General features: G+C 35.0%; 108 protein-coding genes, 14 pseudogenes and 1 riboswitch (1 of these 123 running past the window's edge). Of the genes and pseudogenes, 87 read left to right on the forward strand and 35 right to left on the reverse strand.

The features are described from left to right. Positions 1-935, forward strand: a 935-nt coding sequence (locus tag ABH959_RS16675; RefSeq protein ID WP_483862347.1) for a sialidase family protein, incomplete at its 5' end; no start/stop codon positions are given. Between the two features lie 625 nt (positions 936-1,560). Here ABH959_RS16675 and ABH959_RS16680 read toward each other — a convergent pair. The 4 genes from ABH959_RS16680 to ABH959_RS16695 all read right to left on the reverse strand — a co-directional run bounded on the left by ABH959_RS16680 (position 1,561) and on the right by ABH959_RS16695 (position 5,085). Next, a complete protein-coding gene (locus tag ABH959_RS16680) occupies positions 1,561-1,932 on the reverse strand; it encodes a cupredoxin domain-containing protein (RefSeq protein ID WP_215552011.1) in 372 nt (123 codons plus the stop codon). A 159-nt stretch (positions 1,933-2,091) separates the two neighbouring features. After that, positions 2,092-3,351 carry a serine hydrolase domain-containing protein gene (locus tag ABH959_RS16685; protein ID WP_404492933.1) on the reverse strand — a complete coding sequence of 420 codons (1,260 nt, stop codon included), beginning with the start codon at positions 3,349-3,351 and terminating at the stop codon, positions 2,092-2,094. 99 nt (positions 3,352-3,450) lie between these two features. After that, a complete protein-coding gene (locus ABH959_RS16690; protein ID WP_113935902.1) occupies positions 3,451-4,650 on the reverse strand; it encodes an MFS transporter in 1,200 nt (399 codons plus the stop codon). 15 nt (positions 4,651-4,665) lie between these two features. Further along, complete coding sequence (locus tag ABH959_RS16695) at positions 4,666-5,085, reverse strand: MarR family winged helix-turn-helix transcriptional regulator (RefSeq protein ID WP_002013810.1); 420 nt, start codon at positions 5,083-5,085, stop codon at positions 4,666-4,668. A gap of 173 nt (positions 5,086-5,258) precedes the next feature. Between ABH959_RS16695 and phaZ the strand changes: the two genes are divergently transcribed. The 9 genes and pseudogenes from phaZ to ABH959_RS16740 all read left to right on the forward strand — a co-directional run bounded on the left by phaZ (position 5,259) and on the right by ABH959_RS16740 (position 13,854). Continuing rightward, a complete protein-coding gene (gene phaZ / locus ABH959_RS16700) occupies positions 5,259-6,176 on the forward strand; it encodes an intracellular short-chain-length polyhydroxyalkanoate depolymerase (protein ID WP_113935901.1) in 918 nt (305 codons plus the stop codon). Positions 6,177-6,316: 140 nt separating this feature from the next. Then, positions 6,317-7,513, forward strand: a complete 1,197-nt coding sequence (locus ABH959_RS16705) for an MFS transporter (protein ID WP_113935900.1) — start codon at positions 6,317-6,319, stop codon at positions 7,511-7,513. Then, the gene (locus ABH959_RS16710; protein WP_000166302.1) at positions 7,497-7,697 is read left to right on the forward strand and encodes an NETI motif-containing protein; all 201 of its coding nucleotides are present in this window, start codon (positions 7,497-7,499) and stop codon (positions 7,695-7,697) included. Before ABH959_RS16705 ends, ABH959_RS16710 begins: the two co-directional genes overlap by 17 nt. A gap of 448 nt (positions 7,698-8,145) precedes the next feature. After that, the gene (locus ABH959_RS16715; protein ID WP_113935899.1) at positions 8,146-9,135 is read left to right on the forward strand and encodes a hypothetical protein; all 990 of its coding nucleotides are present in this window, start codon (positions 8,146-8,148) and stop codon (positions 9,133-9,135) included. Between the two features lie 698 nt (positions 9,136-9,833). Further along, the gene (locus ABH959_RS16720; RefSeq protein WP_113935898.1) at positions 9,834-11,069 is read left to right on the forward strand and encodes a CapA family protein; all 1,236 of its coding nucleotides are present in this window, start codon (positions 9,834-9,836) and stop codon (positions 11,067-11,069) included. Positions 11,070-11,117: 48 nt separating this feature from the next. Further along, a complete protein-coding gene (locus tag ABH959_RS16725; protein WP_113935897.1) occupies positions 11,118-11,849 on the forward strand; it encodes a M15 family metallopeptidase in 732 nt (243 codons plus the stop codon). A gap of 442 nt (positions 11,850-12,291) precedes the next feature. Beyond that, a pseudogene (locus ABH959_RS16730) lies at positions 12,292-12,453 on the forward strand (alpha/beta fold hydrolase); the annotation flags it as partial. 249 nt (positions 12,454-12,702) lie between these two features. After that, positions 12,703-13,014 (forward strand): DUF3895 domain-containing protein, encoded by a 312-nt coding sequence (locus ABH959_RS16735; protein WP_002190151.1) that lies wholly within the window; start codon positions 12,703-12,705, stop codon positions 13,012-13,014. 381 nt (positions 13,015-13,395) lie between these two features. Then, positions 13,396-13,854, forward strand: coding sequence for a hypothetical protein (locus ABH959_RS16740; RefSeq protein WP_113935895.1), 459 nt, complete (start codon positions 13,396-13,398; stop codon positions 13,852-13,854). Between the two features lie 171 nt (positions 13,855-14,025). Here ABH959_RS16740 and ABH959_RS16745 read toward each other — a convergent pair whose 3' ends face one another. Then, the gene (locus ABH959_RS16745; RefSeq protein ID WP_113935894.1) at positions 14,026-15,273 is read right to left on the reverse strand and encodes an MFS transporter; all 1,248 of its coding nucleotides are present in this window, start codon (positions 15,271-15,273) and stop codon (positions 14,026-14,028) included. A 221-nt stretch (positions 15,274-15,494) separates the two neighbouring features. Between ABH959_RS16745 and ABH959_RS16750 the strand changes: the two genes are divergently transcribed. The 4 genes from ABH959_RS16750 (at position 15,495) to ABH959_RS16765 (ending at position 23,318) form a co-directional block, all read left to right on the forward strand. Further along, positions 15,495-16,076: a TetR/AcrR family transcriptional regulator gene (locus ABH959_RS16750; RefSeq protein WP_002137227.1), complete on the forward strand. Its 582-nt coding sequence runs from the start codon at positions 15,495-15,497 to the stop codon at positions 16,074-16,076. Between the two features lie 442 nt (positions 16,077-16,518). After that, entirely contained in the window at positions 16,519-17,286 is a 768-nt protein-coding gene (locus tag ABH959_RS16755) for a DnaD domain-containing protein (protein ID WP_113935893.1), read from the forward strand. Between the two features lie 111 nt (positions 17,287-17,397). Beyond that, positions 17,398-20,826, forward strand: coding sequence for a DUF4132 domain-containing protein (locus ABH959_RS16760; RefSeq protein ID WP_113935892.1), 3,429 nt, complete (start codon positions 17,398-17,400; stop codon positions 20,824-20,826). 101 nt (positions 20,827-20,927) lie between these two features. Next, entirely contained in the window at positions 20,928-23,318 is a 2,391-nt protein-coding gene (locus tag ABH959_RS16765) for a penicillin acylase family protein (protein WP_404492934.1), read from the forward strand. Between the two features lie 259 nt (positions 23,319-23,577). Here the strand turns inward: ABH959_RS16765 and ABH959_RS16770 are convergent, their stop codons facing one another. The 3 genes from ABH959_RS16770 to ABH959_RS16780 all read right to left on the reverse strand — a co-directional run bounded on the left by ABH959_RS16770 (position 23,578) and on the right by ABH959_RS16780 (position 27,597). Further along, positions 23,578-25,365 carry a helix-turn-helix transcriptional regulator gene (locus ABH959_RS16770; RefSeq protein ID WP_113935890.1) on the reverse strand — a complete coding sequence of 596 codons (1,788 nt, stop codon included), beginning with the start codon at positions 25,363-25,365 and terminating at the stop codon, positions 23,578-23,580. A gap of 114 nt (positions 25,366-25,479) precedes the next feature. Beyond that, positions 25,480-26,058 (reverse strand): sensor domain-containing protein, encoded by a 579-nt coding sequence (locus tag ABH959_RS16775; protein ID WP_098780070.1) that lies wholly within the window; start codon positions 26,056-26,058, stop codon positions 25,480-25,482. A 201-nt stretch (positions 26,059-26,259) separates the two neighbouring features. Then, positions 26,260-27,597 carry an erythromycin esterase family protein gene (locus ABH959_RS16780; RefSeq protein ID WP_113935889.1) on the reverse strand — a complete coding sequence of 446 codons (1,338 nt, stop codon included), beginning with the start codon at positions 27,595-27,597 and terminating at the stop codon, positions 26,260-26,262. A gap of 360 nt (positions 27,598-27,957) precedes the next feature. Here ABH959_RS16780 and ABH959_RS16785 point away from each other — a divergent pair, with 360 nt between their 5' ends. From ABH959_RS16785 to ABH959_RS16815, 7 genes are all read left to right on the forward strand, one after another. Next, complete coding sequence (locus ABH959_RS16785; RefSeq protein ID WP_113935888.1) at positions 27,958-28,845, forward strand: type II CAAX endopeptidase family protein; 888 nt, start codon at positions 27,958-27,960, stop codon at positions 28,843-28,845. Between the two features lie 403 nt (positions 28,846-29,248). Continuing rightward, the gene (locus ABH959_RS16790; RefSeq protein ID WP_113935887.1) at positions 29,249-30,316 is read left to right on the forward strand and encodes a glycoside hydrolase family 113; all 1,068 of its coding nucleotides are present in this window, start codon (positions 29,249-29,251) and stop codon (positions 30,314-30,316) included. An 88-nt stretch (positions 30,317-30,404) separates the two neighbouring features. Then, complete coding sequence (locus ABH959_RS16795; RefSeq protein WP_002084566.1) at positions 30,405-30,596, forward strand: DUF378 domain-containing protein; 192 nt, start codon at positions 30,405-30,407, stop codon at positions 30,594-30,596. Between the two features lie 209 nt (positions 30,597-30,805). After that, positions 30,806-31,888 (forward strand): 3-phosphoserine/phosphohydroxythreonine transaminase, encoded by a 1,083-nt coding sequence (gene serC, locus ABH959_RS16800; RefSeq protein ID WP_002137211.1) that lies wholly within the window; start codon positions 30,806-30,808, stop codon positions 31,886-31,888. A 12-nt stretch (positions 31,889-31,900) separates the two neighbouring features. Then, positions 31,901-33,073 carry a phosphoglycerate dehydrogenase gene (locus ABH959_RS16805; RefSeq protein WP_404492935.1) on the forward strand — a complete coding sequence of 391 codons (1,173 nt, stop codon included), beginning with the start codon at positions 31,901-31,903 and terminating at the stop codon, positions 33,071-33,073. Positions 33,074-33,086: 13 nt separating this feature from the next. Further along, positions 33,087-34,334 carry a DUF1015 domain-containing protein gene (locus ABH959_RS16810; protein ID WP_404492936.1) on the forward strand — a complete coding sequence of 416 codons (1,248 nt, stop codon included), beginning with the start codon at positions 33,087-33,089 and terminating at the stop codon, positions 34,332-34,334. 115 nt (positions 34,335-34,449) lie between these two features. Further along, a complete protein-coding gene (locus ABH959_RS16815; RefSeq protein WP_404492937.1) occupies positions 34,450-34,827 on the forward strand; it encodes a hotdog family protein in 378 nt (125 codons plus the stop codon). Positions 34,828-35,061: 234 nt separating this feature from the next. Here ABH959_RS16815 and ABH959_RS16820 read toward each other — a convergent pair whose 3' ends face one another. Together ABH959_RS16820 and ABH959_RS16825 are read right to left on the reverse strand one after the other, a co-directional pair. Next, positions 35,062-35,457, reverse strand: a complete 396-nt coding sequence (locus ABH959_RS16820; protein ID WP_113935885.1) for a DUF3224 domain-containing protein — start codon at positions 35,455-35,457, stop codon at positions 35,062-35,064. 225 nt (positions 35,458-35,682) lie between these two features. After that, positions 35,683-36,714 carry a S66 family peptidase gene (locus ABH959_RS16825; RefSeq protein ID WP_113935884.1) on the reverse strand — a complete coding sequence of 344 codons (1,032 nt, stop codon included), beginning with the start codon at positions 36,712-36,714 and terminating at the stop codon, positions 35,683-35,685. A 311-nt stretch (positions 36,715-37,025) separates the two neighbouring features. Between ABH959_RS16825 and ABH959_RS16830 the strand changes: the two genes are divergently transcribed. The 7 genes and pseudogenes from ABH959_RS16830 to ABH959_RS16860 all read left to right on the forward strand — a co-directional run. Then, entirely contained in the window at positions 37,026-37,667 is a 642-nt protein-coding gene (locus tag ABH959_RS16830) for an ATP F0F1 synthase subunit alpha (RefSeq protein ID WP_113935883.1), read from the forward strand. Positions 37,668-37,882: 215 nt separating this feature from the next. Next, positions 37,883-38,152 (forward strand): 2TM domain-containing protein, encoded by a 270-nt coding sequence (locus ABH959_RS16835; protein ID WP_404492938.1) that lies wholly within the window; start codon positions 37,883-37,885, stop codon positions 38,150-38,152. 350 nt (positions 38,153-38,502) lie between these two features. After that, positions 38,503-39,342, forward strand: coding sequence for a YitT family protein (locus tag ABH959_RS16840; RefSeq protein WP_000747487.1), 840 nt, complete (start codon positions 38,503-38,505; stop codon positions 39,340-39,342). A gap of 227 nt (positions 39,343-39,569) precedes the next feature. Next, positions 39,570-40,247, forward strand: coding sequence for a response regulator transcription factor (locus tag ABH959_RS16845; RefSeq protein ID WP_000781971.1), 678 nt, complete (start codon positions 39,570-39,572; stop codon positions 40,245-40,247). A gap of 1 nt (position 40,248) precedes the next feature. After that, positions 40,249-41,625 carry a sensor histidine kinase gene (locus tag ABH959_RS16850; RefSeq protein ID WP_113935881.1) on the forward strand — a complete coding sequence of 459 codons (1,377 nt, stop codon included), beginning with the start codon at positions 40,249-40,251 and terminating at the stop codon, positions 41,623-41,625. Between the two features lie 531 nt (positions 41,626-42,156). Beyond that, positions 42,157-42,657, forward strand: a complete 501-nt coding sequence (locus ABH959_RS16855) for a GNAT family N-acetyltransferase (protein ID WP_113935880.1) — start codon at positions 42,157-42,159, stop codon at positions 42,655-42,657. A gap of 149 nt (positions 42,658-42,806) precedes the next feature. Continuing rightward, positions 42,807-42,935 (forward strand): annotated as a pseudogene (locus ABH959_RS16860) (DinB family protein); the annotation flags it as partial. A gap of 227 nt (positions 42,936-43,162) precedes the next feature. Here the strand turns inward: ABH959_RS16860 and ABH959_RS16865 are convergent. Together ABH959_RS16865 and ABH959_RS16870 are read right to left on the reverse strand one after the other, a co-directional pair. Next, positions 43,163-44,422 carry an MFS transporter gene (locus tag ABH959_RS16865; RefSeq protein ID WP_404492939.1) on the reverse strand — a complete coding sequence of 420 codons (1,260 nt, stop codon included), beginning with the start codon at positions 44,420-44,422 and terminating at the stop codon, positions 43,163-43,165. Positions 44,423-44,491: 69 nt separating this feature from the next. Further along, positions 44,492-45,115 carry an ArsR/SmtB family transcription factor gene (locus ABH959_RS16870; protein ID WP_201034607.1) on the reverse strand — a complete coding sequence of 208 codons (624 nt, stop codon included), beginning with the start codon at positions 45,113-45,115 and terminating at the stop codon, positions 44,492-44,494. A gap of 185 nt (positions 45,116-45,300) precedes the next feature. On the opposite strand from ABH959_RS16870, the gene ABH959_RS16875 reads away from it, so the two are divergent. Then, positions 45,301-46,365 carry an ABC transporter permease gene (locus tag ABH959_RS16875; protein WP_113935879.1) on the forward strand — a complete coding sequence of 355 codons (1,065 nt, stop codon included), beginning with the start codon at positions 45,301-45,303 and terminating at the stop codon, positions 46,363-46,365. Beyond that, the gene (locus tag ABH959_RS16880; RefSeq protein WP_113935878.1) at positions 46,365-47,036 is read left to right on the forward strand and encodes an ABC transporter ATP-binding protein; all 672 of its coding nucleotides are present in this window, start codon (positions 46,365-46,367) and stop codon (positions 47,034-47,036) included. Before ABH959_RS16875 ends, ABH959_RS16880 begins: the two co-directional genes overlap by 1 nt. A 72-nt stretch (positions 47,037-47,108) precedes the next feature. On the opposite strand, the gene ABH959_RS16885 is transcribed toward ABH959_RS16880, so the two are convergent. Further along, positions 47,109-48,269, reverse strand: a complete 1,161-nt coding sequence (locus tag ABH959_RS16885; protein ID WP_113935877.1) for an LPXTG cell wall anchor domain-containing protein — start codon at positions 48,267-48,269, stop codon at positions 47,109-47,111. Positions 48,270-48,389: 120 nt separating this feature from the next. Next, the gene (locus ABH959_RS16890; RefSeq protein WP_404492940.1) at positions 48,390-48,983 is read right to left on the reverse strand and encodes an AAA family ATPase; all 594 of its coding nucleotides are present in this window, start codon (positions 48,981-48,983) and stop codon (positions 48,390-48,392) included. Between the two features lie 430 nt (positions 48,984-49,413). Between ABH959_RS16890 and ABH959_RS16895 the strand changes: the two genes are divergently transcribed. From ABH959_RS16895 to ABH959_RS16905, 3 genes are all read left to right on the forward strand, one after another. Beyond that, the gene (locus tag ABH959_RS16895) at positions 49,414-49,887 is read left to right on the forward strand and encodes a DUF4188 domain-containing protein (protein ID WP_404492941.1); all 474 of its coding nucleotides are present in this window, start codon (positions 49,414-49,416) and stop codon (positions 49,885-49,887) included. 188 nt (positions 49,888-50,075) lie between these two features. Continuing rightward, a complete protein-coding gene (locus ABH959_RS16900; RefSeq protein WP_404493009.1) occupies positions 50,076-50,996 on the forward strand; it encodes a class I SAM-dependent methyltransferase in 921 nt (306 codons plus the stop codon). Between the two features lie 67 nt (positions 50,997-51,063). Continuing rightward, entirely contained in the window at positions 51,064-51,198 is a 135-nt protein-coding gene (locus ABH959_RS16905; RefSeq protein ID WP_016127259.1) for a hypothetical protein, read from the forward strand. Positions 51,199-51,286: 88 nt separating this feature from the next. Here the strand turns inward: ABH959_RS16905 and ABH959_RS16910 are convergent, their stop codons facing one another. After that, positions 51,287-51,724 (reverse strand): Lrp/AsnC family transcriptional regulator, encoded by a 438-nt coding sequence (locus ABH959_RS16910; protein ID WP_404492942.1) that lies wholly within the window; start codon positions 51,722-51,724, stop codon positions 51,287-51,289. Between the two features lie 142 nt (positions 51,725-51,866). Between ABH959_RS16910 and ABH959_RS16915 the strand changes: the two genes are divergently transcribed. From ABH959_RS16915 to ABH959_RS16975, 13 genes and pseudogenes are all read left to right on the forward strand, one after another. After that, positions 51,867-52,448 (forward strand): DJ-1/PfpI family protein, encoded by a 582-nt coding sequence (locus ABH959_RS16915; RefSeq protein ID WP_404453133.1) that lies wholly within the window; start codon positions 51,867-51,869, stop codon positions 52,446-52,448. Between the two features lie 216 nt (positions 52,449-52,664). Further along, positions 52,665-53,300 carry a LysE family translocator gene (locus ABH959_RS16920; protein ID WP_404453136.1) on the forward strand — a complete coding sequence of 212 codons (636 nt, stop codon included), beginning with the start codon at positions 52,665-52,667 and terminating at the stop codon, positions 53,298-53,300. Positions 53,301-53,836: 536 nt separating this feature from the next. Beyond that, on the forward strand, positions 53,837-54,340 hold the full coding sequence (locus ABH959_RS16925) for a VOC family protein (protein WP_404453139.1): 504 nt from the start codon (positions 53,837-53,839) through the stop codon (positions 54,338-54,340). A gap of 156 nt (positions 54,341-54,496) precedes the next feature. Next, positions 54,497-54,736, forward strand: coding sequence for a hypothetical protein (locus tag ABH959_RS16930; protein ID WP_404453142.1), 240 nt, complete (start codon positions 54,497-54,499; stop codon positions 54,734-54,736). 65 nt (positions 54,737-54,801) lie between these two features. Further along, on the forward strand, positions 54,802-55,914 hold the full coding sequence (locus ABH959_RS16935; protein WP_404492943.1) for an aminopeptidase: 1,113 nt from the start codon (positions 54,802-54,804) through the stop codon (positions 55,912-55,914). A gap of 271 nt (positions 55,915-56,185) precedes the next feature. Then, complete coding sequence (locus ABH959_RS16940; protein WP_404453147.1) at positions 56,186-57,424, forward strand: DUF4073 domain-containing protein; 1,239 nt, start codon at positions 56,186-56,188, stop codon at positions 57,422-57,424. A 21-nt stretch (positions 57,425-57,445) separates the two neighbouring features. Beyond that, positions 57,446-57,709, forward strand: coding sequence for a hypothetical protein (locus ABH959_RS16945; RefSeq protein WP_113709891.1), 264 nt, complete (start codon positions 57,446-57,448; stop codon positions 57,707-57,709). After that, positions 57,696-58,691, forward strand: a complete 996-nt coding sequence (cuyA, locus tag ABH959_RS16950; protein WP_001046600.1) for a D-cysteate sulfo-lyase — start codon at positions 57,696-57,698, stop codon at positions 58,689-58,691. The genes ABH959_RS16945 and cuyA overlap by 14 nt, the downstream gene beginning before the upstream one ends. 134 nt (positions 58,692-58,825) lie before the next feature. Further along, positions 58,826-59,455: a class I SAM-dependent methyltransferase gene (locus tag ABH959_RS16955; protein WP_113935870.1), complete on the forward strand. Its 630-nt coding sequence runs from the start codon at positions 58,826-58,828 to the stop codon at positions 59,453-59,455. 318 nt (positions 59,456-59,773) lie between these two features. After that, positions 59,774-60,115 (forward strand): annotated as a pseudogene (locus ABH959_RS16960) (YhfM domain-containing protein); the annotation flags it as partial. A gap of 215 nt (positions 60,116-60,330) precedes the next feature. Beyond that, the gene (locus tag ABH959_RS16965) at positions 60,331-61,776 is read left to right on the forward strand and encodes a L,D-transpeptidase family protein (RefSeq protein ID WP_113935869.1); all 1,446 of its coding nucleotides are present in this window, start codon (positions 60,331-60,333) and stop codon (positions 61,774-61,776) included. Between the two features lie 349 nt (positions 61,777-62,125). Continuing rightward, positions 62,126-62,341 (forward strand): hypothetical protein, encoded by a 216-nt coding sequence (locus ABH959_RS16970; protein WP_113935868.1) that lies wholly within the window; start codon positions 62,126-62,128, stop codon positions 62,339-62,341. A gap of 146 nt (positions 62,342-62,487) precedes the next feature. Then, a pseudogene (locus tag ABH959_RS16975) lies at positions 62,488-62,655 on the forward strand (DUF1259 domain-containing protein); the annotation flags it as partial. A gap of 236 nt (positions 62,656-62,891) precedes the next feature. Here the strand turns inward: ABH959_RS16975 and ABH959_RS16980 are convergent. Beyond that, the gene (locus ABH959_RS16980) at positions 62,892-64,265 is read right to left on the reverse strand and encodes a sensor histidine kinase (RefSeq protein WP_113935867.1); all 1,374 of its coding nucleotides are present in this window, start codon (positions 64,263-64,265) and stop codon (positions 62,892-62,894) included. After that, the gene (locus tag ABH959_RS16985) at positions 64,262-64,936 is read right to left on the reverse strand and encodes a response regulator transcription factor (protein ID WP_002128055.1); all 675 of its coding nucleotides are present in this window, start codon (positions 64,934-64,936) and stop codon (positions 64,262-64,264) included. Before ABH959_RS16985 ends, ABH959_RS16980 begins: the two co-directional genes overlap by 4 nt. Positions 64,937-65,112: 176 nt before the next feature. Here ABH959_RS16985 and ABH959_RS16990 point away from each other — a divergent pair, with 176 nt between their 5' ends. Together ABH959_RS16990 and ABH959_RS16995 are read left to right on the forward strand one after the other, a co-directional pair. Next, positions 65,113-65,583, forward strand: a complete 471-nt coding sequence (locus tag ABH959_RS16990; protein ID WP_113935866.1) for a hypothetical protein — start codon at positions 65,113-65,115, stop codon at positions 65,581-65,583. 20 nt (positions 65,584-65,603) lie between these two features. Continuing rightward, positions 65,604-65,927, forward strand: a complete 324-nt coding sequence (locus ABH959_RS16995; RefSeq protein WP_002161193.1) for a PepSY domain-containing protein — start codon at positions 65,604-65,606, stop codon at positions 65,925-65,927. A gap of 97 nt (positions 65,928-66,024) precedes the next feature. Here ABH959_RS16995 and ABH959_RS17000 read toward each other — a convergent pair whose 3' ends face one another. Further along, positions 66,025-66,402 carry a hypothetical protein gene (locus ABH959_RS17000; protein WP_404493010.1) on the reverse strand — a complete coding sequence of 126 codons (378 nt, stop codon included), beginning with the start codon at positions 66,400-66,402 and terminating at the stop codon, positions 66,025-66,027. 112 nt (positions 66,403-66,514) lie between these two features. Next, positions 66,515-66,868, reverse strand: coding sequence for a hypothetical protein (locus tag ABH959_RS17005; protein ID WP_002137171.1), 354 nt, complete (start codon positions 66,866-66,868; stop codon positions 66,515-66,517). A 416-nt stretch (positions 66,869-67,284) separates the two neighbouring features. Here ABH959_RS17005 and ABH959_RS17010 point away from each other — a divergent pair, with 416 nt between their 5' ends. Further along, complete coding sequence (locus ABH959_RS17010; protein WP_000441003.1) at positions 67,285-67,446, forward strand: hypothetical protein; 162 nt, start codon at positions 67,285-67,287, stop codon at positions 67,444-67,446. A 319-nt stretch (positions 67,447-67,765) separates the two neighbouring features. Beyond that, positions 67,766-68,164, forward strand: a complete 399-nt coding sequence (locus tag ABH959_RS17015) for a DUF1259 domain-containing protein (RefSeq protein WP_113935864.1) — start codon at positions 67,766-67,768, stop codon at positions 68,162-68,164. A 546-nt stretch (positions 68,165-68,710) separates the two neighbouring features. Here ABH959_RS17015 and ABH959_RS17020 read toward each other — a convergent pair. Continuing rightward, the gene (locus ABH959_RS17020; protein WP_404492944.1) at positions 68,711-69,307 is read right to left on the reverse strand and encodes a hypothetical protein; all 597 of its coding nucleotides are present in this window, start codon (positions 69,305-69,307) and stop codon (positions 68,711-68,713) included. A 526-nt stretch (positions 69,308-69,833) separates the two neighbouring features. On the opposite strand from ABH959_RS17020, the gene ABH959_RS17025 reads away from it, so the two are divergent. From ABH959_RS17025 to ABH959_RS17050, 6 genes are all read left to right on the forward strand, one after another. Next, positions 69,834-71,312 (forward strand): DHA2 family efflux MFS transporter permease subunit, encoded by a 1,479-nt coding sequence (locus ABH959_RS17025; RefSeq protein ID WP_404492945.1) that lies wholly within the window; start codon positions 69,834-69,836, stop codon positions 71,310-71,312. 509 nt (positions 71,313-71,821) lie between these two features. Continuing rightward, positions 71,822-75,019: a bifunctional P-450/NADPH--P450 reductase gene (gene cypD, locus ABH959_RS17030; protein WP_113935860.1), complete on the forward strand. Its 3,198-nt coding sequence runs from the start codon at positions 71,822-71,824 to the stop codon at positions 75,017-75,019. Positions 75,020-75,488: 469 nt separating this feature from the next. Further along, positions 75,489-75,908 carry a MarR family winged helix-turn-helix transcriptional regulator gene (locus tag ABH959_RS17035; protein WP_113935859.1) on the forward strand — a complete coding sequence of 140 codons (420 nt, stop codon included), beginning with the start codon at positions 75,489-75,491 and terminating at the stop codon, positions 75,906-75,908. A gap of 208 nt (positions 75,909-76,116) precedes the next feature. After that, on the forward strand, positions 76,117-76,467 hold the full coding sequence (locus ABH959_RS17040) for a DoxX family protein (RefSeq protein WP_113936093.1): 351 nt from the start codon (positions 76,117-76,119) through the stop codon (positions 76,465-76,467). Positions 76,468-76,752: 285 nt separating this feature from the next. Continuing rightward, positions 76,753-77,058: a monooxygenase gene (locus ABH959_RS17045; protein ID WP_219303049.1), complete on the forward strand. Its 306-nt coding sequence runs from the start codon at positions 76,753-76,755 to the stop codon at positions 77,056-77,058. Between the two features lie 290 nt (positions 77,059-77,348). After that, positions 77,349-77,681 carry a DUF1904 family protein gene (locus ABH959_RS17050; RefSeq protein ID WP_002142404.1) on the forward strand — a complete coding sequence of 111 codons (333 nt, stop codon included), beginning with the start codon at positions 77,349-77,351 and terminating at the stop codon, positions 77,679-77,681. A gap of 52 nt (positions 77,682-77,733) precedes the next feature. Here ABH959_RS17050 and ABH959_RS17055 read toward each other — a convergent pair. After that, a pseudogene (locus ABH959_RS17055) lies at positions 77,734-77,919 on the reverse strand (hypothetical protein); the annotation flags it as partial. 220 nt (positions 77,920-78,139) lie between these two features. On the opposite strand from ABH959_RS17055, the gene tnpB reads away from it, so the two are divergent. Continuing rightward, positions 78,140-79,258, forward strand: coding sequence for an IS200/IS605 family element RNA-guided endonuclease TnpB (gene tnpB, locus ABH959_RS17060; RefSeq protein ID WP_016101077.1), 1,119 nt, complete (start codon positions 78,140-78,142; stop codon positions 79,256-79,258). An 18-nt stretch (positions 79,259-79,276) separates the two neighbouring features. On the opposite strand, the pseudogene ABH959_RS17065 reads toward tnpB, so the two are convergent. Both ABH959_RS17065 and ABH959_RS17070 read right to left on the reverse strand, forming a co-directional pair. Further along, positions 79,277-79,480: pseudogene (locus tag ABH959_RS17065) on the reverse strand (hypothetical protein); the annotation flags it as partial. 143 nt (positions 79,481-79,623) lie between these two features. Continuing rightward, a complete protein-coding gene (locus ABH959_RS17070; RefSeq protein ID WP_219303045.1) occupies positions 79,624-80,016 on the reverse strand; it encodes a VOC family protein in 393 nt (130 codons plus the stop codon). Positions 80,017-80,127: 111 nt separating this feature from the next. Here ABH959_RS17070 and ABH959_RS17075 point away from each other — a divergent pair, with 111 nt between their 5' ends. The 3 genes and pseudogenes from ABH959_RS17075 to ABH959_RS17085 all read left to right on the forward strand — a co-directional run bounded on the left by ABH959_RS17075 (position 80,128) and on the right by ABH959_RS17085 (position 84,429). After that, complete coding sequence (locus ABH959_RS17075) at positions 80,128-82,437, forward strand: AAA domain-containing protein (RefSeq protein WP_404492946.1); 2,310 nt, start codon at positions 80,128-80,130, stop codon at positions 82,435-82,437. A 75-nt stretch (positions 82,438-82,512) separates the two neighbouring features. Continuing rightward, positions 82,513-82,614: riboswitch (SAM riboswitch) on the forward strand. Between the two features lie 87 nt (positions 82,615-82,701). Beyond that, positions 82,702-83,907, forward strand: a complete 1,206-nt coding sequence (locus ABH959_RS17080) for a M20 family metallopeptidase (RefSeq protein WP_404492947.1) — start codon at positions 82,702-82,704, stop codon at positions 83,905-83,907. Between the two features lie 246 nt (positions 83,908-84,153). Further along, positions 84,154-84,429: pseudogene (locus ABH959_RS17085) on the forward strand (hypothetical protein). Positions 84,430-84,784: 355 nt separating this feature from the next. Here ABH959_RS17085 and ABH959_RS17090 read toward each other — a convergent pair. The 5 genes and pseudogenes from ABH959_RS17090 to ABH959_RS17110 form a co-directional block, all read right to left on the reverse strand. Then, positions 84,785-85,018 (reverse strand): hypothetical protein, encoded by a 234-nt coding sequence (locus ABH959_RS17090; RefSeq protein ID WP_404492948.1) that lies wholly within the window; start codon positions 85,016-85,018, stop codon positions 84,785-84,787. Positions 85,019-85,283: 265 nt separating this feature from the next. Beyond that, positions 85,284-85,430: a BC1881 family protein gene (locus ABH959_RS17095; RefSeq protein ID WP_000738549.1), complete on the reverse strand. Its 147-nt coding sequence runs from the start codon at positions 85,428-85,430 to the stop codon at positions 85,284-85,286. 550 nt (positions 85,431-85,980) lie between these two features. Beyond that, positions 85,981-86,442 carry a CarD family transcriptional regulator gene (locus tag ABH959_RS17100; RefSeq protein ID WP_404492949.1) on the reverse strand — a complete coding sequence of 154 codons (462 nt, stop codon included), beginning with the start codon at positions 86,440-86,442 and terminating at the stop codon, positions 85,981-85,983. 217 nt (positions 86,443-86,659) lie between these two features. After that, the gene (locus ABH959_RS17105) at positions 86,660-87,568 is read right to left on the reverse strand and encodes an acyl-ACP desaturase (protein WP_404492950.1); all 909 of its coding nucleotides are present in this window, start codon (positions 87,566-87,568) and stop codon (positions 86,660-86,662) included. 300 nt (positions 87,569-87,868) lie between these two features. Further along, positions 87,869-88,224: pseudogene (locus tag ABH959_RS17110) on the reverse strand (carboxymuconolactone decarboxylase family protein). Between the two features lie 216 nt (positions 88,225-88,440). Between ABH959_RS17110 and ABH959_RS17115 the strand changes: the two are divergent. From ABH959_RS17115 to ABH959_RS17125, 3 genes are all read left to right on the forward strand, one after another. Further along, positions 88,441-88,869 (forward strand): ferritin-like domain-containing protein, encoded by a 429-nt coding sequence (locus ABH959_RS17115; protein ID WP_404492951.1) that lies wholly within the window; start codon positions 88,441-88,443, stop codon positions 88,867-88,869. A 154-nt stretch (positions 88,870-89,023) separates the two neighbouring features. After that, a complete protein-coding gene (locus ABH959_RS17120; RefSeq protein WP_001025956.1) occupies positions 89,024-89,197 on the forward strand; it encodes a hypothetical protein in 174 nt (57 codons plus the stop codon). A gap of 851 nt (positions 89,198-90,048) precedes the next feature. Then, positions 90,049-90,387 carry a DUF378 domain-containing protein gene (locus ABH959_RS17125; protein ID WP_404492952.1) on the forward strand — a complete coding sequence of 113 codons (339 nt, stop codon included), beginning with the start codon at positions 90,049-90,051 and terminating at the stop codon, positions 90,385-90,387. Between the two features lie 122 nt (positions 90,388-90,509). Here the strand turns inward: ABH959_RS17125 and ABH959_RS17130 are convergent. From ABH959_RS17130 to ABH959_RS17145, 4 genes and pseudogenes are all read right to left on the reverse strand, one after another. Next, positions 90,510-90,641: pseudogene (locus ABH959_RS17130) on the reverse strand (recombinase family protein); the annotation flags it as partial. Positions 90,642-90,711: 70 nt separating this feature from the next. Further along, positions 90,712-90,852, reverse strand: coding sequence for an acyl-CoA thioester hydrolase/BAAT C-terminal domain-containing protein (locus ABH959_RS17135; RefSeq protein ID WP_404492953.1), 141 nt, complete (start codon positions 90,850-90,852; stop codon positions 90,712-90,714). A gap of 34 nt (positions 90,853-90,886) precedes the next feature. Next, complete coding sequence (locus ABH959_RS17140) at positions 90,887-91,741, reverse strand: acyl-CoA thioester hydrolase/BAAT C-terminal domain-containing protein (protein ID WP_404492954.1); 855 nt, start codon at positions 91,739-91,741, stop codon at positions 90,887-90,889. Then, positions 91,663-91,986 (reverse strand): acyl-CoA thioesterase/BAAT N-terminal domain-containing protein, encoded by a 324-nt coding sequence (locus ABH959_RS17145; protein ID WP_404492955.1) that lies wholly within the window; start codon positions 91,984-91,986, stop codon positions 91,663-91,665. The genes ABH959_RS17140 and ABH959_RS17145 overlap by 79 nt, the downstream gene beginning before the upstream one ends. A gap of 250 nt (positions 91,987-92,236) precedes the next feature. Here ABH959_RS17145 and ABH959_RS17150 point away from each other — a divergent pair, with 250 nt between their 5' ends. From ABH959_RS17150 to ABH959_RS17235, 18 genes and pseudogenes are all read left to right on the forward strand, one after another. Then, entirely contained in the window at positions 92,237-92,395 is a 159-nt protein-coding gene (locus ABH959_RS17150; protein ID WP_404492956.1) for a hypothetical protein, read from the forward strand. A gap of 293 nt (positions 92,396-92,688) precedes the next feature. Further along, positions 92,689-92,994 carry an arsenical resistance operon transcriptional regulator ArsR gene (gene arsR / locus ABH959_RS17155; protein WP_000046014.1) on the forward strand — a complete coding sequence of 102 codons (306 nt, stop codon included), beginning with the start codon at positions 92,689-92,691 and terminating at the stop codon, positions 92,992-92,994. A gap of 59 nt (positions 92,995-93,053) precedes the next feature. Beyond that, complete coding sequence (locus tag ABH959_RS17160; RefSeq protein ID WP_404492957.1) at positions 93,054-93,491, forward strand: ArsI/CadI family heavy metal resistance metalloenzyme; 438 nt, start codon at positions 93,054-93,056, stop codon at positions 93,489-93,491. A gap of 18 nt (positions 93,492-93,509) precedes the next feature. Continuing rightward, positions 93,510-94,550 carry an ACR3 family arsenite efflux transporter gene (arsB, locus tag ABH959_RS17165; RefSeq protein ID WP_404492958.1) on the forward strand — a complete coding sequence of 347 codons (1,041 nt, stop codon included), beginning with the start codon at positions 93,510-93,512 and terminating at the stop codon, positions 94,548-94,550. A gap of 25 nt (positions 94,551-94,575) precedes the next feature. Beyond that, entirely contained in the window at positions 94,576-94,980 is a 405-nt protein-coding gene (gene arsC / locus ABH959_RS17170) for an arsenate reductase (thioredoxin) (RefSeq protein ID WP_404492959.1), read from the forward strand. Positions 94,981-95,253: 273 nt separating this feature from the next. Continuing rightward, positions 95,254-96,228: a phosphotransferase enzyme family protein gene (locus tag ABH959_RS17175; protein WP_404492960.1), complete on the forward strand. Its 975-nt coding sequence runs from the start codon at positions 95,254-95,256 to the stop codon at positions 96,226-96,228. A 63-nt stretch (positions 96,229-96,291) separates the two neighbouring features. Continuing rightward, complete coding sequence (locus ABH959_RS17180) at positions 96,292-96,891, forward strand: DJ-1/PfpI family protein (RefSeq protein WP_404492961.1); 600 nt, start codon at positions 96,292-96,294, stop codon at positions 96,889-96,891. 368 nt (positions 96,892-97,259) lie between these two features. Next, positions 97,260-98,009 (forward strand): metal ABC transporter ATP-binding protein, encoded by a 750-nt coding sequence (locus ABH959_RS17185; RefSeq protein ID WP_016091722.1) that lies wholly within the window; start codon positions 97,260-97,262, stop codon positions 98,007-98,009. After that, positions 98,006-98,872, forward strand: a complete 867-nt coding sequence (locus ABH959_RS17190) for a metal ABC transporter permease (protein WP_002165479.1) — start codon at positions 98,006-98,008, stop codon at positions 98,870-98,872. The genes ABH959_RS17185 and ABH959_RS17190 overlap by 4 nt, the downstream gene beginning before the upstream one ends. A 17-nt stretch (positions 98,873-98,889) precedes the next feature. Then, complete coding sequence (mntA, locus tag ABH959_RS17195) at positions 98,890-99,825, forward strand: manganese ABC transporter substrate-binding protein/adhesin MntA (RefSeq protein ID WP_404492962.1); 936 nt, start codon at positions 98,890-98,892, stop codon at positions 99,823-99,825. Between the two features lie 140 nt (positions 99,826-99,965). Further along, positions 99,966-100,254 (forward strand): annotated as a pseudogene (locus ABH959_RS17200) (glycosyltransferase family protein); the annotation flags it as partial. A gap of 175 nt (positions 100,255-100,429) precedes the next feature. Then, on the forward strand, positions 100,430-101,314 hold the full coding sequence (locus ABH959_RS17205; protein WP_404492963.1) for an alpha/beta fold hydrolase: 885 nt from the start codon (positions 100,430-100,432) through the stop codon (positions 101,312-101,314). A gap of 854 nt (positions 101,315-102,168) precedes the next feature. Then, positions 102,169-103,299 carry an RNA-guided endonuclease InsQ/TnpB family protein gene (locus ABH959_RS17210; RefSeq protein ID WP_404492964.1) on the forward strand — a complete coding sequence of 377 codons (1,131 nt, stop codon included), beginning with the start codon at positions 102,169-102,171 and terminating at the stop codon, positions 103,297-103,299. Between the two features lie 158 nt (positions 103,300-103,457). Then, a complete protein-coding gene (gene menA, locus ABH959_RS17215) occupies positions 103,458-104,369 on the forward strand; it encodes a 1,4-dihydroxy-2-naphthoate polyprenyltransferase (RefSeq protein ID WP_404492965.1) in 912 nt (303 codons plus the stop codon). Between the two features lie 287 nt (positions 104,370-104,656). After that, entirely contained in the window at positions 104,657-105,007 is a 351-nt protein-coding gene (locus tag ABH959_RS17220) for a hypothetical protein (RefSeq protein ID WP_404492966.1), read from the forward strand. Then, a pseudogene (locus ABH959_RS17225) lies at positions 104,952-105,416 on the forward strand (N-acetylmuramoyl-L-alanine amidase family protein); the annotation flags it as partial. The gene ABH959_RS17220 and the pseudogene ABH959_RS17225, both read left to right, overlap by 56 nt. A gap of 291 nt (positions 105,417-105,707) precedes the next feature. Continuing rightward, on the forward strand, positions 105,708-106,550 hold the full coding sequence (locus tag ABH959_RS17230) for a polysaccharide deacetylase family protein (RefSeq protein ID WP_404492967.1): 843 nt from the start codon (positions 105,708-105,710) through the stop codon (positions 106,548-106,550). A 275-nt stretch (positions 106,551-106,825) separates the two neighbouring features. Further along, a complete protein-coding gene (locus ABH959_RS17235; protein ID WP_404492968.1) occupies positions 106,826-107,536 on the forward strand; it encodes an alpha/beta hydrolase in 711 nt (236 codons plus the stop codon). 126 nt (positions 107,537-107,662) lie between these two features. Here the strand turns inward: ABH959_RS17235 and ABH959_RS17240 are convergent, their stop codons facing one another. Then, on the reverse strand, positions 107,663-108,037 hold the full coding sequence (locus ABH959_RS17240; RefSeq protein WP_404449179.1) for a YxeA family protein: 375 nt from the start codon (positions 108,035-108,037) through the stop codon (positions 107,663-107,665). A 178-nt stretch (positions 108,038-108,215) separates the two neighbouring features. Here ABH959_RS17240 and ABH959_RS17245 point away from each other — a divergent pair. Continuing rightward, positions 108,216-108,694: pseudogene (locus ABH959_RS17245) on the forward strand (Y-family DNA polymerase); the annotation flags it as partial. A 160-nt stretch (positions 108,695-108,854) separates the two neighbouring features. On the opposite strand, the gene ABH959_RS17250 reads toward ABH959_RS17245, so the two are convergent. Both ABH959_RS17250 and ABH959_RS17255 read right to left on the reverse strand, forming a co-directional pair. Next, positions 108,855-109,652 (reverse strand): sulfotransferase family 2 domain-containing protein, encoded by a 798-nt coding sequence (locus ABH959_RS17250; RefSeq protein ID WP_404492969.1) that lies wholly within the window; start codon positions 109,650-109,652, stop codon positions 108,855-108,857. Between the two features lie 41 nt (positions 109,653-109,693). Continuing rightward, positions 109,694-110,467 (reverse strand): sulfite exporter TauE/SafE family protein, encoded by a 774-nt coding sequence (locus ABH959_RS17255; protein WP_113935830.1) that lies wholly within the window; start codon positions 110,465-110,467, stop codon positions 109,694-109,696. Between the two features lie 709 nt (positions 110,468-111,176). On the opposite strand from ABH959_RS17255, the gene ABH959_RS17260 reads away from it, so the two are divergent. From ABH959_RS17260 to ppsA, 5 genes and pseudogenes are all read left to right on the forward strand, one after another. Then, on the forward strand, positions 111,177-112,607 hold the full coding sequence (locus ABH959_RS17260; RefSeq protein ID WP_404493011.1) for an exosporium glycoprotein BclB-related protein: 1,431 nt from the start codon (positions 111,177-111,179) through the stop codon (positions 112,605-112,607). A gap of 537 nt (positions 112,608-113,144) precedes the next feature. Next, positions 113,145-113,429 (forward strand): annotated as a pseudogene (locus ABH959_RS17265) (DUF6262 family protein); the annotation flags it as partial. 191 nt (positions 113,430-113,620) lie between these two features. Further along, positions 113,621-114,181, forward strand: a complete 561-nt coding sequence (locus tag ABH959_RS17270; RefSeq protein ID WP_404492970.1) for a GNAT family N-acetyltransferase — start codon at positions 113,621-113,623, stop codon at positions 114,179-114,181. 108 nt (positions 114,182-114,289) lie between these two features. Beyond that, positions 114,290-114,578: pseudogene (locus ABH959_RS17275) on the forward strand (YolD-like family protein). 120 nt (positions 114,579-114,698) lie between these two features. After that, positions 114,699-115,343: the beginning of a phosphoenolpyruvate synthase gene (gene ppsA / locus ABH959_RS17280; RefSeq protein WP_404492971.1), read on the forward strand. It continues 1,962 nt past the right edge of the window; 645 of the gene's 2,607 nt are visible here — the first part of the coding sequence; it begins with the start codon at positions 114,699-114,701; its stop codon lies beyond the right edge, outside the window.

The raw sequence follows: 115,343 nt of genomic DNA on the forward strand, positions 1-115,343 counted from the left end.
TTGATGGGAAAGAAGAAACTTATTTAATCTCTTATAATGAGAAGAAATCAAAAGATATTACTATAATACGAGACGGATATGCAAAGCCTGATTATGATGATGATAAATTAGTAGAACCTTTAATTAAAACGGTTAAGGCGATTCCAGTTAAGCAAACGGTTAGAAAGTGGAATGAAAGTAAGTATGGGTTGATTTATTATGGAAAAAGAAATTGGGGATCCAATACAGAGGGAATTATTAATATTACTGAGGATGGTAAGGGGCAGAGTCTTAAAGAAGCAGCTTCTGAAATCATTGGATATACTGTATCTATATTTGTCCCTGGAAAAGAGAAAGAGCTAGTACCTGCTAGATATAACTTAATATGTGACGCAAGTTGGAGTAAATCAAAGACGCCTCCAAATGAAGATAGGCTTAAAGAGAAGAAACAACAAGATTTAAAGAATGAAAAAGAACAGTTTTTCCTATCAAAAGAAGTTGGTTATAAACTAAATATGACAGATAAAGCATTAGGGAGCGCCTTTTATTCATTAAGCAAGACTAGTGATGAAGGGGAAACATGGGAGGTTATCAATCCAGACCCATTTAATAGGGGGATTGGTAGTGTATCAGGAATCACTTTTATAAATGATAAACTTGGGTTTTTAGGAGCAGTTAGACCTTCTGGTAATGAGGGAGAGTTATATCGCACAGATGATGGGGGGGTATCTTTCAAAAAGGTAGAATATCCGCCGCATGAAGTCAAATTAGATCATACACAGTCCACAATAAGTCCTTTTGATTCTCCTAGTATGCCATATGAGAAAGATGGGGTTTTTAATATGTTAGTTGGACAAGGGGCAGATGGAGACTACAATGGCGATAGTAGTGTACTTTATCAATCAAAAGATAACGGAGAGACATGGGAAATTGTAGAAGAAGTGAAAAAGAAATAGTCAGAATGTTTTTTTGAAAAATAAGGTAACTACTCAGCTATACATTTCATTTAGAAGTTTGGTAAGGAGTATAATTCCAGCCATGAAGATAAAAATGGACCTACACCTCGCTGCCTTTCTTTGTTTTAAAGCTTTACGCGTGGCAGGAAAAGGCCCTGACCGCTTCTATGCATGGCCAGTCCCTCTCGCCCATTTAAAAAGATGCTTTTCTGGCTTTTTTTTCATAGAGGGGCTGAGTAGTTACTAAAAGTAAATAATTTAAATCGAACCATAAGCTTGCCGGCAAATTTATGGTTCGATTTTTTTTAGGGCAAAGATATCGTTCTAAACTGGTATTACCACATCGCTATCAAGTTTAAATTTTATAATGTCCCCAAAATGAAAAATTTGTGTCATTTATAGAAAGAAGTTTATTTTTATCATTTTGGGGATACTTCAAAATATTAAGTTGATGGTGGTGGGGTAGCACCATCCAAACACAAATTTCGTACGCTACGACAGCGTAACGATTTTATGCTGCCCGTAAAAAACTGATTAGTGAGAGCTCATAATCTGCGGGGGAGGGAAACCCCCGCGAATTTAAGTTTCACTTTATAAAAAAGTAAGGATCGACCGGTACCGCTCGTTATTTGACTATTACTTTCCCATCCATTCCTTTCAAGTAGTGGAACCGACATATAAGTTCATATGTACCGGGAGTTTCAGGTTTTACGGTAATTGTTATTTCTTTTCCTGACGGGACTTCGGCGTCAATTCCGAGTTTTTTCACCGTAAAGGTATGTTCTCTATTTCCTTTGTTTTTCAATAGCAACGTCGTCGTTTTCCCAACCGGAACAGTGATGATACTCGGATTAAAGTAATCATCATTCAATTCAACCTCAATAGGCTGTCTCACAACGTCGGATTCGGCCAATACGCGGAGTGATCCTAAAGTAGTCATAACTACAATCATCGCAAGTGAAATGATTAATCCAGTTAATAGCTTTTTCACAGACATTCGTAATCCCTCCTTTCCTAAGCACTAGTGTTTTCAAATTACTAAAATATTATCAATATAAATGGGGTTTAGGCGTGGCTTAAATAGTAATTCTTTCGGCAACTCCTGCTAACCAAGTACTAACTGGAATAGGATTTGGGTAAATAAAAAAAGCCTCCACTACTGTGGAAGCTTCTCCAAATGATGTGCAATATCAATATACATATCGGAATAAACCGAATGGATTTCATTACTAGGCGCAGCGTTAGAAGAGAAGTGGACGATTACCATACTTGCTTTCGGATCGATGTAAAGAGTTTGTCCGTAACTGCCTAACACTTCGAAAGCACCTTGTTCATTGTGCGGAATCCACCATTGATTATGATAAGAAATGGAAGCACCACGACCAATTGCGAGCTCACCTTCTTGTATATTTTTCACACCTTCTGTAATAGAAGAAGGGACGATTTGTTTTCCATTATATTGACCATTATTTAAAAGTAATTGCCCGAACCTCGCCATATCTCTAGCAGTTGCATTTAAACCAGCGCTTGCTTGTTCTACTTTTGTTTCATCTGTAACGTAATAAGCGTCTTCTTCCATACCAATTTGAGACCAAATTCGCTCGCTTACATTTTCAGCTAATGATTTTCCTGTGATTGTTCGGATAATCCAAGCGAGTGTTTCTGTTGATCCGTTATTGTAAGAAAAAGAGGAACCGGGTGGTGCAGTTTCTTCTGCTTCTAGTAACATATCATAAATTTTCATAGGCCCCTCGTAATTTTTACCTCGGGGTAAAATATTACTAGCTAAATATAGTTGTGCATCTTGATTTTCTAGTCCTAGCTGCATATATCCGTGAGTAGGGTATTCAGCGGAAACTTGCATGTCCATTAATTGTTGAAGTGTTGCTTTACCAAACGGTGTATTTTTTAATTCTTTTATGTAAGTGTCAGCTGTTTTTTCTACATCAATTCGATTTTCTTCAGCGAGAGATTGTATAATTGCACCAGTAAACACCTTTGCTAACGATGCCATTCCATGAGGTTCACTCTCGTTATATCCATTGAGATATCGTTCATAAACAAGTTGACCATTCTGTACAACGACAAAAGCATCTGTTTTGTTTTCGTCTAAAAGTTTTTTTAGAGGAGTCGTATTTCCAAATCTGCGCTCCACAGCAAAATCGTCTAAGTTTTGTAACGCGGTAGGGAAGGGAGCAACTTGGTCAGGGATGTTTTTTACTTCATTTATTAAAGTGAATTCTTTCATATGTGTATACGACCAGCGTAAGTAAGGATCGTCTAACCAGTTTTCTTTTGTGACATTTGCTTTAGTGGGGGTCGTTTTATTATTTTTAAAAAAAGTAAACCCAAGCCCTGTAACTACGAATAGTAATACTAGTAACAGTAATAGCAGGGGAGATTTCTTTACATTCATGCATGTACCTCCTTTAGTTTCTATTATAAGTATACGCTCGTCTTAAAATAAATACAAAATAAGGAAAGTAAACGGGTAAGTTTACTTTCCTTATGAACGTTAAGCAGATATTTGTCCGTCTGTACTTTGTTTCTTGAATTTTTGTTTTCGTCCGTGTAATCCATAATATAGAAGTAAAGTGAACGCAACGATAATAGCTGCGATAAAATACATATTATGATAACTTGATTTGGCAGCGACTATACCTAAAATGAAAGAACCAAAGCCAATGCCGCTATCAAAGAACGAGAAGTAAGTAGCTGTCGCAGAACCACGTCGATGGTTTGGAGCGGCAGAAATCGCAATCGTTTGGAAACTTGGAATTAATGTTCCGTATCCTAAACCGATTAACATACCTGCGCCAAGGAACCAAAATGAAGTTTGCGCTTGGCTTAAAATGAACATCCCAATTGTGAAAATAATGATAGCTGGATAAATAAGTACATTTTCACCGAAACGATCAAATATTTTTCCTGTAAATGGACGAGAGATTACAACAACAAGTGCGTATAGAATAAAGAAGTAACTTGCAACTTCGCTTAAACCGAGTTCTTTCGCATAAATAGGAATAAAGGATAAAATGCCACTATAAGAAAAGGCTAAAACAAATCCTGTCAGAGCGATCGGAATAGAAGATGGTTCAATTAAGTCTTTCCATTTCATTTTTTCACGTGTTTGTTTACTTACTGGTTTTTCATGCGGAATATTGACTAGTAATCCTAATAAAAATGCGAGTAATGAAAATACTGAACACACGATAAATAGTACAGTAAATGAAAAATGAGAAATAATTGTTAAACCTAAAAAAGGACCAATTACCATCGGTAGACTCATAAATACGCCGTAATAAGCAAGTGCTTCACCGCGTCTATGAGCTGGTGCTACATCAGTTACAATTGTTCCAGTTGCTGTTGTTGCCATTCCGAATCCAATGCCATGTAAGAAGCGAAGGGCAAGTAATAAAAATAAACTTTGCGTACCGAAATACATAACAGTAGCGGCTAAAAATAGTGAAAGTGAAATAAATAATATTTTCTTTCTTCCTAAATCATCGAGCCATTTTCCTGTGAATGGTCTACATAAAACAGATGAAATAAGAAAAACAGTTGCAACTAAACCAATTTCCTCAGGTTTTCCTTTTAGGCTGTCTATAACATAGACAGGCAGAGTAGTCATAAGCATGTAAAATGTTAAAAAGAGAAACAGACTACTAAAACAAGTTCCGAGGAAATCCTTCGTCCAAAGTTTTTCACTTTGCATCGTCATCCCTCCAAATTAATGATCTAAATTTTTGATAATTTGTTGTAACAATTGAAAAGCTTCATGTAAGTCTTCTTCTTTAATACCTTCTAGCGTCTTTTCTTCAAAAGAATCAACTTCTTCTTGCCATACTGGAATCATTTCTATTGCTGTTTCCGATAAGGAAATGAGCTTCTCACGGCGATCTTTTCCTTCCGTACGAATAATCCAGCCCATCGTTTCCATACGTGTTAACGTGCGAGTCATCGTTGGTGATTCAACATTTAAATATTGACATAATTCTGTTTGAGTACAAGATCCAGTTTGATTAATGCGGAAAATAACAGCCCATTGCGCACTAAATAATCCTGTTGGAGATACACGTTCATTAAATTTCTTCGTAAACTTACGAGAAGTTTGACTGACAATGTGAAAAAAATGTTGTTTTTCGTCCATGTATTTTGATCCTTTCAAATTAGTTACCTAGCTAACTATATACCTTTTTATTTTACTTGTCTAGTAATAGACATGTTGTTTTATGTGGAAATTTCGTATAGATTTTGTATTGAGAACGTACATTCTACATGGTATTCTTTAATTAAGTAAAGAATTTTCTTTCTATTAAAAGAATGGGGGAACTTGTGATGATTAAGCCTGCAACAATGGAGTTTGTTTCACTATCGAACGGAGAAACGATCGCGTATCAGGAAGTTGGAAGGCAAAATACAGAAATTCTTGTACTCATTCACGGGAACATGACATCGTCACAACACTGGGATTTAGTTATTGAAAAGTTGCAAGATCAATACCATATTTACGCTCTTGATTTAAGAGGATTTGGCCAATCAACATATAATCAATCGATAGATTCATTACAAGATTTTGCAAGAGATGTAAAACTATTTATCGATCAATTAAAACTAGAAAAATTTTCATTAATGGGATGGTCAATGGGCGGTGGTGTTGCGATGCAATTTACAGCGAATCATCCAACATTTGTCGAAAAGTTGATTTTAGTAGAATCAGTGGGAATGAAGGGATATCCAATTTTTAAAAAAGATATTAACGGGCAACCGATCGTATCAAGTTTAGTAAAGACGAAAGAAGAAATCGCGCAAGATCCCGTACAAATTGCTCCAGTGCTAGATGCGATAAAAAATATGAATAAATTATATTACCGTACAGTATGGAATCTATTAATATATACACATAATCAACCTGAACCGGATCGTTATGAAAAGTATTTAGATGATATGTTAACGCAACGTAATTTCGTAGATGTGAATTATGCGCTCATTACATTTAATATTTCGGATGAACATAACGGGGTTGTAGAGGGAAATAAGCAAATTCATCGTATTAAAGCTCCGACACTCGTCATACAAGGTGACAGAGATTATGTGGTACCACAAGTAGTTGGCGAGGAATTAGCGAAACATTTGCCAAATGCGGAGTTGACGATATTAGAAGATTGCGGGCATTCACCGTTTATAGATTGTTTAGATGTATTTATAAAATATGTTGAGGATTGGTTAGAAGATAAGTAGGTTGAGGAAGAAGTTAGATGAAATGTATCTAGCTTCTTTTTTGTGGGAAAACCAAAATTATTTCAGCCACTAGTTCTTTCTTATTCCACAGTAAACAATATATAATGAGTGTGGTGAATTACAAAAGGGAGAGATTAGGGATGTCAATGCGTTTTACTTTTTGGATTATGGTTGGGATTGTGGCAATCTCAGGTTTATCACAAGGGATGCTCTTACCTGCCATCGCAATGATTTTTGAACAAGAAGGGGTTAGTTCAAGTATTAACGGTATTCATGCGACGGCATTATACATCGGGATATTATTTATTTCACCGTTTCTTGAAAAACCGATGCAAAAGTTTGGAATGAAACCAATTATCGTAATTGGTGGGTTTCTCGTTATTATTTCATTATTCTTTTTTACACAAACATTTTCATTTTGGGTATGGTTTATTCTTAGGTTCCTAGTTGGTGTTGGAGATCATATGCTCCATGTCGGAACGCAAACGTGGATTACGACAACGTCAGATCCTAGTAAAATAGGTAGACAAGTATCGATATACGGTGTATTCTTCGGAATTGGTTTCGCAGTTGGCCCGTATTTAGCAAGCACTGTTCAGTACGGTCTTGCAACACCATTTATCGTATCTACTATACTTTGCTTAATAGGATGGCTTTTACTGCTACCAACGAAAAATGCATTTCCAGCACAAGATGAGGCAAAAACTGAAAGTAAATCATCCTTTTCTCGTTATAAACAAGTCGTTGGATTAGCTTGGATTGCGCTAATTGGTCCGCTCGCATATGGCGTACTTGAAGCGATGTTAAATAGTAACTTACCAGTATACGCACTTCGCAAAGGATGGTCTGTATCGGAAGTTTCCTTCTTATTACCAGCATTCGCAGTTGGGGGCATTATTACACAAATTCCACTCGGTATATTAAGTGATAAATACGGAAGAGATCGTATTTTAACGTGGACGTTCAGCATAAGTACGGGCATTTTCCTACTCGCAGCAGTATTTGATCAATATTACTGGATTGTCTTTGCATGTATGCTTATAGCAGGTATGGTCATTGGCTCATGCTTCTCACTAGGGCTTGGATTTATGACAGATTTATTACCGAGACACTTACTACCAGCAGGTAATATATTATCCGGAATCGCCTTTAGTATAGGAAGTATTATGGGACCTGTATTAGGAGGCGTATTTATAGAAAAAATACAGTATACAAGCTTTTTTATTGCGGTTATGATTATAATGGGAATTCTCGCAATGGTATATATGGTCTACATGAAGAATCAATTCGCATCAAGAAAAATAGAAAGTAGGTTAGGGCATGACAAAACAACCTAATAAGAAAAAATTTGAAGTACTAGAAAACGAAACGATTACAGACTGCTTAGCGCGTATGGAACAAGAAGGATATGCACCGTCTCGTCGCATGGAAGAGCCAATCTTTCATGAAGTAAAGAAAGACGGAAAAACAGAAGTTGAACCGTGTGGTAGAAAAATTGTTTTTGAGGGTAAATTGAAGTAATACAAATAATAAATTCTCTTTATCGTATAGAGCCATCCAATTCAGTCTTTGTGAGTTGGATGGCTTGTTTTTTTATTGACCAATGAAGGAATAGGAAGATGAGGAATTGAATAGAATGAATGGATATTTTCTAGGAAGAACGAAAAGAAACTAGTTGGCCGGACATGGATTGGAGAGCGAATATAATAAATTAAAACTAAAAATTCACAGGAGAAAATAGGTGAATTAGCCGAGTGCTCGTTAATCTGTATTCCATCAATTTTGTCGTCTAGAAGAAAAGTGTAATATCAAAAAGCATACTATAAATACGTATCATTTTTTGTGTTCGGTGCGGAATGGCAAGTAAATACAACCGCAACTTTAAATCTTTCTGGAAGAGCAGAATTATACTAGCTTTGTATTTTAGTTAGTTCGAAATTGATCGCTTAAGCGAGGTGGAGTTCAAAATATGGAAGTAAATCAAAATCAGCGAATCCTCTATGCGGTTTTTGAGGATGAAATTCAATTGCCGGTGCTGGATATCACTCATCCCCTTTTTAATGAAAGTATTGATGAACAGGCGTATCATTTGAATTGCCTCAAATCAGCCCGGAGCATTGAATCGTTAAAAAAGATGCCTAGCTTTATTCAAAATATCTTTGTGAAAATGTCGAATGTTGATGATTCCTATCTTAGCGGTATGCGTACTTTACTGTACAAACTAGGCCCTGGTTTAAGTAAGGGGATAAAATTAGGATTTCGGGACAAGTGGGCGGTGAAGCAAACTTCTTTTATGGGACTTCGGATTAGGCTGAGGGATCTTTGCAGACACCAGTCGGAAATTTTGTTGCCTCAGCTTAAGCAATTCCCTGAACGGGGTCTTTGTTTTTTTAATATAGCTGGTGGTGCTGCTACGGACAGTATCAATACTTTAATTTTAATACAGGAATCAGACCCGGAATTACTTAAGGGACGAAAGATTGAGATTAATATTTTAGATATTGATACTTACGGCCCTAATTTCGCAAAAAGGTGTATGGGTGTCTTGAAGCAGCAGGGGGAACGATTCCATGGTCTTGATATAACTCTTAATACAACTCATTATAACTGGAGCCAACCGGATTCATTATTAAAAATGAGCTTGGAACATTCAGGTTGGATTCAGCTCTGTTCATCGGAAGGGGGGCTTTTCGAGTATGGTTCGGATTCAGATATCATTGAGAATTTAAATCGTTTCTTTGAAAATTCCCCAGCGGATGCCCGTGTCACGGGTTCATTAATTTTCGACCGAGCGCATGTAAATCCGGGATACCTTGGATTTACGGAGTTTATTGGTGTGCAAATTAGGTATCTTGGATTGGAAGGGTTACAGAAGATTTTAAATCAAACTTCGTGGGTATTAGAAGAATCGCATGAAATTGAAAAAATCTATATTCTATTTTCGCTGAAGAAAGCGTGAAATTATATTGAAATGATTGGATGAGGGGCTGGTACCAATGTCGGTACTACCTCTATTTTTTTTGCGGAAATTCATAGAAAACAAACGGGGAATTATGTATTTATTGTTTTTGCTAAAAATTATGTGCAATTCAGAGTACGATACATATAAAATGCCATTTCCTTTTGCATTTCTCCTAATTGGCTTCTTTATATAGGGCGTAGAAAAGATTGCTACTTTTTTTGTATATTGGTAAAATAAGTTCTTGGGTCTTACTTGTTTTTATCGGTATAATATTTGTCGCTTAACGTAAAGAAATTAGTTACAAAGCTTCCATAATATTTAAAGGGGGTTACAGCAACGATCCCCTCTTTTTGGAGCCACTCACGAACGTAAAGCAAGAGAAGAGGCTATATGAACTATTCTCCTATCTTGTTTAGATTAAATCAGTTACTGCAATTGGAACAGGTATATGAAACTCAATATCTGGAGGATTGATTAGAATCTAGTCGACATTCTGATGGATCATGTTTTTCTAGCAATCTATCAATTCTGATGGAATTGATAGATTGCTAGAGAATGGAAAATGATTATCCGTATATTCCAAAGCAAATGTAACAAAGTGTCCTTCCATAATTAAGGGTAAAACCAAAATACGTTGTTTTAAAGAATGATTTGTTAGAACTGGTTATAAGTAATAAAACAGAAAAGAGGATCACATGTTAGATACTTTACAGAGAAGTAAAAAGTTTTTTTTATTATGTCTTATTTTTTTAGTGCTTTTAACCGCTTGTGGTAATACAGATGTTAAGACATCTAAAGCTTCATTACCACCGGCTCAATCCAATATAGATACATCATTAAAAGCACCAAATTGGGTAGATAAAAGTCCTATCCAACAGTCTCCTAATTTTACGGAAGATAAAAAAGTAAAATCGGTTGTGAATTTAATAGCAACGGGTGATAATTTATACCATGACGCAGTAATTAAAGATGGCAAACAAAAAGACGGTTCATATGATTATAACTATATTTATGAAAATATCAAAAAAGCTGTTAAATCAAGTGATCTTGCTATAGTGAACCAGGAGACCCCGATTGCAGGAAATAATTTGAAAGTACAGGGATATCCTACTTTCAATACACCTGAAGAAGTGGGTCAATCTTTAGTGGATACTGGATTCAATATAGTGACTCAAGCGACAAATCACGCTATGGATATGGGTATTAAAGGTGTTGCGAATACAAGAGAATACTGGAAGAAATATCCGGATGTTATCCCGGTAGGCATTAATGAGAGTCAAAACGAGCGCAATGAAATAAAAACGATTACAAAAAATGGGATTAGTTTTGCATTACTTAATTATACATATGGTACGAATGGAATTAAAATTCCAGCTGATAAGTCTTGGGCATTAAATTTAATTGATAAAAAAGCGATACAAAATGATGTGGAAAAGGCAAAGAGTAGTTCTGATATGGTGATTGTTATGGTGCATTGGGGAGTTGAATATACCACTACACCTTCAAAACAACAAAAAGAAGTTGCTCAATATTTAACAGATTTAGGTGTAGATGTAGTAATTGGAAATCATCCACATGTAATTCAACCAATTGAGTGGAAACAAAATAAAGATGGACATCAAACGCTAATCTATTATTCTCTTGGAAATCTTATTTCTGCTCAAGAAAAATTAGAAACATTGGTTGGAGGATTATCCTATATACAATTTGTTAAGTATGAAGATAAAACTTTTGGTATACGACAAGCGGCACTCGTACCGACAGTAACCGACTATGCTGATGGTAAGAAACAATTTAAAATTCAATTTTTAAAAGATTATTCGGATGAAAATTCTAAAAATCATGGGATTAAAAAATTTGTAGGTCCCGTTTCTTTGAAGGATTTCAAGGATATTCCTAGAGATGTGTTGGGAAATTGGTATAAAGACTAATAAACAAAAAGGGAATGAGATACAATTAAAAAATTTATAATTTTAGCATTGGTATTGACATTGGGATGGAGCCTTGCTGCTTGTAGTGGAAAGCAAACATCTCAGGAAACTACTAATAATAACGATAAAAATAAAAATGAGATAAATGTGAATAAAAAAGATGTTTTACCTATCTCTGATCTTAATGATTGGAGAATTATCCTTGTAAATAGAGAGCATATGTTACCAAAGGAACTAGGAATTGAATTAACAAGTATTACCCAAAATGCTAAGCCAAATATGAAAATCGATAGCAGAATTGCAACTTCCTATCAGGATATGGTAACAGCTGCAAAAAAAGAGGGGATCAATCTTTATTTAAGATCAAGTTATCGAGCTATAAAATTACAACAAACGTATTATGATGCTTCAGTTAAAAGCTATAAATCTCAAGGTTTGTCGGATAAAGAGGCTAGTGCTAAGGCATTGGAATATCTTCAGTATCCTGGCGCAAGTGAACATCATACTGGATTAGCATTAGACATTATTTCAGTTGAATGGCAGAATACTGTAGAAGATTTAAATGCAAAATTTGAAACTACCGATGCATTCAAATGGTTAGATAAGAATGCTGCAGAGTATGGGTTTATTCTCCGCTATCCAAAAGATAAAGAGAATATTACTGGCATTAAGTATGAGCCATGGCACTATCGTTACGTAGGAAAAGAAGTTGCTGTTTATCTAAAAGAAAAAGGGTTAACTTTAGAAGAGTATTGCGAAAAAATTAAGTCTAGCAAATAAAAATACACTTGGATTCTATTAAAAAGCCATATCTGGTGGAAGTATTAACCTTCCTCCTAGTATTGCGAAAACGGTGTATGATAATTTGAGCACGTATGAACCAGTTATCGTGTGAAAAGATATATGTATCAAGAAATTAAATTTATAAAAGAAGCAGTGAAAAAGGATCTGATATTCATATCAGATTCTTTTTCATTCGTAACATAGAATACTTGCTTACTGTATCTGCTTAACTAGGCTTTAGAGACTGCCTACTTTCCAGATGCTACAATATTAACCTCGCCATCTTTTTTGTTTTGGATGTTAGCTTTTCTTAGCTTGATAGACATGTGGAGGTAGCCCAAACACTGCGATTGGTAGTGTTTTTTATTTGTTAGCATCTTACAAATTTTGTTAAGATGAAATAGTTGGTGTAGGGAAAATATTTTAGGAGCTGAATAGGGTGAAGAGATATTTTGTTAATAATCGACATAAGAAAGTACACATCACAGAATGGGGTAATAAGAAAAATCCGGTTATCTTTTGTTTACATGGATTAGGTGGCTCTAGTCTTACTTTTATAGAAGTGGCTGACAAACTAAAAGATGAGTATAGATTTGTTACATGTTTTGTGCAACTAACAAATCAGATGATGTTCACTATTGCTTTCATTTCTGCAATAACGAATTCTACAATAGATGATAGAACGTATATTTGGTATAATTGAAACATACTACTTAAAATGATGCACATGAGTTATAAAATTTATGTAAAGAGGTAAGGACTACATAACAATAACTAAATTTAAAAGTTCTAGTACATATAAGATTCAGTTCATGTTAAGCAAATTCATTATCAGAAAGGAAAAGATGTAATGAATCAAATTTCATTTGAAGATTTATTTGAAGAGGAAAAAGAAACGGTGGAGGTAGCTGAGATACCAGTACCTTTATCGCCATTGCAACAAGATATATTGGGATTATTTAATTCTGAAGAAATAAGTGCACTTGAGCTATGTGAACAATTAGTACGAGCTGGTAAAATACCCGATGAAAGATTCACTACGAATAAGCCGAAAGCATATGGACAAGTATGCTTACTATTAGAAGGTTTTGTTAAAGAAGGAAAGCTGGTTTTTGTCAAAAGTGATGAGAAAAGAGATAGGGTATATAAAGTGAAACTTTAATCAGTGGGGGGCATCCCCCACTGATTATTAGCCTACACCAATCGGGCGTTTACGGGCAGTTATTCTCCCGCCTAACTTCTTTGCTCCAGCCGAATTTTGAGGTGGGAGTCTTACTGCCCACAAATAGCGGGATAAAATGAAAGAAGAAGTTTCTAACACATAAGTTGTACAGGGTATAGTAAAGAAATAAGGATGAAGCATCATTAAGCATGTAAAGAAAAGTTAAAGTTATGTAGGGACTAGGTTTAAACGGCCTAGTCCCTTATATAAGTGGGAAATGTAAAAAAAATTTTTTGTTTGGCTTTTTCTTCGCGTTGCCATGTTATCCTTTAATAAAGCGATAAATGAAACTAAAACTTAATCACGTGAGGTTAGTTATAAATGATAAAGAAGTTTACTAGAGTAGTATTAACGGCGGTTATGCCAATATGTCTTATTACGGGTTGTGGAACTGCTGAAAAAACTGAAGCACAAGAGCCGAAAGCGGTACAAGCGGAGAAAAAGGATTATACGGATTACTCATACGGTAGCAAAGGTATATTAGTAAGCGGAAAAGCGAAAGAACGTCTACAATACGAGGTTGGATATATGGATGATAACAAGTTAATTGGAATCGATGAAACTATTGAGGACTGTATTATTTTAGATAATAAAGATGAAGCAAGCCACATTTGGAAACAAATAGAGCGCGGATCTATTATTGAAGTGCAATATGGTAAGGACCGCAAAGACATCGTAGGCGTACAATTAGTAGGAGATCGTGAGCCATACGAAATTAGTGACAAGCTAGATCGAAATACGATAAACGAGATTGTTGGACAAGTTAAAGGTAATTTGTAATAGAGGTATTTCACTAGTATATGATCTATTATCATGACATGGCGAATCGCATACATAAAAGTTTGGAATCAACGGCATTTTTAATATGAAAATGCCGTTGATTTATTTTAAAAAGTAAATGGTATTCTATAATCTTGTAGAAAAATACGTATTAAAAAATATACAAATGAATTATTCTTCTTTTAGTTGTGATGATCGCCGTAAGGTCATTGTCCAGAATAAAAGAGCACAAGTACTAACGGATGCACCTAATATACAAACTCCGTTCCATCCGTAGCTTGCATAAATGTTTGTGGAAAGAATGGCGCCTGTAGCACTGCCGATAGAATAAAAAATCATGTAACTGGCAGTGAGGCGACTTCTCGCTTCTGGACGCACTGTGAAAAGCATGCTTTGATTGGTGACATGTACAGCTTGCACAGCTAAATCTAAAAGGATAACACCGATAACTAGTAGGAATAGAGAATGGTTCATTAATTTAATTAGGAGCCATGAAAGTAATAATAAGGATAAGGCTATGCCAGTAGTTCTCTCTCCGAATCCGCGATCAGCAAGTTGTCCCGCTTTAGTAGCAGCTAATGCACCAGCAACTCCAGCAAGACCAAATGCTCCGATAGCTGTATGTGATAGATTATATGGTGCAGCACTTAGAGGTAAAACTAATGAAGTCCATAAAATACTGAATGAAGTGAAAATGAGCAATGCTAATATTCCGCGAATACGTAAGATCCTTTCTTCTACAAATAATAAGAGAACAGAACGTAATAATTTACGATAGGTCATAGCTGTTTTTTTATGTTCAAGACTAGGTAAATTACGATATAACAAACCAATTACGAAGAGCATAAGTACAGCAGAGGTAAGATAAACGGAACGCCATCCCGCTAGATCTGTTAATGTTCCGGCAAATGTACGTGCAAGTAGAATTCCTATTACGACACCACTCGTGACGAAACCTACTATTCGCCCACGGTCTTTTGGGTTAGCTAAAATGGATGCGTATGCGACGAGTGTCTGCGTAACAGTCGCAAGAATTCCGACTAAGGCCATACCTATAAAAAGTACGGTACTGGAAGGAGCGACTCCGACCACAATTAAAGCGAAAACGGATAAAAGCATTTGAACAATGATAAGTCTTTTTTGGTTTAACAAATCACCAAGTGGAACTAATAAAAGTAATCCGAGTGCATAACAAACTTGAGTAATCGTAATAACGACACCAATAGTTGAATGGTTGATCTTAAACGCATTTGATAAAGAATCAAGTAGAGGATGAGCGAAGTATATATTCGCCACAGCCATCCCGCAAGCTATTGAAAATAATAGAGTTATATAGCGGGGCATGATTGTATTGATAGGTGATTGGAACTGATCATTATTCTGTGTAAGAGCAGTTGTCATTTTTTCTTTAGCATCCATAATATCATCTCCTTTTGTTTTTAAAATAATGTACCGAACGATATGTTATTTCGTAAGTTAAATATAATCAGGGATAAGTTGCTATGTCAAGTGAATTGTAAATTAAATTCAGTTTCTTTTGACATATCATTTATAATTTAATACGATATATAATATACTGATTAGTACATAAAAACGTGATTTATAATTTAGAAAACAGGTGAAAAAAGAGGAGGGATTAAATGGCCCGACTACGTGAATTTGATAAAGAAAAAGCTTTGGATGCTGCTATGCAACTTTTTTGGGAGAAAGGATACGCTGCTACTTCATTAAGTGATCTAACTGCTAAAATGGAAATACAAAGACCGAGTTTATATGCGGCATTTGGTGATAAAGAAGGGCTATTTGAAGCTGCATTACGGAGATACACGAATTTACACGCAGCTAGCATTCGAACAAAACTTCAAAAAGAACAATCTGTAAAAGAGGCCATTCGTATATTTTTTGAAAATATGGTGGAAGAGGAATATAAAAAAGAATCAAATAAAGGCTGTTTTTGTATTAACACAATGGTTGAGATTGCCCCTCATAATGAAAAATTTGAAGTGCTGACTAGAGAACATCAAATGTATCTTTCAGTTATATTTCAAGAATTAATCGCCAAAGGCATTCAGTCTGGAGAACTGCAAAGTGATGTGAATGCTAAAGCATTGGCACAAACGCTAGTCACTTCATTAATTGGATTAACAGTGTTAATGAAATCTCGCCCAGAACGTTCAGTTGTAGATAATTCGGTATGTATCATATTATCGTTACTAAAATAAATGTAACAGAATCGTATTTCAATCAACTATGTCGATTATAGACACTTTTATTTATAAACTTTTAACTTTAAGCACTGAATTGTCTACGAAGGCAACAAGTGCTTTTTATTTTCGTGTAAATATGAGCAGGTGAATCATAATGGTTGTCTGCAATATATGAAGATTGTTGAGACATTTGTAATTAGGCATCGGATAAGAGAGGAATGAAAACACTATATAAGCCCCTTCGAAGCCCATTATAAGCACCTACCAAGTAATAAATCACTAAGAAAAAACAAAACAAAAACAACTACAAGAACAAAACAAGCGCGAAAAAATAAAACCGGCGTAGTAGTAGTTAAAAAAATTTGGAATTCAAATGCAAAAATAAACCCCTCATTCCTATATGTATATTGAAGGATTGAAATTTTCCTTTTTATGAATAAAAGGAGGTGGGAAACATATGGCGGTGTACCGTAATGTGCAGGTGAACTTTTGGCAAGATGAATTCATATTAGATTTAACGCCAGAAGAGCGTTATTTTTACATATATTTGTTAACTGGTACGAAAACGAAGCAATGTGGTATTTACATATTACCGAAGCGTTTGGCAGAGCTTGAAACTGGTTACAGTATGGAGACTGTTGAGAAGTTATTGAACCGGTTTGTGAAATACGGGAAGATTTTATATGATGCGGAAACGAAAGAGTTATTCATTATAAATTGGTTACACTATAATCCTATTTTTAATACGAACATAGAGAAATGTGTATTACGTGAGCTGAAAATGGTGAAAAGTAAAGAGTTCCTACATAAGTTTTTACGTAAATGTCTTGAAGAAGAATGCAAGATTCCGTTATTACTTCAGTATTTTGGTATGCCAGAGGAAGAGGTTAGTAGTAATTCACAACAAGCAATTATTCAAGAGAAGGAAGAGAAGGAAGAGGTAGAAAGAGTAGAGGATGCCACTTCGCATAGTGAAGTTTATAAATTTTACGAACAAAACATTAGTAGTCTATCTCCATATATCGCGAAGGAATTAAAGGAATGGATGCAAAGAGTTTCAGGAGATAAAGTACTAGAGGCACTTAAAATTGCGTTTGAACATAATAAGGGGACACTTGCTTATGTAAAGGGTATCTTGAGGAATTGGTGTAGCGAATATAGTGGAGAAAAGTGTGTAATGGGAAGTTTAGAGAGAAGGAGAAGTGTTTTGAGTAGTGTTTTTTAATTTACATAAATTTAATGCAGAATATACGTTCGTATGCGGTGGGTTGTATGCTATACTACAATTAAATAAGGGGATTTTTATAATAGATAAAAAGATGCGGGGGAACAAAGTTTGACTACTAATACATCTCAGTTGTTTCAATATATTCATATGACAGAAGAACAGGAACAATTATCATCACGTTATTTAGAAACGAGAGAAGAAGAGATTTTAAATAATATTCAACTAACGACAATTAGAGATCAAAAAAGAGGCGATTTTGCCGAGCAATTTATAAATGATTTTAGAAAAGTATATAAACAAGATCCGGATTTCTTTCGGTTATTTTACCATATACTCGAGGGACAATTATTAAATGTTCTTGTAGTACGTTTTGCACATGTAAGTTTTCCTGAAATGAAGGTTTATTTAGAAAAAAGTGCACTTCCTTTAGACAAACTTGTAGCAATTGCATGTAAATATTTATCCAGTATTTCAAGTTATGTGAATGAAGCAGATGTTTTTCTTAGAGAATTAACAAAAGAGAACCCGAACTATATAGATGAACAATTACACGCTTTACCAACTCAGCAACAATTAACATTACTTCTTGTAATATTCGATGTAGATTATGAAAAGTTTCGTACATATAGTTCTTTATTGAATGAGAGATTAGAAGAGCATGCAGAATTTATATTGAGACTACCAGGAGAAAAGGAAAAGGTTGAAGCGGTTAAACAATATATGAAAGGTAAAGATGATAGTGAAGTATTTATAGGTGGGAATTTATCAGAACATATTTGGCGATTATTATTTAGTGTTCATAAGTATTCAAATGTTGCGAGGCGATATGTTGAGATATTAGCGAAGAAAAATGTGTGGAGTTTTATAAACTATGCAACACGTTATATGTGTCACACTCTCGGCCAGCCTCAAAACTACAAAAGAACAGGTAGTGTAAATAAGAAAACATATGAAGAGATTCAAATGTTTTGTAAACAGTTTTGGGTTTCTGAGGAAAGATTCTTTGCACACCGGCTGAGGCAACATGATTTGAATAGTGAAGATTTCTGTAAGACGTATGAATATGAATTACTATGCTTCATGGTGGAAGAAAATCCTGGATTTGTTCAACGTACTTTGCATTATTTAAGTAAAATTAATTATCTCATCATCGCACGAATGTTAGCTGAAAAAGGACATGAGCTAAATAGAGGGAAAATGCGAGAAGAATTTTTTGTGGCTGCTTTGCAAATTAAATTGTCTACAGTGCGGGATACATATCGTGATTATTTAATAGGGAAAGTGTCACTTGAGGATATGAAGCAAATACTTAAAAATCCGAAATATAGAAGTATGTATTGGGGTATGCCGGTGTTAGAGGTTGTACTTCTTTGGGATGTAGATGATGTAGCGAAGAGGGAAGCTGTACTTACACTACAATTCGGAGATGATTATAGTGTGAATTTATATGAACTTCTTTACGAATGTTCTGTCAGAGGGATAGAACCGAAACAAGTATTAGAAGATCTTCTTTCGTATGGGTTAAGTAAGGAAAAGCTTATCGCTTATGCAGTTGAACAAGCTGCATGCTACAGTGAAGAGAGAAATAAGGCGAAGGAAGCGCTCGTTCATGTCATTGTAAAAGAGCAAGCATACATAATTGAACGATTTGATGAGTATTCTGCTGTGGCAAAAGCATATATTTTAGAAGAGTTAGCAAGGGATAACATGGTTAAAATGCGTCCAATTTTAATCAAAAGCTTAGGCGCTTCATCTAAAAAAATGCGTGAGTCTGTAGTTAAACTTCTTTCAAAAGATGTAGAAGCGGCAGAAGATGTAGCAGTTGAACTTAATAATAAAAAGAAAATTGTCCGTGAACATGTGATGGAAATACTTATAGATTATAAGATTGAAAAATATATGCAACTTGTACAGGAAGCTTTACAAGAAAAGAAGAATGCCCCTTTTATTGAGAAGTTTGCTCCATTACTTGAAATAGGAAAAGTAGGAGGAGATTCAAGAAATATCGAAGAACTTTGTAGTCGTATAGTAACGGAACAAAAAAGAAATGCACTTGTACAGTGGATTGGGTTTGAACCAACGATCCGTCTTCGCGATTCAAAGGAAATAGCAGACGCAACAGTTCCGTTAGCTTATATACAGCAGTATATTTCAGATTCTGTTATTGAGAAGAAAGAGGCAGCTGAAGTAATTGGTAGTACTTTAAATGAACAAGACTTGAAAGAGTATGTACAAGTAATATATCAAATATGGATTTCTCAAGATGCAGATGTGAAGAAACGGGGAATCCTTTCATTATATGGAATGTTTAGTGATGACAAAATGGTAGGCATACTTAAAAAGCAAATTGATGAATGGGTGCTTCATATGAGAGGAAAGATTGCAGCGGATGCTGTTCGCGCTCTGGGGTTGTCCTCATCTAAGCTTGCACTTGAGTCTATTCATGCGATGGCATTTAAATATAAGCATAAGTTAGTGCGTAATGCGGCAAAAGAAGCACTAAGTCTTGCTGCGAAAACACGTGGTATAACGGAAGAAGAGCTGGAAGATCAATTGGTACCAAACCTTGGTTTCAATATACGTGGTGAAAAGAAGATTGATTTTGGAAATAGATGTTTTACTGCTATTTTAACTTCAGAGTCAAAAATTGAATTAGCGACAGAAGAAGGAAAACGTATGAAGTCACTTCCAAAGCCGAATGCAAAAGATGATGTAGAAAAAGCTGAAGAAGCTAAGAAAGAGTTAACCTCTTTAAAGAAGGATCTTCGAAGTACTCTTTCCATGCAGAAACAACGTTTGGAAGCCGCGCTATCACTAAAGCGCTATTGGTCATACGATACGTGGAAGCCGGTATTTATGGAAAATCCAATTATGAAGCAATTTGCCATTTCACTTATTTGGGGTGAATATACGGAAGGAAAGTTGCTAAAAACGTTCCGATGTGCGGAGGATGATATGTTTTATTCAATGATAGGAGAGAATCATGAATTTTCATCTGGAACTGTTATCGGTTTAATTCATCCGTTAGAATTATCCGGGGCGGAAAAGGAGTTGTGGAAAGAGCAACTGACCAATTCGGGAATTGTCCAGCCATTCCTACAAATTGAACGTCCAGTGTTTGTAGTAGAGGAAAATGATGAGGTTGCTGCTGAGAGATTTGGCGGTATTTTACTAAATGGTCGCTCATTATTCGGTAAGATGACGAAACTTGGATGGACTCGCGGATCTGTTCAAGATGGCGGTGTTTATTATACGTTTTATAAAGAAGATACTCGCACTGGATTAGGGGCAGAGCTTTCATTTAGCGGAGCGCCGATTGGATATGAAGGTGAAGAAGATGTATGTGTATTTGAGATTCAATTTTATAAAGCCGGTACAGTGAACCGTGGTTCATATGAATATGACGAAATTGATGATGAGAGACGCATTGTACCAAAACAAGTAGATAAGCGCTTCTTTAGTGAAGTATTATATGATGTGCAATTAACGACCGAGTCAAATCTTGGTCATAATGAAAGCTGGCGTAGCGGACGATAAGAAAAACCCCCTTCATTGATAGGAAAATGAAGGGGGTTTTTCAATTTTTCTAAAAGGTTCTTTCACAATAGAAGCGAATAGATTGAGAGAGGAGGGATTGTATGGAAGTCGTCATAAAAAAGAAACGAAATAGGGGAAAAAGAATTTTTATTTGGTCTAGTAGTATTGTTCTTTTTTTGTTTATTTGCGCTATGATTTTTTTGAACATATATACGTTGAGTTCTATGCCAAAGATAGATGGAACGATAAAACTTGAGGATTTACAACATGCTGTTGCGGTGAAACGAGATAGTAAAGGTGTACCACATATTAAAGCGGAAAATGCGCATGATTTATATTTCTCGCAAGGGTATGTACAAGCGCAAGATCGTTTGTTTCAAATGGATTTAAGTAGAAGGCAAGCTTCTGGAATGTTAAGTGAAGTTGTTGGGGAAGCAGCTGTTGATCGAGATAAATTGTTTCGAACGCTCGGTTTACGGCGAGCGGCAGAAGCATCTGTTAGTCAATATGACGGGGAAGCGAAATATGCCCTGCAGTCATTCGCGGATGGGGTGAATACTTTTATACGTGAAGCGAAGGCCGAAAAGAAATTGCCAGTGGAGTTTACTCTATTAGGTTATGAACCTGCTGAATGGTCAATCGTGGATTCTTTAACGATTGGAAAGTATATGGCGTTTGATTTAGGAGGACATTGGCACGGACAAGCATTTCGATATTGGGCGTTGAAAAATCTTCCGGAAGAGCAAGCAAATGAACTATTTCCTACATATCCGAAAGATGCACCTAGATTGCTAGCTGAACTGAAAAATACAAATGTGGACGTAGCACAAAGTTTTGCAAAAACGATCATTCCGCCTGAGTTTAACGGTAGTAATAACTGGGGCATAAGCGGTGAGAAGAGTGCGTCTGGTAAGCCAATTTTAGCAGATGATCCTCATTTATCTCTTGCGACGCCTTCTATTTGGTATCAATCGCAACTTGAAATGAAAGATTTAAATGTGAGTGGCGTTATTTTCGCAGGAGTACCAGGTGTTATATTAGGTCACAATGACAAAATAGCATGGGGCGTTACGAATACTGGTCCTGATGTGCAAGATTTATATATTGAGAAGCGAAATCCTAATAATGAAAATGAATTTTTGTATAACGATAAGTGGGAAAAAGCTACGGTTGTTGATGAATCTATTAAAGTAAAAGGCGGGAAAACAATTCCGTATAACGTGACGGTTACGAGGCATGGTCCAGTAATTTCAGAGTTTGCAGATAAAGGGAAAGAGAAAACGAAAACAGTATTCGCTTTGAAATGGACTGCTTTAGAGCCATCAGCTGAATTAAAGGCTGTATTAAATATGAATAAAGCGAAAGACTGGAATGAGTTTGAAACTGCTCTTCAAGATTTTCATACACCAACTCAAAACTTTGTGTTTGCATCAAATGACGGAACCATTGCTTACAAAGCGAATGGAAATATACCAGTACGTAAAAAAGGTGATGGTAGTTTGCCAGTGCCAGGATGGACAGATGAATATGAATGGGAAGGGTATATTCCGTTTGATCAGCTACCGAAAGTAATAAATCCAAAACAAGGGTTTATTTCAACTGCAAATAATAAAATTGTTGATGACGATTATCCATACCATATTAGTAATACGTGGGCGCAGCCGTATAGGCAAATGCGTATTCAAGAGTTTTTACAAGAGAAGGAAAAGTATACGGTGAAAGATTTAGAAGATTTACAGATGGATCAAAAAAATTTATATGGGAAAGAGTTTAGTCCTATATTGTTAAAAGAGTTAAATAAAGCATCTTTAAATGAAGTAGAGAAAGAAGGCGTAAAACAATTAACAAAGTGGAATTTTTACGATAGTAAAGATGAAGCGGCACCATTAATATTCCATTTGTTAATGAAAGAGATTTCGAATACGCTATTTTCAAAAGAAATACCGAAAGATGTGATGGAGTTATTTGAAGGGAAGTCACAAGTAGTTGATGAATTGATTCGTAAACAAGTAGCAGGAGAAAATAGCGCTTGGTTTACGAAGTACGGAGGCTTCACAGAAGTTGTACATACATCGTACGTAAATGTAATGAAGAACTTGCAGAAGGAGTATGGACCGAATGTTGGAGAATGGAAGTGGGGCGATTACCATCAACTTGCTTTTACACATCCGATTTCGAGATCATCTAGTATGTTAGCATTACTTGCATTTAATCGTGAGAAACCAGTTCCAATTGGCGGAAGCCAAGTTACCGTTCAAGCAGCAAGTTACGGAGATAACGGTATTGTCAATCACGGAGCTTCTTGGCGATTCGTTATTGATACGAAAGATATGTCAAACGGTTATCATATCGTAGGGCCAGGACAATCAGGAAACTTTAGAAGCGATTGGTATCATGATCAAATAGATGATTGGGTAAACGGAACGTATCATACGACTACACTGAATATGGAGGGAATAGAAGGGAAAGTGTTAACTTTACAGCCGAAGTGATAATATTTCCACTGATGAAAACTGTTAAATTAGAACATAACCCAGTTCTTAAATCATTTTAAAAGCCTACTATCAGTTAAATTGATAGTAGGCTTTTGTATTTTAGAGAATAAGATTCAATGATTTTATTATGACAAAACAGTAAGTGTTTTAACATTTACTTATACGATAACGGGGCTTATTTACTCTGTTACAAAAGAAACCACACAAAGCGTTCTTTTTCTTTGTTGCTCATTTTTATACACCGCATAACATTTTATTATTCAATAATTCCAATTTCTAGAGCCTTTTGAACAGCTTCTTCTTTGTTACGAACTCCTAACTTTGTATAAGCTGTGGAAGCATAGTTTCTGACCGTACCATTCGATAAATATAACCTTGATGCTATGGTAGTGTATCGAAGTCCTTTTGCTACTAACTGCAATATTTCTATCTCTCTAGCTGTTAGCTCATAAGCATTTGCTTTTGATTGTGGTGTCTCGATTTGCTCATCAAACTTCTCAAATATTTTGTGAGACATTCCCTGATCAATCAGTGTCCCACCTTTGTGAATAAGTCGGATCGTATTAGCTAGCTCCAACGTTTCAATAGATTTAAGTAGAAAACCATCCGCACCGTTGCGAAGTGATTCCAACGCCTGTTCGGTATCTTGAAAAGTTGTAAAAATCAATACACGGATATGTGGCCATTGTTGCTTAATCTTTTTGGTTGCTTCGACACCATCCATGTGCTGCATATCTAAATCCATAAGTATAACATGGGGTTGAAGGCGCCCGCACAAATCGATGGCTTGATTGCCATCCTCAGCCAAACCGACTACATTTAAATCTTCATATCTATCGAGTAGTGTCCTCAAACTTTCCCGAACAAATGGCTGATCGTCTACAATTAACAAACGAATAAGTCCATCTTTTATTTCAGTTTGTCGCGGTATGGTACATGTAACAAGCATTCCTTCCTCTGGCTTTGTATATACAGACAATTGACCTTGCAAATTCATTGCCCGTTCTTTCATCGCATTCATACCGAAGCCTTCTTGCCATTCTATATTTCCTTTTCCATTATCTTGAACTTCTAACCTCGTATATTGTTGTTCAAACTGCAATGAAACTATAATTTCAGTCCCCTGGCCATGACGTACTGCATTCGTAAGGGACTCTTGTAAGCAACGAATGAATGCGATCTTCGCTTGCCGAGATAGTTGATATTCCTCTCCGAATGTCCTAAAACTTACATTCACCTGAGCGTGCTCCTGAAATTCGGCTCCAAGATTTTGTAGAGATTGAATCAAGGAAGGGGATTGACACGGAGAATCCATTTGATGTAGGTAACCTCTCACGTCCTCAATACTTTTACGTCCCATTTCAAGCAGAGAATCTAGCCTCTGTATACCCATCTCAGTAGCAAGTTCGGTACGCAACGTTTCCATCCCCATAATAATAGAAGTATAAGCGTGACCAACTGTATCATGAAGCTCGCTCGACAGCCTGTTCCGTTCTTCTGCCAGTGTAATGCGTTCAATCTGAGACATATATTGCTCAAGTACTGCATTTTGTTTACGAATCGCTTCGTTTTGCTTATGATTGACGATTAATAAATGGAAAGCGAAGCCCATTACATAAGCAAGTCCATAGTAGGTAACCAAAATCCAATAGCTATTACTTGGTGCAACCGCATGGAAAATTCCAGTTGTTATAAAAACTGTTGTTGGAGCTGTCCAATAATAGGACAAATGCTTACTATTCGCAGCAATCAGAAAAACCGATATAAGAAATGTCTTGTTAGCTTCCGGAAATAAAGAGGTTAAATATATACACAGTCCACCATATAGCAGTATTTCTGTGAACAAGTAATATTTGTAATTGAACAGTAAGGCTACCCATGGAATAGAGAAGGCAACAACCTCCCAAAAAATAATAATCCAAAGTGGCAATGTTAAACCATCCTGAAAATCTAATGTGATTAGGACGATAGAGACACTAACAAGTATACGGACTCCTAACATAATCCAATCGTACCAAAACCAATACTTAACCATATCTAACAAGTCATTTACCCCCTAAGTAGCCTACCTTTTTACTTCATATATTATAATTTAATCCTTCATGCCTATTATACTTTTAAATTTAAAACTGCGATACTACTCACAGATTGCAAACTTCTATCGATTTAGTTGCCGAATCATGCTACGTGTATAGCCCCCAAGTTTCTTTGTCAAACCATCTACTATTCTAATACTTATGGCGGTAAATACTATACCCATAAACATTACAAAGAGGGACTTGGCAAAAGTATCTATCTGTATGAATATAATATTCATTTCGATGTATTGATACAGTAGTGGTGCCAACAGCAACATAAGTGGCATTACATAAAAAATGATTGCACTAATGAGACTGAAAATGCCAATCACTAATTTCTGCATTAACCAAAAGACAGCAGACCAAGTACGACGATCTGTAAGCACTAATTTCACCTGAGTCCAGTTCGATGTATCTATTGTTATACTTCTATCATAAGAGTCTGTTGAAATATCTGTATAAATTTTCGTCTGTATACGCTCGAATTGGATAAAAGGTGTAGTAGTCTGTAGTACACGTATAACTAGTGGAATCCCAATTACCGTAAATGAAAGGGTGAAGCTGAATAGCAGAGCTATTAGGTAAAAACAAAAATAAAACAAGCCTGTAACGAAAGTTAGCAATAAAAAATAACCATTCTGGATGAATCTTGATTTCATAAAGTTCATCGCTCCTATCTATGTAATAACCGGATTATACTGCTTTTTTTGTCATTCTCACTAGTGTAAAAGTGTCATATGACAGTTTTAAATGATGTTAAAAAGAGGAGAGTAACCTACTTCTGGTTAAAAAAGTTGCTTTTATTAATCTCCACAAAACAATCCCTTCTTGCAGATGCAAGAAGGGATTGTTTTGTACTTTTATTTAATATGAGATGGACTTGTTTTTCGAATGTGAAAAATAATATCAAATTGCTCAAGCAATGATTTATCAAAGTATGCCGATTCGTTTGGGAAGATTTGTCCCCCTATACTTAGTAATGGTCTTTTTGCTTTAACCCATTTCTCTGCTTGTCCTTTAAGGTGACGGTTATCCAATAAAAACATGTTATATGGTACTTTTCCAAGGGTATAATTAAAACTATTTACATTTTGTGGAATATCACGTGTTGTAATCTTACCTCCAGTGGAAGGGTCATATTCGCTGTATAAGGTGAAATTCCCCTCCGTAGTTGTACTACCAATTGTGACATAATTATTGTCTAAACGTTCCTTCAAAAACTGCCCCGCAACATAAGGGTATAATTTCTCATCGATAATTCCTTTAGCTATATGAATATTGTGTCCCCATACCATCGTTTTACCACCCAATGTCTCTTGTGCCCACATTGCATGATCTGCCAAGTATTGCTCATGTAGCTTTAACATACTTGGATAGTCGCTAGGAATTAGCATTGTGGTAAATTTTTCTATTGCACTTGCCGTTGCTTTCGCCCAGATGTACTCGGGTAAAACTATTTCTGTGTTGGCTTGATTATTCTCATCTTTTAGTAATCGAGCTACTTTCTCAGCGTTTGCTTTGAACTTTTCTTTTATTTCAGGAGCAAGGTTCATATATTCCTGTGTACTTCCATTAAAAGCCGACAATTCTTTATAATTTTCTTCTACTTCTGCCAGCAAATCTGGTCGATGCAGCCTTACATAATCAATTACTTTATTAAAGCAACCTTGGTCCAATTCCTTTAAGTCGAGCCCGATAAATTGGATCTTTTTTTTATTGGATGGATCAGCATTATAATCTTTCATCCACTCAATCATGGCTATGATTTCATCAGTAGGATATAACAAGTTTAAAAATTCCCTAGGGTTTCCTTTTCCTGTTTGGATATATTCATTTAGCTTTAAGCCGTTTCCCCAATCTTCTTCCATTGTGAAATTTGTAAAACCCATCTCAGTAACCAAATATTTCACAAGTCGAAACTTCATAGTGAAAATTTCAGAGCTTCCATGAGTATTCTCTCCTAATCCTACATATTGTGCACTCCCAATCATCTTCTTAAGTGGTTTTAAATCCTCAAATGATTTTGACGGCTCTATCGTTTTTAATTGGTAAGCCTGTGATTGTATTGATTTAACTATATTTTTTTGGATTGATTGGCCTGAATTTTCGACTGCTACTGTTTGAGCCTTTCCTACTTCTACACATCCTGTGACTAATAAAGCTGTACTAACCATTGCAATTATTCTTTTCTTATTCATTTTTTTCCACCTCAATTGAATTATTTTTAAAAGCAAGATTGATTCATGTACTTGCACGAATCAATTGCCTTAATTCAATTGTTATCTATCCCATATCATATTTTCTAGTTACATATTGTCATAAGGTTAATTGACACAGGTCATATGCTAATCATTACACTTTTGTACTATCGGTTATGACAACTTATAAATAATAATTGCATGGATGAGTCGCAAGTAAAACTAGATTATGAATTTGGGAGGGATTTTAAAGATGAATGAATCTGTATACAAAAATATTTTTATTCTAAGTTGTGTCTGTAGAAATGACAAGAAGTAAATTCGATAAACAAGTGAATGAAAAGGGAAGGGCGGATTACAATGAGATTACACGCAAAATCGTTCCACAATAAAGATAAAATCCAACGTGCTAAAATAGGACTTCAACTCTTTCTGAGTATCTTAATCATTACTTCTATTATCCTAAATGTAGTAGTAATAATTACGAAAAGTATGCCGCTTATTGTGGTATATATGTTTACCCCAGCATTATCTTCTATTTTGACTCGCATAATACTGAAAGAAGGGTTTAAAGATGTATCTTTTAGTCTCGGTAACTTAAAGATATGGAAGGGGATTGGTTTTGCTCTGCTAATCCCTATGATTATTTGCGGAATTACTTATTCTATCGCCTGGTTGAGCGGAATTGCGGGGTTTCAGCATCCCGAAGGTGGTATGTTAGAACCAATCTACAATATGCTTGGACTTCAGTATGTAACGGCACCATTCAGTTTCATTTATCTAGTAGTATTGAGCGGCATTTTCGGAAGTTTGCTTGGCTTAATCCCAGCTTTGGGAGAAGAAATGGGGTGGCGAGGTTATATGCTCACAAGGCTAGTCGATGCAGAGTTTTCACGGCCCATCCTTATTAGTGGATTGATTTGGGCAACGTGGCATGTTCCAATTGTTATTGCTGGCCTATATGTAGCGGGACCATCTGTCGTTCTTTCAGTACTTGGTATCTATCTTTGTATTGTGCCATTCGGTTATATTACAGCTTATTTACGACTTATCACAGGTAGCATTTGGCCTTCGGTTATCATCCATGCTACTTGGAATGCCATTATTCAAGGACCTTTCACACGTGCAAGTACAGGATATCAAACTGAGATTTGGATTGGAGAATCTGGCTTGATAACCGCTATTATTATCTTAATTACTGCAATAATTACGTCTCGAATAGTGAATTTTACCAAATATCATAATTAGGCGGATGTTATATACAAATATAATGGAGGTGTAATCATGAATATTCAAAGATATGAAAGTAATACGAATAAAGTAAATGTAAAAGTAATACAAACAAAAAGCGAATATAGATAAAAATTTTTTGATACATTTATGAGTATAAAAATTTATTTATACGAAAAGATAGATGTGGTTAGATTATAAGAAAAAATTCAATAACTTCAATCGTGAAAAGATAAAAAAGGAGCGGAAATACGCTCCTTTTTTATTTACCTTACTATTTTTAGGAGGTTAGTATGAATAAGGTATGGATAAAGGTTGAATAGCATTTTTATTGATGAAATTTCATTAAATATTCTTGTGGAATATATGTGAAACATTGTATAGAATAAGCAAGTATGTCAAAAATTATAGGAGGAAACTTATGAAGAAAAGTAAGAGTTTAGTAAGTATTTTAGGAGTGTGTATCATGTTGTTTTCTTTTTGTTTCCAGGGAAATATACAGGCGGATGTAAATACTGTTCAATCTGGAAAAATAAAATCAGGAAACGTAACGGTATGGGAAGTAGGCAATGTAGCGAAAGTGTTAGCAGATGTAGAGCGCTTGAATTTAAATACGGTGAATGTACCTATTCAAGTAGATATTTCGGATGTAAATTCGGCTAATATGGTAATTAATCAGGCGCAAAAGAAACAAGCTATTATTTTAATTCAAGAATTATTAAAGCATAATATACAAGTTATATTGGAGCCGTTTCCGTTTATTCAGCAAGGAAATATTGGAGAAACAGAGTGGAACCCTAGTAATATTAACGATTTCTTCTGGAATTGGAAAACTGTTGTTTTACAAGATATTTTTAATTCCATTACAAGTAAGTACAATATTTATGGGCTGAAAATCGCTTCTAATTTCGTGAATATGGAATATGCAGAAGGATATTGGAATGATACGATTAATTTTGTTCGCCAGCAGTATAAAGGAAATGTTTTGTATCAAATGAACTGGTGGTTAACTGCAAGTTGGGATCCTTCTTTTGAGGCGAAATTTAAAGAGAAAATAAATCGCCCGTATTTAAAAAAGGTGGACATTGTAAGTATTGATAGTTGGTTTGAAGTTTCAGGAAAAAGAAATCCATCATACGAAGAAGTAAAACAAAGCTTATTTGCGACGACAGTATACAATCGGGGCCAAAATGTTGTTCAGCAACTTGAGACATTACATAAAACAACTGGAAAGCCAGTTTATTTTGGTGGATTTAATGTGCCAGCACGTGAACTTGGACTACAAAGCCCGTGGAACCCAGATGTTACGAATGTGTTTTCAAAAGATGTACAACTTAACGGGTGGTGTGCTTACCGAGATGTATTAGAAGCGAAGCCATATTTTAAAGGTTTTTCAATTTGGTTTATCGGATCTAATGATAGTAATCATTCATATCAAATACATAGTAAAGAAGCAGAGACAGTTATTAATGGCTGGTATCGAAAATAAATTTTATAAAATAGGTAAGTTTTAGAATCCATTACATATATTTTAGTGAAAGGCCTTTCACCATCTTATCACCTAGGGGGCAATCATAATGAAATTTTTGTCATACCTTACAGTAATACTGGTGATTCTTGGCGGTTTGAATTGGTTGTTTGTAGCGTTAGATTATAATGTAGTTGAGAAATGGTTTGGTTCTATGCCGGCGCTTGTGGATACTATTTATTGGCTCTTTGGTCTTTCAGCTATTTATCAAATTTTCGATCGGTTCTTTACGAGTAAGTAGCTATTATACTTAATTACTAGAGTGTTAAGTACGATTATGTACTTAACACTTTTTTGTATGTTTATAAAAAGCAGGGTGCACATGCAAGCGATTCCATTGCGTCTTGCACCGTAATAACGGAAAACAAATTGACCGTGTATTGTATATAGGTTATAATTCAGAAAGTTTAAAAAATAATAAAAATGAGAAATAGGGAGGTTATCTGGGTGATGGAGAGAGTGTATAATTTTTCAGCAGGACCATCTATACTCCCTTTGCCAGTTTTAGAGAAAGTGCAAAAGGAGCTTGTAAATTATAACGGGACAGGCATGTCTGTTATGGAAATGAGCCATAGATCTTCTTATTTCCAAAGTATTATTGATGAAGCAAGTAGCTTACTTCGTGAATTAATGAACATTCCTGATGAGTATGAAGTATTATTTTTACAGGGCGGTGCGTCATTACAATTTTCTATGATACCGTTAAATTTAATGAGTACGTATAAAAAAGCTGGGTACGTACTGACAGGTTCATGGTCTAAAAAGGCGCTGCAAGAAGCCGGAAAAGTAGGAGAAGTACAAGTGATTGCTTCTTCTGAAAAAGAGAAGTTTACTACGATTCCTAAAATGGATGATTTACCAAATGATGAAGAACTAGATTATGTACATATTACAACGAACAATACAATTGAGGGGACAAAATATGTGGATATTCCACATTTAGAAAGAGTGCCGCTCGTTGCGGATATGTCCTCAAATATTTTATCAGAACAATATGATGTTACGAAGTTTGGTCTCATATATGCGGGTGCGCAAAAGAATTTAGGGCCAGCGGGTTTAACGATTGTAATTATAAAAAGAGATTTAATTGGCAGTGTAAATAGTGCTTGTCCTACGATGTTAAACTATGAAACTTACAGTGAAAATAACTCCCTATATAATACACCGCCAACCTTTAGTATTTATGTAGCAAAACTTGTACTAGAGTGGTTGAAAGAACAAGGCGGGGTATCTGCGATTGAAGAACAAAATAGAATGAAATCTTCACTTCTTTACAATTTTTTAGATGAATCTAAATTGTTTACTTCACCAGTTGATCCCACGTATCGGTCACTTATGAATATTCCGTTTACAACACCGTCAGAAGAGCTTAACAATCAGTTTTTACAAAAATCGAAAGAGCGCGGTTTCGTGACGCTAAAGGGACATCGTTCAGTCGGCGGTATGCGCGCTAGTGTTTACAATGCGATGCCAACCCAAGGTGTACAAGAATTAGTAGACTATATGAAGGAATTTGAGCTTGAAAATAGATAGGGAGATGGGGATATGTTTCGTGTTCAGACGTTAAATCAAATTGCCGAAAAGGGTTTGCAAATTTTTGATGGGAATCGCTATGAAATTGGAGACAAAGTAGGTCATCCAGATGGTATTTTACTTCGCAGCTATTCTTTACATGAAGAAGAGTTTTCAGAAGATTTAAAGGCGATTGCAAGAGCTGGTGCCGGTGTAAATAATATTCCTGTTGAGCGTTGTACGGAAAAAGGGATTGTAGTATTTAATACGCCAGGGGCTAATGCGAATGCAGTGAAGGAACTTATTATCGCAAGCCTTATTATGTCTTCCCGTAATATTATAAATGGAGTGAGCTGGACGAAAGAGTTGGATGGAGAAGAAGTACCACAGCTTGTTGAAGCAGGGAAAAAGCAATTCGTTGGATCAGAAATTGCAGGGAAACGTTTAGGTGTTATCGGTCTTGGCGCAATTGGTGCTTTAGTTGCAAATGATGCGTTATCTTTAGGGATGGACGTTGTTGGCTACGACCCGTATATATCAGTTGAAACAGCATGGCGTCTTTCTACGCAAGTACAAAGAGCGTTTAGCCTAGATGAAATTTTTGCAACGTGTGATTATATTACACTTCATATTCCTCTTACGAACCAAACGAAGGGGATTATTGGTGAACACGCTATAGAGACGATGAAAAAAGGAATGCGTCTATTCAATTTCTCAAGAGGAGAACTTGTAGATGAAAATGCTCTTCAAAAGGCGTTAGAAGAAGATATTATTACACATTACGTAACAGATTTTCCGAATGAAAATGTGATAAAGATGAAAAATGTAACAGCAACTCCTCACCTTGGTGCATCTACGTCTGAATCTGAAGAAAATTGTGCAGTAATGGCTGCACGTCAATTACGTGAGTATTTAGAGACAGGTAATATTCGTAATTCAGTAAACTATCCAAACGTAGAGCTTCCGTACATTGGAAAAAAACGAATTACAATTATGCATCAAAACGTTCCGAACATGGTAGGACAAATTACAGGATGTTTAGCAGAACATCATATTAATATTGCGGATATGATTAATCGTAGTAAACATTCTTGGGCGTACACAATGATTGATATTGATAACGGAATTGATGATATAATGAAAGAGGATATTGTGGAAAATATAAGTAAAATCACAGGTGTTGTAGCCGTTCGAATGATTGTGTAAAGGAGAGAGAAACTTGGCAAAAATCCGACCGTTTCGTGCTATTCGTCCAGTAGAAGGAAAAGCAGCACAAGTAGCAGCTTTACCGTATGACGTATTAAATAGTGAAGAGGCAAGAGAGGTTGTAAAAGGGAATCCATATTCTTTCTTACACGTTGATAAAGCAGAAATTGATTTAGACCCGGCACTTTCACCGTACGATGATCGCGTATATGAACAAGCGGGTGAAAATTTAAAGCAATTTATACAAGAAGAAGTGTTCGTTCAAGATGAGGAGCCAGCGCTTTACATTTATGAACTGACGATGCAAGGAAGAACGCAGTCAGGCCTTGTCGTTTGTACATCGATTGACGAGTATGAAGATGATACAATTAAAAAACATGAAAGAACGCGTCATGAAAAAGAACTTGATCGTATTCGCCACGTAGATGTGTGTGACGCAAATACGGGGCCAATCTTTTTAACGTATCGTACAAAAGAAGAAGTGAAACGTTTCATTGCAAACTGGAAAGAAGAACATGCGCCAATCTTTACATTTACAGCAGAAGATGGCGTTAGGCATGTTGCGTGGAAGATTGCAGATGAAGAAGTAATTGCCACTTTAGTAAATGCATTTGAAGATATTCATAACTTGTACATTGCAGATGGACATCACCGCTCTGCATCAGCTGCAAAAGTAGGGCTAATGCGAAGAGAGCAATATCCGAATTACACAGGAGAAGAGGAATTCAATTTCTTCCTATCTGTTTTATTCCCTCATGATGAATTATCAATTTGGGACTATAACCGTGTTGTGAAAGATTTAAATGGCTTATCAGTAGAGCAATTTTTAAAGCAAGTTGCGCAATATTTTTATGTGGAAGAAGCAGGGGTTTCACCGTATAAACCAAATGAGCCAAAAACATTTGGAATGTATGTAAACGAGAAGTGGTATAAGCTCACTGTGAAAGAGGAAACATTTGATGCGAATGATCTCGTTAAAGGTTTAGATGTATCTATTCTGCAAGATCATTTATTAAGCCAAGTACTTGAAATACATGATCCACGATCTGATTCACACATTGATTTTGTCGGAGGAATCCGCGGATTAGAAGAATTAGAACGCCTTGTAAATAGCGGTGAATATAAAGCAGCGTTTTCATTATATCCGACATCAATGGAAGCTTTATTATCAATCGCAGACGCAGGGGAAGTTATGCCGCCAAAATCAACGTGGTTTGAACCGAAACTGCGCAGTGGGTTGTTTGTTCATTCGCTAAAGTAAATATAGACTTCTACAGTTTGGAAAAACCGAAATGATTTTTAATTTCGGTTTTTCTTTTGTAACAAATGGAATGTCAGTTTAATTAATTGTGGACTGTTTTTGAGGAGGGGTATGGATGAAATTGCAAGTAGGCGAAAAAATCACCTTTGAACGAACGTTTACAAAAGAAGATGTTGTTTTATTTACAGAAGTATCTAAAGATGAAGGTGTTCATCATGTTACACCAGATGAGCAGGGGAGATTTGTTGTACAAGGGCTGTTAACATCAACGCTGCCTACAAAAATTGGCGGTGACTATAACGTACTAGCTCGCAAGATGGATTTTGAATTTTTACGTCCTGTTTTTAGCGGTGATACAATTCGTTGTGACGTAACTATTGAACAATTTGAACCCGATGAAAAACATCGCACAAAAATTATTGCGATGTTTATATGTAGAAATCAAGTTGAAAAAGAAGTTATGAAGGGGAGTTTTTCGGGGATTATTCTTTAGTTAGTAGGAAAAGTAATGAATAGGTGGGGGGGGGCACATGCCTCTCGGGCTTAGATTTTTAATTCCACCATAACGAAAGTTTTATGCATTGCTGAATACTGATAATAAGACGTTATGTAATATACTCTGTTCTTTTCTTAACTAATAGAAGAATAGTTGAATAAGCTTGTCAATAAAAAGGACATTCCCAGTATTACAAGAAATGTCCTTTCCACTAAATTATAGGATATTTTGCTAAAATTCAAACTCTAAAATTAGTTTACTGGTTTGACCTGTAAACTGATAATTATAGGACCCTCTCAGATTTTCTAAGTCACCAGTAGCTTTAATAATTGTTCCTGGGGAATCTAGATTTCCTTTATCAAATATTCCTTGCTCTATAGCTGTAAATGTCCCTTGTTGCCCCTTATAAATTCCTTCAAAGTGTAAAAATCCAGAAATTTTAGCAGTAGCCAAGTGACCATCATTTATATTTGAGTCTAAATAATATAATAAGTATTCAACAAAAGCTTTTCCTTTTAATTCACCATCAATATCATATTCAACGTGGGCAATATTAATAGGGAAATCTTTTCTAGTATCATCGATTAGTTTTTCATCCCATTTACTTACTGTAAATGTTACTTCCATACACGTAATCCCCCTTTATCATTAGATAAGTAATCTCCATATCATTTAAAAAGTACCAATTCACAGTCATATCTCATAAGAGTGTTTTTATTTATTTGAGTCCTGCCATATCGCTATCAAGCTAACAAAAAATACTCCCAAAAATGAAAAAATACGCTATTCTTCCTGTAGGATCAGGGAAACATAATAATAAAACTTATGGCTATACTTATTTCAAGTTTCACTTTATTCCACGCCACTCTCTAAAATAGAGAAAGCCCCATTTTTACAATCAATTTCTGCCAACGCGCCGTAAGGTAAAATAAACTTCGGCTCGGTATGGCCAAAATTTAAATTATAAAGAATCGGCAAATCTTCTAAGTTATGTTCTTTCATAACTTTCAGTATTTCGTGTTTATATTCTTCATAATACTTTTCGTCTTTTGGTTTACCAAAAATGATGCCTTTTGCTTTTTGCAGAATGCCTTGCGCTGCGTAATTTCGTAACCAATACTTTATATAACTTGGTTCTGGATGATCTTCAGAGGTTTCAAAGAAAAGGATACTATTCGCCCAATGTTTTTTCTCAGGCCAAAGTTCCGTTCCTTTTGCAAATTCCAGTACTTCTATACAACCACCAATTAAACGCCCTTGTACAGTGATAGAGCCTTGAAGTAGCTCATATCCGTTGTTTTGTTGCATTGTACGCCTTTTATCTTTATTTATCTCTATCCATTCTAAACGCTCACTCGTCCATTCATGAGTTGGTTGAATCTCGCCAATATTCTCATTTGAAAAGAGAGTTCGATTTACCATTTCAATTGTATATGGATCCATCTCTACATTTTCGGAAAAATCGGTTAAAATTGCTGGACCGTAAAAAGAGGAAACTCCTGCTTTATGACAAAACAAATGTGAAACGGTATCGTCAGAGTAGCCCATAAAGATTTTCGGATTTTCGCGTATAACATTAAAATCTATATAAGGAAGTAAACGGATGCTATCTTCACCGCCAATATTCGCAATAATTGCTTTCACGCGCGTATCTTTAAATGCTGTCATTAAATCTTCCGCACGAGCCTCTGGGTTGTTATAAATGAATTCGCTACCTTTTAAACTATTTGGCATGGGGACAACCTTAAGACCGAAGACGTCTTCTAATCTTTTTACTCCTTGCTCATATCGCCATCTTAGCTTAGAATCACCAGCACCTCCCCATGAAGAACTTACTGTTGCCACAATATCTCCTGGCTGTAATCTTTTTGGTTTCATTAACATATTAATTCCGCTCCTACATAATGTAATTAACTACGACTATACAAACCGTAGAGTTGAAGAACATAGTACATGACATTTAATTTCGCCACCATTAACAAATACACCTGCTGTTATTTATGAATCTAACACTATTGCTGAATATAGGAATAAGATACAATAAATCTTTTTATCAAACTTTATATTTAAAAATCACAGTATGCATCATTGCATGAGAAAGATGGTTGCTATTTTCTATAACCTGTAACTATAATAGTTACAGGTTGGTCGTATCCAATCAAAAAATATAATCATCATGAATGGAGAGGTTACATATGGGCATGAAAAAATTAATTTTAGCAGGTGCTTTAGGGATCGCAGCATTATCAGGAACGAATTTACCAGGATTAGAACTATCAAAAGCGAGTGCCGCTTCTATTGAATCAAATTTCTCGACGTTAGAAGGGCGAGTAGTAGAAGTGGATAACGGTGTAATTGTTGTAAAATCTAAGCAATATGAGGAACCTGTTAGTGTGTATATAGATTCCCTTTCACATGTGAAAGTAGGGGATGAGGTTAAAGCTACTGGATCTATGATGCGTAATTTTACTGAATATATGATTGCAAATACAGTTGAAAATACGTCAAATAAATTAGGTATGCACATGAAAGAAGATGGTTCTCCTGATTATGTAATTGGGGAAGTATCAAAAGTAGGAACGATGGAAGATGAAGGAGATAGTTCTACTAAATATGTTGTAGTGCAGTATCCATCAGTAAATGGGAAGAAAGCTATTATTGAAGTGTACTTAACTAAAGGACAAGTATTTAATATGGGTGAGAAAGTGAAAATTGATATGAAGTATGTAGGCTGGGGCGGAATTTCTATTAACTACAACACAACGGATCATATCGAAAAAATTCATGAAGTAAAGAGCAACGTTGAAAATAATGAGGATGTATGGATCTGGTCTTAATAAGGCGAGTATAAGTCGTTATTTGCAATTTACTCCAAACAATAAATGTAAAAACTAAATGTATCATGCAGTACCCATTAAATTATCATATGTATGAAAATTTGATGGGTATTTTTTATTTTGTGTTTTTTTGAGAATAAGGGATTTTCGATTAGAATATGATGTTTAAATCGGAGCGAGTTTAAAAAATACAATAATGAAAGAGGTGTTTAAGGATGGAGCGAGATGAGGTTTATTTACGAGCTAAAAAAAGGATGGAGAATTTAAAAGCTTTTTACATTCATTTAACGGTCTATATACTAGTTAACTTAATGCTTTTTTTTATAAATATAAGCTCTGATTCAAGCAAATTATGGTTTTTATATCCACTTGGAGGTTGGGGAATCGGTATCGTTATACACGGTTTGACAACTTTTCCATTTGGGATATTCGGAAAAAAGTGGGAAGAACGAAAGATTAAAGAATATATGGAGAAAGATAAGTAAATTTATTTCTGTAATGTATGAATATAAAAATTCATATAAATCTCTGTGCTCACACGCTTGATGCGAAGTCTATTCTATAGCTTCGCCTATTTGTTTTTTATTCGAAGTTTGTGCGAGTAAGTGTTCATATTCATTTTTTAGCGTGAATTGCATGTGAAATCAAAACTTTATTTGTAGCACATAATAAATACAGTTGTTTTACTTTTTTAATTACTTGTGGATGTAGGATGAAGTTGATTTATTACCCTATATTAAAATAAAAATAAACCACTGTTCGATTTGAATATTCCACGATATAATGGTGAGAGTTTATGACAGAATAAATATTTACATAAGAAGTGAGGTACTTTATGAAAAAAAGAACGACAGACATTATTTTTATTATTATTGGTGCATTTCTTTTTGCGTTAGGTGTCAATCTGTTTGTTATCCCGAATGAGTTTGGTGAGGGAGGGGTAACAGGTATCACGATTATTACGTACTATTTATTTGAATGGTCACCGGGCTTAGTTAACTTAATTTTAAATGCGATTTTGTTAATAGCCGGTTATAAATTTTTAAATAAGATTACAACGATTTATACGATTATCGCTGTAGTTACGAACTCGCTATTTCTTCATTTGACAGAAGGCTGGACGATTGCTTCGGATGAAATGCTCGTAAATGCCATTTTCGGAGGAATATTTATCGGGTGCGGGATTGGTCTTATTATTCGTGTTGGCGGAACAACTGCAGGTACTACGATTTTAGCAAGGATGACGCATAAGTATTTAGGGTGGAGCATTAGCTATGGTTTACTGTTCTTCGATTTAATTGTTGCGTTTTCATCTTATTTCATCATTGGTGCAGAAAAACTGATGATAACAATTATTATGCTATATGTAGCAACGAAAGTGATGGAGTTTGTAATTGAAGGTTTAAATCCGAAGAAAGCCATTACGATTATTTCTGATAACCCGAATGAAATTGCCGGGAAGGTAACTACCTTAATGGGCAGAGGGGTTACTGTGTACTCAGGTCATGGCTATTACACGAAAACGCCGAAGGAAATTCTTTATATTGTTATTAATAAGCAAGAAGTAGTGAAGCTAAAACGGATTGTTCAAACTACGGATCCGGCTGCGTTCATCGCTATACACGATGTTCGTGATGTATTTGGAGAAGGATTTGTTGATATTTCTAAGGCTTAGAAATTATTTTTTATTAAAATAATCTTAATACTAAAACGAAAGAATCTATTTTGAATAATTTTTTTCAAAATAGATTCTTTTTATTTATCTTAAAATGTTGGCTTGTAGCGTATTATGTATCAACTCTTATTCAAAAAAACTAATAGCAGTTTGTTTTTCTTTTTCTTGCAAAAAGTACAATTGTTTCTTAATGTAAGAATGTAGAAGGATGAACAAGAGAGGGTTTAATGAAGATGATACATATTTTATTAGCTGATGATGATAAACATATTAGAGAGTTATTGCATTACCATTTACAAAAAGAGGGCTTTAAAGTTTTTGAAGCGGAAGACGGAAAGGTAGCGCAAGGCGTTTTAGAGAAAGAAAATATTCATCTTGCGATAGTAGACATTATGATGCCGTTTGTTGATGGCTATACGTTATGCGAAGAAATCCGGAAGTATCATGATATACCTGTTATTTTATTAACTGCAAAAGATCAGCTAGTCGATAAAGAAAAAGGATTCATTTCTGGTACGGACGATTATATTGTAAAACCATTTGAACCAGCTGAAGTAATTTTCCGTATGAAAGCTTTATTGCGCCGTTATCAAATGCTTAGTGCTGATATTATTACATTACACGGAACGACTATTGATCGAAAAGGGTTTGAAGTGAAGTGTAACGGTCAGACGATTTTGCTTCCATTAAAGGAATTTGAATTATTATCACAACTTGCTAGTTATCCTGGAAGAACCTTTTCAAGAGAAGAATTAATTGAATTAGTATGGGGAATGGATTTTGAAGGAGATGAACGAACAGTTGACGTTCATGTGAAGAGGCTACGAGATCGTTTTTCAAAACGAACAGATGATTTTCAAATTACGACAGTACGCGGACTCGGTTATAAGTTGGAGTTGAAATAAAATGAAATCACTATATTCTAGATTTGTTTTTATGACAGTCGGTATTATGCTTCTTAGTAGCATTATCGGTTTTTTATTAACGAACGTATATTATCAAGTGAAGTTAAAACCGTACAATAGTGAAAAGATTTTAATGTATGCTAAAGAAGTAAAATCATTATATGAAAAGCAAAGTGAAGAGAATAAAGAGGCATACTTACAGTCTATTGCGAAGTTAGGGTATGAAATTTATATTGTAGATGACGAAAATCATGGAAAGCGTATTGGGAATGCGTTTCGTAAGATAACAATTAGTGATGATACCGTTCATAAAGTATTGCAAGGTGAGACGTTTAATGGCGTTTCCACATATCCAACTCGCCTCTTTATTACAGGATTTTTCGATAATGAATTAATTAATAGTGTCGGTGTACCGCTAAAACACGATGATAAACAGTACGCTTTATTCATTCGCCCTGACATTCAGCAACAATTCGGCGAAATGAGAATTTTTCTAGCGGTATTACTCGGTTTCATCGTTGTATTAAGTATCATTTTTATAGCGATTGCAGCAGGTTATATCGTTCGGCCAATTCGAACATTTACGAAAGCGACTCAAAAGATTGCAAGTGGTGAATATGATATCGAATTAGATGAAAATCGAAAAGATGAAATTGGTACACTAGCGACTAATTTTCAAAAGATGACAAAGAGCATTAAAGAATTAGATCAAATGAGGCAAGAGTTCGTTTCTAACGTTTCTCATGAATTCCAATCTCCACTTTCTTCGATACAAGGTTTTTCGAAAACATTACAATCGGAGAATATGAGTGAAGAGGAAAGAAAACATTATTTGAAAATTATTGAGGGCGAAAGTAAGCGGATGTCTAGTTTATGTAAACAGTTACTTACGCTCGCTTCATTAGATAAGGAAGAGAAAGTTCTACAAATTAAAGAGTTTCACTTACAAAAGCAAATTAAAGACGTCATTTTTATGCTCGAATGGAAATGGCGTGAAAAAGATATAGCTGTCGAATTTGATGTGCCGGACATCATCATAAACGGTGATGAAAACTTACTTCATCAAGTATGGAGTAATATTTTTACGAATAGCATTAAGTTTTCAAACGACGGCGGAACGATTGAATTTGTTGTAGAAGAATTAGAATCCGGTATTGTCATTTCTATATCAGATAACGGAATCGGTATGGAACAAGAAGAAATGGATCGTATATTTGATCGTTTTTACAAAGTAGATACAGCAAGAGCGAGAAACGTAGAAGGTAGCGGTTTAGGGTTATCAATTGTGCAGAAAATTGTTGAACTGCATCAAGGAAACGTTTCAGTTTATAGCACGAAAGGGGAAGGGACTACTGTTCGGGTTGAGCTTCCTAAATAAATGAAAAAGAAGACATGTGAATGTACATCATGATTATCATTGTAGTAACGTGTATTCAATGTCACACATAATATCAAAAAAGTACATCACTTATATATTTAAAGACACATAAATATCAATAGTAAAGATAGTAAGGGGTGAATGCCCCTACTATCTTTTTTTATCTAAACAGATAAATTTAAAATACATAGTCATAATAGATAATCTATGATATTAGGTATATTATTTTATGGTGGAGGACGTAGCCTTGGTGCGAGGACCTTGACTTTAAGTATTTAAAGGAGTTAGTAGCTAAATTACAATATCCCTTAAGCAAAAAAATAAAGGATAAATAGCATGAGGTTGTATTCATTAGAGAAGCACAAACAGATAATGGGACAATGTACTATCTTATGGATGAAAACTTGGACTTTATACCATTGGCCAATAAATAAACTTTTTAATTCAACTAACTGGCATAGTTGAAGAAGGAATTTCTCTAAACTTTGAAGAATTTATATTCAAAAATATGTTAAGGAGCTTGTCAATTATATGGAATCCATTAGCAAAAGCGAAGTGAAGCTACGAGATATCATAGAGGAAGATCTTCCTATCTTTTTCGAACAACAACTAGATTCAACGGCGAACTATATGGCTGCCTTTACAGCTAAAGACCCCACTGATAAGGACTCATTTTTTGACCATTGGAAAAAAAATATTGCTGACGAGACTATTACAATTAAGACTATATTATTCAATGGCATTGTCACTGGACACGTCTCGAACTTTGAACAGTTCGGCGAACCCGAAGTAAGCTACTGGATTGGGAAGGAATATTGGGGTCATGGTATTGCAACTTTAGCGTTGTCAGAGTTTCTGGAGTATATTAAGATACGCCCACTCTATGCTCGTTCCGCTAAAGATAACCTCGCCTCCATCAGGGGATTGGAAAAATGCGGGTTTAAAATCATCTCTGAAGATAAGGGTTTTTCCAACGCAAGAGGCAAGGATGTTGAAGAATTTATTTTGAAGCTTGAACCTTATGATATGTAATTTAATACCTCAATTCGTATTTGATGAAGATGAATATAGGACAGAGATTAATAAAATCTTATTGAACTAACGCATGAGTTAGTTGAACAAACATTAAAAAAGCCTGTATCAACGATTACTTGGTAATCAACGATACAGGCTTTACCTTTTCCGAAAAAGAGCTTGAACAAAATTCATTTGAGGGTAAATTACTGGACACCATGCTTCATGATGCTTATCGTACAGGCCGAATTATTCAATTAAGGAAGATACAGAGGGCATGGCCATCAAATCGTTAACTGAACGTTTTAGTTATTCCATTAAAGGGCGCTATTGTTGAATAAAACTTAGATTTTTAAACAACTTTATTGTTATATTTTTTAGTGAAGTGAAGTATCTTACATACAAAATTAAACAAGCATAATCCCGTCCTATATTTAGAACGGGGTTATGCTTGTTTGAGATAATAAAATTAAATAATTTTATTATAACTACACATTACGGATTAGATAATATTTTCTTTCTGCTATAAAGCCGCACCTTTCCCGCGCTCTTCCTTAAACCGAAGCCCAAAAGTATCCGCTGTAATTTCATCAGTTTTCGGCAATGAACGTAATTTCGGATGAAGTAGCCATACGAGAGAAATGAATAAAATTCCGATGCTAGCGAGCGCGAAAATGAGTTGGCTACTAAATACATTTGCGGTGTATCCGCCAATTAAAGAGCCGAACGGCATAGCGATTGTACCCATGCTTCGTGTGACTGAATTGATGCGTCCAAGATATTGATTTGGAATTAAAGTTTGACTAATTGTCGCAAATAATATGTTGGTCGCACCAATTGGTATCCAAGCTAAGCCGAATAAAAAAATTGATAACCATTGAAACGGTACAAACGTAGAGAGAAACCAAAAGAAAGCGCTAGTCGCAAAGCTAATAATGGAGACATGGCTAATATTATGTTTACCAATCCATGAACTGAATAGTGCTCCAATTAAACTACCGGCGGATATAGCGGCTAAAAAGAAACCGTATAATTTAACCCCTCCTAAAGAATCGGCGAAAGAAGGGAGTATTGCCATCGTCATACCGATTGAAAAATTAGCGACAACTGAACCGATTAAGAAGATGCCCATTAATGAACGAAAGACGATTGAAAAGCCTTCTTTTAAATCAGAGAAATATTGCTTTGTTGAAAGTGATGTGCCTGTTTCGGTTTGTGTCGGCATTTTTAATGAAAGAAACAAAATCGCAGTAATTGCGAATGTGAAAGAGTCGATTATATATAAAGTGATTGCGCCAAGTAATGCTACTAATATTCCGGAAAGAGTTGTACAAACTAAATCAATGCCTTGATAAGCAAAGGAAAAGAGTGAATTCCCTTTTAATAATTGTGTTTTATGCAGTAGAAGTGGTAAAGCTTTCGATTGTGCGGGATAGGCGAATTGTTCGATAAAGGCTACGATGGGCATAATGATGAGTAGTAGTTGAACTGTTAATAGATCGAAGTAGTGTGTAATAGGAATGATTAATATAAGAATGCATTGCAAAACTTGTGTGATTACGAGGGTGTTTTTGATTGACCATCTATCAACGAATGGACCGGTAAGAAATTGTAATGCAGAAGGTAATAATGTAAGGAAACCAGCCAATCCAGAATAAAAAGGATCACCACTCAGCTCATATACGAGCCACATCGCTGCTACATAATACAAACTATCTCCTATGTTTGTAAAAATTCTCCCTAAAAATAGTAAGAGGAAATTCCGGTTTTTTAATACGTCCACTTTATCTACTCCTTTATAAAAAAATTATTCGGTAAAATAAATTTGACCGTTTATGTAAAAAAAATCGCATTACGATTTTTCTTCTTTTTTTACAAATTGCTGCATTGTTCTCTCAGCGATTTGAAGTGCAGTAGTAGAAATATAATAAGGTTTACTATTCGGATCTTTATCTGCACCTTTTGTGATTTCGTTTAATTCAGCCATTAATTCATAAAACTTTTTTACCCACACTTGAAATTGTTCTGGCGTTGCATCAAATTCCCAGCAGGATGAAACGTAATTCCACTTAGCTGGATCTTCACTTGCATTTTGTAATGTAAAAGCTTCTTCTGGTGCAGAGAGAATTTGGCTTTTCGTTCTTTCTATCATTTGTAAAAAGATTTGGCGACCGGATTCGCTTAATATTTCTAAATGAGGTAATAGATCTGCGGCAGGGGTGAAGCCTTTAGCGACAGATTGATAAAACTTTTGAACAATCCCATTCTTTTCTTCTGTATAAACGATCTCTATAAGCCCATTCTTTTCTAATTCTTTTAAATGATAATGAATTTTCGCCCTTGAAATGCCGAATTTCTCAGATAGTAATTGTCCAGTATAAGGACGTTCGCATAGACGTATCATCATTTCGGCACGTAGTGGATCGCTTAATGCTTTTAGTTGGCTATAAGTAGTTAGTGTTAATACGGGCTTCAACATGATCAACTCCTTGAATTAAATTACTCGGTCAATATTATTTGACTGAATTGTATCAAGGATTCTATTTATTTTCAATACTTTCAGAAAATTTATTTTTTTGCTCTGTAATCTTCTGTTCATATTCCGTTCATATTTCTTTTTTATGATTAGTGCATAGAAAGAAAGAGGAAGGAGCGAGCATAATGTTTTTAGCTCTGCGTGAATTGAAACAATCAAAATTAAGATACGGATTAATCGGACTCATTATGGTGTTATTATCATTTTTAGTCCTTGTTATTTCAGGATTAGCAAATGGACTCTCCTATGATAATGCTTCATCGATTCAAAATATGGAGGCAAATAAGTTCGTTTTAGCAGATGATGCGGAAAATAAATTACTACGTTCACAAATTAAGAAAGAAGATGTAGATAACGTAGTCAATCAAGTAGGCGAGAAAGAGGCCGTTCCGTTTCGTGTGAAAGTTTCAACGTATGAAAAGAAAGATAGCTCGAAAAAAGTGGATGTCGCTATTTTCTCAAGTGAACGCGATACATTTTTAGAACCGAACATTGTAAAAGGTGAGAAATTAGGTACAGCAAACAACGAGATGGTTGCCGATGAATCAATTAAAGAAAAAGGTATCGATATTGGGGATACAATTATTGATCCTGTTTCAAAGAAAGAATTTAAAATCGTTGGATTTACGAAAGATCAAATGTTTAGCCATACACCAGTCGTTTATGTAAATGAAGACGTATGGGGCGCTATTTCACAACCAAACCAAAAAGATTATAGTGCAATTGCGCTTAATACAGATAAAGAAATTAAAAATGCACATGTTATCGACAAAAAAGAAGTATTACAAAGTATTCCAGGATTTAAAGAAGAGCAAGGAACATTAACGATGATTATCGCGTTCTTACTTGTTATCGCTGCGTTACTAATCGGTGTATTCTTCTACGTCATTACACTGCAAAAAACACAACAATTAGGTGTATTAAAAGCAATCGGTACAAAGAATTCTTATTTAGCGAATAGTTTAGTCGTGCAGGCGTTATTCTTATCAGTCGTTGCGATGATAATCAGTATTGTTCTTGTACAAGGATTAGAACAAATTTTACCAGCGGGTATGCCGTTCTTATTAACAACACCGATGATTGCACAATATGCAGCAATCTTTATTGTAATTAGTATTTTAGGAACACTTATTTCGTTATATCAAGTGTTAAAAGTTGATGCATTAGAAGCAATTGGAGGCGGGATGTAATGACTTCATTATTAAAATTAGACAGAGTAAGTAAAGTGTACGGAGAAGGGAATACGGAAGTAACAGCCCTTCATCCGATGTCGCTTGATGTGAAAGCTGGAGAGTTTATCGGAATCGTTGGTCCTTCTGGATCAGGGAAAAGTACGTTATTATCAATCGCGGGTGCTTTACTATCACCGTCAAAAGGGGATATTTACATTCGTGAGCAAAATATTACGAAGTTATCAGAAAAGGAAATGACAGACATTCGTTTGAAAAAAATCGGCTTCATTTTCCAGTTCGCAAATCTTGTTCCATATTTAAATGTAAAAGAACAATTGCTTTACATTGCAAAGTTAAAAAAAGAAAACAAACAAGAATCAGAAAAACGTGCGGATCACTTGCTAGCAGCATTTGGATTATCTGAAAGAAAAACTCATTATCCAAATCAACTATCCGGCGGGGAAAAACAAAGAGTAGCAATCACTCGTGCGTTCATGAACAACCCAGATTTAATATTAGCTGATGAACCAACTGCAAGCTTAGACTCAAAACGCGCACGTGAAGTCGTTGAAATGATGAAACGTGAAGTAAAAGAAAGTCAAAAAGCAGCTATTATGATTACACACGATGAGAGAATGCTCGATGTATGTGATCGTATATTGACGCTTAGAGATGGGCAGTTAATATAAAGAAAAAAGGCCAACCGTACATATATGTGCAGTTGGCCTTTGTATGATTATTTTAAAATAGATATAATGGCTTTATTTTGAGAATAACGTTTTAATTTTATTGCGTGTTACTAATAAAATTCCACCTAGAATAGATAGCATTCCTAAAGCCATATTACTTGATTGCTCACTACCAGCGTTAGGAAGTTCTTTAGCATTGTTTTTCGCTGGAACAGTAGTAGTTGTAGTGTCATTATTCACTGTCGATTGTTTAGGTTGTGATACTTCACTAATTTTGTTATCTACATTTTGCTTTGTTGTATGTAACTCAGCTAATTTGTCATCAATTTTTTTCTCAGTATGTTTAAAATCGTTTATTTTAATATCTAAGTCTTGTTTTTTCTTTGTTAAATCATCTGAAACAGTTTGTTTCGCTTGTTTCATTTCGTTTATTTTATTTAGTAAATCTTGTCTAGCTTCTTGTAATTCAGCAAGTTTGTTTTTTACATCTTGTTTAGCTAGTTCTAAGTTAGCGGAAAGACTATCTAAATTGCCTTTAATTTTCTTAAGCTCCTCTAACGTGTTCCCAGTATTCGGCTTATTTTCTTTTAGCTCAGCAAGTTTGTCCTCAGCAGTTTGTTTCGCTTTCTTTAACTCAGCTAATTTTTCATCTACCTGTTTTTTTACTTCCTTAAGTTCATTAACCTTCTGATCGATGTTCTCTTTATGTTGCTTAATTTCATTCACTTTTTCATCGACAGTTTGTTTATGTTCTTTAATCTCATTAACCTTTTCATCAACAGTTTGCTTATGCTCTTTAATTTCAGCAACTTTTTCATCTACTTGCTTTTTATGCTCTTTAATTTCAGCGATTTTATCTTCGGCGATTTGTTTGTCTTGCTGAAGTTTTGCATCTAACTCTTGTTTATGTTGTTTAATCTCGCCAATTTTTTCATCTGCAACTTGTTTACGTTCATGTAGTTCATTAACCTTTGTATCAACATTTTCCTTAACTTGGTTAAGTTCATTTAATGTTTGATCCACATTTTCTTTGTGCTGCTGTAATTTCGCATCTAACTCTTGTCTATGTTGCTTAATTTCAGCTAAGCGATCTCCCGTACTTTGCTGGGGAGTAGCATCAGTTACTTCCGCATGAGCAGAGTTTGCGCCAGCAATCATTGCTAAAGCTAGTGTAGACGCAGCGATTGTTTGTTTTGTTTTCATATTTTTGTACCTCTTTTCTTTCATATGCATGAGCTGTTTTGTGTAAAATTGAGCATATAGAAGTAGATTATTTTATTATTATATACCATGTTCGGCGCCTAGAGGAAGTATTTGCATAATAATCTATGATTATGTGATTCTTATAGTCTTTTATTTTGGGATAGGGGACAAATCTTCAGCAAGATGAACAATTTCTTCTATAGTAGATTTCACATCTTTACTATCGCGAATAACAAACAAATAATCAGCCCCATTTTCTACAGGATCTACTACATCTTCATGTTGAGATTCAGCCTGTTGCCGAACGAGTACTTCTTTGAAACTGGAATAGTTACCTCTAAATATATTTATACTTCGCTTACTACGAGCTACTCTTTCATAAAGAATATCATCTGGAATGTCAAAACGAACGAGTATGCGTACATATTCCTCTTCCTTAAACAGCTCATTCAGCAAATACATCCGGCCGTTTCGGCTTCTATTTGAGTTGCAAATGATAAGGTGTAAATTTGTATGTTCTTTTGCATAATCAACAATGAATTTCGAAAGAGCGTGCTTAAATGTATTAGGGCCTTCAGTTGGCTGTAATTTTTCATAATGCGTGTTAATAAATTCTGCTTGGTTATCTTGATCCATAACGAAAGAGTGGGGTAACTTTTTTTCTAGTTCTTTAGCAAATGTTGTTTTTCCACTGTGGGTTTTTCCTACTGTAATAATGACTAATCGTTTCATATTGGCCTCCATATGTATTGTTATAATCTGGAATGTTCGGTGTGAATCGACAATTTTCCTGCCGGAGAAAATACAAAGTGGCTGAGTAGTAATGGGCTGAAAATTTCACCGAAAAACTTATTTATCCAATAATCCCCTAATGTGAAAAGTGTGATGTGATGTTGTCCTAACTCAAATGAACTAAAAAATATTCTGTTTAGAAAGGGGGCGACAATGCTATCGTTATTGAAATATATTATGGAAATGTGCCTGGTGAAAAGGAGGTCTAGAACAAATATTAAAAATAGCTGTTAATAATAAAAAGGTAGGAAACATATACCCTTTATTGTTAAGTACAGCCTTTCATAATCTATGTTGAATCAATTGGAAAATTCATGGAAAAGTGTTATGGTTTATTTGGGAGCTGCACATTATTTATGTTCAGTAAAAAAGGGGGATTAAAGTGGGGGCTAAAATTTTTAACGGCAGGCATATAGCCAATAGCAAGGATCAAGAATTTGTTGTTTTTATTATTGGTATGCGTATTAATAACCTATTAAAATTTTGGAAGTGGATACCAGTTTTTAATGCTATGGGAACTATGATTAAAGAATTATATCAAAATCCACAATGGGGTTTCTTACATACAGAATTCTTATTTAGTTGGAGAAAAGTAATCTTAATTCAATACTGGAAGGGATTCGACGAATTAGTAAACTATGCTCACGGAAAAAACCATTCATATGCTTGGAAATCATACAATAATAAGATTAAAGATAATGGGAGTGTCGGTGTTTTTCACGAGACATATCAAATAGAAAAGGGTGCTTCTGAAGCAATCTATGTTAATATGCCAAAAACAGGTTTATCTAGAGCTACCGAACATATACCAGTATCTCAGGATACTAATACTGCTCAAAAAAGAATGGATAAATAATTCAGGAAATTTCGTATGTAGTTTCGATTTTCCTGCCAGAGAGTATACAAAGTGTCGGAGTGTTAGTAGGTTGGGAACTTGACAAAAAAACTTATTTATGCTATAATTTACCAATATAAAAATAAAGTGTATAATAGGGTTCTCCTGGCCAGGGGGACCCTATTTTTGTTGTGAAAATGAAGGAGTGTATGTGCGTGAAAAAAGGTGAAGCAAGTGTAACGTCGTTAGTATCAGCTTTCGGAAGGGCGTATCATAGTGAATTTGATAGTTCTAAAATCTTTGATGATTATGTAGCTAAAGATTTCATTCCACAAAAAGAACGTAACGATATTGAAACGAATATGGTTCAAGGAATACATTTTTTCAATACAGACATTGCAGAGAAGTTTCAAGATAATCCACAAGAAATATTAAAATGGATTACACAAGTTCAATTATCACCAACACCTTTGGCACGTGCAGCATATTGTGAAAGAGTGCTATTACATGAAATTGCATTAGGCGCGAAGCAATACGTCATACTCGGTGCAGGCTTAGACACGTTTAGTTTTAGACACCGAGAATTAGAAAATAAAATAGAAATATTTGAAGTGGATCATCCTTCTACGCAAGCGTTTAAAATACAAAGAGTGAAAGAATCAGGTCTAGAAATTCCAAGCAATCTTCATTTTGTTTCGATGGATTTTACTAAGGATTTCTCTAAGCAAAAATTAGTAAATGAAGGATTTGAAAATAAAAAGACTTTCTTTAGCCTTTTAGGTGTTACGTACTATTTAACAAAAGAGGAACTTTCCAGTTTAATAGAATGTTTATTCGAGATGGTTCCAGAAGGGAGTTCTATCGTTTTTGATTACCCTGATGAAAACTTATTTACGGAAAAAGGATTATCCAATCGAGTTGAAAATATGATAAAGATGGCTGAGATAGGCGGGGAGCCGATGAAATCGTGTTTTTCTTATACCGAAATGGAAGCACTATTAGAAAAGGCGGGCTTACTCATTTATGAGCACTTATCACCAGAGGATATTAATAAACTATATTTTGAGGGACGAAACGATTATTTAGAAGCTTTTGAGACGGTGCATTATGTGCATGCGGTGAAGAAGTAGAGAAGTAGTAGGCATGGGGAGGGATCTCTGTGTCTTTTTTTTGTAAAAAAGGAAATGAGGTGTAGTGATGGGAAGTAATAAGCATGTTGCTATTGGAAGTAGAGGGATTGTGAAGAATAATTTAAATGTTTATATAGGGGGAAGTGCACATCGTTACCCAGCTAATAAAAATGGGTTACCCAAAAACGATAAAAATGATTAGAGACCCTGATTTTTATACAGTCAAAAAATCAGGGCTATTTTTAAAGGATTATTGAGTAAGTAATAGTTAATTGATTGTGCCAGTATTTTTATTTTTCACTAATAAAGGGAGCAATTATTTTTTTTTCATAAGAAGATAACACGATATTCGTTGATGGTGTACCATATTGCATTGTATCATCAATAAATTGTTCTAAACTTTCTACAGAATACGTTGCTAATTTGACAATATAGCTAATTTCCCCTGCTACTCTGTAACACTCAAGTACATCTAGATGATTATAGCAAAAGTTAGCTAATGATTTACAATCCTTTGATTTAAACAATATAAGTGCAGAAATTGGACGGTTTATTTTTTTTAGAGAAACATGTGCATGGTAACCTTCAATAATTTTTTGCTCCTCTAACTTCCGTACTCGCTCAGTTACTGACGGAGCAGATAAGTGAACGGCTTCTGCTAGATCCTTCATTGAAATTTTTGCATTTGACTGTAATAATCCCACGATTTTTTTATCAATTTGATCCATAAATTATCCAACCTTTTTTTATAAAATAGAATAACCTAAATTCCTTATATAATAAAGCCAAACAATCAAATATCCTTATCAAACTTATTTATCAGCCTTATATATTTGTATAAAATAAGGATAACGGGAGGCGATTTACGATATGAAAAAGGTTTTATTATTATTAGCTGATGGATTTGAAGCAGTAGAAGCTAGTGTATTTACAGATGTACTAGGTTGGAATAAATGGGAGGGAGATGGATCAACTGAGGTCGTAACAGTTGGCCTTCGGAATAAATTAACCTGTACTTGGAATTTTACTGTCATACCCGAAAAAACGGTTGATGATATTCAATTAGATGAGTTTGATGCATTAGCTATTCCAGGAGGTTTTGAAGAAGCTGGCTTTTATCGGGATGCATATAGTAGAGAATTCTTACATGTTATTCAACATTTTTATGCCCAGCAGAAGCCTATTGCCAGTATATGTGTCGCATCATTAGCGCTTGGAAAAAGCGGAATTCTTACAGATAAAAAAGCCACCACATACAGTCATCCGACGAGTAAACGAAAAGAGCAGTTAAAGAATTTCGGTGCAATAGTACAAAATGATTTAATCGTTCAAGATGGAAACATTATTACATCTTCAAATCCAGGTACAGCTTTTGATGTTGCATTTTTATTACTTGAAAAACTAACATCTAAAAAGAACGCTAAACATGTAAAGGATCTTATGGGGTTTTAGGCATTGCTCTTCAACAAAGGGGTACTTGGAGTATTTTAAAATATCTTAACGAACATGGTCCAAAAGAGTGGTCATCTAATTGGGTGACTGCTCCAGATAAAAGAGAATGGAAATAATCTGTAATAACAGATGGTAATGAATCGATCAAAGGTAAGTGCCCTTTTCATGCATAATTTAATAAAAAGAATAATAATTGATTAAAATAGGAGAATTTTTATGATTGTAACACTCTTTACATATATATTGTTAGGCTTATCTTTATCAATACCTGCAGGTGCTATGACTGTCCAAATGACTAAACAAGGAATGAGAAATGGTTTCGTACATGGTTGGTTTGTAGGTATAGGAGGAATGACTGTAGATTTATCTTTAATAGTTCTGATTTATCTAGGGTTCTCTAGTGTATTAACCAATCCGTGGGTAGAAGCAGTTATGTGGTTACTAGGTTTTGGGTTTTTAATGTTTATTGGAATAGAAAGTATTAAAGAAGCAAAGTCAGAAGTTAACATAGAGGGAGAAGATCCTAATAAATCTTTATTAACAGCTTATTTATCTGGTTTTATGATTGCTATATCACCGGCTAATATTGTCTTTTGGATAGGGGTCTTTGGGCCGGTTCTAGTTTCTTCATTAGGTAGTGCAAGTACATCAACATTTATATTAATAGCTGTAGGTATTTTATTAGGTATCTTTATGCATGATATGGTCTTATTAAGCTTTGTTCATTTTACTAGACGGTTTCTAAATCCAACCTTTATTAAAGGGGTATCTATATTTGCCGCAATAGTACTATTCGGATTTAGTGGTTATTTTGGTTACGAGTTTATAAAACAAGTAATTACTTTTATTTAAAAAGCATAACTCTTATAAACTTAAATATGGTAGTTGAAATATAGATGAAAAAGATACGCATTTTAAACCTAAACGCAACGTAATTGTAAATATGTTATATTACGTAGGCATCCCCTCAAAAATTTTTTGATTCCTGGGGGAGGGTTAAATTCCTTACACATAGCCTTTAAAAAAGAAACAACCTTTACTATAATTGACGGTGTATGAACTTAGCTTGATAGTGATGGGGTAATTGCACATACCTATTTACTGAAAAATATTAACTAACTCCAAGAGTCAAAAGCGCTATTCTTACTAAAAGAATAGCGCTTTTTTATTATTTTAGTATGATTTCATCTGAATGTATTGGAGATTTCTCCTGCAAAAGTAGTAGAATTTTTATTTGAATTTACTACCTCAGTTGGATTTATCATATTTCAATTTCGATAGAATAGTAAATAGGTATATTGGATATGGAGATAAATTACAATGATTATACATACTTCAGATTTAGAATTACAGTAACTACTTAACTAATAAAGAAAGGAATAAGCAGAATGATACAGAACATATATGAAACACATTTACATGTAAGAGATTTAGAAAAGGCGATAGATTTCTATCAAAATAAGTTGGGGTTAGCATTAGCAAGAAAACTATCCAAAAGAAAGGTGGCCTTCTTTTGGGTAGGAGAAAGTAAAAAGCAAATGCTTGGATTATGGGAAGTACATAATATTGAAGATTTTGAGATAAAACACTTTGCTTTTGGTGTAGATTTAGAATTTCTAAAGTCTTCTAAATTGTGGTTAGAGAATCGTGGAATAGAAGTGGTGGGAAGCCAAGGGAAAGGAAATCAAGAGCCAATTGTCCAAAGGTGGATGCCAGCTGCAAGTGTATACTTTCTGGATTGTGATGGGAATAAATTAGAGTTTATTTCTATGTTACATGATAATCCAGATGAATTAGAATACGCATCTTATTTAAGTGAATGGGATGCGGAGCACCTGGCTAAAAAACAGGATTCGTTCAACGAAAAAGTAAATATCAAGCACAAGAATTAATTCCTTTATGTGTATGGCTTAGTCGTACTCCATTCAGCGGTACACTTTCTTCAACAAGTTTCAGCTAACCTTTGAACTCAAAAGATACGTTCAGTACAAAAAATTGCTATTGGAAGTAGGGGATTATGAAAAAAAATCAATGTTTATATAGGGGTAGTGGCGGCTGTAAGCATTTTTATCCTTTCAATTGTTTTTCTATATTTTAACCCTTACAGCAATCAAACACTTAATAAGGAACTATATATCACTGTATTTTTCATGTTTTTGCTTCCTTCTTTTTTAGCAGTAATTGCGGCAGTTGCAAGGAAAAAGGATTTTATGATTGCTTGTAGCATTTGGTTGTTACCAGGAACTTTTTATTTTGGTGTAGCGGTGATTCCGGCTGTTTGGAATTAATATATTTTATTTCTAATTGTTTATTGTGTATCTATTGTTTGGATGAAAAAGGGGTGAAGAGTCTCATGAAGCGAGAACTATCGAAGTTAGCGGATGTACTAGTCAATCATTCAACTAAAGTGCAGCCCGATGATCAAGTATTGATTCAAAGTGTTACTGAAATAGATCCCGCAGTAGTTCGTGAAATTATTAAGTTTGTGGAAAAAGCAGGGGGATACGCACATGTATCAATGCGTGATGTTTCTGTTACAAGGCAATTGATTCTATCAGGATCTGAAGAACAATTTAAGTTATTTGCAGATTGGGAATGTTACCGCTTAAGTAAGATGCAAGTATATATTAATCTCCGTAGCCCTAGAAATGCATATGAATTAGCAGATGTGCCAGCAGGAAAAATGAAGTTATATCAAAAGATATTTGGAAAAGCTCATAGTGAAGCAGTGTATAAAACAAGATGGGTGACAACTCGAATTCCGAATGCGGGGTCTGCGCAAGAAGCGAATATGAGCACTGAGGCTTATGAAAAATTTTATTATGATGTATGTACGTTAGATTACAATAAAATGTCGAAAGCAATGGAGCCATTAAAAGAATTAATGGAAAAGACAAAGCAAGTTAGGATTATTGGAGAAGGTACGGATTTGAATTTTTCAATTGAAGGAATTGGCGTTTTAAAAGGAGATGGAACGGATAATATACCTGATGGTGAAGTGTATACAGCACCTGTTAAAAATTCAGTAAATGGAGTAATAACGTTTAACACAGTATCTGTTCAACAAGGTTATGCGTTTCAAAATATAAAGTTACATGTCAGACAAGGGAAAATAATAGAGGCATATGCAAATGATACAGAGCGAATGAATCGAATTCTTGATACGGATGAGGGAGCAAGATATATTGGAGAATTTGCACTAGCTTTTAATCCTTACATATTACACCCAATGAATAATACGTTATTCGATGAAAAAATAAATGGTAGTTATCATGTAGCAATTGGAGATTCGTTACAAGGTGCAGATAATGGGAATAAATCAGCGATACATTGGGATTTAGTAAACATTCAAAGGCCAGAGTATGGCGGGGGTGAAATTTGGTTCGATGACGTACTGATAAGAAAAGATGGACGTTTTATTTTACAAGAGCTGTTCAGATTAAATGAAGAAAATTTGAAGGGGTAAAGTGCTTTATTGAGAGTGTGTAAAGTAGATTAAAATACAACATATTAAACGAAGCGATTTATCGCGTAACTATACATTCATTTAATATTAGTAGGTTAACTGAAAAGATAGCTCCATGAGGAGTGTAAAAACGACAAAATCTCTTAAAAAACAATTAATTTTTAACGTCATCTATCTTTACAATCCCTCCTTATAATTTGAATTGGGCAAGCATCTAAGAGAAAGCAGAACATGTCAGTTTATACATTTTATTATTAGGGGGAGAAATTGTATGAAAAAGGTAGTTGCTTCGTTAGCCGTTATGGCAGTGTTATTACCAACGTTTTCGATGAATGCTGAGGGAAAAGAACAAGCACAAGCACGAAAAACAGCGACGATGTTTAATGTTATTAGTGACATTCAAGGGGATTTATCGGATTTTGATCACGTATTAAAAGATATGAACAAAGTGACGCCGCTATCTAGAGCACTTATTATGAATGGGGATATAACGTCAAAAGGACAGCAATCACAATATGATGATGTGAAGCGTGTGTTAAACCAAAACAAGCATCCGGAAAATGTATGGTCGGCTATTGGGAACCATGAGTTTTACGCTGGGAAATGGACAGCTGATGGAAAGTTATCTCAAAGTACATGGCCAAACGGTGTAGCAGAAGATACGCTATTTAATCGATATTTGAAATTTAGCGGACAAGAAAAGGTGTACCATAAAAAAGAATTAGATGGTTATCCACTATTATTTTTAGGGACAGAAAAATATATGAGGTACCATGATTCAAAAATGTCAGATCAAGTGTACTTAAGTGAGGAACAATTAGGTTGGCTGAAACAAAATTTAGAAGACTACAGTCAAAAAGATAAAAATAAGCCGATTTTTATTTTTTCTCACCACGTTTTACCTGATTCTGTATCTGGTTCAAGACAATCACCGTATTTAAATGACTATTTAAACGTGGATAAATTGTACGATATATTAAAAGATTACCCGCAAGTTGTCTTTTTCACGAGCCATACGCACTGGGATTTAAATTTACCAGACTGGGCTGGTAAAAAGAAAATTGCAGGCGGAGATGAAAAAGGATTTACAGTTGTAAATACGGGCGGCATTGAAACAGGATGGAGGTCAGCTGGTCCAAATGGCGGCGAGATTCATGCTCCGGATGGATCTTCTTTTAAACAAGGGTTGCAAGTGAAAGCATATGGTAACGATGTTGTCGTAACGGCTTACGATTATAAACGTGATAAAGGTATAAAGAACTTATTAATTAGTGATGCAAAAATTGCACAAATGGCACCAGATGTAACGGCTGATGATAGTAAAAACGTAATCGTTGGTGCAACAGAGTATATGGAGTACAATGTAGAAGGAACGAATGAGTGGTACACGTACAATAAAGCGAATCCTCCAAAATTTGATGGGAACAAAATTGTATACGTACGCCATAAAGGCGAAATGAATTTAGAGCCAGGATTAACGCAGCTTCTTCGTTTTTCGGTAAATAAGTGATTGGTAAGGGCCTACTTCTTAATGAGTGGGCTCTTTTTATTTTGTCGTTTTTTATCGGCAAGTCGATATATTTTAAGTATCGGTCGATATAATTTGAGAATCGCTGATATAAATTTCATGTACCGTATTGAAGTTAAAATCGTTAATGCAATTTCATGCACCGAAACGAAATTCCCTACATTTTTAATCCAGAAAGGTGACTTCATCATTTTTCCATGTAATAATAGTATGGTTACATTTACTGTGAAAGAGTATAAAAGGAGCGTTATTGATGAATTTAGCTAAATTTCCGAGAAAAAAATATACAGAATCATATACACCAATTGAAAAATTAAACAATTTTTCTGAAGCACTTGGTGGGCCAACTATTTATTTTAAACGAGATGATTTACTTGGTTTAACAGCTGGCGGTAATAAGACGAGAAAGTTAGAGTTTCTAGTTGCGGATGCACAGGAAAAGGGTGCAGATACGTTAATTACAGCTGGTGGTATTCAGTCAAACCATTGCCGTCTAACACTTGCAGCTGCGGTAAAAGAAAAAATGAAATGTATTCTTGTGTTAGAAGAAGGGCTTGAGCCAGAAGAAAAGCCAGACTTTAACGGAAACTATTTCTTATATCATTTATTAGGTGCTGAAAACGTAATTGTTGTGCCAAACGGAGCAGATCTTATGGAAGAGATGCATAAAGTAGCGAAAGAAGTTAGTGAAAAAGGTAATACACCATATGTAATACCAGTTGGTGGATCAAATCCTACTGGTGCAATGGGATACATTGCTTGTGCGCAAGAAATTATGGCTCAGTCATTTGAGCAAGGAATTGATTTCAGTTCAGTTGTTTGTGTAAGTGGTAGCGCTGGTATGCATGCTGGTTTAATTACTGGCTTTTCCGGAACGCAAAGCAAAATTCCTGTAATCGGAATAAATGTAAGTAGAGGAAAAGCGGAGCAAGAAGAGAAAGTAGCAAAACTTGTAGATGAAACTTCAGCTCACGTTGGTATCCCAAACTCTATTTCACGCGAAGCAGTTACATGCTTTGATGAATATGTAGGACCAGGATACGCTTTACCAACACCAGAAATGGTTGAAGCAGTACAGTTACTTGCGAAAACTGAAGGTATTTTACTTGACCCAGTTTATACAGGTAAAGCAGTAGCGGGACTAATCGATTTAATTAGAAAAGGTAAATTTAATAAAGAGGACAACATTTTATTCGTACATTCAGGTGGTTCACCAGCTTTATATGCGAATACATCTCTGTTTGCGTAAGTGTGAAAAAGCATTGGATATCCAATGCTTTTTGTTTTAAATTAATGTTGAAATTTGATACAATTTCGTGAATATGCGATGATTTTTCAACATTCAATGGTGAATAACGATATATATATATAGGAGATTGATGTATGACAGAATTTTGGGAAGCAAGTTTTATAGAAAATCAAATGATGTGGGGATTTGAACCTTCAGATTCCGCAATTTTGACGAAGGACATTTTCCTTGAAAAGAAAGTGAAGGATATATTGATTCCTGGTATTGGGTACGGTAGAAATGCGAAGGTTTTTATTGATAACGGAATACATGTAACAGGTATTGAAATTTCAAAAACGGCGATTGAATTGGCGAGGGCAAATGAACTCAATGCTAATTTCTTCCACGGTTCAGTTACGGATATGCCTTTTGATAACAAACTGTATGATGGCATATTTTCCTATGCACTTATTCATTTGTTGAATAAGGATGAGAGAGAGAAGTTTATTAAAGATTGTTATAGTCAGTTAAAACCAAACGGATATATGATTTTTACTACTATTTCTAAAGATGCCCCAATGTTTGGGAAGGGGAAACAACTGGGTAAAGACTACTTTGAAATAATGGAAGGGGTAAAAATGTATTTTTATGATGTTGACTCGGTACAACAAGACTTTGGAAAATATGGACTGATGGAAACTACGGAAATTTTGGAGCCACATAAAAATATGGCAAGCAAACCTCCATTTAAATTTATAATGATCAAATGTCAAAAAACACTATAATTACCATTGTGTAAAAATAGTGAAAGGTTACTTAATAAGCTGGTTGAGTAAGCTATTCACTCATTGTTCTTTAAAGGCGAAGTAAGGGGAGTCAAATGGCATCCCTTACTTCGCTTAATTTAGTTTAAAACATGTTTTAAACTTCCAATGAATAATTTGTTATATAATGGAATTATTGAAGCGTGAGAGGGGTGATTATATGAGTACAACATTAAGAGGGGTCATATACACAATACTCATTATTTCTATAATATTAATAATTTTTTTAGGTTACGGATTATATTTGTATTTTAAGTGAAATGATATCTGAACCAAAGGAAAGATCAAAGAATCGAAGTGCAAAAACGTGTTGGTGATGATAATTATGAGGATTTGAAAGTAGTTACAGACAATAATCAAGTGTTGCAAGTAAAGAAAATATTAAATGATATTCATTTTGAAAATAAAAAAGTGGAAATGTCTCGTTCAGCTGATTATCACTTTGTTTTTCAATTTAAAAATCCGAAAATAGAGGCGAAAGCTGTGTTGTATCAAATTTGGATAAGTCCTAATAAAGATAAAGTAGAAGTTATGGCGGGGGATAATCGCTATGCTCAATTAGAAGGGAAAAATGCAGCCACTTTGTTTGAGATTGTTACGGGAGAAAAGTTAGTTGAATAAAAGTATATGGCACTTAACTTTTTCAGATTTATTGTAATGATTCACTACTTGTAAGGGATTATTCAGTGTGTCTTTCTATTAAAAAGTCTAAATTTGATCAATTAAATACGATAAAATCTTTTTAAAAATAATGAAATTTTAGGAAAAATAAGGTACACTAGTCAATGGTTTTAGTTTAAAATCGATTGACGTTAATGTATACGGGGGAAAGATTGATGAACAATAATCCAATAAATGAATCAGTTGAAGAAGTTGAGAGAAAACGAGTAAGATCAAGCAAACGTTTTACAAATTGGAAGCTTATTGCAGCGGGTGTTGGTGTAATTGTACTTCTCATTGGAGGAATGAGTTATTATCAGGCAACTCACTTCAATTCAAATGTTACGATTAATGACACAAAAGTCGGTGGTCTGAACGCTGATCAGGCAATACAGAAATTAAAAACATCTGGACTAGAAAACAAAGTCTATGTTAATCAACAACAAATTTTAGATGAAAAAGATACAAAAACGGAACTTACGGAAAAAGATTTGCCTCAAGTTAAGAAACTATTAAAAAGCCAGTGGACATTTTTCCCTTCCTCAAAGGAAAAAAAATATTCAGTGCTACCGGAAAAGGCGGATCAGTATCGTAGTGAAACGATGAAAAAACTTGTAGAAGAAAAGCTCATCTCTATGAATGAAAAACTACAAGCGCCTCAAGATGCTATGGCGAAGCTGGAACAAGGAAAAGTTGTTATTTCGAAGAGCGTTGATGGAAAACAGTATGACGTTACTAGTCTACTGAAAGATTACGACAAGCAGAAGTATAAAAGTGAAATTCATCTGAAGTCTACATACATACAGCCTATTAAAGAAGACGATCCGATTGTTAAAAAAGAGGAGAAAGCACTACAGAATCTTCTTGGGCAGTCAGTTGAATATAAAGTGCAGAATGAAGTGTATCCTTTAAAAGCGAAAGATTTAATTCAAAATGCCTCTATGTCAAAGGATATGAAAGTTACAATCGATGCGAGCGACATTAAGAATAAGATTGCTGAAATTAATAATGCTAAATCAACATTAAATAAAAATTTCAGCTTTAAAACCCATTCCGGTTCGGTCATATCAGTAAAAGGACAAGGCTACGGCTGGGCACTAGATGTTGAAAAAGAAACAAAACAAGTTCAACAAGCTTTTGAAAAGGGTGAAAAATCGCTATCTGCTTCTAATATCCATGGAAATGGTTGGGAGAAGGAAGGTATCGGTTATGAAACAACATCGAATAATGGCATCGGAGACACGTATGCGGAAGTTTCAATTGCAGATCAACAAATTTGGATTTATAAAGATGGGAAATTAGTCGTCACAACAAATGTAGTAACTGGTAAACATAGCACGAGTGAAGATACATCACCAGGTGTGTGGTACGTTCTATATAAACGAACACCATACACGCTGAAAGGCAGCGCAGTAGGTAAAGCTGATTATGCAGTTAAAGTAGATTACTGGGTTCCATTCACAAATAGTGGCCAAGGATTCCATGATGCAGGCTGGCGAAAAGACTGGGCAAATAATGCTTATTTAACAGGGGGATCAGGCGGGTGTGTAAACCTTCTTCCTAATGTTGCAAAAACTGTATATGATAGTTTGAACACTAATGATCCAGTTATTGTGTACTAGAAAATAGCTACGTATCAAGAAATAAATAAAGCAGGAAATCTTATCTGATGGTACATGAAAAAACACCTCTTGAATTCGCATATTTAGTGTGCAAATTCAATGGAGGTGTTTTTGTTTGAAAACAAGAGTTCATTGCCTATAAGAAACGAAGTAGAAAGAGATTGAGATGATAAATAGATATTCAAATAGTCAATAAAATTGACACTGAATATCATTTTCATTTATTATGAAGTCGTCACATGTAATTGGACATGATTTTTGTGAAAAAGTTTACTTTTTTATTAATATAATAGATTTCTATTAAGGTGTCCCATTTAAGAATTAAAACGTAGGAAAGGGTAAAATAAAAATGAACTGGAAAAAAGGCGGATTATGGATTATTATTTTTTTCATTGTAAAAGGTACGATTTCTACACTTTTAATAGTTACAGGTGCTAAATATTTTGATTTATCATTTATGCAACTTTTCATACTAATACTGATCTTATTACTGGTTTCTCTCATAAGTCGAAAATTGCTGCATAGACATAAACAAAACAAAAAGCAAAAAGAGCTAAATATATAATGAAGCCCCAGAGACCTTTGGATTTCTGGGGTTTTACTATATATTTAGCCTCTTACTATTTGTGGAAAGTAAAACTCCCAGCTCAAAATTTAGGTGGGTACAGAAGTTTGTTGGGAGCTGATTAAAGTCATGATCTATGTTGATTAAAGGAAGTCACTGAATTTGTTGCTACAATTATTAAACAAGGAATAATTGTTTCGTCTATACACAATGAGTGGTTATGTGATGATCCAAATTTAATTTACGTTAATATCGAAGACGTTGATGATCCACTAATTTTCGCAAGGAAAGTCAGAAGAGTATTATGCAATTAACCAATTTTTTTAGTTAAATGAGTGATTGTGTTGATTAGAATATTTCAGATTGTTGAATGGTATACTTGGAAAATAGATTTAAGTAGATGGTTTTATAAAATCTCATATATAGCTAAAAAGAGTAACTCCATTTTGATCGCTTTTTTTCAAAATGGAGTTTTTGTATTTACTTTTAAATAAGGACTGAAGAGAGCTTTTTAATCAATCTGTATTCTAAAGCTAAAACCGAGCATACATTATGCTCGGTTTTCAATTGGTAGTTTAAATGTAAAAGTACTGCCTTCTCCTAATTCACTTTCAACCGTAATTTCTCCTCCGTGTAGTTCGACAATCCATTTTACCATCGACAATCCTAAACCTGTGTTTCCGATGTTTGAAGATGTTCGTGCTGCGTCAACTTGATAGAAGCGGTCCCATATTTTCGTAATATGTTGCTCGCTGATGCCTATGCCATTATCGGAGACTTTACCTATTATGTTGGTTTCATCACGGAATAGTTGCATATGCACAGTGCCGTCCGCTTTGCTATAAGCAATCGCATTCGTTAGTAAATTCATTAATAAACGCATCATCAATGTTTGATCTGCTTTCATAAACAGGTCTTCCTCTATATTAGTTGTGATATCAATCGATGCTTCTTGAACCATTAATGAAAGCTCTTCTACAACGATTTCCGTTAATTCACTCATATTGATACATTCAAATTGAAAAGTACTATGCTTTCCTTGGTCAACCCTTGCTAATAATAAGAGTTGTGAGATTAACGCGGACATTTTACGTGATTGCTTTAAAATTACTTCTAACGATTCTTCCATTTCTTTCGGATTATTCCTCTGCGATAAAGCGTATTCGCATTGCGAAATAATAACAGATGTTGGTGTTCTTAATTCATGAGATGCGTCAGATGTAAATTGTTTTTCACTTTCGAATGATGTCTCCAATCGCTCAAACATTTTGTCAAAGGTTTGTGCTAAATGATACATTTCGTCTTTCGATGAACCTTGTAAATTAATTCTCTTTGAAAGGTCTTTACCATCACCAATTTCACTGGCTGAATCACTCATTTGTTGCACAGGTCGAAAAGCTCTTTGCGTAATAAAATATCCTCCCGCTGCCGCAATGAGAATAAGTAATGGAAATGAGATGAGTGTTACCACAATAAGCGTATTCATGGTCGATGATAATTGATTCATGGTCATTATTCCACGAACCCAGACTTGCTCATCGCCGCCTACATTATGGAGGAAATCATATACTATCCATTCTTTATTACCGTCTTTAATGGTTTGTATTTCATCGGATTTAAGCGATACCTTTTTATTAAATCCTGTTGGACTATGTCCTGCCAGCAGCTCACCTTGCTTACTATAAATGATGATATTTACTCCATCTTCTAAGGCTTCAAATTCATCGTCAATCTTTAACTGTCCATGCTTATATTCGATATCTTCAATGCTTTCTTTTACTGTGCTCTTCAATTGATTTTTCATATTAAAGAGCACAACTTTATCTGAAGAAGTTAAAATAAAAGCTAACACGAGTGCCATAATAATTACAACTAGCCCCGTATACCATAGGGTCACTCTCATTTTTATTGATAGTCTTTTCATGATTCAACTCGCAATACGTAACCAGTGCCTCGTACTGTATGAATTAACTTCGTTTCAAACTGGCTATCAATTTTTTTACGAAGGTATCGGACGTAAACATCAATAATATTCGAGCCACCTTCATAGTCGTAATTCCACACATGTTGCTCAATTTTATCTCGTGTCAACACAACTTCTTTATTACGAATCATATATTCTAAAATAGCAAATTCTTTACTGGAAAGATTGATAACTTGATCTCCTCTTGTTACTTTATGCATATTGCAATCCACCACTAGGTCAGCGATTTCAAACACATTAGATGTATTTCCTGTTTTTCTTCGCATCAACACTCGAATTCTTGCTAACAGCTCATCAAAAGCAAAGGGCTTTACTAAATAATCGTCCGCACCTAAGTCGAGTCCTGTTACGCGATCATCAATTGTATCTTTAGCTGTAAGGAGCAAGACAGGAGTTGTATTATTGTCCGCACGTAATCTTTGTAATACTTGTAAACCATCTATTCCGGGAATCATAATGTCAAGCACAATCAAATCGTAGGTAGCCATGCTTATATAATCCAAAGCATCTTCTCCATTCCCACATCCATCGACACTATAATATTCTGCATTTAATCGTTTTACTAATATATTTTGTAAGTCTTTTTCATCTTCGACAATAAGAACTCGCATTAACATTCTCCTTTTCTTCTTATTTATATGTATCACTATAATTCCGAAACATTAAAGAAAGATTAGAAACTATTTAATTATATCATTTTATTTTTTTGTACATTAATCTTCCTTTAATGTTTGTTCAGTAATATAAAGGCAAGGATAAGGTGCACATGTAAAGGGAGGAAAACAGAATGAGAAAGTGGATGTTGATTGGAGCAATGTCTTGTTTGTTCTTAACAGCTTGTTCTACTCAAGCTGATAACAATACAGAAGTACGACAACTGAAAGTGGAAAATGATACATTGCAAAAAGAAAGTGCTCAACTACAACAAGAACCACACAAAACAGGGCCTGCTACAAATGATACGAAGCAAATACAAGATTTCAAAAACGAAGTCACATCTATCGTTGAAAAGACAAATAACACGAAACCAGTTGGAGCACAAGAAGAAAACTTAAATACGTACTTAGCAGCAAAAAAAGAAATTGACCAATTAGATGACAAGATAGATCTATCTGATGATCAGCTAGAAGCAGATTTTCACGCTGGAACGATAACTGTTGAACAATATCAAATACAAGAAAGAGAACAAGATATACTTGAAGATCAATTAGAGCAAGCAGAAAATGTACTTGAAGCAAGATTTGGAATAAATGATTAATTATTAAGGAGTGGATAGAAATGTTAAAACATAAAAAGAAAATAATTATAAGTGTAATTGCTATTTTAGTAAGTGGTATTGCTATTGTTGGTGGATATTATGGTATGGGCTACAATTATGCGAAAAAGAATGAAAACTATACAGAGAAACAAGTTCGTGAAATTTCTTTAGCTCATACAAATGGAGAAATTATTAATGTGAAAAAAGAATTCGAATTAGAAGATGACAACTTAGCTCAATCTAAATTTGAATATGAAGTGGAAATCAAGACACCTGAGAATCTATTAAATATTTTAAAGGTTAGTGCTAGAACAGGTACAATAGAAATCAATAATGAAGATTAAAAAATTATCGACAAATAAAATATCGCGTATTTGAAAAAATCCAATAAGCTGCCCATATGGACAGCTTATTTACATAATTCTCGTTAACAGAAGTTAATTATATTTTTCTACGTACTAAATAAAAAGCTAAGGATCCCATAATAACAGGTGCAACGAAATCAAAGAAATGGGAAAAATTAAAAGGAAAAAGAAAAAGAAATGGTATAAGTGTATAGATAACTGCTAGTCCTATAAATACAGGAATTTCAAATTGAAATTCTCTACATCGGTTGATTTTCCTGTATAACACTTCCCCAATTAGACAAGCTACAAGAGCCGGTATACTACCATAAGTGACGATCGTTTTAATAAATCCTAATACAACGTTCGGGTGAATAAAGCTAGGATGAGAAATATATGAAATCAAGAACCATCCAAAAATAAAAGCAAACAGACTTGTAGCATAACTAATTAAAAATTTTATCAACTTAATTATCCTCACAAATTCCTAATATAATCTTCATTGTATGACATAAGGTCCTATTATTGGTAGTAAGAAAACAGCGGATCCTACTCTAAAAAGGCATCCACTCATTCATTATGTGCTTCTATACTTGTTTTGTTTTCTTTGCTCTTGTAAACTTCCAAAAAGCTGCAAGTAGTATGAGAAGCGGTATTCCCTGAATGAAGAGAAATCCTCCAAAAAAATAAAGTGCACGACTAACTAGAGGAGGAGCTGTTGCCGACTCACCCGCAAAATAAGCTCCATAATTAGCCACCCCACCTGCATAATCAGCTATCCCACCTATAAGAAAAGCCACTGGACTTGTGAGTAGATTTATCCCTAAACAGACCGTTATCAATGATAGATTTTTAGCCTTGATTTTTGATGAACCAGACAAGAAAAATAAGAATATTGCAGTGCAAAATATAAGAAACAGTGGTACATAATAAATTTCCATAATACCCCTCCATGACTTTAATTGTACCATCAGCAAGGACAACTTTGTGTAAATTTGGATGAATGGGGTCTTCATGTGAGGTTAACATAACGCCTCATTAACAGTAGTCAATGAGGCATATAATTTTCGTTTTTGGGGACTTGTTTTTTTAGCTTGATAGCGATGGGGTGAGTCATAAATTGTGGCAAATATCCATACTTCTATTAACTCGTTAGTTAAAGAAGAATTTCTTCCACAACTCTTAAGTTATTATAATATGAAAAAATTAAATTCTCCTTCGCAATTCATTCAAATTGGCCGATCATCGCATCTTTTGAATGCCCTGAAAGTGCATAAGTAAAATAATTAATATATCCTATGCAAGAAAGTTAGGCTAGTTAATCGCATATGTTTTATTGAAGGGATGTGATTGAATTATGGAACGGCCGAATTGGGGAATTGGAGGATTAGTATTCGTTGGCTGCATGTTTCTTGGCGGAGGAGTGGGATCTATATTAGGTGATACTCATGCTGGATGGCTAATAGGGATGGGTGCTGGATTTATTGGGATGGCTTTAACGAGACTGATCAGAAAGTAATATAACGGGATTCTTCTGCGGGTAAATAAGGAAATATGTATGTAAGTAATTCATGGTATAAGAGCTCTATAAATTATAGTTAGAAGTTTCTCTTTTCTAAATTTCTCCATACATAGATATGATTCTCGGGTCGGAGGATGGCACCTTAGGGTGTCTTTTTTATGCTCTCTAAAAATGTCTTAACATATAATAGCCGAGTCAATTCACATAATCAAGCTAAAAGATTTTGGCAGATTGCCATCATCTTTTTTGTAATAGAATAGATTCATTACCGTTTCAGACGTATGTATTCATTCATAACCTAACAATAAAAGGGGGGATGATTAAAGGTATGGCGTTTAATGATGAATTAATTTGTCAACAGTTTGCAAGAATTATCGGTGGTCAAGAAGGGTTCGCCGGTGGGAAATGTGTGGCAACAATAAATCGAGATGAAATACAAGCGACAATCTTAGGGAAACGTTTTAGAGTAACAACTTCCTTCTCATTCGAATCAAGAGATAATAAAACTGGACGGGCATTATGTCTAGGCCGGGTAGCGCTATTGCAAAAAGAAGTCAATGCATTTGTTGCTACAATTATTAAACAAGGAATAATCGTTTCGTCTATACACAATGAGTGGTTATGTGATGATCCAAATTTGATTTACGTTAATATTGAAGACGTTGAGGATCCACTAAATTTCGCAAGAAAAGTTAGAAGAGCGTTATGCAATTAACTAATTTCTTTCGTTAAATGTGTGATTTTGTTAATTAGAATATTTCGGATTATTGAATGGTTTTATAAAGTGAAAGAAGACGTTCCATATTTGGAATGTCTTTTCTTGTTGTTTTTTCTAATGTGGGTTGTTACATTATTTTAATTGATTATATGCTACTTATTTTACAACAAAAAGAACTGGGTGAGGTATTCTTAGAGGTGTGTCCTTCGTCATTTATTTTAGCTGGTATTGTACTTTTTATTATGTTTTGCCCAGATTCATTAGATATTTCAAAAAAGATTTGACTACTTTTCAAATAAATAAAAATTAAAAAACCGGTTCTTTCGTAAAGGAACCGGTTTTTTGTAGCGTTTTGCTTAGCGTACGAAATTTGCGTTTTGTTGATGTCACCACACCTCTATCAAGTTATCACATACAAGGTAATAGATGTTTTTTATAATTTGAAAGGAGAGGAAACGAACTTGGAGGGAGTATTGGAACCATACAATAAATACATTGAGGGGGCATGTTTGAGCTATGGACCTATCCTCCCGTTCTAATTAACTAAAAGAAGAATTTTCCCATACCGATTAGACTACTAAGCATTCCGATTCCATTCATGGTGCCTTTTCCTGCTGTCAGTAAGTTTCCAAGCATTCCTGGCTGCCCGTTATTCCCCCATCCCATGGGATTTATCTGTCCTCCCCATCCTGGAGAATTTCCAAAAACACCCCAGTTATTATTGGTATTAAAATTAAAAGCTTTGGCTGGCGGTGATAGTAAAGCGGCAATATGACCCTGTGCGAACATCCCTGTATGATTGAATGGTTGGGGCCAGGGGAAGGGAGGTTTTTGAAAATTAAAACCTGCATGGCCTGGTAATGGAGTCCAATTAGCAGGATGTCCTTGGGGCATCATCCCTGCATAATGGATTGGCTGACCCCAAGAGAAGGGAGGGGGCTCGTGATTGAAACCCGTATAATTGGCTGGTGAATCCCAACCAAATGGATAGACTCGACAACTCCGATTATCGGGAATATTCAGACTATTCATTTCCTCAGCTTTAGTTATTTGGGGCTGTGAATATAATGATGACATTGAAATTTGGTTATTATATTGCTCCCCGTTTCCATTTGAATTCAAATACCAATATTGGTGCATAAGCTTATTCCCCTCACTTTAAAAATGTAATGTTAGACTTAGCCTATGTAATATTCCTTTTTATGGATGGTTACATAACTAGATTTACAAGCCCGTATTTAAAAGAATGGGTGTGTGGTCTTGTTGATTTATCCCGCTATTTGTGGGCAGTAAGACACCGCCCCCTCAAAATTCAGCGAAAGCAAAGAAGTTTGAGGGGGGACTGCCCGTAAAAGTCCCACTGAGTAAAGTTTCACTTTATTTTAGAAGGGTATTTTCAGTTGCTCCTTTTGTTTATTTCAGCCTAATTTAATTTCGGTTAACAAACGTGTTTAAATATTCATTCAAAATCTTATTTAAATGTTTATAAAGGTTTAATCAATAAAAAAGACATTTAAAATGTTATGTTGAGTAATTAGAATTGCTAAAAAGAGAATATCCCTTCGAAGAGTTTGGCAAAATACTGCAAGGACAATGTATTCTTGTGCAGATATGCAAACGACTTAAACGAATCAATGGAATTTATAATGAAGGGGCAAATAAATATATGAGTGAAACATTACATAAAAGAAAACCACCATATTTAATGCTTGTAATCCTTTTTATTGGGGCATTTGTTTCATTTCTAAACAACTCGCTTTTAAATGTAGCCTTGCCATCAATAATGAAGGATTTAGACATTAAAGATTATTCAACGATCCAGTGGCTTTCTACAGGGTATATGCTTGTAAGTGGTATATTAATTCCGGCATCAGCATTTTTAATAACCCGCTTCTCCAATAGGAGCTTATTTATTACATCTATGATGATTTTTATTCTTGGTACGGCCTTAGCGGCTTTAGCACCGAACTTTAGTTTATTACTTACTGGCCGGATGGTTCAAGCAGCAGGTTCTTCAGTCATGGGGCCTTTGTTAATGAATATTATGCTAGTAAGCTTTCCAAGAGAAAAAAGGGGAACAGCAATGGGTATTTTTGGATTAGTTATGATTACAGCTCCAGCAATTGGACCGACACTATCAGGTTATATTGTAGAGTATTATGACTGGCGTTTGCTTTTTGAAATGATTTTACCGTTAGCAATCATTAGCTTATTGTTAGGGATTTGGAAATCGGAGAATATCATGAGACAAAACAAAAATGCAAAACTTGATTATCTCTCATTATTATTATCTTCTGTCGGCTTTGGCGGTTTGTTATATGGATTCAGTTCCGCAAGCTCCGAAGGTTGGACGAATAAAGTTGTTTTAACAACCTTAATCATAGGTGCTATTGCCCTAATTACTTTCATTATCCGTCAATTAAAAATGAATGAACCGTTATTGGATTTACGTGTTTACAAGTATCCAATGTTTGCACTTGCGTCTGTAATTGCAATTGTCAACGCAGTGGCCATGTTTTCGGGTATGATTTTAACACCAGCTTATGTACAAAACGTCCGCGGTATTTCGCCGCTGAGCTCTGGGCTGATGATGCTTCCAGGTGCGGTAATAATGGGGGTTATGTCACCAATTACAGGTAAACTATTTGATAAATATGGCCCTCGGATTCTTGGTATAGTAGGACTTTCCATTACAGCTGTTTCAACTTATATGCTGGCAAACCTGCAAATCGACTCTAGTCACACACATATTATTCTTATTTACACACTGCGGATGTTTGGGATGGCGATGGTGATGATGCCGCTTATGACAAACGGCCTTAATCAATTGCCAACTCGCTTAAATCCGCACGGTACAGCTGTTAATAATACAGCCCAACAAGTGTCCGGTTCGATTGGTACTGCTATTCTTGTTACGATTATGAATTCTGTAACAAAAACAAAAGCTGAGAGCCTAATGGTTGATGTAGATCCAACAACCTTCACAGAAGCTACGAAGGCAATGCTAACTCAGAAGGCTTTATTATCTGGAATTCAATATTCATTCTATGTAGCGCTTGGCATGAATGTTGTTGCACTACTATTAGTTTTTTTCGTTAAACGTGTAGATACAAGCGCGGAAGCTGTCGAGAGGTTAAATCGGTAGAGCAAAATAAAACTCTAGATAATGATTCCTACAAGTTTTTTTGCTGTTTAGTTAGACTATGAAGAAATGCAATTTTCTGCTGCTAAGGCGCGGTATTTAAATTTGGAAAAGAACCAGTGAAATAATTATATATAGTAAAAAGGATCTGATATTCATATCAGATCCTTTTTCATTAGTAACACAACAGTATACTTGCTTATCGTATTTGTTTGAATTGACATTAGAAACTACTGATTTTCCCAATACTACAATCTTTAGCTCTCAATTTCTGATAAACATTATAATAATACGCTTCATTTTAATTTAGTATTTTCTCTGCAAGTTATAAATCTAATATCAACAAACAACTTAGATTACCAACCTTATAAGCAATATCATAATCGTGAATAGTTAGGGAAAAGATAAAATAAGGTAATCAATTACATATCTTTATCCCAGGCGATTCATTGCTATCTTCTTTTTATTGAATGGGATATTTTATTTCATGCTTTTTTGAAAGGGTGTTTTTAATGGATAAAAAAGTATCTGCCATTCCTCAACCGAAAACATATGGATTGCTGGGGAATCTCCCATTAATCGATAAAGATAAACCGACCCTATCCTTTATCAAGATAGCGGAAGAGTATGGTCCCATTTTTCGAATTCAAACTTTAAGTGATACCATCATTGTCGTTTCTGGACATGAACTGGTAGCAGAAGTCTGTGATGAAACACGGTTCGATAAAAGTATAGAGGGTGCTTTAGCAAAGGTTCGTGCCTTTGCTGGAGACGGGTTATTTACAAGCGAGACTCACGAGCCAAACTGGAAAAAAGCTCATAATATTTTGATGCCTACATTCAGCCAACGGGCAATGAAAGATTATCATGCTATGATGGTCGATATTGCCGTACAACTCGTTCAAAAATGGGCACGGCTTAATCCGAATGAAAACGTAGATGTTCCGGAGGATATGACTCGCCTTACATTGGATACAATTGGTCTATGTGGTTTTAATTATCGATTTAATAGCTTTTATCGTGAGACCTCTCATCCTTTTATTACTAGCATGAGCCGCGCTCTAGATGAGGCGATGCACCAATTACAGCGGCTGGATATAGAAGACAAACTCATGTGGAGAACGAAACGTCAATTTCAGCATGATATTCAATCTATGTTTTCTTTAGTAGATAATATTATTGCTGAACGTAAAAGTAGTGGAAATCAGGAAGAAAATGATTTACTTTCCCGTATGTTAAATGTGCAGGATCCGGAAACTGGTGAAAAATTAGATGATGAAAATATTCGTTTCCAAATTATCACTTTTTTAATAGCTGGGCATGAAACAACAAGTGGATTATTATCTTTTGCAATCTATTTTTTATTAAAGAATCCAGATAAATTGAAAAAAGCCTATGAAGAAGTAGATCGGGTTTTAACAGATCCCACTCCAACATACCAACAAGTTATGAAATTAAAGTATATCCGGATGATTTTAAATGAATCGCTACGTCTATGGCCTACTGCTCCAGCATTCAGTCTCTATGCAAAAGAAGATACAGTGATTGGTGGGAAATATCCAATTAAGAAAGGAGAAGATCGTATTTCTGTTCTTATTCCACAGCTACATAGGGATAAAGACGCGTGGGGAGACAATGTGGAAGAATTCCAACCTGAACGATTTGAAGAGCTGGATAAGATTCCCCATCATGCTTATAAGCCATTTGGAAATGGTCAACGAGCATGTATCGGTATGCAGTTTGCACTTCATGAAGCCACACTCGTAATGGGGATGCTTCTTCAACATTTTGAATTCATCGATTATCAAGACTATCAGCTGGACGTAAAACAAACATTAACGCTAAAGCCTGGTGATTTTAAAATTAGGATTCTACCCCGAAATCAAACTATTAGCCATACTACTGTTCTTGCGCCTATAGAGGAGAAACTGAAAAACGATGAAATCGAACAGCAAGTTCAGAAGACTCCTTCTATTATTGGAGCCGATAATCTTTCGCTTCTTGTTCTGTATGGATCGGATACAGGGGTAGCAGAAGGTATTGCAAGAGAACTAGCAGATACAGCTAGTTTAGAAGGTGTTCAAACGGAAGTGGTAGCACTTAACGATCGAATTGGAAGTCTGCCAAAAGAAGGGGCGGTTCTTATTGTAACTTCTTCTTATAATGGAAAACCACCAAGTAATGCAGGGCAGTTTGTGCAATGGTTGGAGGAATTAAAATCGGATGAGCTAAAAGGTGTTCAATACACAGTTTTTGGTTGTGGAGATCATAATTGGGCTAGTACTTATCAGCGAATTCCAAGATACATTGATGAGCAAATGGCTCAAAAAGGAGCAACAAGATTTTCTACACGTGGAGAAGCGGATGCAAGTGGTGATTTCGAGGAACAGCTCGAGCAATGGAAACAAAGTATGTGGTCTGATGCGATGAAGGCATTTGGATTGGAACTTAACAAAAACATTGAGAAAGAACGTAGTACATTAAGTTTACAATTTGTTAGTCGTCTTGGAGGATCTCCTCTTGCGCGAACATATGAAGCAGTTTATGCATCTATACTAGAAAATCGTGAACTTCAATCATCTAGCAGTGAAAGAAGCACGCGACATATTGAGATATCCTTGCCAGAAGGCGCTACGTATCAAGAAGGTGACCACCTTGGGGTGCTGCCAATTAATAGTGAGAAAAATGTCAACCGAATTTTAAAACGCTTTGGATTAAATGGGAAGGATCAAGTCATATTGAGTGCAAGTGGACGAAGTGTAAATCACATACCTTTAGACAGTCCTGTTAGTTTATTTGACCTTCTTAGTTATAGTGTAGAAATTCAAGAAGCAGCCACTCGAGCACAAATACGAGAAATGGTGACATTTACAGCATGCCCTCCTCATAAAAAGGAATTGGAATCATTATTGGAAGAGGGAGTTTATCATGAACAAATATTAAAGAAACGTATGTCAATGTTGGATCTTCTTGAAAAGTATGAGGCTTGTGAACTCCGATTTGAACGCTTTTTAGAACTTCTTCCTGCGCTCAAACCGCGTTACTATTCTATTTCAAGCTCTCCACTCGTTGCACAGGATCGTCTGAGCATTACGGTTGGTGTTGTTAATGCACCTGCATGGAGTGGGGTAGGGACATATGAAGGAGTCGCTTCTAATTATTTAGCTCAGCGTCATAATAAAGATGAGATTATCTGTTTCATTCGAACGCCACAATCAAACTTTCAATTACCTGAAAATCCAGAAACACCAATTATCATGGTTGGACCAGGTACTGGAATTGCACCATTCCGTGGATTCTTGCAAGCGCGTCGTGTTCAAAAGCAAAAAGGTATTAACTTAGGACAAGCACATCTATATTTTGGTTGTCGTCATCCTGAAAAGGATTATCTCTATCGTACAGAACTAGAAAATGATGAAAGAGATGGATTAATCTCTTTACACACAGCTTTTTCTCGCCTAGAAGGATATCCTAAAACATATGTACAGCATTTAATAAAACAAGATAGAATCAATTTAATTTCGTTATTAGATAATGGAGCGCATCTTTATATATGTGGTGATGGAAGTAAAATGGCTCCTGACGTAGAAGACACCCTTTGTCAAGCATATCAAGAAATTCATGAAGTCAGTGAACAAGAAGCAAGGAATTGGCTGGATCGTGTGCAAGATGAAGGGCGATATGGAAAAGATGTTTGGGCCGGAATCTAAATTCTTCTTAATTAGATAAGTAATATGTAACCAATGAACTTGTTTCGAATAATTGTTGATTTAAATAATAAACTTATTTATAAAAATCCCGTATTTTTATTGAATACGGGATTTTCTTATTTTAAATAAGCTGGACTGATACTTTAGAAAAAGAAAAAATCTTATATGAAACCAAAGCTACATAATCTTAGCTTGATGGGCATGGTGTTAACCGATTTATTGACGTGATTTGAAATTTAAACCTTCGCGCACTGGCTGAACAGTTTTTAGCACAGTGTCAAATCGATGGGGGATATAACCGCTTGAATGAATCTTGCCGTAGAAAAATAGTAGATAAATCATTTGACAATTAAAATGCCCTACTTTAATGTATATGCCATAGCATATAATTAGTAAAACAAACAAATTCACTGTGAATAATTGATTGATATGCTATGCCCTTTTATATTTTAATTTATAGAGGTGATATATGAATTTACATGATTTAATAGGCTATCTTGTTCATCGTACTGATGTGAAAATGACTAATTATTTTACTAAGAGATTAAAGCCTTATGGAGTTACGCCAGAGCAGTGGGGGATCATTAGTGTTCTTTGTAGCCAAAGGGGTACTACTCAAAAAGAGTTAGCAGAAGCTATTGATAAAGATCAAACTACTGTCGTAAGAATGATACAGTCAATGGAGAGAAAAGGGATTGTAAAGAAGGCTTTGAATGACCAAGATAGGCGTTCACACAACCTTTTTTTAACTGAAAAAGGTGACGATTTAAAGAAAACAATCTTGCCTGTAGTGAAAGACGCTCACCATTTCGTTACGAGTAATTTGAGAGAAGAAGAGATTAAACAATTACAATCATTATTAAACAAATTGTATGATACGCGCTATTAATATGTGTTCCTTATTGATGCTATGCTATTTATAAGGAACACAATCTGTATTGTATATGCTATAGCATGTACTGTTCATCCTTTTAACATTGAAAAGAGGAATTTACATTGAATCAACCTCAATAAGGTTAATCTCAAGCAATAGGGTAAAGGCAGTAGCTACTATATGAACAATACTGAGTTTTTATCAAATAAATAAGAAAGATGTGATTACTATTTTAATATTAATTAATACTGTAAAAGTTATGTTGTTTCTGTTCTTTTTAATGACAGGTTCGAAAATTATATCTGGGAAAATGGCAGATGAGTTCAAACGATTTGGTTTACCTTCGTTTTTAAATTTCTTAACTGGGGCTTTTGAGATTGTAGGAGCAATTGGAATGTTGATAGGAATTTGGGTCCCAATAGCAGCTTTATTGGCAGGATTTTTGTTAGGCGGTACTATGCTTGCAGCTGCATTAACTCTTATTGTATTAGCGGGAGATCCCTTTAAGAAAGCGATACCTGCGCTTGTTTTGTTTGTCCTTAGTTTAGGGATAAGTTTATATCATATTTTTTAAACATAATAGTAAACCGTTAAACGGTATGTGTTCAAGTTGCTATCATTTTGTAATTATTTTATCCCGCATTAACGGGCAGTAAGACTCCTACCTCAAAATTCGGCGAATGCGAGGGAGTTAGGTGGGAGTCGGGCTGCCCATAAAAGCCCGATTGGTGAAGGCTAATAATCAGTGTGGGGTGAAAATGCAGGTGAAATTTCAAATGAGTGCAGGAGTAATAGCAGTACTCATTTAAGATATTATCTGCGTTCGAATTGAAAATATTGAACTTAGGAGTGAGTGAAAATGGCATATTTACTACAAGTTGATTTTCCGTTTGAAGGTCCTTTTGGTGAAGAAATGGAAAAAGCATTTTTGGATTTAGCAAAAAGTATTAATGAAGAAGACGGATTCCATTGGAAAATATGGACGGAGAATCAAGAAACGAAAGAAGCAGGAGGCATCTATGTATTTGAAGAAAAACAAGATGCTGAAAAATATGGAGAAATGCACAAGAATAGACTTCAAGCATCTGGTGTTAAAGATATTAGAGTAAGAATTTTTCACATCAATGAAAAGTTAACGAAACTGAATCGTGGTTATAGTAAATAATTAGGGGCACGTAATTCAAAAAAAAGAAGGGGATAATCTCCTTCTTTTTTTGAATTGATGCTACAGAAAGAATAGCGTGTTTTTTAATTTAGGGTCATCACTTTTTGATAGTTTGATATCGATGTGACAATACCCCTTTATTATTTTTCAGGTTACAATACATGTATTGCTTCAATAACATATGATCATTCTTAAGAATGTCATTGAAATGTACCAATAGATGTTAGTGCAGCAAAATAAATTGTGTTATGATGTGAGCGAATATAAAGCTATCTAACGGAGGGATTCACATGCCGCATGTTGTGTTTCGTGGAATTACTATTGAACAATTAAAAAGCATAAGCAAGCCATTAGTAGAAGAGCTCGCAGATATCTGTGAGTGTGGTACGGATAATTTCACCTTGGAACTACCAAGTTCTACGTTTGTATTCAATGGAGAAGAAATAGAAGCGTTTCCTCTTATTGAAGTGAAATGGTTCGAGCGTGGACAGGAAATTCGTGATCGATTTGCCAAGGCCATTACTACATATGTAATGGATTTTGGACTTCCAGAAGTAGAGGTTGTATTTACGGTTTTCACAGAATCAGCGTATTATATTAACGGGAAGCATTGTGCAAGTTAGAGCTATTTGAAAGATTTTTATAACATTAAGAAAAGAAATAGGAGAGAACACCCTATTTCTTTTTATTAATATAATAAAATGTGATGACTAGATCCAAAGTAATGATAATAATTAGAAGTACCAAGTGTATAAGTGCATCAGTTTTCCCGTTTAATAAAGATTTTATAAAGAAATCCCATTCTGTTTCATAGGGAGGCTCTGACCAATTTCGTTGCATTCCGAAAGCTATTCCATTTATCAATTTAGCCAAGAAGACTCCTTCCTCAAGGAGCGTGAAGGACGTAGCCTAGGGAGTAGGAGGGAGATGAATTGGCATCGAACAAGAGATGCCAATTCATCTTAATTGTTCGACATATGTAAAGTGTTACCGGACAATTTGTCATAATCACTTCACTATCAATCGAATGTACGTTTGGTATATGGTAGATATATATATCGAAATGGAGGTGAAACGAAGGATGATCAATAAAGCGTATAAATTTCGTATCTATCCAAATAAAGCACAAGCGATCCTGATCAATAAAACGATTGGTTGTTCTCGTTTTGTATTCAATCACTTCCTATCTCTATGGGATAATGCATACAAAGAAACAGGAAAAGGTTTGACATATGGTACATGCTCTGCCAAACTTCCTGCAATGAAGAAAGAGTTTGTTTGGCTAAAAGAAGTGGATAGTATTGCTATTCAATCGTCTGTTCGCAACCTTGCGGATGCTTATACACGCTTTTTTAAAAAACAAAACAGTGCCCCGCGTTTCAAATCTAAAAAGAACAACGTACAATCTTATACCACAAAACAAACAAATGAAAACATTGCTGTTGTGGGAAACAAAATGAAATTGCCGAAACTAGGTCTTGTTCGATTTGCCAAAAGTCGTGAAGTAAAGGGACGTATTTTAAATGCTACGGTTAGACGGAACCCTTCTGGCAGATACTTTGTGTCATTGTTAGTTGAAACAGAAGTGCAAGAACTTCCGAAAACACATTCTTATATTGGAATGGATGTAGGATTAAAAGATTTCGTCATTTTGTCAGATGGAACAACCTATAAAAACCCTAAATTTTTTCGCTCATTGGAAGAGAAGTTGGCAAAAGCACAGCGTGTTCTTTCTAGAAGAATGAAAGGATCTTCTCGCTGGAATAAACAACGAGTAAGGATAGCTAGGATTCATGAATACATAGCTAATGCTAGAAAAGATTACTTGGACAAAATCTCAACTGAAATCATCAAAAACCACGATGTTATCGGTATAGAAGATTTGCAAGTATCGAATATGCTAAAAAATCATAAGTTAGCAAAAGCGATTAGTGAAGTATCTTGGTCACAATTTAGAACGTTGCTAGAATACAAGGCAAAATGGTATGGAAAACAAGTCATTCCGGTATCCAAAACATTTGCTTCAAGCCAATTATGTTCTTGTTGTGGGTATCAAAATAAAGACGTTAAGAATCTAAATCTTCGTGAATGGGATTGTCCTGAGTGCAATAGTCATCACGACAGAGATATTAACGCAAGTATCAATCTTAAAAATGAAGCTTTAAGGCTTCTAACCGTAGGAACTACGGGGATAGCCTAATGAATTAGAAGCCACTAGGCTTCTGTACTTAGGAATCTCCCACTTCAAACAGTCCGTAAGGACGTTAAGTGGTGAGTAGTTCAAGAAAAAGATAATACTTAATAGGATCCTTCCAACAAATACGGCAACTACTTTTAAATTCCAGTGTTTTATCTTAATTATATAAAGGATTGGAAAGAGTATAAGGATCCAAAAAATAATAATATAGATTGTATTTATCATTTTTTACTCCTAATAAAATAATTGTTTTTAATATAGGTGAATTTTCGGATTGAAGGTATGTTTTATTGTTACTAGTTAAAAACAAGGGCCGGAATTCCGGCTCTTTTTCTATCCCGCAAAAGCTCCCTGATTAAAGTGTTACTTTATCTCTCCGTCTCAAAAAACTCAATCCACTCCCCGTCAGGGCCAGCGAAGAATATGTAACGTGTTCCATCTGGTAATGTTTCAATTTCTTCTCCTAGTAAAAAGGTTACTTTGTGGGTTTCTAGTCTTTTGATTTCATCATCTAATGAATCCACTTTAAAGCAAATGTGATGTACTTTTCCTTCTGCCGGAAGGGAAGAGTTGTAACCTTCAATTAGTTCAAGTATCGTTTCTTTCGATTCTTCCACACCTAAAAAAGCGAGTTTTAAGTCTGGATTTGGGTGCCCCATACGTTTAATGAGCTGTAAGCCAACTACTTCTTTATAAAATGAAATAGATGTTTCTAAGTTTGTAACCATAAGTCCAACGTGTTCGATTCGTCTAACTGGCATGTAGATTCCTTCTTTCTGAAAATTATATACAATATATTATTGAAAATTAAGAAAATAAGCAAGATAAAAACCTTACAAATTTTAGCGTGTTATATGGTATAGTGAGAAAGTATGTTTGGGGAGAAGGAAGGAGATTATACGATGAATACAACTACTCAAACTCCTTCATTATCGGAAACAATGAAAGAGTGGCATTATGCATTAGCATATGAAATTAAACATTGGAAAACGATAGGTGGTAGTAAAATCTCTATCATGAACGGTCGTTTTTTATATACAGATTATGAAAGTACAGTATACGTATTTCAGCTTATTTCGGAAGTGAGTTTACCTGAAGGTTCACCAATTCGAATTGAGTTCGATGGTGAGGAAGCGACAGGGGAAGTATTATCTGTACATGGATTAGAAATCGAATTGAAGTTAAATGATTATATACAAGGCGAAATACGAGAAGCCGTTTTATACAGTGAACCGTGGCAATTGTTAGAACAACTACAAGAGCGATTGAAAGAGGCACATAAAGATAAGTTAAAACGTAATCGTATAAAGCGTCTTGTTGATGGGACGAGCAGTCCGAAACATATTGAGAAGATGAAAAATCCGAAAAATGAATTGGCGTATCGTTCGTTTTACAATCCGACAACGTACGTGTGGGGACCACCTGGAACAGGGAAGTCTTACAATTTATCACGTATTATTTCGGCTCATTATCAAAAAGGAAAATCGGTACTTGTATTAGCTCATAGTAATGCGGCAGTAGACGTATTAATGAGCGAAGTAACGAAGCAAATTGAGAAGAAAAAGAAATGGACACCTGGCGAAATTGTTCGTTACGGTTATAGTCAACATGAACATATACGAAATCATGAAACATTACTTACGTCGAAGCTAGTTGAAACGACGAACGGATCTTGGGGAGAAGAAAGACTCTATTTAGAAGAAACACGACAAGATCTTCGTGAAAAGATTTTATCATATAAAGCGACTTCTGCTGATAAGAAGCGTATACAAGAGATTGAAAGTGATCTTCGAAAGCAAAAAGCGAAAATTAAAGAAGTAGAAAAAGAATACATTGAAAACGCGAAAGTAATCGGCGCAACTTTATCGAAATGTGCTATTGATTCACTTATTTATGAGCGTACGTTTGATTTAGTTGTCGTAGATGAAGTGAGTATGGCATATGTTCCGCAAATTGCATTAGCTGCTTCACTTGGAAAACGTATTGTCGTTTGTGGGGACTTTTTACAGTTACCTCCAATTGCGATGGCGAACCATGAACTCGTTCGAAAATGGCTCGGGGAAGATATGTTTTACCATGCCGGGATTGTTGAGTCTGTCAATAAATCAGAAGCACATCCGAACCTCTTTATGTTGCAGGAACAAAGGCGTATGCATGCGGATATATCGAAGTTTACAAACTCATTTATTTATAAAAATAGAGTATATGACCATCCGTCTGTTTCAGAGCGTAAGGAACTTGCGCAATTGCAACCGTTCGCAAATGAGGCAAGTGTTTTATTTGATACGAGCTTAATGGGAGCCTTTTCGTTAAAAGACGCTGCTTCTGGTTCTCGATTTAACATTATGTCTGGTTTAGTAGCGATGCAAATGATGTTAATCGGACTGTTAGATGGTGTTCAATCGATCGGTGTTGTTACACCTTACAGGGCACAATCCCGCTTTTTATCAACGTGTATTAGAGAAATGTTGCAGAGAACGAAATATCAAAACATACCAGTTTTAGCGGCGACGGTTCATAAGTTTCAAGGTTCTGAAAGAGATATGATGATTTTTGATACAGTGGATAGTTATCCGCAAGAACGACCTGGCGTGTTATTCTTTGACCATAAAAACCATCGCCTCGTCAATGTAGCTGTAACGAGAGCGAGAGGGAAGTTCATTCAATTATCAGATTGCCATTATATGCGTAAAAACCTTTCGAGGAAACAAGCGTTATCACAATTAACAGCTCATATAGAACGTCACGGAGATGTATATGATCGCACGACATCAAGACAATTGTGGGAGCGGAAAATTTCGAAACGTTTACGCTGGTTTATGGAAATGAATCTTGAAGAGCCGAAAGGGTTATTGAAAGATGTTTTAGCCGCAAAACGAAAAATTATTATTTCACTTCCAAGTACAAAGCAAGTGGATAAGCGAGTATGGCAAGCGTTAATGCGTACAAATGCGCAAATAACAGTGTATAGTGATGGACCAGTTCCGTTAAAAAATGTAAAGTTACAAAGACAAAATAAAGCATTCCCGTTTATCGTAATCGATGATGAAATCTTTTGGGCAGGAGCACCTCTTACATCTCAAATGATGTTTGAAGGTAGTATGGAATTTCCGTACATATGTGCAAGATTACAAGCACCTGAAACAATTGGCGTATTAAAAGGGTTTTTAGATATTCGGTAAATTCAGATAGGAATTCCTTGACTTTTGCCTGGAATGAACTTAGAATGAAAATAATTTAATATAATTTTATGAAAATTCTTATCACGAGAGGTTGAGGGACTGGCCCTATGACACCTCGGCAGCGGATTCTTTATGAATACTGTGCCAATTCCAGCAAGGTAACTTGAAAGATAAGAAAGAAGCTCATTTGACTGTATATACAGAAGCCTCTTTCTATCTTTTAGAAAGAGGCTTTTTTACGTGAAAATAAAAGGAGGAAGAAAAATGGGAGCGACAGGAGTAACGTCACAAAGAAAAACAATTGAAGAGAGTATAGAAAGAAATAAGGAAAAGTACATAGAAACAAGTCATAATATTCATGCGAATCCAGAGATTGGTAACCAAGAATTTTATGCATCGAGAACGTTAAGTTTATTACTAGGTAGTGCAGGATTCCAGTTGCAGCACAATATAGCTGGTCATGAAACAGGATTTATCGCGCGGAAAAGTTCAGGAAAACAAGGACCAGTTATCGCATTTTTAGCCGAGTATGACGCTTTACCAGGACTCGGTCATGCATGTGGTCACAATTTAATTGGCACAATTAGCGTTGCAGCAGCGATAGCATTATCAGAAACGCTTGAAGAAATTGGCGGAGAAGTTGTCGTGTTCGGAACACCAGCAGAAGAAGGCGGGCCAAATGGTAGCGCAAAATCGAGTTATGTGAAAGCTGGCTTATTTAAAAACATTGATGCGGCGCTTATGATTCATCCGAGCGGAAAAACAGCTCCAACGAGTCCATCACTAGCAGTTGATCCACTTGATTTTCATTTTTACGGAAAAACAGCTCATGCAGCAGCCTCACCAGAAGAAGGAATTAACGCATTAGATGCGATTATCCAGCTGTATAACAGTATTAATGCACTTCGCCAACAACTTCCGTCAGATGTGAAAATTCACGGAGTTATTACTGAAGGCGGGAAAGCACCTAACATTATTCCTGACTACGCTGCGGCACGCTTCTTCATCCGCGCAGCAACGAGAAAAAGATGTGCGGAAGTAACAGAGAAAGTAAGAAACATCGCACAAGGGGCAGCATTAGCAACAGGCACAAAAGTAAAAATTCATCAATTCCAAAATGAAATTGATGAATTGCTCGTAACAAAAACATTTAATGACGTCGTAGCGGAAGAGTTAGAACTACTAGGTGAAGATGTAAACCGTAAAGAAAGAGTAGGAATTGGCTCAACAGATGCAGGAAACGTAAGCCAAGTCGTACCGACAATTCATCCGTACATTAAAATTGGACCAGATGACTTAATTGCGCATACGAATGAATTTAGAGAAGCAGCACGTTCAGAACTTGGAGATAAAGCGCTAATTACATCCGCAAAAGCACTAGCAAATACAGCATATCGATTAATTACGGAAGAAGGGCTGTTAGAGAAGGTGAAGGAAGAGTTTAGAGAGGCGCAGAGGAATCAGGGGTAAGTGATTGTAAGGAGGAGTGGATTATCCATTCCTTTTTCTTTTTGGAGGAAAGCTCCTACCTAATCCAAAAAAGAAAATTGTACGTTTAGACATAAAATTGACACATTTTGATTTGTTCCCTGTACGTTAAGGAATTAGTTTGTATATTTGAGGAGATGTACGAGACAGGTGTGAATTTAGGGGAATCCAATATTTTCTATTCAAATATGATAGAATAGAAGTATATCCAAAACGGAGGAACAACAAATGAACTCAAACACAAAACAGTTTATTTATGATATCCAGCAAAGAAAAAACAATTATATGGAAAATGTATTAAAGGCAATACAACACCTTAAAAAAGAGTAATCTGAGCAGATCATTCAAAATATAGTAGAGAAGATGGATATGATGATTAGTTTAGTTACTACTTACATGGCTATTGAATCAGAATCTATAAAAGAATTAAAAGAGCTTCAGGAAGAAATTATTCATGCCCAAGCATATATTCAAAAACGAAAATTTGAAGAAACACAGAGATAAAACCCTGTGTTTTTATTTGGTCGTCTATGAAGCCAATCTGTTATAAATCAAATTAAGGGATTAGGTACACTTACCATATTGTGTTCACTAAAGTCATTTCCCTCCAAATAACTCATTATATAAGACTCCTTTCTAACTTACAGTCTTTCTCTCACTATATGATATAAATCCTATAAATATGCTAGAAGGATAATTCATTATATGGACGAAAATAACATTTTAATAAGTTACGTTTTCTATTCCTAAATTACTAAAAAATTATTTATATACGATTCTTTTTTACTAGTTAATAGGTAATGATATAGGGATACTTTGCATGTACATCTAGGTTGTTCCTTTCAGGCTATGTATCATTTTAAATACGCCCTTTATTAGAATAGTGCTCATACTTTTTTTGAGATTCTTTCGTAATACGTGCGTTAAGTAAAATTGCTAACAACAAAAACACTCCATATGTTCCCCCTGTTGCTCCTATGATAACCACACTACTACAAACAAGTACAATTAGTAGGAGTAACGAAACCAAATAAATATGTTCATAGTTCTTTGACATCTTCTCGTATTTTATGCGTTTTTTCCTTGCATCCATCTAAATTCCTCCTTTACATTATCCATTTCACTATCAAATAAATCTCGCCCTTAAAAGGGAAAGAATATATCTTTTTAAATAATTAGCTTGTTTTTTTATCAACTAATTTATATAACGTAAAAAGAAATCCTACCAATATTAAGCTTTCCACCATGATAATCCCGACCATCTCCTTCCGTTTTAACTCCAACACATCAGATAAAAGTAGCAAACAAAAAGGATCCTCCCTTCTTTTAAAGGTTGATCCTTTTCTTCATGCATTCAACTATTCTTGATTAATTAGAATAACAGCGGGTCCATCTACACGAATTCCACCAACTTCGATTTTTTCATAAGGCTCAACTGTAATAGAAATGACCCCTTCCCGCTTCTTTAATTCATTACTTAATTCTTTTGTTAACATTTTTTTCATGTGTGCACTCCTTCTTACTGCTTAATTTATTATTGTTATGTAAATGAAATTAAAAATGGTTTCCTGGTCTGGAAACCATTTTTTGTAGTTGACCATACAGTGTTACCAGTTCGTTTATCAATTTTACGTAAAGAAGAGATAAACAATTACCTATTCACTGTCTCAGTAGATGTAAGGAACTCTTAAAGAGATAGCGGTGAGATCGATTGTTTTTTCTTCTAGAAATAATGACTTAGATAATATATTACCTAAAACAATGAAAGCCCTACCTCTCTTTCATCCTTACGGATCCTTGTCCGTGCCAGTGTGAATCAGGATTGCAAAAATCAAGTGACTATTTGATCGCGTTATTTGATGGAACTTCGAACGCTCGTAAAAGAAATTTAAAATAAAAATGGATTAGATTGAAGTAATAACAAAAGAGGTTTCTACTCAAAAAGTGAGTTGAAGAAGTTGAATGTCTTTGAAATGATTTACTTTTAATAATAATCATATTCCCGAAAAATTCAGGATATTTTCGGGGTATGTAATACATTATCTATAATGAATCTTAACAGAAACTTTTCATTTGATTTTCAGTGATCCCTTTAATTAATCCTAGTTCACTAATCAAAAATTCATGTGCGTTATCCAACATTTTTTTTTCGCTTGTATTCAGTGCTTTTTCTTTCTTCATACGCATTAAATCACGTACAACTTCGGCACCTTCTTGTATTTCACCCGTTTTTATTTTGTCCGTGTTCACTTTATACCTTTGTTTCCATGGTAATAATCTATCTGATTCTCCATGCTGAAAAATGTGTATAATGTGTTTTAATGCAAGTATATCAGTAACTGGGCGTATACTCGAACTTAATATTTTCCCCATAGGAATCATGACTTGCATATTATTGATTGACATTTTTATAACATAATACTGTTGTTTTTTTCCTGAGAATTCTTTTTCTTCTATGGCTTCAATTATACCTGCTCCGTGCATTGGATAAACAATGTTATCGCCAATTTGAAACATATAATCCACCTCCATATATGGTAACCTTCTTAACCTTAACATATATGTGTTTTTTTATCAAATATTTTATAATATCATAAAATCATTTTTGTAGTCAACTACTTTTTTAGCGAAAATTAAATTAAGTAAAAAACACCCCCAAAATAATAGGGAGTGTATCAGATTCCCCATAAAGGGAAGGGGAATTTTCCCTCTTATATTCTGAAATCTCTACTCATTAACGTAGATCAGTTTTCCCTTGAAAACGACCAAATCGCTCCCGTATTTTTTTCAATCTTGTGTGGTACTCCAAAATCTCAATTCTTGCTTTTTCAGCTAGAGGTGCAATTGGTCGTAAGTCTTTTAGCCCCCAATAATCAACCACTACATCAAGTACTTGATCAAAATATTGTAGTGGTCCATAATTCGCTTCTTTTGCAATCACAGCCATTCTATTTTCAAAATCAGGCATGACGGCACCTGGCATTTTAAAATTCTTAATCACATTGGCAATATGATAGCAATAATTAGGTTCCAATTCCAAATGTGTTCGAATGACATCTCGATAAAACGCATAATGAAGAGTCTCATCTTTTGCAAGACGGCGTAATAATGTAGCAAGATCTGGATCATGCTTACTTGCAACCTTAGCGACATTATTGTAAAACACCATCGTTGCAAGTTCTTGTAGCGTCGTATATGTCATCGCTTCGATTGGTGTGTGAAAATCGGGCTCAAATCCACCCTCAACGACCGACTTTCTTAATTCATGTAATCGTCTGGGATTCACACTTCGAGTAAGTAGTAAATATGTCTCCAACAAATTCGAATGTTGATCCTCTTCTGAAGTCCAAGTATGAATAAAGTCTGTAATAACAGAAAGAGAACCTTTAAAAGTCGCAGATAAATACGTTGTAAACCATGGTAAATTCACTTCTGTTAATAAAGCTGTTTCAATGGCCGTAATTACACCAGAAGGAAGAGTAACTTGACTTTCATCCCAAGGAACTCTTTTAAAGTCCACTCCCTTATCCCATGGTAAAAACTCATGATAACCCCAGTCTATCTTCTGCGCTCTTATTTTATGTTGTTCATACAGTTCTTTTAAACTTGGTTCTAATCGGAAATCTAAATCATTTGTTAGCATATAAGTGCCCCTTTTCTGATCATAGATAGCCATTCTATTTTCACATTCATTTTTATCCTTAAAAATTTTCTACAAATGAATATTACTTTCCTTTTTTTAAGTCAAACATAACAAATTTGTAACAAAACTCTTTAAGAGCGCTATAATTTCATATACTATTTTCATATCAAAAGGGGGCCCGCCACACATCCATCAACTTAAGGATTTAGACTATTTTTGAATTTAAAAGCACGTTACTATTCTCTTATGTTAATAAGAGAATAGTAACAAATTCCTCAATCCATGATGATACTCCTATTACTACAGTAACTCTTGCATACATTCTTGTACAAGAGTTACTGCCTGACTCATAGTGCCACCACCACCAAATGCAGCTGTCACTCCCACCGCCTCAAAGATCTCCTGTTCTGAAGCTCCTTGATCTAGACATCCTTTAATGTGATAAATGATACAATATTCATCCTGAGAATAAAGGCTAATACCTAAAGCAATTAACTGTTTTTGCTTTTTTGATAAGGTGCCTTCTTTAAAGCATTCCTCTGTAAAGGAATTAAATTGTTCAGCTAGTTTAGGCATCTTCTCAGTAAATAAACCCAAACCATACTCTTATAATGAAGAAGTGCAGATTCTGTAGAATTTCTACCTTCAAATTCCATATTTAATCCAACTCCATTTCTCATATTTTTCAAACAAAGTTAGTATGAACCTAATGGGAATGGATGAAACAAAAACGATATCGATTTCAAAGTGAGTGAAAGAGGAGAAAGGATTTAGAGGCAAGATATAACAAAAATTAACTAATAGTATTGCACACACGATATGGATAATGCATCGACTTCTGTAAAAGGATAACGTAAAAAGGAAGTGATGATATGGAAAAACAGAGTGTAGTCAATACATTAAATGCCTTTCTAAAAGGGCAGTACATGGGTATTCATGCCTATGAGCATTATATAGAGAAGCTAAAAGATCCAGGAATAAAAAAGAAATTTCAAAAAATACAACAAGATCACAAACAACATGCCTTAAAAGTAGCAGAAAGAATACAAAATCTTGGAGGGGTACCGGTTGATAATGAAGGAATCGTTGGCGCTGTTCAAGGTTTTATAAGTCAATTTACAGTACTAGATACAACAGAAGGAATTGTAAATAGCGCGTTAAAGGGCGAAGGTTATTATGGCGTTCAAATATCAGAAGAAATTGTACATGGTGATTTGGATCCAGAAAGTCATATGTTAATACATGATATTTTAGATAAAGATAGGGAACATGTACATGTATTAAAACAACTTGCGTATTAACATTTTTAGTTACACGGTATCATAATGGAAAGAAGATATTTAAAATAACCCCACATATGTTCACAAGACATGTAAATACTAATACTTGTTTTAGTACTTTAATTCCAAAGTATTAAAGCAGGATTACTAACTGCGATACTAGGAGGACGTTACTATGAATATTCGTGAAGGATTAATTCCAACTACATTGGGTACAGCAGTTACAGCTGCGGGCTATGCTTTGAAGCAAACTCGTGGATCTAATAAGATGATTGCAAATACAGTATTTGGATTTGGTTTAGCTCACGTTGTTTTAGGTGTAATTGATCTTGTGGAACATCGTCGTTAGAAGAAAAGGCAAGCATATTTTGATGCTTGCCTTTTTAATACAGTATGTTTTTTTGATTTATTAAAGTAATCCATAAATTAAGAACTATGAAAAGGCGGTTACATGCTCAATATGTAGACAAGAAGGATTTTGTTATGCAGGCTAAAGGAATGGGCTCATTCCTATCAAAAATTACCGACTGCCAAAAAATTGTTTAAAAATCCTAATATACCTGTCTTATCCACATATGTAAGGCATTTTGGCAGTTAGAATGAGTCTCTAAGGCAAGCTGGGTTCCAACCAAGAAAAAAGGTTAATAAGATGTAAAAAATAAGCAGAGCAGTCAGTTCAATAAACTGACTGCTTTGCCCACTTGCTATGAAACGGTACCCATTTATTTAAGCTTTTTAAAGGCTCAGGTGTAATATGAACGTACTGTTGTATATTATGCAAAATAAAAGAAGCAAGTTGTTTAAGAAAAGGTTAGTTTATATAACATCAAGAAGCCTTTGTAGAAATAAAATGTAAATCCAGTATGTATTGGGTATTTTGTGTATGAAACCATTGTTAATTTCAAATGATAAGATTGAATCATAGCAACTAACATGATAGCTAATATAATGCAGAAAGTACAAATAGGGTTAATTATTGCAGTACAGATAACCGTAATATTATCCAGTCTTATGGCAGTACTAAATAATAAAAATATTAAAATATTAGCCAAAGTTTATATTAGGGCATTTGAATGTACTTATGTTGAATTATGAGCCATCACTTTAATTGAAAATCAAAGCTAATGATTCAAGCAGGAAGAATACCTAGTATTCCTGTACATAGTTTTAAAAGTTGAGACCGAAGGAGGTGTTATATCAATGAGAACTATACAGCGAATTGCCTTAGCTTTAGTTATTATTGGTGCTATTAATTGGGGGCTAATTGGTTTCTTTAAGTTTGATTTAGTAGGGACAATATTCGGTGGACAGAATGCCTTTTTGGCAAGAGTAATCTTTGCTATTGTTGGACTAAGTGGGTTAATGTGCTTAACGCAGTTATTTCAACCGATGAAGGATGCTAATCAAGAGATGAATCGTAAAGAATATGGAAACCCTAATTATAGTACTGAATTTGGTGAGGAAACACATATGACAAATATAAATAAATCTTCTACGGAAGTTTATAAGAATACCCGCAATACATTAGATGAAGATTAATACAATTTATTTTTAAAGTCATGTATTCCACATGGCTTTGAAATTTTTTATTTTGGATAAATTAGTTGGAGTACCAGCTTTCGTACAACTAGGGGCAAAGTAGCATTTCGTATAGGATGATGCTACTTTGCTTCGTCATATTCCTTCATAATTTTATAAAACGTGTTTTTTCTTAGTTCTAACATTTCCATAAACATAACAGCAGTTATTTCTCCACTCTTCCACTTTGAATAAGTTTCTTCTATTGATTCTACAAAAAGAATAGCGTATTTTTTCATTTTATGGGCAGTCGATCTTCATACAATTGGTTGATATGTAGCTCTATTATCTGTTAATTTTTATAAACTCTAAAAATTTAAGTAGGTGTGTCCAAAACTCCTCTGACGCAATTGCCTCTGCAACAGCTTCACCACCATAGGCAATACGTCCACTTTGACACGCTGTTGTAGGGAAATAAGGAGGCAATATATTATGTCCAGCATTTTTAAAGGATAGATGTTCATGAGGAAAGGGAAATTTTTTTCTTAAACTGTTGAATTACTCTTTCTGCCATCATTGTAGAGGGCCATACTAAATCATTTGTCCCTGATATTAGTAGGACGGGACCTTTAATATTTTCTACTGGAATGATGGAAGGGTGATTATCTCGCAATTTCTCTAATGCTTTTTCGTATAATGATAAAAAGGAAGGAGGCTGCCTTCTCACTTTCTTCTTAAACAATGATAAAAGGAATAATGGATTCCTCAAAAATGAGAGTTTTGTAAAAGGAAGAGGGATTCCCCCCATACTCCAGGAAGAAGTGATTCGGTTTTGTTTAAGACCGATGCCTTGAAACACAACTCCTCCTCCCGTATGAGAAATAACAAAGCTAATTTCTGGAAAGATGGAGCCTAGTAGGAGTGATAGCTCTCCACCTTTTGATCGCCCAAAAACTCCTATTTTCTTCTCGTTAATCTCATCCTGATTCCGTAGAAAGGACAATGCCTTTTGGAAGTATTCAAGAGGGATTTCAGTAAGAGTGATTGGTAGTTTCTCATGTTTAAAATAGGAAAGTGCTAAGGTAGCATAGCCATGATAAGCAAGCAAACTAGCAGTTGTCTCATCTAATCCGCCATCTGATTCGCCCAGTACTAAAATTGCCGGGACTTCTGAACCGGAATAAGGACGGAATAAAGTCCCTACTAGTCCATCTTCCCTTACCTCCTGCCTGACAATATTTTCAGATAAAATATTTCTTTCTATCTGTTTAGAGATAATAGTCTTCCCGTTTCGTTTTACTTCAAGCGTAAAGAGGGAGGCACAACAGTTTTTTTTCGAAAAGACAAGGATGGATTCTCTGCACGCATTGTCCAAAAAAGTCCCATTTCGTGTGCTTTCATATAAGTTCCTTGTATAGGTCTAGCATCTGAAACAGCCACTACTCCGGACTCGTCTGCTTCAAAGGAAGTAAAGGAACTCCATTTGTTTCCTTCTTCATCTACTGTTCTTAGAACTAAATCAATGTTCTCCTTCGGTATGAGACCTCTTACAAGTATTTGGATTTTCTCGTCCCAGCGGGACTTCGAAGGAATTAATAATTCTGGTGAAGATGTATCCATGAGTAACAGCCCTCCTAATTAAATTAAACGTTATTGTGTTGTATTGGATGCTCGAGCTTGGAAATGAATAGGGTTGTAGTTTCATGAATAAAATCATTCACATTGCCATCAAGCTAAATGAATGAGTTATCCCAAAACAATAAATACGAGAAAAATGCACAAGATTTTCGTTCTGGGGGGTATTTGTATTTCTTAGCTTGATAGCGATGGGGTGTATGGTACAACAACTACAAATTTAGGGAATACTGGTATGCAACTTAGCAGTACAAAAGAAGTTAAGGCACCGGTTTTCTATGTCACTGTTGGAGAACATACTTACGAATGGCTTGCACAAAAACATTTAAAAATGTTTGATGCTGTACAAAAATCAGAGGGTAAAGATCGTAGTAAATTAAAAAGTAATTATTAATAATAGCATTTGTAATTATATTTTTCTTATATTATTTGTTACTGTATTTAAATAGTAAAAATCAATTCCTATAAACTGTAAAAAAAGCAAGGCAACTTTTCGTTCAATTTTGAATGGGAAGTTGCCTTGCTTTTTAATAGGTTCAGAATTTGTTTTAAGTTAACGGTCGATATATAGTGTATACGTGAGGTTTAAATTAATCAAAAAAAATTGATTAACGAGTTGCATAAAGAACTAAACTGTGTATATACTATAAAAATCAAAAAAAGTTGATGAAAGGAGAGTGAACTAAAATGGCACAAGATTTTCAGCTCTATGAGAAAAAATTCAAAGCGTTGGCCGATCAGAAGCGTTTAGAGATTATGTATGAACTTTGTCAGCGAGGCCAGACTTGTGTATGTGATTTAACAGAGATTTTTGAAATGACGCAATCTAAGTTGTCATATCATTTAAAGATCTTATTAGATGCAGGTTTAATTGTAAAAGAAACAAAAGGTACGTGGAGTTATTATGATTTAAATGATGCGGAAGTAAATAATTTATTATCAGAAGAATTATGCTGTATCTTTAGAAAAACAGGAAAAGGCAGCTGCTGTTAAAATTTCGCACTATTAATCAAAAAAATTGATTAATAGTATTTAAAGAGGAGGAATTAGCTATGAGATATGTTCACGTTGGTATAAATGTTACGGATTTAGAGAAGTCTGTTGAATTTTATGAAAAGGTATTTGGTGTGTCACCAGTTAAGGTGAAAATGGATTATGCAAAATTTTTATTAGAGAATCCAGGGCTTAATTTTACGCTAAACGTACGAGATGAAGTGAAGGGAAATCAGGTAAATCATTTTGGTTTCCAAGTGGATACAGCTGAAGAAATTACATTTCATAAAGAAAGATTAGAAAAAGAAGGGTTCTTTGCACGTGATGAGATGGATACGACTTGTTGCTATGCAGTTCAAGATAAGTTTTGGGTAACGGATCCTGATGGTAACGAGTGGGAATTCTTTTATACAAAAGCACATAGTGATGTTCATAAAATTGAAGAGCCTTCTTGTTGCATGACTTCTAACGTAGTAGATAAAAATTCTTGTTGTTAATAGGAGATGGAAAATAAAATGAAACGTTTATCTCTTCTAGATCGATATTTAACACTATGGATTTTTCTAGCTATGGCTGTTGGGATTGGTTTAGGGTTTGTGTTTCCTAGTGTAGTAGACGGACTGAATACATTACAAGTTGGAACGACGTCCATCCCGCTCGCTGTCGGTTTAATTGTTATGATGTATCCACCATTAGCGAAAGTTCGTTACGAGGAAATGGGCCGTGTATTTAAAGATGTAAAAGTATTGGTTTTATCTTTAGTACAAAACTGGATTATTGGGCCTGTACTTATGTTTGTTTTAGCAATTATTTTTCTTCCTGATAAGCCAGAATATATGGTCGGACTCATTATGATTGGTTTAGCACGCTGCATTGCAATGGTGATTGTTTGGAACGACCTTGCAGATGGGGATAAAGAGTATGCAGCAGGTTTAGTAGCTTTTAACTCAGTATTCCAAATGTTATTCTTCTCCGTTTATGCATACGTGTTTGTAACAGTAATTCCAGAATGGTTAGGGATTGAAGGGGCTATTGTCGATATTACAATGATAGAAGTAGCGAAATCAGTATTTATCTATTTGGGAATTCCTTTTATAGCAGGTATGTTGACACGTTTTGTACTCGTTAAGTTAAAAGGAAGACAGTGGTATGAAAAGGTATTTATACCGAAGATTAGTCCACTTACATTACTTGCATTACTATTTACAATCATCGTTATGTTCTCTTTAAAAGGGGAAATGATTGTTAGCGTACCACTAGATGTTGTAAGAATAGCGATCCCGTTATTAATCTATTTTATTGTAATGTTTTTTGTTTCTTTCTTTATGGGAAGAAAAATTGGTGCAAACTATCCGGTGACTACAACGTTAGCATTTACAGCAGGTAGTAATAACTTTGAGTTAGCGATTGCTGTAGCAGTTGGTGTGTTTGGTATTCATTCAGGCGCGGCATTTGCAGCTGTTATCGGGCCGTTAGTTGAAGTACCTGTAATGATTGCACTTGTAAACGTTGCTTTTTGGTTTAAGCGTAAATATTTTAATGATCAACCAGTATAATTTAAAAATAAAGGCGGAAAACAACATGAAAAACAAAAAGACAATCTATTTCTTATGCACAGGAAATTCATGCAGAAGCCAAATGGCAGAAGCATGGGGCAAACAATATTTAGGCGATAAGTGGAATGTATATTCTGCAGGAATCGAAGCACACGGAGTAAATCCAAATGCTATTAAAGCGATGAAAGAAGTAAATATTGATATAACGAATCAAACATCGGATATAATTGATGCAAACATTTTAAATAGTGCTGATTTAGTCGTTACGCTTTGTAGTCATGCGGATTCTGTTTGTCCTTCGACACCTTCGCACGTTAACCGTGTTCACTGGGGATTTGATGACCCGGCAGGAAAAGAGTGGTCTGAATTTCAACGTGTTCGAGATGAAATTGGAGAACGTATAAAGCGATTTTCTGAAACAGGGGAATAAATAAAGGAAAGAACCAATCTTCTATCTTATAGGGATTGGTTCTTTTTTCTATACATGGTCACTACTGCATTGTTTTACAACAACTATCTCAACGAATGTAGAATATTATGTAAGAATGATATAGTTAGAATAGTAGTCCACCTCTATTAAATTTATATATATAATACTATTGATAATTAATAATGAATAGAATTTTGGTTTTTAGAGTAATCGAGATAGTAATCATAAAAAATAGCATGTAATAAAAATTTTTTCACATGAAAGGAAAAAAGGGTGAAACACATAATAAAAGACGTATTAATAAATTATTTTAAAGAAATTCATTCACTAGCAGTGGAAGAAGAGCTACATAAAAATAGCTGGAATACAGATTTACACTATAAAATTATGGTGAATGGAAAGCGATATTCCGCACGGTTTATCAATAGCAAGCGAACAATCAATCCAGCTTTTGGGGCGTTATCAAACGAACAAGTGATAGAGCAAGTACGTTTTACGTATTATTTACGCGAGCATGGAGTCCTTTTTATGCAAATTAATAAAAATAGGTCAGGGGAGTCATTTACATTAGTCGCTTGGAATGATGAACAATACCGATTTATATTGTCTAATTGGATTGAAGGAGAACATATTACACTCTGTACAGAAGCTATCGCAGAAGCATTTGGAAAGGAAGCAAGAAAGGTTCATGATATTTCTAGTGCATTTCAAAGCGCGATTTTTCAGAAGAAATCTCATTTGGATGGGTATGTTGAGTTTATTAATATGTTAGAAAGCAAGACAAGCGCATGTAAGGAATTGCGGGAGTATATAGATCTTGCTAAATATCATATAGACTGCGCATATACGAGTGAATTAGAGTTTATTGTACAAACAGACTTAAATCCTTTGAATGTTTTATGGGGCTCAAGTCAACAGGTAAAAGGAATTGTAGATTTTGAATCTATTAGTTATGTTGACCGTATTGAAGGGTTAGCCTTTTTAATAAAATGGTACTCTCGAACGAAAGGAATACAGTCGCATAAAGTATGTCCGGAAGTTGCTAGAGCATTTTTAGAAGGGTATAAAGCTAATAACATTTTAACTTCAAATGATTATAAAAGACTTTCTTCGTTGCTATGGTTATCCGGTAGTTTAAATTGGAACTTCGTTAAAAAGACGATGAGTCTATTAGGTGACGGGAGAGAATTAGAGGAACATTTGAAAGTTTATAGAGTAAGGGGAGAAAGGTTGTCTTCATTGTTTTAATTTGTAGATAACATTTCTTCTCTTTTGGGATTTATAAAACAAAGCATATGAGGTGTTCAAAAAATGAAAATACAAATTGTATTGTTTGACGGCTTCGGAGAGATTGTCTCTTTTACGCCTTTTGAGGTATTGAAAAGAGCGATAGAAGAAGGTGCTCCGTTTACGGTTGAGTTAGTTTCTAGTGAACAAAAACAAGAAGTTACTACCTCGTTTGGAGTTACGGTGAAACTGCATGATTTTTTAAGGATGGATAATCGCCCAGATTTGTTAATTGTACCTGGTGGTGGCTGGAATCATAAAGCTGAGCACGGGGCACGAAAGGAAGCTGAACTTGGTACTTTAACTAAAATAATTAGAGAGATGCACAATGAAGGAACGATTGTTGCGGGAGTTTGTACTGGAGGTATGTTACTAGCTGCATCCGGTATATTGAATGGTAAAAAGGCCACAATGCATCATTTGGCGCAGAGTGAAATTAGTGAATATGGAGCAGAACTTCTTCCTTACAGAATTGTGGATCAAGGGAATGTTATTACCGCAAGAGGAGTTACTTCAGGAGTTGACTTAGGTCTCTGGATTACGGAAAGGTTCGCAAGTCCCAAAATTGCAGCTGCTGTTGAATATAGAATGGAATACGAGCGGCGAGGTGTTGTTTGGAAGTGATTTGACCGTAATCATAGTTTTTTTGCTGTAGAGTGTATTACATATTTTTAAAGAAAAAAGCCTACTCGTATGAGTGGGCTCTTTCGTTTATGCACTACTATTTTTTACAGTAATATCCTTTCCTAAAGAGCATAGAATGGATCATGTATTTTGTTTCATAGTGATAATGATTTTTATTATATATTCATAAATTAGTAAAAAGTAGTTTACAAATTTGTGTTAGGCTTATATAATTTGACTCATATAAAAAAGTTTCCTCAGGGAAACTTAAGTGTGAATTTACATTCATATTATATTTTTTTGTCCGAAAGTTGCCTTTATGCAAAATAATTATATTAACGAAAAAAAGAAGGGGGAATACACAAAAAATGAGTGAGGCTATAATCGTCAAAGATTTGTTTGTATCTTATCAAGGGAATCAAGTAGTTCAAAACGTTTCTTTTGAAATTGAAAAAGGAAAACTCGTTGGAATTATCGGTCCAAACGGTGCGGGGAAATCAACTTTAATGAAAGCTGTTTTAGATTTAATCCCAAGTGATAAGGGATATGTTCGGATTCTTGGAGAGGATATTCGAAGCGCTAGAAAACATGTTGCATATGTACCGCAAAGAAGTGATATAGATTGGGATTTCCCGATCACAGTAATAGATGTCGTACTAATTGGAACGTATCCATCTTTAGGGATGATGAAAAAGCCGAAGAAAGAGCATCGGGATTGGGCGTTTGAATGTTTAAAAAAGGTCGGAATGGAAGAGTTTAAAAGTCGTCAAATTGGTGAGCTTTCAGGTGGACAACAACAACGTGTCTTTTTGGCGAGAGCGTTAGCACAAAAGGCAGAGATATTTTTCTTAGATGAACCATTTGTTGGAATTGATGTAACAAGTGAAGAGACAATTATTAAAATTCTTAGAGAGCTACGTATAGAAGGGAAAACGATTGTTGTTGTACATCACGATTTAAGTAAAGCAGAGTCCTATTTTGATAAATTACTATTACTGAATAAAAGCTTAATTCATTACGGAGAAGTACGACAAGTATTAGAACCAACTGTTATGTCAAAAGCATATGTGAATCAAGGAATATTGTTTAATAATGCAGCGGAGGTACATTCATCATGAAGATTGTAGAATTTATAGATGCATTAACGCAGTACAGTTTTCTGCAGAAGGCGCTTTTAACTTCCGTTATGGTAGGAGTGATTTGTGGGGTAATAGGATGTTTTATTATTTTACGAGGTATGGCATTAATGGGTGATGCGATCTCACATGCCGTTCTTCCTGGAGTAGCACTTTCTTATATGATCGGTATGAACTATTTCATAGGGGCGGTTTTAACAGGTGTTATTACTGCAGTTGGAATTGGATTTGTAAGTCAAAATAGTAGAATTAAACATGATATGGCGATAGGGATTATGTTCACATCTGTTTTCGCTATAGGGATTATTTTAATTACCTTTATGAAGAGTAGTTCTGATTTGTATCATATTTTATTCGGGAATGTCCTATCAGTTCGTTCTTCTGATATGTGGATGACACTTATTATCGGAGTGGTTATTATCGGGCTTGTGATGCTGTTTTACAAAGAATTACTCGTATCCACTTTTGATCCAACGATGGCGCAAAGTTACGGATTACCGAACAAATGGATTCATTATGGCTTAATGATTCTACTTACAATGGTTACAGTAGCATCACTTCAAACTGTAGGAATTATTCTAGTTGTCGCTATGCTTATTACACCAGCGGCTACAGCGTATTTATTAACAAATCGTTTATGGGTCATGATTTATTTAGCCGCAGGTATTGGTGCACTTTCATCTGTAGTAGGGCTATATTTTAGTTTCTCTTATAATCTTGCCTCAGGTGCAACAATTGTTCTTGTCGCAACATTCTTGTTCGCATTGGCATTCTTTTTTTCACCGTCACAAGGTTTGTTTTGGAGAGCTATCAAAATTAGAAAAAATAGAGCAGAGTTGTCATAATTGATTGGAGGATAAAGATGAAATTCAAAAATGTTTTATTATCGATACTTTGTATTTTCGTATTTGCATTAACAGCGTGTTCGAGTAACACCAATGGAAAAGAAGAGGGCAATGGAAAATTAAAAGTTGTAACTACATACTCCATTATATATGATATGGTGAAGCAAATTGGTGGAGATAAAGTTGAGATTCATGGTCTTGTTCCGATTGGAGCTAACCCGCATGAATATGATCCATTACCAAAAGATGTTATGAAAATGACAGATGCAGATATGGTGTTTTACAATGGATTAAACCTAGAAGAGGGCGGAGCATGGTTTAAAAAACTATTGAAAACTGCAAACAAATCAGAAAAAGATGCACCGGTTTATAAAGTAAGTGAAGGTGTAGAGGCTATTTATTTAGAAACTAAGGGATTAGAAAAAGAACCAGATCCACATGCATGGATGAATATTAAAAATGGTATTTTATATGCTGAAAATGTGAAAAAGGCATTAATTAAAGAAGACCCTAAAAATAAAGAGTTCTATACTAAAAATGCCGACAAGTATGTAGCAGAACTCCAAAAGTTACACGATGAGACAGTGAATAGAATTCATCAAATTCCTGAGGGAAAACGTTTCTTAATCTCTAGTGAAGGTGCTTTTAAATACTTTGGAAAAGCGTATGACATTAAGACGGGATACATTTGGGAAATTAACTCAGAGAACCAAGGTACGCCAGATCAAATTAGAGATGTTGTAAGTGTAATTCAAACAAACAAAGTTCCAGCTTTATTTGTAGAAACAAGTGTAGATCGACGTAGCATGGAAACTGTTTCAAAAGAAACAAACGTGCCGATTGCAGGGACAATTTTTACAGACTCACTAGGTAAAACAGGCGAGGATGGAGATACGTATTTGAAAATGATGAAATGGAATACAGATACAATTATTAATGGGTTACAAAAGTAAAATCTAGCTAGTGTAACTATTGAAGTTTTATGTATCATGTTTGATTATTAATTAGGCTGAATATAACCTAATTTTATTCCCTTCGTAATAGCTTCCAAAATGGGAGAAGTTCAACATAATGGACATAAACAGTGCTTATAAATATCCAAGCCTATTCAGTAAATAATAGGACGTTTGAAATTAATGCTGTAGGTTCTTTTCAATTAACTGATATACGCCCAGATGTATCAATACATACCAGGTGTTGAAATAGAAACGTTTTACAATGCACCGGAGTTTATACAAAAAGCGGAGTATTATTTGGAACATGTACAAGAAAGAAAACAAATAGCAAAAAATGGGCTGGATAGAACGTTGAAACATCACACATATGATAGACGTGTATTACAATTATTAAATTATATTCATTTCATAGGCGTAAAGATGTAGTCTAACCATTAACTGAAATGATAAGCGTTTAGCGCTTTCAAATAGAGTTAACTCTAGTATTCTATAAAATCATTTACGAAAAAGGGATTTGGATAATTTTGCCGAATTTATTCATTTAGAAAAAACGATTTTGTATACAAACTAATTTACATCTAATAATTAGAGGAGTTTAAAAATGAATCACTTTTTTGTAGAGTTTGGCGAATATAAAGCAAGTGTTTGTGAATGGGGAGATAAAAGTAATCCTCAAATCATTTGTTTTCATGGTTTAGGAAGTACAAAATTAAGTTTTATCGAAATAGCGGAACTTTTAAAAGATAACTATCATATTGTATCGTTGGATCTACCTGGACATGGGAAAACACCGAGTTTTGGGAAGGATGAAGATTACGATGCATCTCATTTAACAAATTGGGTAGTAGCATTACTTGAGCAGATAGGAAAAGAAACATTTCATATAGTAGCGCATTCATGGGGAGCAAGCGTTGCGCTTCACTATGCAGCAGAATGTACAGAAAAAGTGAATAAAATGGTTTTGTTAGATGGTGGTTATCATCATGGTAAAATGAATGCAAATTATTTTGCGGAGCTATATAAAGGTACGAAAGAAGGAGAGTGCCCACCGCGGTCATTAGAAGAAGAAATTACTCATTATGAAAAAGATTTTGATGAATATACTTTTGACAATAAAGAAGCATTCATCCAATCAGAAAAAATGGTTTATAGCAGGTGGTCACCATTAATAGAACGTGCGGTTTATGACTTAATGCGAAAAGAAGATAATAAAGTGAAATGGCATGCTACTGGCGATACTGCTAGAAGTGTAATTAAGTTTCAATATACGGTGTATAAAACGTTGAAATCACATAAAATTAAAAACGATATTTTACTATTGTATTGTGATCTTCCAGATAATTATTTAGAAATAAGAGAATTGCAGATTAAGGAATTTAAGAAGCGTATTGATATTACGACTAAGCTTTACACAGATACAGGGCATTTGATGCATTGGGATAGACCAGAAGAGATTGCTGCGGATGTTTTACATTGGTTTATATAAAGAAGGTCCGTTGTTCGAATTTGAGCAACGGATTTTCTTTTGAAAAACTGAATTCAAGAGTGATAGAGGGATAAGCAAGAGCATTACAGTTCTATTACCAATTCATTTTTTGATATAATAGATGTGAAGCAGGAAATAGATAGAAAGATACTGCTAGTAATTTATACTTAAATGTAGGGTAACTAACTGTTACGATTTATTTAACCAATTATAACGAAAGTTAATTAAATATATCAGTAAGCCCTGCTAGTCAAGTGATTGGCTAGTAGTGAGGGTTAACTGCGGGCAATCCCTAAAGCTGATTGAACTACAACGTGGCTAGAAATAGCGAGCGTGAATGTTGCGAAAGCAGAAAAAATCAATCAGATGGTGTAAGGTTAAATCCTAAACACTAGAACAATGGGTCTTCCGCCTCGAATCATCTAAGTCAAAATGGATAAGATGAACGTTCAACGACTATCTCGTATAACTGACGAGAGTAGATCACAAGCCTATGGTGATGGAAAAATCCTCTATCTCTAAAGAGATAAACATATAGTCTGCGCTCATGTGAAAATATGAGAAGTTCATAAGAGAACTGGCTAAGGAATTGCGCCCTTAGTTGAACGAGATAAATTTAATTAAATCTATCAAATCCAATTGAAGCTACCGAACCTATGCATTGTGGTAAATTCAAGGGGGTGAGAATATTAATGAAATTTTCACGAGTTAGTCAAGTATCGGAATTAACAGGTTTGTATCCTAGTAGTCTTAGGAGAATGCTGATGGAACACGCTACAATTCAGAAGAATCAATCTTTCATTATCTAAAAGATGAGTGCCCGAATAATCGCACAGTAAAGGAGTTAAATTCTGATGATATTGGCGAAGAAAGTCAGACTGATTCCAACGCCTGAACAAGAACAAGTGCTTAGAAACCATGCTGGTGCTGCAAGATTTGCTTATAACTATTGTAAAAGAATGAGTGATAGATACTATAAGCTATTTGGAAAATCTGTTTCACAGTTAGCTTTACAGAAACGATTTACAAAGATCAAGAAGCGAAAGAGATATGAGTGGTTATATGACATCAACGCACAAGTTCCCAAACAGGCTTCAAAAGATTTTGACAAGGCGCGAAAAAATTCGTTCAAAAAGTACAAAAATGGCTATCACACTTCTTATAAAACCAACAAAGATTTAATCCAAGGATTTTATGCCAATTATGAAAGACTGATTATAGGAAAGAAAGTAGTTCATATTCAGTCTATTGGAGAAGTGAAAACAAGCCAACAACTACCAAGAAACAAAAAACCATCCAATCCAAGAGTTACATTTGATGGTCGTCACTGGTGGATTAGTGTAGGGTTCAAAGAAGAATTCGAACCACAAGAACTAACCAATGAGTCGATTGGTGTGGACGTTGGTTTAAAAGAGTTGTTTGTAGCTTCTAATGGTACGAAAGAACGAAATATAAACAAAGATGCTAAGGTTAAAAAACTTTTGAAAAGGAAAAAGTCAGCGCAAAGAGATATGTCTAGGAGATTTAAAAAAGGTGTGAAATTTCAATCTGCCGGATATGAAAAAGCTAAAACTGAGCACCTTCGGTTATCTAGGAAAATTACGAATATCCGAAATAACCATATCCATCAAGCAACAGCTAAATTGGTGAAAACCAAACCAATGAGGATTGTTGTGGAAGACTTACCTATCTCAAACCTGTTAAAAAACAAAAAACTATCGAAAGCATTTTCATTTCAAAAATTAAACTTCTTCTTTCAATGTTTATCATACAAGTGCGAGAAGTATGGCATTGAGTATGTAAAAGCTGATAAATGGTTCGCCTCAAGCAAGATTTGTTCATGTTGCGGAGTAAAATACGACCATTCAGTTCAACCAGAAGGACAGTGGAGTTTAAAAATACGTGAATGGTGTTGTGTTGGGTGCAATAGCCATCACGATAGGGATGTAAATGCGTCGATAAATTTATCAAGATGGGTAAAATAAATGCTTGATAATAGGAGGTAACGATACTGCCTCGTGTGGAGTGTTATACCCCTCGTCCCTTCGGGGTTGCGAGAACACGATGAAGCACTAACTTGTGTAAATTTGATTGAATTGTATAGATTTAGTTAAGTTTATCGTATCGGAGATTGAACAGAGTTATGGGGAATGAAAAAGAAATTAGTTCCGCTAAATTAATATGGAAGATGACGCGCCCGCATACATTAACGGCGACGTTTTCTCCTGTAATTTTAGGAACAGTAGTATCACTTTATGTTGCAGAAATTCATTGGCTTTTATTTATTGCGATGATGGTTGCATGTTTAGCATTGCAAATAGCAACGAACTTATTTAATGAGTACTATGATTTCAAACGTGGATTAGATACCGCTGATTCTGTTGGTATCGGTGGTGGAATTGTCCGTCACGGATTGAAACCGAAAAATGTGTTAACAGTTGCGCTTTTATTGTATGTAGTAGCAGCAATTATTGGAGTTTATATTTGTATGAATAGCAGCTGGTGGTTAGTCGTTATTGGTTTAATTGGGATGGCGGTTGGCTACTTATATACAGGTGGTCCATTACCAATTGCGTACACTCCATTTGGAGAATTAGTTTCTGGATTGTTAATGGGGACATGTTTTGTACTCATTGCTTTCTTTATTCAAACGAATACGATAACGATTGAAAGTGTATTGATTTCCATTCCAATTGGAATTTTAGTCGGTGCAATCAACATGTCGAATAACATCCGAGATATCGAAGAAGATATTAAAGGTGGAAGAAAGACGTTAGTAATCCTCCTTGGGAGAGAAAAAGCAATAGTAACACTAGCTGTAGCCTTTTTCATTGCTTATTTATGGATCGTGGTGATTGTATTAATGGGTTATATAAGCCCTTGGGCATTAGTTATGTTCCTAGGTTTAAGAAAGCCAATCTCTGCTATTCAAAGTTTCCAAAAAGGAGCAAAGGATCCTGGATATATGCGCATCGCAATGAAATCAACAGCGATGACAAATACGATTTTCGGCTTCTTATTATCAGCAGGATTATTAATTAGTTATCTGTTTTAGATAAAAAATATTGTTAAATAACTTAACCCCAATTTCTCGATTTTAATATGGAGAGAATGGGGTTTTTATTTTTGTATTTCTTTAATAATGATCAAACCCTTTTATAACTCTACATTATGTAATAGATTAGTGGAGATAAAGATCAGGATGATTAGAGGAATGATTTTTATATTTCTCTAAGCTATAGAGGTTTTCAATAAAAAAATAACGAAATACAATATTTTTTTATTGGGAAACGATAAACGCTATGTTAATCTTAAAAAAAAGATAGACAAGGATGAAGAAGAATGAAAAAAATTTTTTTAGTTGGATTTTCTACCATAACTTTAATTATTATTGGTTTTGTCTCTTACATTACATTAACAACGAAAGATCCATTAAGTGACAAAGAATTTCCAATAACTCAAGAAAAAGCAAAGGCAACTGCTATTGAATATTTTCAAAAAGAAAAACAGTTAGATGTTGTTATAACTAAAGTTGGAGTAGTGGGAGAAATAGGATATAAAGTTTGGATCGAAGGACATGAGCTGAATAATGAACAACAAAAAATTGATGCAATTATAGATGTTGCAAAAGAAGATAAATATAAAGAAAGAATTAGAAGAAAGAACGGATGCAAAAGTTATATTGACACGTGAAAAAGATACGAGCTTACTTCCAGAAACAAAGCAAAAAGAAGAATTACAGGAACGTGTCAAAGTAGCGAAAGACCATTCGGCGGATCTTTATATTAGCATTCATCATGATGCTTTTGAGGATACAAATGTAAAGGGAATAACAACTCATTACGGAGCTAATAAAAGAAAAGATAAAAAGTTAGCTAAGTTTGTACAAGAAGCTATTTTCGATCAAAATATAGATACTCGAGATAGAGGTATTCGTAAAAGTGATTTTCTTGTCTTACGAGAAAATGCTGCACCAGCTATCTTAATTGAATTAGGGTTTACGTCTAATGAAAGTGATGAAAAAAGAATGAATTCAGAAGAATTCCAGGCAAAATCGCAAAAAGGTATTGTGGATGGCATTATTAATTATTTTACGATGTAATAAAATAGGCAAATAGAAAAATACTATTCTTTCTAAATCTTAATTAGGAAGAGTAGTATTTTTTATTTTGGGTGTATATCCAGTTTTCAAATTAGAAACAAATATTCTTCTAAAGATTGGATGCAATAGGCTATTCTTTAACTGATTTCGACATTATCTGCATTTTATCTTTATCCGTCTCTATTAATCTATTTATTGTAGATACCGGTTGAAACTAATGATTCAGTCGAGTAAAGGCTCAGCCTTATAAATAATGAATATGAAAATTAATAGGGAAAGGATCGAAAAATAATGAAAGAATCACAAAGTAAGAAAAAAACAAGTCGATTAACTAAGGTAATAATATCTCTAGGAGTTGTTTTAGTAACGACCTTTTTCACTTTCTTTTTAATTGGAAAATGGCACTCTATCCCAGCGAAGGGAGTAGCTAATGAAAGTATGAAACAAGTTAATACGCAACAACAAGAAAAGAAAAAGGAAACATCACCAGCAAAACAAAAAAGACCTGATGGAAAACCGGTAGGAAAAGTTGTCTATTTAACATTTGATGACGGTCCTAGCGAATTGACTGGGAAATTTTTAGATGTACTAAAAGAGCAAAATGTTGCTTCGACATTTTTTATGCAAGGTAGTAATTTACAAAATACAGGTTTTCAGGAAAATGTAAAACGAGCAGTAAAAGAAGGACATTATATTGGTGCACATAGTATGACACATAATAGTGATAAGCTATACAAAAAGGGACAATTTGTACCAGAGATGAAAGAAACGTTAGATCTTATCCATAATATTACGGGCACAACTCCTAAACTAGTCCGTCCGCCATATGGATCTGCACCAGGATTAAAGGGTGAGGAAATTCGTAATCAAATTGTAGAAGCAGCAATAAAAGTTTGGGATTGGACAATAGACTCAAATGATTGGAAATTAAAAGATAATCCAACTCAGATTATCGAAAATGTAAAGAAACAGACAACAGAAGAAGTAGAAGTTGTTTTAATGCATGAAAAGGCGCAAACATTACAAGCACTTCCTGAAATTATTAAATTTTATAAAGAGCAAGGGTATGAATTTGGGGTATATAATGATGAGGATCATTTTCGTCTAAATTTCCAGAAAGATCAACGTTTATAGTATAAACATAGTTATTTTAAAAGGTGTTTTTATTACTAAATCAATAATTAAGCCAAAAGTCGATTTCCTATACGATAAAGAAATCGGCTTTTTCTTTATGAAATTTTACTTTGTGTATGAAGCCTGTGTTTTAGGATGAATATATTGAACTCATTTTAAAACGGCATTTGAGGGCTCGTATTATTTTTTCTAAATTTATTAGTTAAGATTATTCGACAATTATATAAATAATCATTTAAAGTATAAAATATACACATCTTAGGGAGGGCATATATGTGAAGAAGTGGATGAAAATTGTTCTTTACTCTTTACTAGGTATTTTACTTATAGGAAGTATTACGTTTTTGACTTGGTCTCAGTTTACTTATAAACCAACGAAAGAGGCTTTGTCGTTAGTAGATGATAAAAAAGATGAAGATAATATAATTTTTGGACAGAAAGAGTCTAAAATAGGGGTTATTTTTTATCAAGGAGCTAAAGTAGAAGCTGAGGCTTATAGTTACTTAGGGGAAGCTCTTGCAAAAGAAGGACATTTTGTAGTAATGCCTAAGTTACCATTAAACTTAGCGATACTTGGAATCAATGCGGTAGACAGTGTAATGGAAAAGTATCCTGAAGTTCAAAAATGGTATGTTGCGGGGCATTCAATGGGGGGAGCTATGATTTCTAAGTATGCCTTTCAACATGAAGACAAGGTAGACGGGATCATTTTCTTAGGTTCGTATCCTGCAGATGATTTCTCTACTAAATCGATTCCAATGTTATCAATTTATGGGGAAGTAGATGCTTTAGCAACTGTAGAAAAAATAGAGAACAATAAAAAGTTAATGTCAAAAAATACAACTATGCACATGATAAAAGGCGGAAACCATGCTCATTTTGGCATGTATGGTGAGCAAAAAGGTGATAATGTGAGCTTAATTACGTCAAAAGCACAACGAGATGAAACGGCTAAAGTAATTGAACAATGGTTATTAAAACAATGATAACTAATTTAATAAATTTACCGAAATAATGCTCCTTCCTCAAAGGAGAGGTAATCAAGAGCCAGCTCATACGAGTAGGCTCTTTTATTTATCCCGCTATTTGCCAGGCAGTAAGACTCCCACTGATTAAAGTTTCACTTTATCTTCTATCTCCAATTGCACCCTTATTTTCTCCGGAATGTCCTTTTCAGAAATAACGTCGTAAGAATAGACATACTTTCCTTTTACATGAATTTTTAAGTAAGTTTTTCTTATGAAATCATTAGGAGTATTAGTTCCTACTGTATATTTGTTCTCATTCCTTGCTTCATCAACACCTTTTAGGGAGTACATAGCTCTTCCTTTATGATGATAATCTGGAACGCCATATCCCTTCGCAATGGCGTATACATTTTTTTCTTCAGCAATCGGATTAAATCTGTCCAAATCCCCGCGTAATATGAAAGGTAGTAAGTATATAGGAAGGCTTATTCCTATTATGCAAAGTAAAAATTTCTTCATGATTGTTTCTCCTCTTATGTATTTACATTTTTCAGTATAGAAAAAACTTCTTATGAATATAGAGGGAAACTCCTTAAGTTTTTCTTAAATATGTTTTTAAATTCTGGCTATTTTAACCAGAATTTTCATGGGAATATCTTTGATAAGAACCAACGCTCTTTGTTTGGGAGTGATAACCTTGGATAATCATTCTCTTTTACCAAATCGGATTATTTTATGTGTAGATCTTCGTAGCTTTTATGCGAGCGTATCATGTATTAAAAAAGGACTTGATCCACGTTATACAAAATTGGCTGTCGTAGGAGATGTGAATCGGAGTGAATCGATCGTATTGGCAGCAACACCGCCATTAAAAGCGTTAGGAATAAAGAAGATGGCTCGTTTGTATGAAATACCGAAGCTGCAAGATATTATTATTGTGAATCCAATTATGCATAAGTATGTGAAATGTTCAAATTACATAATGGGCTTAGCTTTACAGTATGTTGCGCCGGAAGATTTTCATCAATATAGTATCGATGAATTTTTCATGGATATGACTGCGAGTATTCATTTGTTTGCGAGTTCGCATTAAAGTTTAAGAGAGAAATATATGAACGTACGCGGATTAAAAGTACGATTGGTATTGGGCCAAACTTATTATTGAGTAAAGTAGCTTTTAAAACATAAGAACAAGCTATTAGAAAGTGAAAATGAGCACTTAAAAACACAACTAAAAAAAGGATTAGGAGAAGTGTATGAAAATTTATAAATATGTGATGTTGTCGTATCAGTTTTAAGATAAAACACTTAATAGAGCCAGTGGCTTTGAACACTTTTATTTTGAGAGAAAAGAATTTAAATCATAATGATACATATTAAAATCTTTTGCAAATATTTCTTGAACCAACTGAGTTGTTTCTGCATCATAAAAACTATCATAAGTAGGTAATCGTGGGAAAAGAGGGGTTGTGATATCACCGTCTGCATAAACTCCTTTGTAAATCATCTTACTCTCTTGATAATGCCAAGCCTTTGATAACAGATCTAATGGTGATTTTTTTAATTTATATACTTCTTCTAGTTTCGAAATTCCTGTGTTGAAATTTTCTAGATAAATATAGTTCGTAACGAATTCCTCTTCTCCTTGTATATATTGTTGTGTAAAGTGAGGATCTACTTGATCTAATTTGGTCATGTGTGCTTTTAAATAATACAAAAATAGTTTAAAGGAAATGGGTTTATTGCAGGTTTCATCACCATACAGAAATTGTCGAATGGGTTTCCATGCGGGATTCTCAAAATTTGGTGGCGGAATCAGAGCAACAAAAGAACTTACTGCTCTTCTATAAGGATTTCTTACTAGTTTGTAAGTATTCTTCTCTTTAGTTTGTAATCCACTAGCTAATTGTGCTAAATGATGTGTAGAGTTTTTATATACTTCATACTCATAGTTGTGAATGAACGGGTTGTATTTTATCGCTTCTTTAAATAAATTAATTTGATAAAAAAACCAGTGGGCTAGCGAAGTACAACCGCTTTTTTGGCTCCAAAATAAGATTAGGGGAAAATCTTTATGGAAATGAGGGACACGCCCTTGCTTGTATATAAAATTATATAGTTCTGTATGATCCATTTTGAACCTCCATTCTTATATAGCAAAAGCATAAATTTTTTTTAATAAGCGATAACTAACTTTAGTCCACTAACACCAATTATGATAGCTAGAAATATTTGAAGGGGTTTAACGGGAATCTTAGTGGAGAATTTACTACCAAGTATGACACCTGGGATAGAACCAATGAGTAAATGAATTAACAAGAGATAATCTACGTTGCCTAAATTCATATTTAGTATGCTTGCAACCGTCACTAATAAAAAAGCATGTGTAATATCTGTGCCTACTAACTCGGATGGTCTCAGTTGATATAAATATATCATTGCAATAGCGAATAAAGAGCCTGACCCCACAGAAGTAAGTCCCACGATAAAACCGAGTATTGCACCAATAAGAATTGTTAGGCTCTTTTTTTGTACCATAGTCTGTCTTTGAAAATAATTTTGTGTAGATTCATTATAGAAAAATGCCTTTATTAAAATAGAAATCGCCGCAAGGATTAGAACATATCCTAATATATATTTTATAATTCCTTCTCGACTATAGTGAAAGAGGGGTAAGAAATGAATCGTTACTACTGCGATAATTGCACTAGGTATACTCCCAATAGCTAGATATTTTACTAGTCTAAAATTGATGGTCTTCTGTTTCCAGTGTTGGGATATTCCAAACATTTTAGTAATAGAGTTATATACTAGATCAGTTCCAACAGCTACAGAAGGACTTATACCTAATGTTAGAAGAAATGGAGTCAGTAATGCGGCCCCACCTATCCCTGTTACTCCAACCAATCCCCCTATAATGAAACCCATCATTATAATAGAAATACTCATTGTAATTCCCCTTCCATACCGATGGCTCTTACTATTCGTTACCATTTTTAAATAGCCGTTATATATGGAGATTTACAAGGGATATTTGGTGAAAAAATTCTATTTTTCTTATATCCATACATATCAAAAAAAGAGTAACTAAATGAAAAATGGTAACTACTCATGCCATTGTATTTAAATACCAAGGTAAGGGTGCCTTAATTTTGTAGATGAACTGTTAGTGTATTAAAAATAACTCATAGGTGTGTCTTAAATTTCTAGTCACATTGAAATTTAATAGCGGTACAGCCGACATACGTGTGAAAATAGTTATAAGGATACGTTCTTTTGTAAATTTGTTTATTTTGATGTTAGGTCATATAGATTACATAAAGTTAAAAATTTGTTGTCATTCAAGAATTAAACGAAGATCTTCAGTTTGTTATGCATATTGCATGAACCTGTCCCATGCGCGTAAAGAAAGTATAAAAAATGTTTAAATAATATTCCTTTTTAATGATGAAAATAACATCAGCATTTGAATATTGAGGGGATGTTAACATCTTAATAAAATAATTTAATAGTACCTAAAAAGTTAGCTATGATATAAGGAGCATAATAGTAGCGGGAACACATATTATATATAGATAAATGAAGTGTAATATAATCTCGCATATCAATATAATACAGTCGTATTATAGGAGTTGATGATGTGGCTGATAAAAATGAAATGCAAAAAATATATGAATTGCTTCAAGCTCATGCAATAGATCCTGATTTAATAGGGCCTACTTTTCCACCAATTCCATCAATAACATTTCCTACAGGACCGACAGGAGACACGGGAGCAACGGGAAGTACAGGACCGACAGGAGATACGGGAGCAACGGGAAGTACGGGAGCAACAGGAGACACGGGAGCAACGGGAAGTACGGGTCCGACAGGAGACACGGGAGCAACGGGAAGTACGGGTCCGACAGGAGACACGGGAGCAACGGGAAGTACGGGTCCGACAGGAGACATGGGAGCAACGGGAAGTACGGGAGCAACAGGAGATACGGGAGCAGCCGGAAGTACAGGGCCGACAGGAGACACGGGAGCAACGGGAAGTACGGGAGCAACAGGAGATACGGGAGCAACGGGAAGTACGGGAGCAACAGGAGATACGGGAGCAACCGGAAATACAGGACCGACAGGAGACACGGGAGCAACGGGAAGTACAGGACCGACAGGAGATACGGGAGCAACGGGAAGTACGGGAGCAACAGGAGATACGGGAGCAACCGGAAATACAGGACCGACAGGAGATACGGGAGCAACGGGAAGTACGGGTTCAACAGGAGGAACGGGAGCAATCGGAAGTACAGGACCGACAGGAGATACGGGAGCAACCGGAAATACAGGACCGACAGGAGGAACGGGAGCAACGGGAAGTACAGGACCAACAGGAGATACGGGAGCAACGGGAAGTACGGGTTCAACAGGAGGAACGGGAGCAATCGGAAGTACGGGTTCAACAGGAGGAACGGGAACAACCGGAAGTACAGGACCAACGGGAGGAACGGGAGCAACCGGAGCAACGGGAAGTACGGGTTCAACAGGAGGAACGGGAGCAACCGGAAGTACCGGTTCAACAGGAAGCGGAGCGATTATACCATTTGCTTCTGGTGGTCCGGTAATTCTGACTACAATTGTGGGTGGACTGATAGGGACAACAAGTTTAGTTGGATTTGGGAATTCAGCAACAGGTATATCGATTGTTGGTGGGAATATTGATTTGACTGGTACGGCATTAGGACCCATTATAAATTTTGCATTTTCAATGCCGCGTAGTGGTACCATTACTTCGTTAGCAGCATATTTTAGTATTACTGTCGCATTAAGCTTGGTTGGTACGACAGTGACATTAACTGCGCAATTGTATCAGTCAACTACCCCAGATAATACTTTTAGCCCGATTCCAGGGGCAATAGTTACTTTAGCCCCCCCTTTAACGGGTGCATTATCTCTAGGAACTATATCATCTGGGATAATAACAGGATTGAATATTCCGGTAACCCCAGCAACAAGGCTTTTATTAGTTTTTTCTGCCACAGCTTCTGGTATTTCACTTGTTAATACTATTACGGGTTATGCAAGTGCAGGATTAGGCATTAATTAAATGCATTTTAGGTTACTATTTTGATCTTTATACAAGTCTCAAATGAGGTTTTAATATTTATAAATCAAATTAACCAATGTAATAACTCATTTAAAAGCGATAGAAATGAAAAAATACACCTTCATTTATTGAAGGTGTATTTTTATTTTAATACTGCATGGGTTTATATACCCATATCGTATATCAAATCTTTTTTATAAGTACATAACATAAATTGAATTTTGAATCATTCTTTTTTAGTAAGTAAAAAGAATATCGTTAATAGTTAGTCTACTTCCTAAAAATATCGACGTCAATCAGTTGTTATTACTCCGCTCTTTAAAGAGTTTAAGTGATCTGCACATAGAACGTGACATTTTTTGCAAAGTGTACGTAAATTTCGAATGCTATTACTGCTCTTTAAACACCTGACCTTTTAAAATGAAGTTATACTTAAAAATTCAAATAGTGTATTTAAGTGAGAAATAATATTGACAACGGAATAGATGAGTTTTTCATGGATATGACCGCAAGTATCCATTTGTTTGCGAGTAACCCGTGCGAGCTAATCAGAACATCAATTTTAATAGCGTAGCAAGTGAGGCAGGTGTTGCTAAAGCAACGTTCTACAAGAATACCGGAATGCGTGAACGGATTGAATCCTTACGTCAGCGACAAGCCCAAGTTTCTACCCAAAAGCAAATTAAACGGGAAACGGATGAAAACAATAAGGACGCCATTATTGCTTCATAAAAACGTAAAATTAAGAAATTAGATGAGGAAAATAAAGAACTACGTGAGCAGTTAAAATTTGCTTATGCAGAAGTCTATAAAAAAATCTGAGGGCAATCCGTTTCCTACTTGTTCAACAAACGGGTCATATAACGGAATAAAACCTTGTTGAAATTAAAAATATTTGAAATAATTGTTATTAAGTTAAAGGAGAGCAATTGCAGAAAAAGGTGACACGACTTTCCCTTACTTAAGAATTGTGGAGTAGTTAAAAAATCCGATTAATTATATTCCGAAAGGGTGTGTGTAATATATTATCAACTAATGTTTTTACTTATAAATCTAAGGATGGAAAAATAGTAATAATTAGAGAAGCTAAAGAACAGGATGCAGAAAGAATGCTAAATTCTGCTTCAAAGGCTTTAACAAACGCTCCATACATGTTAAGTACGGTTGAGGATGTAAAAAAGATGAGTGTTGATGCTATTCAAAAAACGTTAAAAGCTTATCATAAAAATCCAAATTATGTACAGTTTATTGCTGAAGTTGATGGTAAGTTAGTCGGTACAATAGATTTTAAGAACGGAAACAAAGAAAAAATTAGTCATCAAGGGGCTTTTGCGATGACCATACTACCTGAATATCGAAATTATGGTATTGGAAGAGCTCTTCTAGAAACGTTAATCAATTGGGCTAAAAATAACAGTAAGATTGAAAAAGTTTGCCTTGAGGTAATGGAAGATAATTTAGGTGCAATCCAGTTATATAAGAATCTAGGATTTTTTGAAGAGGGTAGAAAAGCAAAGGGTGTAAAATTGGATGATGGCTATCAAGATTTAATATTAATGGCTTTATTCGTTTGAAATTGAACATGAAGTAAAAGGGCGATACATATTGGTCATGACTAATATGTATCGCCCTTTATTTTTTATGACTTTTTACAATTTAGGTCTTGATAACGAACGGCCAGTATGCCAGAACAGTTCGCAGTTATTAAAGAAATTATAAGTGAACAAATGAAAGTCCCACGTCCAATCGTAACGCAAGATGCAAAGGAAATGATTGGAAATAAGCTGTTATGTTCATTTTTAGGTGAAGAAGAGGTTTTACTTACATATTATAAAGATGGCTATCCATATAAAAATTACATAACAGTAGTTGATAGTAATCCAATAAATGAGACGATTACTTGTGCGGATTACGGATGCTTTTCATAATAAAAGAATGTTTAAGTTTGGTGATGTAATTGAGGTGAATTAGAGGGGGAAATATCTCTTCCTAACTTAATTATATCATGTAAATCAAGTTCGAAATAGACTGTTTATTCGTATTTACTACTGCTACAATCAAGAACACATGCAAAGTAAGGAGAGATGTTACATGAGTTCTTTCGTTCTCGATTTTCAGGAAATAGAAAAAACGCAGCTTTCGCTCGTCGGCGGAAAAGGATTGAATTTAGGGGAATTATCAAATATTCAAGGGATACAAGTGCCAGAAGGGTTTTGTGTTACAACGGTAGGATATGAAAAGGCCATCGAACAGAATGAAGTGTTTCAAGCTTTGTTGAATCAATTAACAAAGCTAAAAATTGAGGACCGAGATCAAATTGGTGGAATTAGTAAGAAGATTAGAGAAATCATTATGGCAGTAGACATTCCTTCTGATGTAGTGGAAGCGGTAGCTCATTATCTCTCACGTTTTGGAAATGAACATGCTTATGCAGTGCGTTCTAGTGCTACTGCTGAAGATTTACCATATGCCTCGTTTGCTGGTCAACAAGATACGTATTTAAATATAATCGGAAAAGAAGCGATTTTGCAGCATGTAAGAAAGTGCTGGGCTTCTTTATTTACAGAGCGAGCAGTCGTGTACCGCATGCAAAATGGTTTTGAACATAGTCAAGTTTCTATATGTGTTGTCGTTCAAAGGATGGTTTTTCCGGAGGCTTCGGGCATTTTATTTACTGCTGATCCGATTACTTCTAATAGGAAGGTGCTATCAATCGATGCAAGTTTTGGACTCGGT

Origin of the sequence: Bacillus sp. RC51, assembly GCF_044908115.1 — a bacterium.
In the GTDB taxonomy this organism is placed as follows: domain Bacteria; phylum Bacillota; class Bacilli; order Bacillales; family Bacillaceae_G; genus Bacillus_A; species Bacillus_A mycoides.

Coding starts and splice junctions, on each gene's coding strand:
- ABH959_RS16680 (WP_215552011.1), bottom strand. CDS start 1,932: ATGTCTGTGAAAAAGCTATTAACTGGATTAATCATTTCACTTGCGATG.
- ABH959_RS16685 (WP_404492933.1), bottom strand. CDS start 3,351: ATGAATGTAAAGAAATCTCCCCTGCTATTACTGTTACTAGTATTACTA.
- ABH959_RS16690 (WP_113935902.1), bottom strand. CDS start 4,650: ATGCAAAGTGAAAAACTTTGGACGAAGGATTTCCTCGGAACTTGTTTT.
- ABH959_RS16695 (WP_002013810.1), bottom strand. CDS start 5,085: ATGGACGAAAAACAACATTTTTTTCACATTGTCAGTCAAACTTCTCGT.
- phaZ (WP_113935901.1), top strand. CDS start 5,259: ATGGGGGAACTTGTGATGATTAAGCCTGCAACAATGGAGTTTGTTTCA.
- ABH959_RS16705 (WP_113935900.1), top strand. CDS start 6,317: ATGTCAATGCGTTTTACTTTTTGGATTATGGTTGGGATTGTGGCAATC.
- ABH959_RS16710 (WP_000166302.1), top strand. CDS start 7,497: ATGACAAAACAACCTAATAAGAAAAAATTTGAAGTACTAGAAAACGAA.
- ABH959_RS16715 (WP_113935899.1), top strand. CDS start 8,146: ATGGAAGTAAATCAAAATCAGCGAATCCTCTATGCGGTTTTTGAGGAT.
- ABH959_RS16720 (WP_113935898.1), top strand. CDS start 9,834: ATGTTAGATACTTTACAGAGAAGTAAAAAGTTTTTTTTATTATGTCTT.
- ABH959_RS16735 (WP_002190151.1), top strand. CDS start 12,703: ATGAATCAAATTTCATTTGAAGATTTATTTGAAGAGGAAAAAGAAACG.
- ABH959_RS16740 (WP_113935895.1), top strand. CDS start 13,396: ATGATAAAGAAGTTTACTAGAGTAGTATTAACGGCGGTTATGCCAATA.
- ABH959_RS16745 (WP_113935894.1), bottom strand. CDS start 15,273: ATGGATGCTAAAGAAAAAATGACAACTGCTCTTACACAGAATAATGAT.
- ABH959_RS16750 (WP_002137227.1), top strand. CDS start 15,495: ATGGCCCGACTACGTGAATTTGATAAAGAAAAAGCTTTGGATGCTGCT.
- ABH959_RS16755 (WP_113935893.1), top strand. CDS start 16,519: ATGGCGGTGTACCGTAATGTGCAGGTGAACTTTTGGCAAGATGAATTC.
- ABH959_RS16765 (WP_404492934.1), top strand. CDS start 20,928: ATGGAAGTCGTCATAAAAAAGAAACGAAATAGGGGAAAAAGAATTTTT.
- ABH959_RS16775 (WP_098780070.1), bottom strand. CDS start 26,058: ATGAAATCAAGATTCATCCAGAATGGTTATTTTTTATTGCTAACTTTC.
- ABH959_RS16780 (WP_113935889.1), bottom strand. CDS start 27,597: ATGAATAAGAAAAGAATAATTGCAATGGTTAGTACAGCTTTATTAGTC.
- ABH959_RS16785 (WP_113935888.1), top strand. CDS start 27,958: ATGAGATTACACGCAAAATCGTTCCACAATAAAGATAAAATCCAACGT.
- ABH959_RS16790 (WP_113935887.1), top strand. CDS start 29,249: ATGAAGAAAAGTAAGAGTTTAGTAAGTATTTTAGGAGTGTGTATCATG.
- ABH959_RS16795 (WP_002084566.1), top strand. CDS start 30,405: ATGAAATTTTTGTCATACCTTACAGTAATACTGGTGATTCTTGGCGGT.
- serC (WP_002137211.1), top strand. CDS start 30,806: ATGGAGAGAGTGTATAATTTTTCAGCAGGACCATCTATACTCCCTTTG.
- ABH959_RS16805 (WP_404492935.1), top strand. CDS start 31,901: ATGTTTCGTGTTCAGACGTTAAATCAAATTGCCGAAAAGGGTTTGCAA.
- ABH959_RS16815 (WP_404492937.1), top strand. CDS start 34,450: ATGAAATTGCAAGTAGGCGAAAAAATCACCTTTGAACGAACGTTTACA.
- ABH959_RS16820 (WP_113935885.1), bottom strand. CDS start 35,457: ATGGAAGTAACATTTACAGTAAGTAAATGGGATGAAAAACTAATCGAT.
- ABH959_RS16825 (WP_113935884.1), bottom strand. CDS start 36,714: ATGTTAATGAAACCAAAAAGATTACAGCCAGGAGATATTGTGGCAACA.
- ABH959_RS16830 (WP_113935883.1), top strand. CDS start 37,026: ATGGGCATGAAAAAATTAATTTTAGCAGGTGCTTTAGGGATCGCAGCA.
- ABH959_RS16835 (WP_404492938.1), top strand. CDS start 37,883: ATGGAGCGAGATGAGGTTTATTTACGAGCTAAAAAAAGGATGGAGAAT.
- ABH959_RS16840 (WP_000747487.1), top strand. CDS start 38,503: ATGAAAAAAAGAACGACAGACATTATTTTTATTATTATTGGTGCATTT.
- ABH959_RS16845 (WP_000781971.1), top strand. CDS start 39,570: ATGAAGATGATACATATTTTATTAGCTGATGATGATAAACATATTAGA.
- ABH959_RS16850 (WP_113935881.1), top strand. CDS start 40,249: ATGAAATCACTATATTCTAGATTTGTTTTTATGACAGTCGGTATTATG.
- ABH959_RS16855 (WP_113935880.1), top strand. CDS start 42,157: ATGGAATCCATTAGCAAAAGCGAAGTGAAGCTACGAGATATCATAGAG.
- ABH959_RS16875 (WP_113935879.1), top strand. CDS start 45,301: ATGTTTTTAGCTCTGCGTGAATTGAAACAATCAAAATTAAGATACGGA.
- ABH959_RS16880 (WP_113935878.1), top strand. CDS start 46,365: ATGACTTCATTATTAAAATTAGACAGAGTAAGTAAAGTGTACGGAGAA.
- ABH959_RS16885 (WP_113935877.1), bottom strand. CDS start 48,269: ATGCATATGAAAGAAAAGAGGTACAAAAATATGAAAACAAAACAAACA.
- ABH959_RS16890 (WP_404492940.1), bottom strand. CDS start 48,983: ATGGAGGCCAATATGAAACGATTAGTCATTATTACAGTAGGAAAAACC.
- ABH959_RS16900 (WP_404493009.1), top strand. CDS start 50,076: ATGTGCGTGAAAAAAGGTGAAGCAAGTGTAACGTCGTTAGTATCAGCT.
- ABH959_RS16905 (WP_016127259.1), top strand. CDS start 51,064: ATGGGAAGTAATAAGCATGTTGCTATTGGAAGTAGAGGGATTGTGAAG.
- ABH959_RS16910 (WP_404492942.1), bottom strand. CDS start 51,724: ATGGATCAAATTGATAAAAAAATCGTGGGATTATTACAGTCAAATGCA.
- ABH959_RS16915 (WP_404453133.1), top strand. CDS start 51,867: ATGAAAAAGGTTTTATTATTATTAGCTGATGGATTTGAAGCAGTAGAA.
- ABH959_RS16920 (WP_404453136.1), top strand. CDS start 52,665: ATGATTGTAACACTCTTTACATATATATTGTTAGGCTTATCTTTATCA.
- ABH959_RS16925 (WP_404453139.1), top strand. CDS start 53,837: ATGATACAGAACATATATGAAACACATTTACATGTAAGAGATTTAGAA.
- ABH959_RS16935 (WP_404492943.1), top strand. CDS start 54,802: ATGAAGCGAGAACTATCGAAGTTAGCGGATGTACTAGTCAATCATTCA.
- ABH959_RS16940 (WP_404453147.1), top strand. CDS start 56,186: ATGAAAAAGGTAGTTGCTTCGTTAGCCGTTATGGCAGTGTTATTACCA.
- ABH959_RS16945 (WP_113709891.1), top strand. CDS start 57,446: ATGAGTGGGCTCTTTTTATTTTGTCGTTTTTTATCGGCAAGTCGATAT.
- cuyA (WP_001046600.1), top strand. CDS start 57,696: ATGAATTTAGCTAAATTTCCGAGAAAAAAATATACAGAATCATATACA.
- ABH959_RS16955 (WP_113935870.1), top strand. CDS start 58,826: ATGACAGAATTTTGGGAAGCAAGTTTTATAGAAAATCAAATGATGTGG.
- ABH959_RS16965 (WP_113935869.1), top strand. CDS start 60,331: ATGAACAATAATCCAATAAATGAATCAGTTGAAGAAGTTGAGAGAAAA.
- ABH959_RS16970 (WP_113935868.1), top strand. CDS start 62,126: ATGAACTGGAAAAAAGGCGGATTATGGATTATTATTTTTTTCATTGTA.
- ABH959_RS16980 (WP_113935867.1), bottom strand. CDS start 64,265: ATGAAAAGACTATCAATAAAAATGAGAGTGACCCTATGGTATACGGGG.
- ABH959_RS16985 (WP_002128055.1), bottom strand. CDS start 64,936: ATGCGAGTTCTTATTGTCGAAGATGAAAAAGACTTACAAAATATATTA.
- ABH959_RS16990 (WP_113935866.1), top strand. CDS start 65,113: ATGAGAAAGTGGATGTTGATTGGAGCAATGTCTTGTTTGTTCTTAACA.
- ABH959_RS16995 (WP_002161193.1), top strand. CDS start 65,604: ATGTTAAAACATAAAAAGAAAATAATTATAAGTGTAATTGCTATTTTA.
- ABH959_RS17005 (WP_002137171.1), bottom strand. CDS start 66,868: ATGGAAATTTATTATGTACCACTGTTTCTTATATTTTGCACTGCAATA.
- ABH959_RS17010 (WP_000441003.1), top strand. CDS start 67,285: ATGGAACGGCCGAATTGGGGAATTGGAGGATTAGTATTCGTTGGCTGC.
- ABH959_RS17015 (WP_113935864.1), top strand. CDS start 67,766: ATGATTAAAGGTATGGCGTTTAATGATGAATTAATTTGTCAACAGTTT.
- ABH959_RS17020 (WP_404492944.1), bottom strand. CDS start 69,307: ATGCACCAATATTGGTATTTGAATTCAAATGGAAACGGGGAGCAATAT.
- ABH959_RS17025 (WP_404492945.1), top strand. CDS start 69,834: ATGAGTGAAACATTACATAAAAGAAAACCACCATATTTAATGCTTGTA.
- cypD (WP_113935860.1), top strand. CDS start 71,822: ATGGATAAAAAAGTATCTGCCATTCCTCAACCGAAAACATATGGATTG.
- ABH959_RS17035 (WP_113935859.1), top strand. CDS start 75,489: ATGAATTTACATGATTTAATAGGCTATCTTGTTCATCGTACTGATGTG.
- ABH959_RS17045 (WP_219303049.1), top strand. CDS start 76,753: ATGGCATATTTACTACAAGTTGATTTTCCGTTTGAAGGTCCTTTTGGT.
- ABH959_RS17050 (WP_002142404.1), top strand. CDS start 77,349: ATGCCGCATGTTGTGTTTCGTGGAATTACTATTGAACAATTAAAAAGC.
- tnpB (WP_016101077.1), top strand. CDS start 78,140: ATGATCAATAAAGCGTATAAATTTCGTATCTATCCAAATAAAGCACAA.
- ABH959_RS17070 (WP_219303045.1), bottom strand. CDS start 80,016: ATGCCAGTTAGACGAATCGAACACGTTGGACTTATGGTTACAAACTTA.
- ABH959_RS17075 (WP_404492946.1), top strand. CDS start 80,128: ATGTTTGGGGAGAAGGAAGGAGATTATACGATGAATACAACTACTCAA.
- ABH959_RS17080 (WP_404492947.1), top strand. CDS start 82,702: ATGGGAGCGACAGGAGTAACGTCACAAAGAAAAACAATTGAAGAGAGT.
- ABH959_RS17090 (WP_404492948.1), bottom strand. CDS start 85,018: ATGGATGCAAGGAAAAAACGCATAAAATACGAGAAGATGTCAAAGAAC.
- ABH959_RS17095 (WP_000738549.1), bottom strand. CDS start 85,430: ATGAAAAAAATGTTAACAAAAGAATTAAGTAATGAATTAAAGAAGCGG.
- ABH959_RS17100 (WP_404492949.1), bottom strand. CDS start 86,442: ATGTTTCAAATTGGCGATAACATTGTTTATCCAATGCACGGAGCAGGT.
- ABH959_RS17105 (WP_404492950.1), bottom strand. CDS start 87,568: ATGCTAACAAATGATTTAGATTTCCGATTAGAACCAAGTTTAAAAGAA.
- ABH959_RS17115 (WP_404492951.1), top strand. CDS start 88,441: ATGGAAAAACAGAGTGTAGTCAATACATTAAATGCCTTTCTAAAAGGG.
- ABH959_RS17120 (WP_001025956.1), top strand. CDS start 89,024: ATGAATATTCGTGAAGGATTAATTCCAACTACATTGGGTACAGCAGTT.
- ABH959_RS17125 (WP_404492952.1), top strand. CDS start 90,049: ATGAGAACTATACAGCGAATTGCCTTAGCTTTAGTTATTATTGGTGCT.
- ABH959_RS17145 (WP_404492955.1), bottom strand. CDS start 91,986: ATGGATACATCTTCACCAGAATTATTAATTCCTTCGAAGTCCCGCTGG.
- ABH959_RS17150 (WP_404492956.1), top strand. CDS start 92,237: ATGCAACTTAGCAGTACAAAAGAAGTTAAGGCACCGGTTTTCTATGTC.
- arsR (WP_000046014.1), top strand. CDS start 92,689: ATGGCACAAGATTTTCAGCTCTATGAGAAAAAATTCAAAGCGTTGGCC.
- ABH959_RS17160 (WP_404492957.1), top strand. CDS start 93,054: ATGAGATATGTTCACGTTGGTATAAATGTTACGGATTTAGAGAAGTCT.
- arsB (WP_404492958.1), top strand. CDS start 93,510: ATGAAACGTTTATCTCTTCTAGATCGATATTTAACACTATGGATTTTT.
- arsC (WP_404492959.1), top strand. CDS start 94,576: ATGAAAAACAAAAAGACAATCTATTTCTTATGCACAGGAAATTCATGC.
- ABH959_RS17180 (WP_404492961.1), top strand. CDS start 96,292: ATGAAAATACAAATTGTATTGTTTGACGGCTTCGGAGAGATTGTCTCT.
- ABH959_RS17185 (WP_016091722.1), top strand. CDS start 97,260: ATGAGTGAGGCTATAATCGTCAAAGATTTGTTTGTATCTTATCAAGGG.
- ABH959_RS17190 (WP_002165479.1), top strand. CDS start 98,006: ATGAAGATTGTAGAATTTATAGATGCATTAACGCAGTACAGTTTTCTG.
- mntA (WP_404492962.1), top strand. CDS start 98,890: ATGAAATTCAAAAATGTTTTATTATCGATACTTTGTATTTTCGTATTT.
- ABH959_RS17205 (WP_404492963.1), top strand. CDS start 100,430: ATGAATCACTTTTTTGTAGAGTTTGGCGAATATAAAGCAAGTGTTTGT.
- ABH959_RS17210 (WP_404492964.1), top strand. CDS start 102,169: ATGATATTGGCGAAGAAAGTCAGACTGATTCCAACGCCTGAACAAGAA.
- menA (WP_404492965.1), top strand. CDS start 103,458: ATGGGGAATGAAAAAGAAATTAGTTCCGCTAAATTAATATGGAAGATG.
- ABH959_RS17220 (WP_404492966.1), top strand. CDS start 104,657: ATGAAAAAAATTTTTTTAGTTGGATTTTCTACCATAACTTTAATTATT.
- ABH959_RS17230 (WP_404492967.1), top strand. CDS start 105,708: ATGAAAGAATCACAAAGTAAGAAAAAAACAAGTCGATTAACTAAGGTA.
- ABH959_RS17240 (WP_404449179.1), bottom strand. CDS start 108,037: ATGAAGAAATTTTTACTTTGCATAATAGGAATAAGCCTTCCTATATAC.
- ABH959_RS17250 (WP_404492969.1), bottom strand. CDS start 109,652: ATGGATCATACAGAACTATATAATTTTATATACAAGCAAGGGCGTGTC.
- ABH959_RS17255 (WP_113935830.1), bottom strand. CDS start 110,467: ATGAGTATTTCTATTATAATGATGGGTTTCATTATAGGGGGATTGGTT.
- ABH959_RS17260 (WP_404493011.1), top strand. CDS start 111,177: ATGCAAAAAATATATGAATTGCTTCAAGCTCATGCAATAGATCCTGAT.